The organism is Bradyrhizobium sp. AUGA SZCCT0431 (assembly GCF_018131065.1).
Lineage (GTDB): Bacteria > Pseudomonadota > Alphaproteobacteria > Rhizobiales > Xanthobacteraceae > Bradyrhizobium.
The window spans coordinates 56,048-148,146 of record NZ_JAFCLR010000018.1 but is presented as its reverse complement, the minus strand read 5'-3'; the positions used below and the strand labels follow the sequence as shown (position 1 = coordinate 148,146).

87 protein-coding genes and 1 pseudogene (1 of these 88 cut by a window edge) are annotated in these 92,099 nt (G+C 63.7%); 43 read left to right on the top strand and 45 right to left on the bottom strand.

The annotated features are described in order from the left end of the window. Positions 1-1,172: 1,172 nt before the first annotated feature. From JQ567_RS19540 to JQ567_RS19510, 7 genes are all read left to right on the top strand, one after another. Positions 1,173-2,813 carry an HlyD family efflux transporter periplasmic adaptor subunit gene (locus tag JQ567_RS19540; protein ID WP_212440329.1) on the top strand — a complete coding sequence of 547 codons (1,641 nt, stop codon included), beginning with the start codon at positions 1,173-1,175 and terminating at the stop codon, positions 2,811-2,813. A gap of 10 nt (positions 2,814-2,823) precedes the next feature. After that, positions 2,824-5,958, top strand: coding sequence for an efflux RND transporter permease subunit (locus tag JQ567_RS19535; RefSeq protein ID WP_212440322.1), 3,135 nt, complete (start codon positions 2,824-2,826; stop codon positions 5,956-5,958). A 77-nt stretch (positions 5,959-6,035) separates the two neighbouring features. After that, a complete protein-coding gene (locus tag JQ567_RS19530; RefSeq protein WP_249165559.1) occupies positions 6,036-6,371 on the top strand; it encodes a hypothetical protein in 336 nt (111 codons plus the stop codon). A gap of 51 nt (positions 6,372-6,422) precedes the next feature. Continuing rightward, positions 6,423-6,806, top strand: coding sequence for a DUF305 domain-containing protein (locus tag JQ567_RS19525; protein ID WP_212440321.1), 384 nt, complete (start codon positions 6,423-6,425; stop codon positions 6,804-6,806). 178 nt (positions 6,807-6,984) lie between these two features. After that, entirely contained in the window at positions 6,985-7,173 is a 189-nt protein-coding gene (locus JQ567_RS19520) for a DUF3606 domain-containing protein (protein WP_212440320.1), read from the top strand. Positions 7,174-7,724: 551 nt separating this feature from the next. Further along, positions 7,725-8,231 carry a tyrosine phosphatase family protein gene (locus JQ567_RS19515; protein WP_212440319.1) on the top strand — a complete coding sequence of 169 codons (507 nt, stop codon included), beginning with the start codon at positions 7,725-7,727 and terminating at the stop codon, positions 8,229-8,231. Between the two features lie 137 nt (positions 8,232-8,368). Next, positions 8,369-11,083, top strand: a complete 2,715-nt coding sequence (locus JQ567_RS19510) for a DUF2339 domain-containing protein (RefSeq protein WP_212440318.1) — start codon at positions 8,369-8,371, stop codon at positions 11,081-11,083. Between the two features lie 47 nt (positions 11,084-11,130). Here the strand turns inward: JQ567_RS19510 and JQ567_RS19505 are convergent, their stop codons facing one another. The 6 genes from JQ567_RS19505 to ppdK all read right to left on the bottom strand — a co-directional run bounded on the left by JQ567_RS19505 (position 11,131) and on the right by ppdK (position 19,582). Beyond that, entirely contained in the window at positions 11,131-11,364 is a 234-nt protein-coding gene (locus JQ567_RS19505) for a DUF6894 family protein (protein WP_212210966.1), read from the bottom strand. Positions 11,365-11,503: 139 nt separating this feature from the next. Continuing rightward, complete coding sequence (locus JQ567_RS19500) at positions 11,504-12,091, bottom strand: hypothetical protein (RefSeq protein ID WP_212440317.1); 588 nt, start codon at positions 12,089-12,091, stop codon at positions 11,504-11,506. Between the two features lie 164 nt (positions 12,092-12,255). After that, entirely contained in the window at positions 12,256-13,242 is a 987-nt protein-coding gene (locus JQ567_RS19495) for an MDR family oxidoreductase (protein ID WP_212440316.1), read from the bottom strand. A 127-nt stretch (positions 13,243-13,369) separates the two neighbouring features. Further along, positions 13,370-14,614: an MFS transporter gene (locus tag JQ567_RS19490; RefSeq protein WP_212440315.1), complete on the bottom strand. Its 1,245-nt coding sequence runs from the start codon at positions 14,612-14,614 to the stop codon at positions 13,370-13,372. Positions 14,615-14,935: 321 nt separating this feature from the next. Continuing rightward, positions 14,936-16,408, bottom strand: a complete 1,473-nt coding sequence (locus tag JQ567_RS19485) for a cell wall hydrolase (RefSeq protein ID WP_212440314.1) — start codon at positions 16,406-16,408, stop codon at positions 14,936-14,938. A 465-nt stretch (positions 16,409-16,873) separates the two neighbouring features. Next, positions 16,874-19,582 carry a pyruvate, phosphate dikinase gene (gene ppdK / locus JQ567_RS19480; protein WP_312017430.1) on the bottom strand — a complete coding sequence of 903 codons (2,709 nt, stop codon included), beginning with the start codon at positions 19,580-19,582 and terminating at the stop codon, positions 16,874-16,876. On the opposite strand from ppdK, the gene JQ567_RS38885 reads away from it, so the two are divergent. Next, a complete protein-coding gene (locus tag JQ567_RS38885) occupies positions 19,575-19,913 on the top strand; it encodes a hypothetical protein (RefSeq protein WP_312017429.1) in 339 nt (112 codons plus the stop codon). The genes ppdK and JQ567_RS38885 overlap by 8 nt on opposite strands. Here JQ567_RS38885 and JQ567_RS19475 read toward each other — a convergent pair whose 3' ends face one another. After that, positions 19,914-20,069 carry a DUF3096 domain-containing protein gene (locus tag JQ567_RS19475; RefSeq protein ID WP_192735205.1) on the bottom strand — a complete coding sequence of 52 codons (156 nt, stop codon included), beginning with the start codon at positions 20,067-20,069 and terminating at the stop codon, positions 19,914-19,916. 291 nt (positions 20,070-20,360) lie between these two features. On the opposite strand from JQ567_RS19475, the gene JQ567_RS19470 reads away from it, so the two are divergent. Next, complete coding sequence (locus JQ567_RS19470; RefSeq protein ID WP_212440312.1) at positions 20,361-20,720, top strand: DUF1236 domain-containing protein; 360 nt, start codon at positions 20,361-20,363, stop codon at positions 20,718-20,720. 114 nt (positions 20,721-20,834) lie between these two features. Here JQ567_RS19470 and JQ567_RS19465 read toward each other — a convergent pair whose 3' ends face one another. The 8 genes from JQ567_RS19465 to JQ567_RS19430 form a co-directional block, all read right to left on the bottom strand. After that, a complete protein-coding gene (locus JQ567_RS19465) occupies positions 20,835-21,428 on the bottom strand; it encodes a bifunctional 2-polyprenyl-6-hydroxyphenol methylase/3-demethylubiquinol 3-O-methyltransferase UbiG (protein ID WP_249165558.1) in 594 nt (197 codons plus the stop codon). A gap of 12 nt (positions 21,429-21,440) precedes the next feature. Beyond that, complete coding sequence (gene glyS / locus JQ567_RS19460; RefSeq protein WP_212440310.1) at positions 21,441-23,555, bottom strand: glycine--tRNA ligase subunit beta; 2,115 nt, start codon at positions 23,553-23,555, stop codon at positions 21,441-21,443. Positions 23,556-23,560: 5 nt separating this feature from the next. Further along, positions 23,561-23,968: an endonuclease domain-containing protein gene (locus tag JQ567_RS19455; protein ID WP_212440309.1), complete on the bottom strand. Its 408-nt coding sequence runs from the start codon at positions 23,966-23,968 to the stop codon at positions 23,561-23,563. A 101-nt stretch (positions 23,969-24,069) separates the two neighbouring features. Then, positions 24,070-25,005 (bottom strand): glycine--tRNA ligase subunit alpha, encoded by a 936-nt coding sequence (locus JQ567_RS19450; RefSeq protein WP_192735210.1) that lies wholly within the window; start codon positions 25,003-25,005, stop codon positions 24,070-24,072. Positions 25,006-25,186: 181 nt separating this feature from the next. Then, positions 25,187-25,378: a hypothetical protein gene (locus JQ567_RS19445; protein ID WP_192735211.1), complete on the bottom strand. Its 192-nt coding sequence runs from the start codon at positions 25,376-25,378 to the stop codon at positions 25,187-25,189. Positions 25,379-25,492: 114 nt separating this feature from the next. Continuing rightward, on the bottom strand, positions 25,493-26,404 hold the full coding sequence (locus JQ567_RS19440; protein ID WP_212440308.1) for a S49 family peptidase: 912 nt from the start codon (positions 26,402-26,404) through the stop codon (positions 25,493-25,495). 271 nt (positions 26,405-26,675) lie between these two features. After that, positions 26,676-27,437 carry a tRNA1(Val) (adenine(37)-N6)-methyltransferase gene (locus JQ567_RS19435; RefSeq protein ID WP_212440307.1) on the bottom strand — a complete coding sequence of 254 codons (762 nt, stop codon included), beginning with the start codon at positions 27,435-27,437 and terminating at the stop codon, positions 26,676-26,678. Positions 27,438-27,442: 5 nt separating this feature from the next. After that, positions 27,443-27,670, bottom strand: a complete 228-nt coding sequence (locus JQ567_RS19430; RefSeq protein ID WP_044540085.1) for a DUF2007 domain-containing protein — start codon at positions 27,668-27,670, stop codon at positions 27,443-27,445. Positions 27,671-27,803: 133 nt separating this feature from the next. On the opposite strand from JQ567_RS19430, the gene JQ567_RS19425 reads away from it, so the two are divergent. Both JQ567_RS19425 and JQ567_RS19420 read left to right on the top strand, forming a co-directional pair. Continuing rightward, complete coding sequence (locus JQ567_RS19425; RefSeq protein ID WP_212440306.1) at positions 27,804-28,811, top strand: polyprenyl synthetase family protein; 1,008 nt, start codon at positions 27,804-27,806, stop codon at positions 28,809-28,811. Positions 28,812-28,921: 110 nt separating this feature from the next. Continuing rightward, positions 28,922-29,554, top strand: a complete 633-nt coding sequence (locus JQ567_RS19420) for a LysE family translocator (RefSeq protein WP_212440305.1) — start codon at positions 28,922-28,924, stop codon at positions 29,552-29,554. Here the strand turns inward: JQ567_RS19420 and JQ567_RS19415 are convergent. The 3 genes from JQ567_RS19415 to JQ567_RS19405 all read right to left on the bottom strand — a co-directional run bounded on the left by JQ567_RS19415 (position 29,551) and on the right by JQ567_RS19405 (position 34,203). After that, positions 29,551-30,435 carry a 4-(cytidine 5'-diphospho)-2-C-methyl-D-erythritol kinase gene (locus JQ567_RS19415; RefSeq protein ID WP_212440304.1) on the bottom strand — a complete coding sequence of 295 codons (885 nt, stop codon included), beginning with the start codon at positions 30,433-30,435 and terminating at the stop codon, positions 29,551-29,553. The genes JQ567_RS19420 and JQ567_RS19415 overlap by 4 nt on opposite strands. Before the next feature lie 29 nt (positions 30,436-30,464). Then, entirely contained in the window at positions 30,465-32,246 is a 1,782-nt protein-coding gene (locus JQ567_RS19410; RefSeq protein WP_192738595.1) for a tetratricopeptide repeat protein, read from the bottom strand. Between the two features lie 295 nt (positions 32,247-32,541). Further along, on the bottom strand, positions 32,542-34,203 hold the full coding sequence (locus JQ567_RS19405) for an electron transfer flavoprotein-ubiquinone oxidoreductase (RefSeq protein ID WP_212440303.1): 1,662 nt from the start codon (positions 34,201-34,203) through the stop codon (positions 32,542-32,544). A 133-nt stretch (positions 34,204-34,336) separates the two neighbouring features. Here JQ567_RS19405 and JQ567_RS19400 point away from each other — a divergent pair, with 133 nt between their 5' ends. Next, the gene (locus JQ567_RS19400) at positions 34,337-35,161 is read left to right on the top strand and encodes a uracil-DNA glycosylase family protein (RefSeq protein WP_212440327.1); all 825 of its coding nucleotides are present in this window, start codon (positions 34,337-34,339) and stop codon (positions 35,159-35,161) included. 97 nt (positions 35,162-35,258) lie between these two features. Here JQ567_RS19400 and JQ567_RS19395 read toward each other — a convergent pair whose 3' ends face one another. From JQ567_RS19395 to JQ567_RS19380, 4 genes are all read right to left on the bottom strand, one after another. Next, a complete protein-coding gene (locus JQ567_RS19395) occupies positions 35,259-36,767 on the bottom strand; it encodes a glycosyltransferase family 39 protein (protein WP_212440302.1) in 1,509 nt (502 codons plus the stop codon). Between the two features lie 147 nt (positions 36,768-36,914). Next, positions 36,915-37,682, bottom strand: a complete 768-nt coding sequence (locus tag JQ567_RS19390; RefSeq protein WP_212440301.1) for a ribonuclease HII — start codon at positions 37,680-37,682, stop codon at positions 36,915-36,917. An 89-nt stretch (positions 37,683-37,771) separates the two neighbouring features. Next, positions 37,772-38,227, bottom strand: coding sequence for a VOC family protein (locus JQ567_RS19385; RefSeq protein ID WP_212440300.1), 456 nt, complete (start codon positions 38,225-38,227; stop codon positions 37,772-37,774). A gap of 109 nt (positions 38,228-38,336) precedes the next feature. Continuing rightward, positions 38,337-39,497, bottom strand: coding sequence for a PA0069 family radical SAM protein (locus tag JQ567_RS19380; protein WP_212440299.1), 1,161 nt, complete (start codon positions 39,495-39,497; stop codon positions 38,337-38,339). 157 nt (positions 39,498-39,654) lie between these two features. Here JQ567_RS19380 and JQ567_RS19375 point away from each other — a divergent pair, with 157 nt between their 5' ends. From JQ567_RS19375 to JQ567_RS19365, 3 genes are all read left to right on the top strand, one after another. Next, entirely contained in the window at positions 39,655-40,227 is a 573-nt protein-coding gene (locus tag JQ567_RS19375) for a glycosyltransferase (RefSeq protein WP_212440298.1), read from the top strand. Positions 40,228-40,371: 144 nt separating this feature from the next. Beyond that, positions 40,372-41,298, top strand: a complete 927-nt coding sequence (locus JQ567_RS19370) for a helix-turn-helix domain-containing GNAT family N-acetyltransferase (protein ID WP_212440297.1) — start codon at positions 40,372-40,374, stop codon at positions 41,296-41,298. Next, positions 41,295-41,447, top strand: a complete 153-nt coding sequence (locus JQ567_RS19365; protein ID WP_212440296.1) for an RSP_7527 family protein — start codon at positions 41,295-41,297, stop codon at positions 41,445-41,447. Before JQ567_RS19370 ends, JQ567_RS19365 begins: the two co-directional genes overlap by 4 nt. A 96-nt stretch (positions 41,448-41,543) precedes the next feature. On the opposite strand, the gene moaB is transcribed toward JQ567_RS19365, so the two are convergent. Both moaB and JQ567_RS19355 read right to left on the bottom strand, forming a co-directional pair. Continuing rightward, on the bottom strand, positions 41,544-42,107 hold the full coding sequence (gene moaB, locus JQ567_RS19360) for a molybdenum cofactor biosynthesis protein B (RefSeq protein ID WP_212440295.1): 564 nt from the start codon (positions 42,105-42,107) through the stop codon (positions 41,544-41,546). Between the two features lie 163 nt (positions 42,108-42,270). Beyond that, complete coding sequence (locus tag JQ567_RS19355; RefSeq protein ID WP_212440294.1) at positions 42,271-43,206, bottom strand: neutral zinc metallopeptidase; 936 nt, start codon at positions 43,204-43,206, stop codon at positions 42,271-42,273. Positions 43,207-43,585: 379 nt separating this feature from the next. Here JQ567_RS19355 and JQ567_RS19350 point away from each other — a divergent pair, with 379 nt between their 5' ends. The 3 genes from JQ567_RS19350 to JQ567_RS19340 all read left to right on the top strand — a co-directional run bounded on the left by JQ567_RS19350 (position 43,586) and on the right by JQ567_RS19340 (position 46,111). Then, on the top strand, positions 43,586-44,719 hold the full coding sequence (locus JQ567_RS19350) for a site-specific DNA-methyltransferase (RefSeq protein WP_212035442.1): 1,134 nt from the start codon (positions 43,586-43,588) through the stop codon (positions 44,717-44,719). A 178-nt stretch (positions 44,720-44,897) separates the two neighbouring features. Further along, positions 44,898-45,224, top strand: coding sequence for a hypothetical protein (locus JQ567_RS19345; RefSeq protein ID WP_212294558.1), 327 nt, complete (start codon positions 44,898-44,900; stop codon positions 45,222-45,224). Positions 45,225-45,424: 200 nt separating this feature from the next. Continuing rightward, positions 45,425-46,111 (top strand): glutathione S-transferase family protein, encoded by a 687-nt coding sequence (locus JQ567_RS19340; RefSeq protein WP_212211014.1) that lies wholly within the window; start codon positions 45,425-45,427, stop codon positions 46,109-46,111. Between the two features lie 163 nt (positions 46,112-46,274). Here the strand turns inward: JQ567_RS19340 and JQ567_RS19335 are convergent, their stop codons facing one another. The 3 genes from JQ567_RS19335 to JQ567_RS19325 are packed head-to-tail and all read right to left on the bottom strand — an operon-like array spanning position 46,275 to position 47,343. After that, positions 46,275-46,676 (bottom strand): RidA family protein, encoded by a 402-nt coding sequence (locus JQ567_RS19335; protein ID WP_212440293.1) that lies wholly within the window; start codon positions 46,674-46,676, stop codon positions 46,275-46,277. A 15-nt stretch (positions 46,677-46,691) separates the two neighbouring features. Next, the gene (locus tag JQ567_RS19330; protein ID WP_249165555.1) at positions 46,692-46,931 is read right to left on the bottom strand and encodes a DUF1127 domain-containing protein; all 240 of its coding nucleotides are present in this window, start codon (positions 46,929-46,931) and stop codon (positions 46,692-46,694) included. Next, entirely contained in the window at positions 46,921-47,343 is a 423-nt protein-coding gene (locus JQ567_RS19325; RefSeq protein ID WP_212440292.1) for a nuclear transport factor 2 family protein, read from the bottom strand. The genes JQ567_RS19330 and JQ567_RS19325 overlap by 11 nt, the downstream gene beginning before the upstream one ends. A 91-nt stretch (positions 47,344-47,434) precedes the next feature. On the opposite strand from JQ567_RS19325, the gene JQ567_RS19320 reads away from it, so the two are divergent. Further along, entirely contained in the window at positions 47,435-48,358 is a 924-nt protein-coding gene (locus tag JQ567_RS19320) for a LysR family transcriptional regulator (RefSeq protein ID WP_212440291.1), read from the top strand. A 136-nt stretch (positions 48,359-48,494) separates the two neighbouring features. Here the strand turns inward: JQ567_RS19320 and JQ567_RS19315 are convergent, their stop codons facing one another. The 3 genes from JQ567_RS19315 to JQ567_RS19305 form a co-directional block, all read right to left on the bottom strand. Continuing rightward, entirely contained in the window at positions 48,495-49,115 is a 621-nt protein-coding gene (locus JQ567_RS19315) for a glutathione S-transferase family protein (protein WP_212440290.1), read from the bottom strand. 73 nt (positions 49,116-49,188) lie between these two features. Further along, entirely contained in the window at positions 49,189-49,665 is a 477-nt protein-coding gene (locus JQ567_RS19310; protein ID WP_212440289.1) for a nuclear transport factor 2 family protein, read from the bottom strand. 20 nt (positions 49,666-49,685) lie between these two features. After that, positions 49,686-50,510, bottom strand: coding sequence for a helix-turn-helix domain-containing protein (locus JQ567_RS19305; protein ID WP_212440288.1), 825 nt, complete (start codon positions 50,508-50,510; stop codon positions 49,686-49,688). A gap of 112 nt (positions 50,511-50,622) precedes the next feature. On the opposite strand from JQ567_RS19305, the gene JQ567_RS19300 reads away from it, so the two are divergent. Beyond that, complete coding sequence (locus JQ567_RS19300) at positions 50,623-50,997, top strand: nuclear transport factor 2 family protein (protein WP_212440287.1); 375 nt, start codon at positions 50,623-50,625, stop codon at positions 50,995-50,997. A 91-nt stretch (positions 50,998-51,088) separates the two neighbouring features. Continuing rightward, positions 51,089-52,357: a flavin-dependent oxidoreductase gene (locus JQ567_RS19295; RefSeq protein ID WP_212440286.1), complete on the top strand. Its 1,269-nt coding sequence runs from the start codon at positions 51,089-51,091 to the stop codon at positions 52,355-52,357. Between the two features lie 136 nt (positions 52,358-52,493). On the opposite strand, the gene JQ567_RS19290 is transcribed toward JQ567_RS19295, so the two are convergent. The 3 genes from JQ567_RS19290 to mutY form a co-directional block, all read right to left on the bottom strand. Further along, positions 52,494-52,913 (bottom strand): PaaI family thioesterase, encoded by a 420-nt coding sequence (locus tag JQ567_RS19290; RefSeq protein ID WP_212440285.1) that lies wholly within the window; start codon positions 52,911-52,913, stop codon positions 52,494-52,496. 85 nt (positions 52,914-52,998) lie between these two features. Beyond that, the gene (locus JQ567_RS19285; RefSeq protein ID WP_212440284.1) at positions 52,999-53,676 is read right to left on the bottom strand and encodes a hypothetical protein; all 678 of its coding nucleotides are present in this window, start codon (positions 53,674-53,676) and stop codon (positions 52,999-53,001) included. 55 nt (positions 53,677-53,731) lie between these two features. Continuing rightward, positions 53,732-54,832, bottom strand: a complete 1,101-nt coding sequence (mutY, locus tag JQ567_RS19280) for an A/G-specific adenine glycosylase (protein ID WP_212440283.1) — start codon at positions 54,830-54,832, stop codon at positions 53,732-53,734. Positions 54,833-55,036: 204 nt separating this feature from the next. On the opposite strand from mutY, the gene JQ567_RS19275 reads away from it, so the two are divergent. The 9 genes from JQ567_RS19275 (at position 55,037) to JQ567_RS19235 (ending at position 65,344) form a co-directional block, all read left to right on the top strand. Continuing rightward, the gene (locus JQ567_RS19275) at positions 55,037-55,516 is read left to right on the top strand and encodes a DUF721 domain-containing protein (protein ID WP_212440282.1); all 480 of its coding nucleotides are present in this window, start codon (positions 55,037-55,039) and stop codon (positions 55,514-55,516) included. A gap of 117 nt (positions 55,517-55,633) precedes the next feature. Continuing rightward, positions 55,634-56,290 (top strand): DsbA family protein, encoded by a 657-nt coding sequence (locus JQ567_RS19270; RefSeq protein ID WP_212440281.1) that lies wholly within the window; start codon positions 55,634-55,636, stop codon positions 56,288-56,290. 357 nt (positions 56,291-56,647) lie between these two features. Further along, positions 56,648-60,112 carry a chromosome segregation protein SMC gene (gene smc / locus JQ567_RS19265; protein WP_212440280.1) on the top strand — a complete coding sequence of 1,155 codons (3,465 nt, stop codon included), beginning with the start codon at positions 56,648-56,650 and terminating at the stop codon, positions 60,110-60,112. Between the two features lie 132 nt (positions 60,113-60,244). Beyond that, entirely contained in the window at positions 60,245-61,249 is a 1,005-nt protein-coding gene (locus tag JQ567_RS19260) for a small ribosomal subunit Rsm22 family protein (RefSeq protein WP_212440279.1), read from the top strand. A gap of 214 nt (positions 61,250-61,463) precedes the next feature. Beyond that, positions 61,464-62,024 (top strand): LemA family protein, encoded by a 561-nt coding sequence (locus JQ567_RS19255; RefSeq protein WP_212033237.1) that lies wholly within the window; start codon positions 61,464-61,466, stop codon positions 62,022-62,024. Positions 62,025-62,057: 33 nt separating this feature from the next. Then, complete coding sequence (locus JQ567_RS19250) at positions 62,058-63,269, top strand: M48 family metallopeptidase (RefSeq protein ID WP_212440278.1); 1,212 nt, start codon at positions 62,058-62,060, stop codon at positions 63,267-63,269. 158 nt (positions 63,270-63,427) lie between these two features. Further along, positions 63,428-64,186 (top strand): hypothetical protein, encoded by a 759-nt coding sequence (locus JQ567_RS19245; protein ID WP_212440277.1) that lies wholly within the window; start codon positions 63,428-63,430, stop codon positions 64,184-64,186. 59 nt (positions 64,187-64,245) lie between these two features. After that, positions 64,246-64,914, top strand: coding sequence for a hypothetical protein (locus JQ567_RS19240; RefSeq protein WP_212412313.1), 669 nt, complete (start codon positions 64,246-64,248; stop codon positions 64,912-64,914). Between the two features lie 97 nt (positions 64,915-65,011). Next, positions 65,012-65,344, top strand: coding sequence for a GIY-YIG nuclease family protein (locus JQ567_RS19235; protein WP_212440276.1), 333 nt, complete (start codon positions 65,012-65,014; stop codon positions 65,342-65,344). A 150-nt stretch (positions 65,345-65,494) separates the two neighbouring features. Here JQ567_RS19235 and JQ567_RS19230 read toward each other — a convergent pair whose 3' ends face one another. Together JQ567_RS19230 and JQ567_RS19225 are read right to left on the bottom strand one after the other, a co-directional pair. Further along, complete coding sequence (locus JQ567_RS19230) at positions 65,495-66,034, bottom strand: adenine phosphoribosyltransferase (RefSeq protein ID WP_212440275.1); 540 nt, start codon at positions 66,032-66,034, stop codon at positions 65,495-65,497. Positions 66,035-66,153: 119 nt separating this feature from the next. After that, a complete protein-coding gene (locus tag JQ567_RS19225; RefSeq protein ID WP_212440274.1) occupies positions 66,154-68,319 on the bottom strand; it encodes an anthranilate synthase component I in 2,166 nt (721 codons plus the stop codon). A 357-nt stretch (positions 68,320-68,676) separates the two neighbouring features. Between JQ567_RS19225 and JQ567_RS19220 the strand changes: the two genes are divergently transcribed. Continuing rightward, positions 68,677-69,672: a VOC family protein gene (locus tag JQ567_RS19220; RefSeq protein WP_212440273.1), complete on the top strand. Its 996-nt coding sequence runs from the start codon at positions 68,677-68,679 to the stop codon at positions 69,670-69,672. Between the two features lie 159 nt (positions 69,673-69,831). Here JQ567_RS19220 and JQ567_RS19215 read toward each other — a convergent pair whose 3' ends face one another. The 4 genes from JQ567_RS19215 to petA all read right to left on the bottom strand — a co-directional run bounded on the left by JQ567_RS19215 (position 69,832) and on the right by petA (position 74,385). Then, a complete protein-coding gene (locus JQ567_RS19215) occupies positions 69,832-70,728 on the bottom strand; it encodes an NAD-dependent epimerase/dehydratase family protein (RefSeq protein WP_212440272.1) in 897 nt (298 codons plus the stop codon). A gap of 81 nt (positions 70,729-70,809) precedes the next feature. Next, on the bottom strand, positions 70,810-71,484 hold the full coding sequence (locus tag JQ567_RS19210; protein ID WP_211999025.1) for a dienelactone hydrolase family protein: 675 nt from the start codon (positions 71,482-71,484) through the stop codon (positions 70,810-70,812). A 243-nt stretch (positions 71,485-71,727) separates the two neighbouring features. Further along, positions 71,728-73,791, bottom strand: coding sequence for a cytochrome c1 (locus JQ567_RS19205; RefSeq protein ID WP_212440271.1), 2,064 nt, complete (start codon positions 73,789-73,791; stop codon positions 71,728-71,730). Positions 73,792-73,854: 63 nt separating this feature from the next. Beyond that, positions 73,855-74,385: a ubiquinol-cytochrome c reductase iron-sulfur subunit gene (gene petA, locus JQ567_RS19200; RefSeq protein ID WP_212440270.1), complete on the bottom strand. Its 531-nt coding sequence runs from the start codon at positions 74,383-74,385 to the stop codon at positions 73,855-73,857. A gap of 277 nt (positions 74,386-74,662) precedes the next feature. Between petA and JQ567_RS19195 the strand changes: the two genes are divergently transcribed. From JQ567_RS19195 to JQ567_RS19170, 6 genes are all read left to right on the top strand, one after another. Then, entirely contained in the window at positions 74,663-75,118 is a 456-nt protein-coding gene (locus JQ567_RS19195) for a tRNA (cytidine(34)-2'-O)-methyltransferase (RefSeq protein WP_212440269.1), read from the top strand. Positions 75,119-75,139: 21 nt separating this feature from the next. Further along, complete coding sequence (gene queE, locus JQ567_RS19190; RefSeq protein WP_212440268.1) at positions 75,140-75,772, top strand: 7-carboxy-7-deazaguanine synthase; 633 nt, start codon at positions 75,140-75,142, stop codon at positions 75,770-75,772. Positions 75,773-75,804: 32 nt separating this feature from the next. Next, a complete protein-coding gene (locus tag JQ567_RS19185; RefSeq protein ID WP_212033225.1) occupies positions 75,805-76,170 on the top strand; it encodes a 6-carboxytetrahydropterin synthase in 366 nt (121 codons plus the stop codon). Positions 76,171-76,174: 4 nt separating this feature from the next. Beyond that, on the top strand, positions 76,175-77,062 hold the full coding sequence (hemF, locus tag JQ567_RS19180; RefSeq protein WP_212440267.1) for an oxygen-dependent coproporphyrinogen oxidase: 888 nt from the start codon (positions 76,175-76,177) through the stop codon (positions 77,060-77,062). A 5-nt stretch (positions 77,063-77,067) separates the two neighbouring features. Beyond that, the gene (locus JQ567_RS19175; RefSeq protein WP_212440325.1) at positions 77,068-77,805 is read left to right on the top strand and encodes an HAD family hydrolase; all 738 of its coding nucleotides are present in this window, start codon (positions 77,068-77,070) and stop codon (positions 77,803-77,805) included. 179 nt (positions 77,806-77,984) lie between these two features. Then, complete coding sequence (locus JQ567_RS19170; protein WP_212440266.1) at positions 77,985-78,260, top strand: YodC family protein; 276 nt, start codon at positions 77,985-77,987, stop codon at positions 78,258-78,260. An 84-nt stretch (positions 78,261-78,344) separates the two neighbouring features. Here the strand turns inward: JQ567_RS19170 and JQ567_RS19165 are convergent, their stop codons facing one another. The 5 genes from JQ567_RS19165 to JQ567_RS19145 are packed head-to-tail and all read right to left on the bottom strand — an operon-like array spanning position 78,345 to position 81,969. Beyond that, entirely contained in the window at positions 78,345-79,115 is a 771-nt protein-coding gene (locus tag JQ567_RS19165; protein ID WP_212440265.1) for a TSUP family transporter, read from the bottom strand. Between the two features lie 10 nt (positions 79,116-79,125). Beyond that, positions 79,126-80,397 (bottom strand): CCA tRNA nucleotidyltransferase, encoded by a 1,272-nt coding sequence (locus JQ567_RS19160; RefSeq protein WP_212440264.1) that lies wholly within the window; start codon positions 80,395-80,397, stop codon positions 79,126-79,128. Beyond that, complete coding sequence (locus JQ567_RS19155; protein WP_212440263.1) at positions 80,394-80,672, bottom strand: DUF6111 family protein; 279 nt, start codon at positions 80,670-80,672, stop codon at positions 80,394-80,396. Before JQ567_RS19155 ends, JQ567_RS19160 begins: the two co-directional genes overlap by 4 nt. Then, positions 80,669-81,331: a CoA pyrophosphatase gene (locus JQ567_RS19150; protein ID WP_409363616.1), complete on the bottom strand. Its 663-nt coding sequence runs from the start codon at positions 81,329-81,331 to the stop codon at positions 80,669-80,671. The genes JQ567_RS19155 and JQ567_RS19150 overlap by 4 nt, the downstream gene beginning before the upstream one ends. A gap of 8 nt (positions 81,332-81,339) precedes the next feature. After that, a complete protein-coding gene (locus tag JQ567_RS19145; RefSeq protein ID WP_212440261.1) occupies positions 81,340-81,969 on the bottom strand; it encodes a DUF1285 domain-containing protein in 630 nt (209 codons plus the stop codon). Positions 81,970-82,198: 229 nt separating this feature from the next. Between JQ567_RS19145 and JQ567_RS19140 the strand changes: the two genes are divergently transcribed. From JQ567_RS19140 to JQ567_RS19125, 4 genes are read left to right on the top strand one after another with little or no spacing between them, the layout of a single operon-like run. Beyond that, complete coding sequence (locus JQ567_RS19140) at positions 82,199-83,200, top strand: MoxR family ATPase (RefSeq protein WP_212033218.1); 1,002 nt, start codon at positions 82,199-82,201, stop codon at positions 83,198-83,200. Further along, positions 83,200-84,144, top strand: a complete 945-nt coding sequence (locus JQ567_RS19135) for a DUF58 domain-containing protein (RefSeq protein WP_212440260.1) — start codon at positions 83,200-83,202, stop codon at positions 84,142-84,144. Before JQ567_RS19140 ends, JQ567_RS19135 begins: the two co-directional genes overlap by 1 nt. Next, entirely contained in the window at positions 84,144-86,954 is a 2,811-nt protein-coding gene (locus JQ567_RS19130; protein ID WP_212440324.1) for a DUF4159 domain-containing protein, read from the top strand. Before JQ567_RS19135 ends, JQ567_RS19130 begins: the two co-directional genes overlap by 1 nt. Before the next feature lie 4 nt (positions 86,955-86,958). Then, positions 86,959-89,022: a hypothetical protein gene (locus JQ567_RS19125; protein WP_212440259.1), complete on the top strand. Its 2,064-nt coding sequence runs from the start codon at positions 86,959-86,961 to the stop codon at positions 89,020-89,022. A gap of 17 nt (positions 89,023-89,039) precedes the next feature. Here the strand turns inward: JQ567_RS19125 and zigA are convergent. Further along, positions 89,040-90,248, bottom strand: a pseudogene (zigA, locus tag JQ567_RS19120) (zinc metallochaperone GTPase ZigA). Positions 90,249-90,587: 339 nt separating this feature from the next. On the opposite strand from zigA, the gene JQ567_RS19115 reads away from it, so the two are divergent. Together JQ567_RS19115 and JQ567_RS19110 are read left to right on the top strand one after the other, a co-directional pair. Continuing rightward, entirely contained in the window at positions 90,588-90,992 is a 405-nt protein-coding gene (locus JQ567_RS19115) for a DUF2946 family protein (protein WP_212440258.1), read from the top strand. 107 nt (positions 90,993-91,099) lie between these two features. Next, positions 91,100-92,099, top strand: partial view of a TonB-dependent receptor gene (locus tag JQ567_RS19110; RefSeq protein WP_212440257.1) — the start only. It continues 1,376 nt past the right edge of the window; the window shows 1,000 of its 2,376 coding nt (coding positions 1-1,000); the start codon lies at positions 91,100-91,102; its stop codon lies beyond the right edge, outside the window.

Sequence of the window (92,099 nt, the reverse complement as noted above, 5' to 3'; positions counted from 1 at the left end):
GCCCTCCAATGAGAGGGCGCAGGGAAGACCGGGTGCGCGCTGCACCCGCGGTCTCGCGTGCGGTTTGCACAAAACAAAATGCACACGAGCATACAGGTCCAGCGGAGAACACCCGGCCTTCCCTGCGCAATGGCTTTACGGCTTATATCGTGCTCTCCCTGGTGAACGGGCTTTCTTGCCACCATTGCCCGCAAGAAGCGTTTGGCTCCTCACGAACGTGACGCCAGCAACGGGGCGCCAGGACCACACGACTTCGCCGTACGCTATCCGCCACGTTCGTCGTCGCGACATCAGCGTCCACCGCAACCCGTCCAACGTCCGTGACGACGGCCGACGCCCTCTGAGTGGGACGGGATGGCCAAACATATGCCCCTGATTTGCCCTTCTGGTAAACAGAAATATTTTCTATTTCAGGGCTTGACACGATTTCCGAAAATCGGAATTGATTTGCCCGTCGGGCTAATTTGTCGCACCCGACGATCCAACTTCGTCATTGCCAGCGAAGCGACGCAATCTACCGCGCCGCGTTCAACAACAAGAAGTGACGATTTTGAGGGTTCCGGAGATACAATCGGCCCATTCGGCGAATTTGGCTGGCCTTTGGCTGGAATTAGCCATTCTGCGGTCTATATTCCATTCCGACCACGGATTGTGATAGAATCTGCACATGCGCAAAGCGAACCACAGATGGGGATTTTTGGCGGCAATGATCTGCATGATCGTGCTGTTTGCCGTCCCATCGCGTGCCGATGCACATGCCGGTCACGGCGGACAGACCCCGGTCGTCAGTAATTCCGTCCCGGCCTCTGAACCGCTTGCGTCTTCGGAAGTATCAGAACCTGCCGCCGCCACTCTGGAGCTTTTCGCATCGGCAGCCACTCCCGCCTCGGGCAAATCGAAATCGGGCTGCGTTGGCGGCTGTTGCGACGGTGTATCGCATGCCTGTTGCGCCTTTACCTTGGCGGATGCCCCGAGCGATGACGGCCCTGTTTGGATTCGCGCGCAGGCCTATAGCGCCACCGTGCCTGCGCCGGCTGGCCGCGACCCCACGGCGCTGCGCAAGCCCCCCAGAACCTTCGCCTGATCTGACCGCATCCCATGCGTTCTCGCTGCGCTATCGCGTGGCAACGCGTGCACCGATGCGATTTATGTTCAAGGCGAAGGATACGTTCATGCGTTTTCTATTTGCGGCAGCCTTAAGCGCTTCCGTCTTCATCGGCTTCCAAGCTGCGCCCCTGCGCGCGCATGAGGGGCACGACCACGCGCAGCCGAAACTCACCACGGGGACATCGACGAACGCACGCGGCGAGGCCACATCGGAGGCGTTTGAACTCGTTGCTGTGGCGCGCGGTGATGTGCTGGCGGTTTATCTAAACCGGTTCGCGACCAACGAACCCGTCGAACGCGCAACGATCAACGTTGAGACGCCCGCTGGCCCCGCTGTTGCCAAGGAAATACCGGGCGACGCCTATACGTTGCCCGCGCCTTGGCTTCCAAAGGCGGGTGCCGTCGATCTGATTTTTACCGTCACGGCGGGAGACGCCACTGATATTCTGCCGGTTACGCTTACCGTCCCCGGTGCAGCGCATGACGACCAGCCGCAGGCTAGCGGACTTTCCTGGTTCAACAATCCTCTTCCCATCATCGGGGCAGCGCTCGCCGGGTTGCTTATCGGTGCGAGCCTTATGGCTTCGTGGCGCCGGGCCATTGCGGCGGTGCTTTTGAGCCTGATTGTTCTGGGCACCGCGCCTTCCTTTGCCCATGAAGGTGAGGACCACGGCGACCAAGCGAAGTCACCGGCCGCGCCAACGAGTGATTTGGCACAACGCCTGCCCGATGGCCGTGTGTACGTGCCCAAGGCCGCGCAGCGGATTTTTGCGGTGCGCACGGTCGTGACTGAATCCGCGGTTCACCACCGCACCACCGAATTACCGGGGCGCGTCATTCCTGATCCCAATGCCAGCGGCTTCGTACAAGCTGCCATCGGCGGCCGATTGTCCCCACCCCCAGGCGGATTCCCGCGTCTGGGAACGCCGGTCAAGGCCGGCGATGTCCTGGCCTATGTCACGCCGCCCATGCAGGCGATCGATGTTTCCGATATGCGCCAGAGGCAGGGCGAGCTTGATCAACAGATTGCCATCGCCGAACGCAAGCTCGCGCGAACTGAAACACTGGCGCCCTCGGGCGCGGTTGCGCGCTTTCAGCTTGAAGATTCGCGCAGCGAAGTGGCGGGCTTGAAAGAACGCCGCGCGATGCTGGATAAATCAAGGCGTGAGGCGGAAGCGCTCATCGCGCCGGTCTCGGGCGTCGTCGCGGACGGCAACGCCGTGGCGGGACAAATCGCCCAACCGAACGCCATCGTCTTTCACATCATCGATCCTGAAAAACTCTGGATCGAAGCGTTGAGCTTCGAGGTCATTCGGGATGCGCGAGGCGCGTATGCGAAAACGGCCGCCGGAAAAATCTTCAACGTGAGCCATCGCGGCTCGGGGTTTGCCGACCGCAGCCAATCCATCCCGGTGCATTTCGCGATCGAGAGCGGCGATCTTTCGGAGCTTCGCGCCGGGCAGTTTGTCAGCGTGATCGTGCGCACCGAAGCTGAAGTGCCGGGCATTGCGATTCCGCGCAGTGCCCTCGTGCGCGCGGCGAACGGGCAGGACATTGTATTCGAGCATGTCACAGCCGAGATTTTCGCCCCCCGCGCGGTGCGGACTGCGCCGCTCGACGGTGAGCGCGTGCTGATATCGGCCGGTGTGGAGCCGGGCAAGCGCATCGTGACGCAAGCCGCCGAACTTCTCGATCACGTGCGCTAGGGGGAAGATCATGTTCACATTCCTCGTCACTCAGTCCCTGCGCAACCGCCTGCTGGTCCTCGCACTGGCTGGTGTTCTGATCGTTTTTGGCGCTTACAGCGTGACGAAATTGCCGGTTGACGTTTTCCCGGACCTTAACAAGCCGACCGTCACCATCATGACGGAATCGGAAGGCCTCGCGCCGCCCGAGATCGAACAACTGGTTTCATTCCCGATCGAAACGCAAATGAACGGCGTGCCGGGCGTTTCGCGCGTGCGCTCGGTTTCAGGCATTGGCCTTTCCATCGTCTATGTCGAATTCGAATGGGGCACCGATATCTACCGCAACCGCCAGCAGGTGATTGAGCGGCTGGCCCTGGTCCGCGACCAGCTGCCACCCAACACCGTGCCGCAACTCGGGCCGGTCAGTTCGATCATGGGGCAGATAGTTCTCATCGCGCTCTCAAGCGAGAGCGCAAGCCCCATGGCCCTGCGAGAGGTAGCGGATTTTACCGTGCGGCCACGGCTTCTGTCCATTCCGGGAGTGGCGCAGGTGATTCCAATTGGCGGCGAGGTCCGCCAGTTCCGGGTGGCGCCGCAACCGGCAGCGGTGCGGGCACTCGGCGTCAGCTATGAGCAAATCGAAAAGGCCCTTGGCCAATTCGGCGTCAACACCGGCGGCGGCTTCACCGACCAGCACGCGCGCGAGTATCTGATACGCAATATCGCGCGCACAACCAATCTCGACGATTTGCGCAGCGTCGTGGTGACGACGATCAACAACCGCCCCGTCTATCTGCATCAGGTGGCCGATGTCTCGTTCACGCCCCGCTTCAAGCGCGGGGACGGCGGCTATATGGGCAAGCCTGCGGTGATCGTGTCCGTCGAGAAGCAGCCGAATGTCGATACGGTCACGCTCACGCGCAAGATCGAGACGGCGCTGGAGGACATGAGCGCGAGCCTGCCGCAGGGCGTCAAGGCCAATCAAATCCTGTTCCGGCAGGCGGATTTTATCGAAGCCTCGATCAACAACGTGCAGCGGGTGCTGATCGAAGCCGCCATCGTGGTGGCGGTCATTCTGTTTGCTTTTCTACTCAACTGGCGCACCACGGCGATTTCGCTGACCGCTATTCCCGTCTCCATTCTGGCCACGGCGGTCGTGTTCTACTTTGCCGGATTGTCGATCAACACCATGACGCTCGGCGGCATCGCCATCGCCATCGGCGAACTGGTCGATGACGCGGTGGTCGATGTCGAAAACATTTTCCGCCGCTTGCGAGAAAACCGTGCCGCCGATAATCCCCGCCCGGTCTTTGACGTCATCGTGTCGGCCTCGCAGGAGGTCCGCTCCGGCATCGTCTACGCCACAATGATTATTGTGCTGGTCTTCGCGCCACTCTTCGCGCTCTCGGGCATCGAGGGGCGGTTATTCGCTCCACTCGGAGAGGCCTATATTATTTCCATTCTGGCCAGCCTCGTGGTGTCGATCACGCTCACCCCGGTCATGGCCTATTACCTGTTGCCACAGCTCAAGCGCCTTGATGGTCATGAAAGCCCGCTGGTGCGGTTTTTGAAACGCGTCAACCGCACCTCCCTGATCCGCGCCCTTGCGGCCCAGCGCCTAGTGCTTGGAAGCGCCTCGCTGCTGGTGGTTCTGGCCGGGGCTTCAGCGTTTGCTCTGCCGCGCGCGTTCCTACCGCCCTTCAACGAGGGCTCGTTTACGATAAATCTTCTCTTCAATCCCGGTGTGTCGCTGACGGAGTCGAACCGGGTGGGTTTGATTGCGGAGCGTCTCATCCTTGGTGTGCCGGAAGTCAAATCGGTCGGCCGCCGCACCGGGCGTGCCGAACTTGATGAACATGCCGAAGGCGTTCATTCCTCCGAAATCGAGGTCGATCTCAAGACGAATTCGCGCAGCAAGTCCGATATTGTCGCCGATATCCGCGCGCGGCTCGCGGTCTTGCCGCTGTCCACCAATATCGGTCAACCGATCTCGCACCGGCTCGATCATATGCTCTCCGGCGTGCGCGCCGAGATCGCGCTCAAGATTTTCGGGGAAGATCTTGAAGCGCTACGCATGACGGCAGGCACCCTGCGCACGAGGCTCGCCAGCATCCCGGGCCTGACTGATCTTCAGGTGGAGAAACAAGTCCTCATCCCGCAGCTTGAAATCCGCGTTGATTACCAGCGCGCCGCCCTTTACGGCGTTCAGCCCGGGGCCGTGGTCGAACAATTAAGCCGCCTCTCGAACGGCCGCGTGGTCTCGCGCATCGCCGACGGATACCGGCGCTTTGACGTGATGATGCGCCTGCCGGATAGTCTGCGTACCACGCAGCGGCTTGGCGACCTTCTCATAGAGACGCCTTCGGGCTGGGTGCCCGCGCGACAAATCGCAGATATCCGCGAGACCGAGGGCCCCAATCAGATATTGCGGGAGAACGGACGGCGGCGCGTCGTGGTGCTGGCCAATACCGATGGCCGCACCGACACCGCGCAGATCATCGAAGCCATACGGCAGGACCTCAAAGGCGCGGCGTTACCTGAAGGCGTCTCCACGAGTCTTGAGGGAACGTTCCAGGCACAGGAACAGGCCAGCCGTACCATCGGCTTGCTGTCCTTGCTATCGCTGTCGCTGATCTTCGCGATTCTTTACAGCCGCTACCGCTCAAGCGTTTTGGCGCTGATCATCATGGGATCGGTGCCGCTGGCTTTGATCGGATCAGTCGCGGCGCTGTGGCTTGCCGGGCAACCGTTGTCGGTTGCCAGCATGATCGGTTTCATCACGCTGACCGGCATCACCGCACGCAACGGCATCCTCAAGATCAGTCACTACGTCAATCTCGCCATTCACGAGAATATCCCCTTCGGGCCGGATCTCATTATCCGCGGCAGTCTTGAGCGGATGACGCCGGTCCTAATGACGGCGCTCTCGGCGGCCGTGGCGCTGGTGCCGCTGCTGATCGATGCCGCAACGCCCGGCAAGGAAATCCTGCATCCGGTCGCGGTCACGATTTTCGGCGGTCTCGTCTCTGCGACGTTGCTCGATGCGTTCGTCACGCCGATCCTGTTCTTGCGCTTTGGCCGCAAACCGCTCGACCGCTTGCGCTCGCTCAGCCTTGGGGCTGAGGGCGGCCGTGCAGGAGCCGCACAACCTCAAGCGTATTAGTCCCTCAAAAATCTTCTAATCGCTCACAAAAAGGAGAGACTCCCATGAGACAATTGAAGCGAATGCTTCTCGCAACCATGTTCCTGGCAGCGGTCCCCGCCGGGGCGCACGAAGTCAAGGGTCCGCATGGCGGGCGCGTTGTCGATGCAGGAGACTATCATATCGAGCTGGTCGTTGGCGGCAGCGACGTCGCGTTGTTTGTGACCGATGGGAGCGAGAAGCCGGTCACATCAACGGGCTTCAAGGCCGTGGCGATTGTGAATGCAGGCGGCAAGGCGCAGCGCATCGCGCTGGAGCCGGGGGATGCGACCAAGCTCAGCGGCAAGGCCGAGACGGCTTTGCCGGCCGATGTCAAAGGCGTAGTGCAGCTCACCGCGCCGGACGGCAAAGTTCGCCAAGGGCAATTCAAGTAAACCGAAATGAAGAATCAAACCTCATAACCGTGAAAGAGAAGGGAAACTCAGATGGCCAAACTGACCCACATCGTGCTTACCGCTACGCTGACTTTAGGCCTGGCTGGATTCGCCGTGGCGCAAGGCATGGATAAGGCCAAGTCACCGCATAGCGCGGCGATGCAGCCGCAATCGAATGACGCGCCCTCAACGAGGGCGTTCAAGGAAGTGCACATGAAAATGATGCACGGCATGGAGGTCACTTACACCGGCAATGCCGATGTCGATTTCGTGCGCGGCATGATTCCCCATCATCAGGGCGCCATCGACGCGGCTAAGGTCGAACTGGCGCACGGCAAGGACCCGGCCATGCGCAAATTGGCTGAAAGCATCATCGCAGATCAGGAAAAAGAAATCGCGCTGATGAATGCGTGGCTGAAGAAAAACGCGCCTTAGGCAGAGAGTTGGTGCACGCCCACGCGTCAGGGTTTCGGGATTGTCAGGATTGCCGGCACCGGCGCGGGGTTATCGCTGTTGGGCACAACGTTTGTAATCAGGAAGGCCTTCTTCGGCAGGGTTCGTCTCAAAAGGAACCGAGCGTCCATAGCGCCGTTTCTTTCCGTGGAGGATGGCCATGAGCAATCTGACGAAAAAAGAACGACCCGACCGGTCCAAGATCAACATGCACGATCCGCGTGAGGTCAAATACTGGGCCAAGGCGCTTCGCGTATCCGAGGAGGAGCTTCAGAAGGCCGTGGAGAAGGTCGGCAATTCCGCTGCCACGGTACGGAAGGAGCTCGGGCTCATCGGCAGTTGGCACTAGGAACCGATGAAGTGGTCGCTTGAGAACTGATCTCCGGCTGTGTCGGTCTCAATGGGGCGTGTGAAATCATCCGCACCGCGCGTGGACCATCAAGGGCCGCAGTGACTGCAAGTGCGGGCGAGATCCGTGTGAATTTGTCCGGACGAACTCAAACAGCAAAAAAGCGCACTCGCCGGGAACGGGTTAGATGTCAGCGCGTACCGATGCGTTGGTGTCGAAGGCAGAAACCGGAAAAATGCCTCCGTCCATCATTCTCCGTTGCGTCCGGTTGACACCCGGCAAGTGCATTTCTCAACGCTGCTTGATCGATTTGGTTCTCCGGTAGAGCGATCGGTTGACGGATGCGTGAAATTATCTCTCCTTGCGCCTTGCCGCATCGCAGCGGGCGGACGTTGCAGAAAGAACAGAGTGGCCAAACCGCACATCGGATAATTTCGCGGTTCTGAAGGCAAAAAGCGCGGCCAAACCCGCTTTGACCGGCCCCCACCCGGGCCTATAATGGCGACTGCCCAGGGACGGTCCGCAATGGACACCTCCCCAAAAGGATCACCATGCTTCACGTCTGCTCGCTCGCCGCCCTTCCCCAGACCGTCAAGGCCACCGGCGCCAGCCATATCCTCACCGTGATGGCCAACGTCGATCAGGTGCAGCGGCCGGCCTCGGTGCTCGAGGCCAACCATTTGCGCGTGTCGATGGACGACATCACCGAGGTGATGGACGGCTTTCTGGCGCCGTCGGACGCGCATATCGAGAAGGTCTTGAACTTCGTGCGCGGCTGGGACCGCAGCGCGCCGATGGTGGTGCATTGCTATGCCGGCATCAGCCGTTCGACCGCCAGCGCCTTTGCCGCCGCCTGCATGCTCAATCCGCACCGCGACGAGATTTCGATCGCCCGGCAGATCCGCGCCGCCTCGCCGATCGCCCAGCCCAACCGGCTGATCGTCAGCCTCGCCGATAAGGCGCTGGGGCGCGAGGGGCGAATGCTGCGGGCGCTCGATGAGATGGGCCCGGGCAGCATGACCGTCGAGGGCCGCCCCTTCCGCGTGGATCTCGAATAATCTTGACCGAATAGTGTGCTAAAATGCCGCCGCCCAGGGGGGCGGTTTGAACTTTTTGCCGGCAGAGTTGCACTCACAGCATTGCGACGGGCCGCATAGAGGCGGTCAACGTTTCTGCGTGCCCGCCTGGAGGCCTGATGCTCGACGAGTTTGTAATTCTTCCGTTCCTGTTCGCCATTGTCGCCGTTATCATTGCCGTCAAGGCGATGAACGAGATCGGGGAGTTGCGAAGGCGGCTGGACAGGATGGAAGCGGCCGCAGCGCTCGCCAGGCCCGTCCCGCCACCGCTTCCCCAGATGTTCGAGCAAGGCACCACGCCCACCTCTCCCGGCGTCGTGGCCGAACCGCCGCCGATCGCGCCCGAGGCTGAATGGACCCCTCCCGCCGCCGGGCCGCAAACCGAAGCGCCGACCGAGACGACAGCGGAAACGGCTGACGGCCCGCCCGCCGCGCCGCCGCCCTTGCCGCAACCCGATCGCGGTTTTGAGGAAACCATCGGTACCCGCTGGGTGGTGTGGATCGGCGGCCTGACGCTGGCGCTCGGCGGCTTCTTCATGGTGCGCTATTCGATCGAGGCCGGCCTGCTCGGCCCCGGGGTGCGTGTGCTGCTCGGCGGCCTGTTCGCGCTGGCGCTGCTCGCTGCCGGCGAATGGACCCGCCGCAAGGAAAGCATCTCCACGATCGAAGCGACGCCGATCGCCAACATCCCGGCGATCCTGACCGCCGCCGGCACGGCGGTGGCCTTTGCGACCGTCTACGCGGCCTATGCGCTGTACGGCTTCCTGGTGCCCGCCACCGCGTTCATCCTGCTTGGGCTGGTGGCGATGGGCACGCTGGCCGCGGCACTGCTGCACGGGCCGGCGCTGGCCGGGCTCGGCATCGCCGGAGCCTTCGTGACTCCTGTCCTGGTCTCCTCCGGCAAGCCGGACTTCTGGGCGCTCTATGTCTACCTCGCGATCGTTACCGCGGCCGCCTTCGGCCTGGCGCGCGTGCGGATGTGGCGCTGGCTTGCGGTCACCACCATCGTGTTCGCGCTGCTCTGGACGCTGCCCTGCCTGCAATGCGGCCCGTCGATGGTCGCGCCGCATGTGTTCCATGTGATCGCCGGCTTCGTCCTCGCCGCATTGCTTGTCGTGTGCGGCTTCATGTTCGGGCCTTCAGCGCAAGACGGCGAGATCGAACCGATTTCGTCCGGCTCGCTCGCGGCCTATCTGCTCGGCGCGACCCTGATTGTGCTGAACAGTTCTCATGCCGACGTCGCGATGGTCACGTTCGGCCTGCTGGTAGCCGGCAGCTTGTTTGTGGCCTGGCGCACCGACGCCGCGGTCGGCGCGGTCGGCGCCGCCGCCGGTCTCGTCTTCATCGTGTTCGCCGAATGGGCGATCCGCGCCAATCCTGACATGCTGGTGCTGCCCGGCGGGCCGATCGCGGGCATCGGGCCGAGCGCCACGGACGGATCGGTGTCGTTGCACCTGATCTCCGCCGCGATCTTCGCCGCCGGATTTGGCGTCGCGGGGTTCCTGGCGCAGGGCCGCTCGGCCAGCGCCGTCATCCCTGTGATCTGGTCGGCGGCCGCCGTGTTCACGCCGCTCGCGCTATTGGTCGCGCTCTATGCCCGGATCGCGAATCTCGACCGCTCGATCCCGTTCGCGATCCTCGCGGTGATCCTTGCCGCCGCCTATGCTGCGGCGACCGAGATCCTGACCAAGCGCGAGGACCGTCCGGGCCTGCAGGCCTCGATCGCGCTGTTTGCGACCGGCGCGCTCGCAGCGCTGGCGCTGGCGCTGACATTCGCGCTGGAAAAAGGCTGGCTCACGATCGCGCTGGCACTGATGTCGGCAGGCACCGCCTGGATCTCGATGCAGCGGCCGATCCCGTTCCTGCGTTCGCTGGCCGCGATCCTCGCCGCCATCGTGGTGCTGCGGATCGGCTACGAGCCGCGTATCGTCGGTGACGTCGTCGGCACCACGCCGATCTTCAACTGGCTGCTGTGGGGTTACGGCATTCCGGCGCTATCGTTCTGGGCCGGCAGCATTTTCCTGCGCCGCGGCGGCGACGATGCGCCGCTGCGCATCGTCGAATCCGCTGCCATCCTGTTCACGGTGCTGCTGGCGTTCATGGAAATCCGCCATGCCGTCAATAATGGCGACGTCTATCGCCCGAGCGCCGGGCTCACCGAAGTCGCGCTGCAGGTCTGTGTCGTGCTGGCGATGGCGATCGGGCTGGAGCGCCTGCACCTCCGCACCGGAAGTGTCGTTCACAATGCCGGCGCGATCCTGCTCACCGTCTTTGCAGGCCTGGCTTCCGTGTTCGGGCTGCTGGTGCTGGAGAACCCGATGCTATGGTCGATCGATGTCGGCGGCGTCGTCATCAACCTGCTGCTGCTCGGCTATGCCCTGCCCGCGGTGCTGGCGCTTCTGTTGTCCTATGCGGTGGCGGGGCGGCGTCCGGTCGAATACGCCAACACGATCGCGGCAGGCGCGCTCATTCTGGCGCTGGCCTATGTGACGTTTGAAATCCGCAGGATCTATCACGGTCCGGTCATGGCCATCGGCCCGACCACTGGCGCCGAGCAATACACCTACTCGATCGCCTATCTGGCGTTCGGCGTCGTCATGCTCGGGATCGGCATCCTCTTCAACTCGCAACGCGCGCGGCTGGCGTCAGCGGTCGTGATCGCGTTGACGATCCTGAAAGCCTTCCTGATCGACATGTCGACGCTGACCGGGGTCTATCGCGCGCTGTCCTTTATGTGCCTGGGCCTGGTGCTGGTGGCGATCGGCTGGCTGTATCAGCGGATCCTGTTCCGCAGGCGGGCGGCGGTGGCGCCTGCGGTGCCGACGGAGAGTTGATCGGTCAGGCCGCGCGCACCGAACGGAGGAACTTGCCGATCGAAAAATCAGGTGACGGATTCCGCCACGAGGCGGATCCTGAACACCGGCTTCTTGGATTCGTCCAGCATTTCCATCTGCCATTCGGCATTCTGCTTCATGCTGCGCGAAATGCTGCCGAGCAGGTTGCCGGACACCTTGGTCATCTCGGCCCAGGCGGCTTCGCGGCTTTCGAATTCGGAGCCCTGGTCGGATGCGCCAGCGTAGTGACCGTTGCTAATCCGGAAAAAATACAGCGGCATAGTTGATCTCATGTATGAGCCGCCCCCAAGCCGTCATTGGCCGTCACGGTGGGGCTAGACTCGCTACCAAGACGTGAAAACGCCAGCCCGTATGACTACGGGCACACTTTCCCAACTTTGGGCTTCATTTCGCCGGAAATCACTCGGTGGAACGGCGCAGCTCCGGCGCGCTTTCGACCTTCGCCGGCTCCGCCTTCACCGGCTCGAGCTTTGCGGCCTCAACCGCCGGCGTCTCGACGCGAGCCGAGACTTCCGTGCGCGAGGCGTCGGCCGAGCGTGTCTGCGCCGGCGCATGCAGCGAACGCGGCCGCGCCACCGAGCGGGCCATCAGCATCTGCTGCGCGCCCTGGTGGCGGAAATCGCAATAGGCGAAGCCCATGCCCGACACCGACCCCCGGAAGGAGCGGTCATCGCGCTTGTCGAGATTGAAGCACGGCTCGAACGGAAGACCCTTGATGGAAGCGCAAACCGCCTGGCCGCGGATCTGCAGCGTGTTGCCGGGCAGGCGCACATGGCGGGTCGGCCCCGCGCCGCTGAATTGAATGGAGCCGGCCGCCCCGAGATCGTCGAGCACGCGGCCTGCGCCGCGGGTGCCGTCGAAACAGGTGAAGGCGAAAACCTTGCCGCTCACAAACTTACGGGCCTCATCGGCATTCATCATCCCGGCCAGCGCCGGCACCACCATCGACGTGGCCGTGACGGCCCCCAACACCAAACGCGCAAGCATGCAGCAACTCCACCCTACTGAGCGCGGGCACCCGCCTTGCTAGACATGACCTCCGCGGAAAACCGGTATCCCGTTTTCCGGATCATGCAGGCCTCTTTACCCGCTGCTTACCATACGAACCGTGGCAACATTGGAGCAGCATGGTTGGTAAAGTCTGAACGCCGTTAGAGAATTTTTACCACGATTCGACCGCGGACCTCGCCGGCGAGGATTTTGGCGCCGGCGCCGATGACTTGGTCCAGGCCGATTTCATGAGTAATATCAGCGAGTTTTCCGTGATCCAAATCGCTGGCGAGGCGGCTCCAGGCAAGCTTGCGCTGCTCGATCGGGCTCATCACGGAATCGATGCCGAGAAGGCACACTCCGCGCAAAATGAACGGCGCCACCGAAGACGGCAGGTCCATGCCCGCCGCAAGGCCGCACGCGGCGATAGCGCCGCCATATTTCGTCATCGAAAGGATGTTGGCGAGCGTGCTCGACCCGACGCTGTCGATGCCCCCGGCCCAGCGCTCCTTGGCCAGCGGTTTTGCGGGGCCTGACAATTCGTTGCGGTCGATCACTTCGGCGGCGCCGAGACCTTTCAAATAATCGGTCTCCGACACCCGCCCGGTGGAAGCGATGACGTGATAGCCGAGTTTCGACAGCACGGCGGTCGCGACCGAACCGACGCCGCCCGCAGCTCCTGTCACGACGACGGGGCCGCTTTTGGGCGTCAGGCCGTGCTTCTCCAGCGCCAGCACGGACAGCATCGCGGTATAGCCGGCGGTGCCGATCGCCATCGCGTCGCGGGTGGAGATATTATCGGGCAGCCGCACCAGCCAGTCGCCCTTGACGCGGGCCTTCTCGGCGTAGCTGCCGAGATGGGTCTCGCCCATGCCCCAGCCGTTGCAGACCACCCTGTCGCCGGCCTTCCATTGCGGATGGGTGGATTGTTCGACGATGCCTGCGAAGTCGATGCCGGCGATCATCGGGAAGCGCCGCACCACCGGGGCCTTGCCGGTGAGGGCCAGACCGTCCTTGTAGTTCAGTGTCGACCATTCGACGCGGACGGTGACGTCGCCTTCCATCAATTCGGCTTCGTCGAACTGCGTTACCGCGGCGGTGGTGCCTTTTTCCGCCTTGTCGATCCTGATGGCCTTGAACGTTCCCACGATGACTCTCCCGAACTTTGTCAGTTGGAAGAGTGTTTAGAGCATGATCCGGAAAAGTGGAAACCGGTTTTCCCTCGGGACAAACGCGGAACGCGTTTGCCCGGAGATCATGCCACTTCGATGAGTATCAGGCGGGCTGCGCAACCGGGCGCGCGACCGGCTGTTCCACGATCGGCAAATTGATCAGCGCCGACAGCACGCCGAACAGTACCGAAAGCCACCAGATCGGCGTGTACGAGCCATATTGCTCGAACACGATGCCGCCGAGCCAGACGCCGAGGAAACCGCCGACCTGATGGCTGACGAAAGCAAAGCCATACAGCGTCGCGAACCAGCGGGTGCCGAACATCAGCGCCACCAGCGCCGAGGTCGGCGGCACCGTCGAAAGCCAGGCCAGGCCGGTAACGGCGCCGAACATGATGGCGGAAAACGGCGTGATCGGGAACGAGATGAACGCAACGATCGCCATCGCTCGCACGAAGTATAGAAACGAAAGAATATAGCGCTTCGGAAACTTGTTCTGCAGCACGCCGACGCTGAGCGAGCCGATGATGTTGAACAGGCCGACCGCGGCGATCACCCAACCGCCGGTCTGCGCAGATATGCCGCGATCGGCCAGATAGGCCGGCAGATGCACGGTGATGAAGGCGAGTTGGAAGCCGCAAGTAAAGAAACCGAGCACCAGCAGCACGTAGGATGGGTGGCCGAACGCTTCCGCCAGCGCCGTCTTGAACGATTGCTGGTCCGCGACCGGCACATTTTCCGACGTCGCGGGCGGCGTTGCGAGCGCCAGTGACAGCGGCACGATCAGGAGCATCAGCAGCGCGAATACGGTGAGCGCAGATTGCCAGCCAAAATTGTCGATCAGCGCCACGCCAAAGGGCGCGAACAGGAACTGGCCGAACGAGCCGGCGGCGGTGCCGGCGCCGAGCGCCATGCCGCGCTTCTCCGGCGGCAACAGCTTACTGAACGCAGACAGCACCAGATTGAATGAACAGCCGGAAAGTCCGAAACCGATCAGAACACCAGCGCCAAGATCGAGCGAGCCAGGCGTCGACGCGTAGCGCATCACCAGCAGCCCGCCGGCGTAGAGCAGCGCCCCCACCACCATCACGCGCAGGAGTCCAAAACGGTCGGCGATCGCGCCTGCGATCGGCTGGCCCAATCCCCACAACAGGTTCTGCAGCGCCAGCGCCAGGCCGAAGACGTCGCGGCCCCAGGTAAATTCCTTGCTCATGGGCTGGATGAAGAAACCAAGGCTCGATCGCGGCCCGAAACTCAACAGCGCAATCGCGCATCCGCAGATGATGATCACCAATGGCGTCCGCCAGCTGGCTTTGGCCGGGCGAAGATTGTCTGCGGTTACAGCCATGCGTTTCCTCGATGCTTGGCGCCCGGGCCGGAAGCGACCGGGCGGGTGCGCCGGGAGGAGTTAATGCATTCGCATGGAAATCCCAAGAGCGGCGGAGAAAATTTCTCTGCTGCAGGGCAGCCCTGCAAAATCGTCGAGTGCAATTTGGGGGGGTGGGAGGCAACTCGGGCCCGAGCGCGAACCGAGAACTCAGCTCGTCGTCCCGGCGAACGCCGGGAGCCATAACCACAGGGCGCTGTTGCTGGAAGAAGGCGTCAACCACCGCATCTCATCATGAGGGCCGCGGCGTATGGGTCCCGGCGTTCGCCGGGACGACAATCACTACCTTCTGACGCTCGCCTGCTCCGCTGAGCTCTTTGCGGCTTCGGCGAGCTTGGCGGAAATTTGCGCCGTCTCCGCCGCGGTGCCCCAGCTTGGCGCGTCGCTGCCGTCGCCCCAGTTGCGGGGCCGGTAGAAGGTGTGCACGCCGGTCTTGTACATCTTCTTCATCTCGCTGACCCAGGACGGGCGCACCCAATAGGCATGGTAGTGTGTCGACTTGTCGACCTCGGGCAGCCAGAGCTGGCCGTCCAGCATCGCCTTTGCGATCCGTTGCGCGCGGTCCCACATGTCGGGCTCTTTGACGACGTCCTTGTTGTTGTCGCAGGCGAAGGTGAACTGGCAGGCCAGATGGCGGTGCTTGTTCTGGTAGACCACGCCACACACCGTATCCGGATATTTGCCGGAGAAGGCGCGGTTCAATACCACTTGCGCCACCGCGATCTGGCCGCGCACCGCTTCGCCGCGGGCTTCGAAATAGACAACTTCAGTCAGACATTTTTCCGACTTGGCGCGCGACTTCTCGTCGAACAGGCCGAGCCGCTCAGCCGGGGTCTTGGCACGCTGGTTGTCGGAATTGACCTCGCCCTTCGGCGCGACGCTGACGCCCATCTCGCCGGCCTTGACCGGGCCGTCGGCATCGACCGGCAGCGAGGCCATGATCTTCAGGTCGGGATCGGCAACCACCGCACTCGGCAGCATGACGATGGGCTCTTCGCCCGGCCGCCAGCGCTCGATGGTTTCGGGCGCGCCGAGCGAAGAGCCAAAAAACAGGCTTGAGGTCTTGAAGGAGAAATTGTCGCGCGGCGGCGCGGGCGCGAGCGCCACTTCCGGTGCTGCCGAGACGTCCTTTGGCTTACCGAGCGGCTTGTCGTCGAGCGGTTTGGCTTCGAGTGACATCGACACATCGAATTGCGGCAGCGGCGGCGCGCGCAGCGCGGCCTGAAGTTCGGGATCGAGCGGCGCGGGCTCACCTGAAGGCGGCGTGGCAGCGGTCTTTTGGCCTTTGACGGAAGCGTTTGAGGACGAAGGATCTTCGATGGCCGGCGCGCTGCCGGCGGGGATCGAGCTCTCCGCAGGCGTGGACGGAGCGATGACGAGGCGGTCGCCCTTCATGGTGCGATCGACCTTGGGGAAATCGGCGGCATGATAACGCGGCGGCGGGGCGATGATCGGGTTGCGCGTCACTGCACCGGTGATGTCGATGCCCTGATTGTCGAGGCTGGCGAGCCGAAAGGTTGCGGTCTGCGGCGAAGCGGTTCCGATCGGACGGCCGAAGCTGAAGGTCGCGACGTGGATATTGCCGGCGGTGGAGAACACCCGCTTCTGCCAGCGTTCGGCGACGCCCGGCTGCCGGGCCAGCAGTGACGCGATATCCTGATATCCGATCTCGGTCGGCATCAATGCGAAGATGCAAAGACCGAGACCGAAGGACGCGAACCGCGCGCCCTTCGGCTGGTTACGCAACACATTCATCGATACGCTCTACGCAACGCTTACAAAAAACGACCGAACGTCAGTACATCCGTGCAATTCGATCTTTATTGTTGGTATCGAATTTAGGTTGCCGGGGAGTTAATCGGCGTGGCCTGCGTGCACCACGCAAGACGTCGCGCGCATTTGCCGTGGCACTTGAGAAAGCTTGGTAAACGGGAGCGCGATGAAAGTGGTAAACATCCCGTCAACGAAGATGATGAAGAAAATGTTGCGGGTTCCCGGTGTCACTACGGGGCGATGCGGTGCTGTGTCGTGCATTGCGATGGAAGCCGAGGACCGTAGTTTTCACGTCATTGCGAGGAGCGAAGCGACGAAGCAATCCATCTTTCCAGCCGCGCGATGGATTGCTTCGCTTCGCTCGCAATGACGAGAGGTCCAAAAACGTGGATGCCCGGGACAAGCCCGGGCATGACGCCGATTTCTGATTACTAGCGCAGTGAAGAACTACGCCTGGCTCGCAACTGTCTTGCCGAGCGCGGCTTGCGCCGCGGCGAGCCGCGCGATCGGGACGCGATAGGGCGAGCACGAGACGTAGTCGAGGCCGATCTCGTGGCAGAACGCCACCGAGGCAGGATCGCCGCCATGCTCGCCGCAAATCCCGACCTTGAGATCGGGCCGCGTCTTGCGTCCACGCGCAACGCCGATCTTGACGAGTTCGCCGACGCCATCGCGGTCGACCGAGATGAACGGATCGATCTCGAGGATGCCCTTCGCCACATAGGTGCCAAGGAAGCTCGCGGCGTCGTCGCGGCTGATGCCGTAGGTGGTCTGCGTCAAATCGTTGGTGCCGAAGGAGAAGAACTCGGCGGTGTTCGCGATGTCGCCAGCCATCAGGCACGCGCGCGGCAACTCGATCATGGTGCCGACCTGATAGGCGAGTTTCTTGCCGGTCTCCTTCATCACCGACTGCGCGGTGGCGTCGATGCGCGCCTTGACCAGGTCGAACTCGGCCTTGGTCGCGATCAGCGGCACCATCACCTCGAGGCCGACGGCCTTGCTGGTGCGCTTTTCGGCCTCGACCGCGGCTTCGAAGATCGCGCGCGCCTGCATCTCGGCGATCTCAGGATAGGCGATCGCAAGACGGCAGCCGCGGAAGCCCAGCATCGGGTTGAACTCGGCAAGATCGCGGGCGCGATCGGCGAGCTTGCGCGGATCGGTGTTCATCGCACGCGCGACTTCCTCGATCTCGGCCTGGGTGTGCGGCAGGAACTCGTGCAGCGGCGGATCGAGCAGACGGATCGTGACGGGAAGCCCCTTCATGATCTCGAACAGCTCGACGAAATCCGCGCGCTGCATCGGCAGCAGTTTTGACAGCGCCGCACGGCGTGACTGTTCGTCCTCGGAAAGGATCATCTCCCGCACGGTGCGGATGCGGGTTTCCTCGAAGAACATGTGCTCGGTACGGCAAAGGCCGATGCCCTCGCCGCCGAACTTGATCGCGGTGCGCGCGTCTTCCGGCGTGTCGGCGTTGACGCGAACGCCGAGCTTGCGAACGGCATCGGCCCAGCCCATCAGCGTGCCGAATTCGCCCGACAGTTTCGGCTCGATCATCGGCATCCGTCCGGCCAGCACCTGGCCGACCGATCCGTCGATGGTGATGACGTCGCCGGTCTTGAAAGTGCGGGTGCCGATGCTCATGGTGCCGCGGCCGTAATCGACGCGAATGGTGCCGCAGCCGGAGACGCAGGGCTTGCCCATGCCGCGCGCGACCACGGCGGCGTGCGAGGTCATGCCGCCACGGGTGGTGAGAATGCCCTCAGCGGCGTGCATGCCGTGAATGTCTTCCGGGCTGGTCTCGACCCGCACCAGAATGACCTTGCGGCCATCGGCCTGCAGTTTCGCCGCTTCATCGGACGAGAACACGATTTCGCCGGAGGCGGCGCCGGGCGAGGCCGGCAGGCCGGTGGCGATGACGTCGCGCTTGGCCGAGGGATCGATGGTCGGATGCAGCAACTGGTCGAGCGAGGCGGGATCGATCCGCATCACCGCGTCCTTTTTCGAGATCAGTCCTTCGTTGGCGAGTTCGACCGCAATCCGCAGCGCCGCCTTGGCGGTGCGCTTGCCGCCACGGGTCTGCAGCATCCACAATTTGCCCTGCTCGACCGTGAACTCCATGTCCTGCATGTCGCGGTAGTGCTTTTCGAGCAGCGTGTAGATCCGCGTCAGTTCCTTGAACGCGTCGGGCATCGCGACTTCCATCGATGCCTTGTCGGAGCCGGATTCCTGGCGCGCATATTCGGTGATGTCCTGCGGCGTGCGGATACCCGCCACCACGTCCTCGCCCTGCGCGTTGATCAGGAATTCGCCGTACAGCTTGCTCTCGCCGGTCGAGGGATTGCGTGTGAACGCAACGCCGGTCGCCGAGGTCTCGCCCATATTGCCGAACACCATGGCCTGCACGTTCACAGCGGTGCCCCAGGATTCCGGAATATCGTGCAGGCGGCGGTAGGTCACCGCGCGCGCGTTCATCCAGGATGAGAACACAGCACCGATCGCGCCCCACAATTGCGCGTGCGGATCCTGCGGGAAATCGTGACCGGTCTCGCGCGCCACCGCATCCTTGTAACGGCCGACCAGTTCGACCCAGTCGTCGCCGGTCAGATCGGTGTCGAGCGTGTAGCCCTGGCCGTCCTTGAAGGTGTCGAGGATGTCCTCGAAATGATGATGCTCGAAGCCGAGCACGACATCCGAATACATCGTGATGAAACGCCGATAGCTGTCATAGGCGAAGCGGCGGTCGCCGGACAATTCGGCGAGCGCTTCGACGGTCTCATCGTTGAGGCCGAGATTGAGCACGGTATCCATCATGCCCGGCATCGACGCGCGGCCGCCCGAGCGCACAGACACCAGCAGCGGATTCCGGGAATCGCCGAACGACTTGCCGGCGAGCTTGCCGACATGCTCCAGCGCCTTCTCGACCTGCGCCTTCAGCGCAGCCGGATAGGATTTGTCGTGGGCGTAGAAGTAAGTGCAGACCGAGGTCGGAATCGTGAAGCCCGGAGGCACCGGCAGGCCGAGATTGGCCATTTCGGCGAGATTGGCGCCCTTGCCGCCGAGCAGATCGCGCAAGCCCGCTTTGCCCTCGGCCTTGCCGTCGCCAAACGTGTAAACCCACTTGCCGGATTTTACCGCTTCGACGGCCGGCTTGCTCACCTTCTTCGCCGTCTTGCTGGCAGGCTTGTTCGGAGCCTTCGCAGCTGTCTTGGCAACTGGCTTGGCAATTGGCTTCGTAACCGCCTTGGGTGCCGGCTTCGCAACGGCCTTCGGTGCCGGAGCCTTCGTTAGCGTCTTGCGCGCCGAGGCCGCCGGCGCGGCTTTGCCCGGCGCCGATGACTTTGATTTCGCTACGATTTTCAGAAGGTTTTTCTTGGACTTCGCAACCGCTTTGGCCATGGCAGATGACAATCCGAAAAGAGAGGAGAAGATGCGCGCCTTACACCACTTTGAGGGGTTCCGCGCAAGCCGCGAAAGCCCGCTTGCCTGACTAGAAGCGCAGCATCTTGAACACGCCGAGCCCGGCCAGACCGACGATGATCAGGTAGATCGCGACGATGAAATTCAGGAACCGCGGCATGATCAGGATCAGGACTCCCGCAATCAGGGCGACGATCGGGGAAATATGCGCGGCGGTGATGGTCATTTGAAATTTCTCCGGATGATGAGGGGAAGCTCGAATCGAGGGCGGCAACTTAACCGCTGGCGCGGTTCCGGAATAGGAGACGCCTGTCGCCTCAACCGGTTCCGACGTTCGCAAAAATTGCCCGAAATTGCCGCGTTTGAGGCAGCCATTTTTCCGGAACTATGCCGCCCGCGATGAATTGGCTCACATTGTACGCTGGCTAGCCGGCGTCATAGCGTTTTCAAGCGAAGTGGACGCCGGTTCGCGTCAAGAAAACGCGTCAAACCAATAGAGCGCACGAGGGAGTACACTATGCAGAACAGACTACTTGCCATCGCAGCTGTCGCCGGCGTGATGGCTGCCCCGATCGCAGCACAGGCGCAGAGCGGTACCGTGGGCGTCGTTGGCGGCGGCAGCGTGGTCGTCGGCGAGCATGAGGGCATCACCATCGAACAACGCCCGGCGTTCCGGGAATATGTCGTGCGTGAGCGCGTGCCGACTTTCACCATTCCGGAGCGCGTGACCGTGGGCGGCGTGCTGCCGGACGCCGGCATCACCTATTACGACGTACCGCAGACCTATGCGGCAACGCCCTATCGCTACACCGTGGTGAACGGCCAGACGGTCCTGGTCGAACCGCGTTCGCGTCGCATCGTTCAGGTGGTCGATTAATCCCGCCAGCCTGAACGATAGTCCGGGCGCCGCGCAAGCGGATGTGCGCGAGATACGACCGGACAAGAAAGCCCCGCCCGGTTTCCCCCCTGGGCGGGGCTTTTCGTTGGCGCTCTATTCCCTGATCTCCAGACCCGGCTTCTTGGCGACGAGGCGGTGAATCTTCTTGCCCGAGGAGGCGCTGACGACCTCTTCATCGAGCAGCAGCGCGGTTGCTTTCAGTTCCGCCAGCACCAGCGCGGTATCGAACGCACAGTAAAGCCGCCCCTGCGAATCGCGCAGGTCGGCATTGTCGGTGATCCGCCAGCTCAGATAGAGAATCCCGCTGGGCTTGACGGCGTTGAGCAGCCGGCGGACGGCAGGGGCGATCTGCGCGCGATTCAGATGCATGATCACGGTCTCGCACAGCACGTTGTCGTAGGTGCCGATGCCCTTCAGCTCGGGCAATTCGGCATGCGCGAACTTCAGACCGGGATAACGCTGCCGCGCCTCCGTCAGCAGGCCTTGCGAGGCGTCGAAACCGGTGGCGGAAAAGCCGTTGGCGTTGAGCCAGGCCACCTCGCGGCCGCAGCCGCAGCCGATATCGGCTGAATTGCCGCCGCGCACGAAGAAGCGCTCGACGACTTCGTGCAAATCAACGGGTGCCGGCTGCTCGTGCCAGTCTTTGGCGAACGCCGCCGCATCCGAATCGTAAGCGGCCAGCGTCATGCGATCCACGTGTCAGCCCTCGATCTTCGAAAAGTCCGCCACCGCGCGCGTCGCCGCGCGGATTTCGTTCAAGAGCTTCAGTCTGTTTTCGCGCACGTTTGGTTCATCGTCGTTGACCTTGACCTTGTCAAAGAACGCATCGACCGCCGGCCGCAGCTTCGCCATCGCGCTCATCGCGGCGGCAAAGTCTTCCTTGGCCACCGCAGCACCGGCCTCGCTCTTCACCTGATCGATCGCCTTTGCCAGCGCCTTCTCCTCGTCGAGCTTGTAAAGGCCAATATCCGGTGCGCCGTCGAAGGCGCGCTTGTCCTTTTTCTCTTCGATCGAGAGGATGTTGCTGGCGCGTTTTGTCCCCGCGAGCAGATTCTTGCCATCATCGGTGTCGAGGAACTTGCCGAGCGCCTCGACGCGGCGGACCACCATGAGCAGATCGTCCTGGCCGCCGAGCGCGAACACGGCATCGACGAGATCGTGTCGCGCGCCCTGGTCGCGGAGCTGGACTTTCAAGCGGTCGGCGAAGAAGGAGAGGAGATCGCCCGGAAGCTTTTGCGCATCGGCGGCCGGATGCTTGGCCCCCTTTTCGGGGAGACCGAGAATAGCCGATTTTGCAGCTTTCAGGATTGGAAGCCTGATCGTGTTCTCCACGATGAGCCGGATCACCCCCAACGCCGCTCTTCGCAGCGCATACGGATCCTTGCTTCCAGTTGGCTTCTCATCGATGGCCCAGAAACCAACCAGCGTATCCATCTTGTCAGCCAATGCGACGGCGACGCTCAAGCGATCGGTCGGCACCCGATCGGCTGGCCCCTGCGGCTTGTAATGCTCTTCGCTCGCGGCAGCGACGGAGGCATCTTCGCCCTGCGCCAGCGCGTAGTATTTTCCCATCAAGCCCTGCAGCTCCGGGAATTCACCGACCACTTCGGTCAGCAAATCCGACTTCGCCAGATGGGCGGCGCGTTTTGCCTTTTCGACATCGGCGCCGACCAGCGGCGCGATTTCCGCCGACAAACGCTCGATGCGCTTGATGCGTTCGCCCTGCGTGCCGAGCTTCTCGTGAAAAACAATGTTCTCGAATTTCGACAGGCGCTCTTCGAGCTTGGTCTTCAGGTCGGTCTCATAGAAGAATTTCGCATCGCTCAACCGCGCGCGGATCACGCGCTCGTTGCCGGCGATGATGGCCTTGCCGCCGTCCGTCGCCTCGATGTTGGCGGTGAGGATGAACTTGTTGGTGAGCTTTCCGGTTTTGGGATCGCTGACCACAAAGCATTTCTGGTTGTTGCGGATGGTGGCGCGGATCACCTCGCCGGGGATCGACAAAAACTCCTGGTCGAACGATCCCATCAGCACAACAGGCCATTCGACGAGGCCTGACACCTCGTCGAGCAGCACTTGGTCTTCCACCAGCTCAAAGCCTTGCGCGAACGCCAACTGCTTGGCGTCGGCCAGAATGATGTCCTTGCGCGCCTGCGGGTCGAGCACGACCTTGGCGGCCTTCAGCTTTGCCTCGTAATCCTCGAAGCGCCGCACGGAGATCGCGGATGGCGCCAGGAAGCGGTGACCAAAAGTGGTTTGCCCGGCCTCGATGCCGTCAATGGAGAATTTTACGACGTCAGGCTCTTCGGTCTCCGGACCGAAGGTCGCGATGATCGAATGCAGCGGCCGCACCCAGGTCAGCGCGCCTGATTTTGCCGAGCGCTCGCCCCAGCGCATCGATTTCGGCCACGGGAAGGTGCGCACGATCACGGGCAGTATTTCCGCGAGCACGTCGATCGCGGCGCGGCCGGGCTTCTCGATCAGCGCGATGTAGAAGTCGCCCTTCGGGTCGCGCTGGATCTTTGCCTCGTCGAGCGAATTGAGGCCGGTCGCTTTCAGAAAACCCTGCACGGCCGCATCGGGCGCACCGATTTTCGGACCCTTGCGTTCGGTCTTGAGATCCGGCTGCCGCGCCGGAATCCCGTGCACCGTCAGCGCCAGCCGCCGCGGCGTCACGAACGCCTTGGCGCCCTCATAGACCAGGCCTTCGGCAACCAGCTTGTCGGTGACCATACGGCGCAGATCGTCGGCCGCCTTCGCCTGCATGCGCGCCGGGATTTCTTCGGAAAACAATTCGAGCAAAAGATCAGGCATTGGCTTTACTCCCCTCCCCCCGCTTGCGGCGGGGAGGGGTCGGGGGTGGGGGGTCTATCGGCGTTGACTACTGTATCAATCGTCAAAAGAACGCCAGACATGTTCTCCAAAACGTCGTTGTTCCAGAAGCGCAATACACGATAGCCATTTGCTTCGAGATAGTTCGTGCGCACCTCATCAGAGGCGCTGCCAGCGTGCTGACCGCCATCGACCTCAATGACAATTTTGGCCTGATGACTGGCAAAATCGGCGAAGTAAGCACCGATCGTCGCTTGACGCCGAAAGTGATGCTGCTTGAACGGAGGCTGGCGCAAATGTTGCCACAGCTTCTTTTCAGCTTCTGTCGCGTCACGACGCAAGGCTCGAGCGCGTGGGACGCGCCGGTCGATTCGACGCTGCGTTCTTTCCTGCATCTGGCACCCCCCACCCCCGACCCCTCCCCGCCACGCGCTTCGCGCGCGGAGGGAGGGGAGCAGGTTCGTGCTCGCGGAATGACTCAATTCCAAAACGCTTATCAAGACGCCCTGCCCGCTTCGGTGTGGACCCAGGCGTCGCCGCAGGCTTTTGCGAGGTCGCGCACGCGTCCGATGTAGCTTTGCCGTTCGGTCACCGAGATCACGCCGCGGGCATCGAGCAGGTTGAAGACATGGCTTGCCTTGATGCACTGGTCATAGGCCGGCAGCGCCATCAGATGTTCTTTCTGGTTGCTGCCGGATTTCCAGCCCGCCGCGAGATATTTCTTGCAGGCCTCTTCCGCCATCACGAACTGCTTGAACAGCATTTCGGAATCGGAGTGCTCGAAATTATGCAGGGAGTATTCCTGCTCGGCCTGCAGGAACACGTCGCCATAGGTCACCTTGTCGGCGCCTTCGCGGCCGTTGAAGTTGAGGTCCATGACGTGGTCGACGCCCTGCAGGTAGCAGGCGAGCCGCTCCATTCCGTAGGTGAGTTCGCCGGCGACCGGCGCGCATTCGACGCCCGCGACTTGCTGGAAATAGGTGAACTGGCTGACTTCCATGCCGTCGCACCAGCATTCCCAGCCGAGACCCCAGGCGCCGAGCGTCGGGCTTTCCCAGTCGTCCTCGACAAAACGGATGTCGTGCAGGCTGGAATCGAGGCCGATCGCGGCGAGCGACTTCAGGTACAGTTCCTGAAGGTTCGGCGGCGATGGCTTCATGATCACCTGATACTGGTAATAATGCTGCATCCGGTTCGGGTTCTTGCCGTAGCGGCCATCCTTGGGCCGGCGCGAGGGCTGCACATAGGCGGCCCGCCACGGCTTCGGCCCGAGCGCGCGCAAGGTCGTCGCCGGATGAAACGTGCCCGCGCCCATTTCCATGTCGTAGGGCTGCAGGATCACGCAGCCCTGTTCGGCCCAGAACCGCTGCAGAGCGAGAATGAAGCCCTGGAACGAACGTTCCGGGCGCATGTGGGCAGGCAATTCGTCCATCGGCAGAATCGGTCTCGCGAGGGGGTTTTGGGCGCGCGGGACCGTATCGGCGGTGGCGAGGGGAATCAAGGCGATGGGACCTGCGATCCCATCGCGTCATGCCGGGATGGTCCGAAGGACCAGACCCGGAATCTCGAGATTCCGGGTTCGATGCTTCGCATCGCCCCGGAATGACGGTGAGTTACCCCGGCCGATAGGCCCCGGTGACGGGATCCCGGCGCAGGGTTGGAATCTCGCTGGTTTGAGCGGATTCCGAGACGCGGGCCAGCCGCGCTTCTTCCAGCTCCCGGTTGATCCGGACGGCGGTCTTGTAAGCCCAGCGGACCACGGCAAGCCCACCCAGGGCCCCTGCGAATGCGATCAACGGTGGCATCGGTCGATCCTTGTCGTTCACGTCGGTCACGCCCCCAATAGCTGCATTCTCGCGCAAGCCGGGCTGCGCCGCAATTCCCGCCTTTAGGACTAAATGGCGCGGCGGCGTCCAGCCCTAGAACCCGAATTTGGCCCAAATTGCCCTGGTTTCGAGCGCGGAGATCAGCTCATCCGGCAGGCCCCCAAAACCGTCGAGCGCGCCCATGGAGCCCGCCCCCGGGGACCGCCGCCCGAGCAAGCCGGACAGCATGCCGCTGGCGGGCGCGATCACGGGGGTCAGCACCTTGTCGCCGTAGCGGGTGCGCAGCGTCGAACGCAGATCGCCGACCGCATCCGCAAGGCCCAGCGACACCGAGGTTTCGCCGGCCCAATATTCGCCGGTGAACAGCGTGTCGTCCGCGCCCTTGAGGCGGCTGCCGCGGCTCTGTTTGACCAACGCAATGAAGATGGCGTGGATCTCGCGCTGGAGCGCCTTGATGCGCGCCACGTCATCGGGGTTTTCGGGGAGGAACGGATCGAGTGTCGCCTTGTGGACGCCCGCCGTATAGAGCCGTCGCTCGACGCCGATTTTCTTGATCAGCTCCTGGAAGCCGAAAGTGCCGCCGACCACGCCGATCGAACCGAGGATCGAGGACGGATCGCAAAAGATCTCGTCGCCGGCACAGGCGATCATGTAGCCGCCGGATGCGGCGACGTCCTCGACGAACACCAGCACCGGCAAATTCTTTTCGGCGGCGAGTTGCCTGATCCGCAAATAGATCTGGCGCGATTGCACCGGCGAGCCGCCGGGCGAATTGATCACAAGCGCAACCGCCTTGGCATTCTTGGTACCGAAGGCGCGCTCCAGCGTCTTGGCGACACCGGCGAGCGACATGCCCGGCCGCAGCGGCGTCACCGCGCCGATCACGCCGGACAACCGCACCACCGGCACCACCGCGACCCCGCGCCGGAATTTGGCCGGGACCAATCCCTTCAGCCGCTCGATAAGGCCCGGCAATCCCACACGATCACTTATTTGTTCACTCATGCCGTTACCTCGAATTAACCATTTTTTATCACGCCACTGTCATTGGAAGGGCTGGAACGAATTAAGGCTGGAAGGCCTTTTGCAACGTGGCCGTTACGGCTGCAATGGCGCAGCGGAGAGTGACATGAAAATCTACCTGCTGATATTGTTGATCGGCACCATCCTGACCGCGGTTCACTTCACCAACACTCCGAAACGGCAGTCGGAAACCCTTCCGCAATAGGCTTTTCCGCTTCGTCTCGCGTTCGAGACATCAGTTCCTCGGCCACCTCTAGGGGGTGGTTAACGGCAACATCCCCCTCCCCGCTAAAATCTCCTGCACTTCTTTATTGGGCACCCCTCGCTCATCATTGAGCATCAGTCCGGCATGAATTCGAGTCGGCGCGCGACCGCCCTTGGTGGCGCGAACCAGGATTCGATTCGCAGGCGCCTTCACATCGCCGTGAATGGGCAAAATTTCCAGACTGCCAAAACCGTGATCGAGCGCCGCCAGCACCTCGGCAATCCCGTCGGCGCGCCAGATCAGCGTCAGCATGCCCCTGGATTTGAGGATGCGGCGGGTTGCGTGAATCCAGTTCGAAAGCGTGGTGGATGTCGCGACATGCGCGATCCCGCGCGCGCGGTCGGGCGAGACTCGATGCCGCACAGAATCGTTGAACGGCGGATTCATCAACACGACATCGACGCTATCAGGGTGCAAATTGACCGCGGCGTAGGCGTCGGCGGCCGCTTCGACATCGAGCACGATCACCTCGGCGGCAATCATATTCGCCTCGGCATTGGCGCGCGCGAGGCTTGCGAGATCGGCATCGATCTCGACCAGCACGAGATCGATATCCCCGACGCGCCTGGCCACCGCCAGCCCTGCCGCACCCACACCGGCGCCAAGATCGACCACACGATTGCCTGAACGTGCCGGCGTCGCCGCCGCCAGCAGCATGGCATCGTGACCGGCGCGGTGCCCCGATCTCAGTTGCCGCAGGCGCAAGGCCCCACCGAGAAACGCGTCCTCGGTGACATCCAGATTAGTCATCTAGATTACTCATCGGCCCGCAATTCATGGGCAAGCCCGGCATCGGTCAGAAGCTGGCGCGCCTCGCGGTTGTCGTCCTCATGGACCAGGATCCGGCGTGGCAGCACGCCGAGCGATCCCTCGATGATGCTCATGTTCTGGTCGAGCACCAGATGATGGATATTGGCGCCGTCGAGCAGCGCGCCGACCGCGGAAACCAGCACAATATCGTTGGTCCGAACCAATTCCCGCAATTTGCGCCCTCCCTGGCTGGCCCGGTCCGAGGGCCGGCCGGTACCTGTCAACCGCTTCGTGCCCTTGCCGCTTCAGCCTGCACTTTCTATTGTAGATAAGGATAGTGCGAATTGGCCAGATTTGGAGACCCGCGTGGCGGTTATTGTACCCTTCGAAAGCCCAAACGCTTCGATTGATGAGCTGGTCGGGCTCGTCGCCGCCGACATGGAGCGGGTCAACGCCACGATTCTGTCGCGGACCGGTTCCGAAGTCACCATGATTCCCGAGGTCGCCAATCACCTGATCTCCTCCGGGGGAAAACGGCTGCGCCCGATGCTGACGCTGGCGATGGCCGGCCTCACCGGCTATTCCGGCGACGGCCATATCAAGCTCGCGGCCTCGGTCGAGTTCATGCACACCGCGACGCTGCTCCATGACGACGTGGTCGACGAGAGCGAATTACGGCGCGGCAAATTGTCCGCGCGGATGCTGTGGGGCAATGAGGCCAGCGTGCTGGTCGGCGACTTCCTGCTCGGCCAGGCCTTCCGCATGATGGTCGAGGTCGGCTCGTTGCGGGCGCTCGACATCCTGTCTTCGGCGGCCGCCACCATCGCCGAGGGCGAGGTGATGCAGCTCGCCGCGGCAAAAAACACCGCGACCACCGAGGACGAATATCTCGCTGTGATCCGCGGCAAGACCGCGGAATTGTTCGCAGCCGCCTGCGAGGTCGGCCCCGTCATCGCCAACCGGCCGAAGGCCGAGCAGACCGCGTGCCGCTCCGTCGGCATGAATCTCGGCATTGCGTTCCAGCTCGTGGACGACGTGCTGGACTACGGCGGCAAATCCGCAAAACTCGGCAAGAACGTCGGCGACGATTTCCGCGAGGGCAAGATCACGCTGCCGGTGGTGCTGGCGTTCCGCCGCGGCAACGCCTCTGAGCGCGCGTTCTGGGTCAAGGCGCTGGAGCGCGGCGAGATCGGCGCCCATGATCTCGATCACGCCATCGGGTTGATGACCAAGCATCGCGCGCTGGAGGACACGATCAGCCGCGCCCATCATTACGGCGCGATGGCCGTCGATGCGCTGGCGTTGTTTCCGGCCTCGCCGATGAAGACCGCGCTCGAGCAGGTCGTGGCGTTCTGCCTGGCAAGGTCGCATTGAAGGCTTCGTAGGGTGGGCAAAGGCGCAACTGCGCCGTGCCCACCATCCATCCACACCGTCATTTTGAATGGTGGGCACGTTGCGCTTTGCCCACCCTACGAAGGGGTCGCATGAGCGGCACACAATTTTCGCTCTTTCTCGCCGCCGCACTGATCATCGCCTTCGTGCCTGGTCCCGGGATATTCTATGTCGCCGCCAGGACGCTGTCGGGCGGCCGGAAGACCGGTATCGCCTCGACATTGGGGACCGCGCTTGGCGGGCTCGTGCATGTGATCGCAGGCGCGCTGGGGGTGTCCGCGATCATCCTGGCCAGCGCCGAACTTTTCACGGTGCTCAAACTTGCCGGCGCGCTCTATCTGATCTGGCTTGGCATCCGGACGTTTCGCGAGGGTCGACACGCGATGGTGGAGGCGATCAGCCCGGCCGGCGCGCGACAGGCGTTTCGCGAGGGCGTGCTGGTCGAAGCCCTGAACCCGAAAACCGCGGCGTTCTTTCTGGCGTTCATTCCGCAGTTCATCGATCCCGCCGGCGGTCACCCTGCGCTGCAGTTCATCGCGCTCGGCCTGATCTCGGTATTGCTGAACACGCTCGCTGATGTCGTCGTGGTGATGATGGCCGCCACCGCGCGCGCGGGCCTGGTGCGGCGGCCATTTATCGTTCAACGGCTGCGGCAGGGTTCGGGGCTGTTCATTGCCGGGCTTGGCGTGTCGCTGGCGCTGGTGCGACGGCCCGCAGCAAGTTAGCTCAACGTTCCCGCGTGTACCCACCAGCCGGGGTGCTCGCGCCGGATCTTCTCCGCGGCGCGGCCGGCGTCGGCCGTGTTTTCATAGATCGCAAAGCAGGTCGCGCCCGAGCCCGACATCCGCGCCAGCCAGGCGCCGTTGGTGGCGTTGAGCGCGGCGATCACGTCACCGATGACCGGCTGAATGCGCATCGCCGGGGCTTCCAGATCGTTGGCACTGGCCGCCAGGACTTCGACCCAGTCTTCGACCGAGGCGCCGGCTTCCGGCCAGTCGATGCCCCGGAAAACGTCGGTGACGCCGACCAGCAATTCGCCGCTGCGCAGGCCGAGTGCCTTGAATACGTCCTTGGTCGGAACGGGAACGCAGGGGTTGATCATCACGCACGGCATGATCGGCAGGCTGAGCGGCGTCAGGGTATCGCCGACCCCGGTCATGTCGCAGGCGCGCGAGGCCAGGCAGACCGGCACGTCGGCGCCGGTCGCAAGTGCTACCTCGCGCAGCCGTTCGTCATCGAGCGACAGCCCGTTCAATTTTGCCAGCAGCCGAAGCGCGGCAGCCGCATCCGCCGAACCACCGCCGATGCCCGCCGCGACCGGCAGCACCTTGTCGAGCGTGAAACTGCCGGACTTCAGGCCCGGCACCCGCTCTGCCAGCAGGCGCGTCGCCTTCAGCACCAGATTGTCCGACGTCTCGCCGCAGGCCTGCGCCAGCGGTCCGGACATTTGCAATGTCAGATCGGAACCCGGCGTCAGCGTCAGCCGATCGGCGCAGTCGGCAAACGCCACCACGCTTTCCAGATCATGAAAACCGTCGGTGCGGCGGCCGACCACCCTCAAGGTCAGGTTGACCTTGGCACGCCCCTCATCAATCAACGCCGGCATTGCCGAACAAGCCCCCCAATGCCTTCGATCTAGCCGCCCCTGCCGTCTTCTTTTTTCTTGTCGGCGGAAGCCGCAGACGACGTGTCCTCGGGCAGACCGTTGGCGATCTTGGCCTCGATCTTCGGCAGTTCTTCCGCCTCGGGCTTCAGGTCGCGGGCGTGCGCCCACTGGAACTTGGCTTCCAGCGTGCGGCCGACGCGCCAATAGGCGTCACCGAGGTGGTCATTGATGGTCGGATCCTCGGGCTTCAGATCGATCGCGCGCTCGAGGTTCTTCACCGCGTCCTCGAAATTGCCGATGCGGTAGAACGCCCAGCCCAGCGAGTCCACGATATAGCCGTCGTCGGGACGCTGATCGACGGCGCGCCGGATCATCTTCATGCCTTCGTCGAGATTGATGCCCTGATCGATCCAGGAATAGCCGAGATAGTTCAGCACATGCGGCTGTTCCGGCTGCAGCTCGAGCGCCTTGCGCATGTCGGCCTCCGCCTTGCTCCACTGCTTGGAGCGCTCCTGGCAAATGCCGCGATAGTAATAGGTGACCCAGGTGTTCTTGTCGGTCACGCCGGGCATCACGTCGATCGCCCTGGAATAGGTCGTCGCGCAATCGGCGAACTTCTTGCGGCCGCGCTCGATATTGCCGAGCGCCATGATGGCTTCGATGTCCTTGGGGTCTTCGGCGGTGACGTCCTTGAGGATCTTGATCGCCTGCTCGCTGCGATCGGCGGCGTCGAGATTGGTGGCGAGCTGAATCTGCGCGTTGCGCTTCAGCGGCGAACTCGCCGGCATGCGCTCATAGACCTTGATCGCCATCGGCGGCTTCTTCACCGACTCATAGAGATCGGCCAGCGAGAGCAGCGCCAGCGGATGGTTGGGCTGCAGATAAAGCGACAGCTGCAGATAGACCAGCGCCAGATCCTCGCCGCCGCGGCGGGTCAGCGTGGCCCCGATGCCGTACAGCGCCTCGGCCGCACCTGCCTGCGCCGATTCGATCAGCGGCGGCATCTTCTTGCCGGCCCGCGTCTCGCGCAGCGCCTCCTGTACCAGGGGATGCCGTGGCAGCTTCTTGTCGAACGCCTCGTAGATGCCGATTGCCGCTGCCGAGTCCTTGTTGCGCGACAGCCAGCGCCCATAGGCGTCGGACACCCGCAGCATCGAATCGTCGAGCTTGTAGGCGCGTTCGAAGCGGGCGCCGGCGTCCTTTTCCTTGTTCGCGAGTTCCAGGATCATGCCGGTGTGCAGATCCTTGAAGATCGGATACCATTCCGGCCCGGTCAGCTTGTCAATATTGGCGACCGCCGCCTTGGAATCACCCGCGCCGAAGCTGGCCCAGCCCGACAACAGCGTCGCGACCAGATCGGTGATCGGTCCGCGGATCGACTGATTGATGTTGATCTGCGCGGTCGCGTATTTCTTCTGCTTCAGGTCGCGGACGCCGACGACCAGCCGGGCCACGCGATTGGATTTGTCCTGCGTCAGAATGCGGTCGGCGAGCTTGACGGCCTCGTCGATGTCGCCATCCGCGAGCGAGGAGATGAAGGCGCGGTCGAGCAGCTCGTTGTTCTTGGGATCGGTACGCAGCGCCGAACGATAGAACGCCGCGGCCGAGCTGGCGTCGCGTTCGACGCTGGCATGACGCGCGGCCAGATAGCTGCCGGACGTGGTCAGCGATTTCAGATCGCTCTTGCTCGGAAACTGCGCCGAATTGTCGCCGGTATGCTCGGGCGTCTGCGCCAGCAGCGAGCCGGGCGCAGCAAGCGCGGCGACGGTGACAGCGGCGATGGTCCAGCGATTGAAACGAGTGGAAAGCATCACGGTTCGCCTAGCTCCAGGATTTATGGCGGAATCTTTTCGAGCGCTCTCGAATGCGGACATACGCGGCGGCATCAAGGCCCAGCGACAATGCCGCTTTTGGCGTTCAACCGCAAGGATACGGGGTGGCGAATCGAGCGGCAGCAGGATCCCCAAGATCTCCCCGTCCGCCGCCCATTCCACCCATTTTGGCCAGCAGCCCCCGAAGACGCTTGTACTGTGGCGGTATCGTGGCCGGTGCCGGGGTTACCCGGCCAACCTGTGCACCCTCGCCCACCAACTCACGTAATCGTGGTCACATCCCCTGGTAATTGGGCCCGCCGCCGCCTTCCGGCGGAACCCAGGTGATATTGCCGTTCGGGTCTTTGACGTCGCAGGTTTTGCAGTGGACGCAGTTCTGGGCGTTGATCTGAAAGCGCGGACCGGAGGCCTCCTCGACCCATTCGTAGACGCCGGCCGGGCAATAGCGGTTGGACGGACCGGCAAAGACGTCGTGCTCGGAGGTCTTCTGCAGGTTCATGTCGGCGACCTTGAGGTGGACCGGCTGGTCTTCCTCATGGTTGGTGTTGGACAGGAATACCGACGACAGCTTGTCGAAGGTCAGTTTGCCGTCCGGCTTCACCGGCGCGATCGGCGTGTGCGCCTTGGCTGGATCCAGCGTCTTGCGGTCCGGTTTGGCGTGCGACAGGGTTCCGAACAGCGAGAAGCCGAACAGCGTGTTGGTCCACATGTCGAGGCCGCCGAGCGGTACGCCGATCAGGGTGCCGAACTTCGACCACAGGGGTTTGACGTTGCGGATCGGGTAGAGGTCCTTGCCGACCTGCGAACCGCGCCACGCATTCTCGTATTCGGCCAGTTCATCATTGGCGCGGCCGGCGCCGAGCGCGGCCACGAGGTGTTCGGCGGCAAGCATGCCGCTGCCCATCGCGTTGTGCACGCCCTTGATGCGCGGCACATTCACAAAACCCGCCGCGCAACCGATCAGCGCGCCGCCCGGAAAGCTCAGCCGTGGCACCGACTGGTAGCCGCCCTCGGTGATCGCGCGCGCGCCATAGGCCAGCCGCTTGCCGCCTTCGAACACGGTGCGTATCGAAGGATGAGTCTTGAAACGCTGGAACTCATCGAACGGCGACAGATACGGATCGTCGTAATTGAGATGCAGGACGAAACCGACCGCCACCTTGTTGTCGTCGTAGTGATAAAGGAACGAGCCGCCGCCGGTCTTGTTGTTCAGCGGCCAGCCGAACGAATGCTGGATCAGGCCCTTCTGGTGTTTGGCCGGGTCGATCTCCCAGACTTCCTTGAGGCCGATGCCGAATTTCGGCGGCTCACTGTTGGCGTCGAGCGAGAATTTCGCGATCAGTTGCTTGGAGAGGCTGCCGCGCGCGCCTTCGGCGAACAGCGTGTATTTGCCGAGCAGTTCCATGCCGCGGGTGAACGAATCCTTGTGGCTGCCGTCCCTGGCGATGCCCATGTCGCCGGTCGCAATGCCGCGCACCGCGCCCTGTTCGTCGTAGAGCACTTCGGTAGCGGCAAAGCCCGGATAGATCTCGACGCCGAGCGCTTCGGCTTTCGGCGCCAGCCAGCGGCAGACATCACCGAGCGAGCCGATATAACAGTGATGGTTGTTCATCAGCGGCGGCATCGCGAAGCTCGGCAGCCGGATCGCGCTTCCTCCGGTCAGCCAGTGGAAGCGGTCGTCCTTGACCTGCGTCTTCAGCGGGCAATCGGCGTCCTCGCGCCAGTCCGGAATCAGTTTGTCAAGCGAGACCGGATCGATCACCGCACCCGACAGAATATGTGCGCCGACTTCGGAACCCTTTTCCACCACGACGATGTTGAGATCGGCATTGAGTTGCTTGAGACGGATCGCAGCCGCCAGGCCGGACGGCCCGGCGCCGACGATCACGACGTCAAATTCCATGGACTCACGCGGCGGAAGCTCTTCGGTGCTCATGTTCTGGTCTCAGCCCAATTGAGAACGGCTCTAAGGTTTGTTTGTTTCCGATTTTTGCGTCGAGAACAACCATGGAAATGAAATCTCAGGCGTTTCGCGGCAGCCGAATACATCCTAGATTGACCCAATGTCCATCGCGCCCGAACCCTCCCCTACCGTTCAGCAGTTGCTGGCCTTTTATCTCGAGGCCGGGGTCGATTGCGCGTTGGCCGATGAGCCGCTTGACCGGCTTGCCGAGCCCGACAGCGCTACCATCGCCGCGCCGCGCGAAACCATGCCGCAAAAACTGGTGCGGGAAATGCCCGCGGCGGCGCCGGCAGTTTCGCGCAGCGAAATAGCGCCGGCGCCGGAAGCCGCGATCGCCTCGGCGCGGGAAGCGGCGCGAACCGCGCCGTCACTGGAGGCGCTACGCGCGCTTCTGGAGAATTTCGACGGCTGCGCGCTCAAGCACACCGCGACACGGCTAGTGTTCTGCGACGGCAATCCGAAAGCGCGAATCATGTTCGTCGGCGAAGCCCCCGGACGCGACGAGGATATCGAGGGGCTGCCGTTCGTCGGGCGCTCCGGCAAATTGCTCGACCGCATGATCGCGGCGATCGGCCTCGACCGCAGCAAAGCTTATATTGCCAACGTGATCCCATGGCGGCCGCCCGGCAACCGCACGCCGACGCCGCAGGAAACACAAATCTGCCTGCCGTTCATCCAGCGGCAGATCGAACTGGTCAATCCGGACGTGCTGGTGACGCTCGGCAATCCCTCGACGCAGACGTTGCTGTCGACCCGCGAGGGCATCATGAAGACCCGCGGCAAGTGGTTCGATTACGACACCGGCACCCGCTCCATCCGCGCCATGGCGACGTTCCACCCGGCCTATCTGCTGCGTTCACCGTCGTACAAGCGGATGTCGTGGCAGGATCTGCGCGCCATCGCGAAGGAATTGGAGAAGGCCGCTTCGTAGGGTGGGCAAAGGCGCTCGCGCCGTGCCCACCATCTATTGGAATCCGTGGTCTTGAATTGGTGGGCACGCTTCGCTTTGCCCACCCTACGGACCGGAGCTACGGCGCCTTCGGCCGCACGATGGCCCAGCCGACGCGCAGCAGCGGCTGCCTTCCGTTCACCATCCATTCGAACGCACGCGGCACTTCCGGCACGAGGCCCGGAAACCGCCGCGCGATGTCAGGAGGCGGCGCGCCTGATGTATCCGATGCGCGCCAGACCACGACGCCGCCGGTTTCATTGAACTTCGCGAGCGAAAGCCACGGCGTGCGTTCCGGCGTGGCGTCGAGCAACAGATGCGGCCGGCCTTTATCCATCGCAACGAAGCTCGCCAGCTGCGGATCGCCGGCCACCGCGCGCAGCCGCTGGTTGGTGCGCCGCTCAAAACTGTCGCCGAAGAAATGCGCGATCGTCCGCGCCGGCAGCGAGGTCGGCACTTCGGCGCCGCTGGTCCAGGGCAGGAACAGCGTGGCCGCGATGGCCACGAAAGCCGGGGCTGCGACCGCCGCGGCCCAGACCGTGCGGAGCAGCCGCTGGCGCCGCAGATACACGAGATCGCCGGTCGCCACGATCACGGCCAGCCCCGACATCAGCAAGGCAACGCCGGCGCCGCCGGTAACGCGCTCGAGATTGAACACGCCGGCAATCAGGCTGCCGAACAGCGCCGGACCGATGGCGAACGTATAGACGAATTGGCGCGCCAGGGGATCGATCTGCGGCCGGTAGATGATCGGCGCTTCCTCGGCCTTGCGGACAAACGCGCCGGAGTTGAGGATCACCAGCAGCACGATGCCGGCCGTCGCCAGCAACAGGCCGCCGAGCAACCCGCCCCAGTGCATCGCCCTGCCCGAGAGATCATCGATGGCCGGCAAGGGCGGCATCGCCAGCACGTCGGCGCGAACGACCCAGATCAGGTAGGGCAGCACCAGTACGACGATCACCAGAAGTGCGTAGAGCGGATCGAGCGACATCAAAGTGCGCCGCCCGCGGGCGGTGGCGACGGCAAATCCGGCGATCAGCAGCAACAGCCCGAGCGCGGCCGACGTCGTCAGCAGCAACAGGCCCGCTTCGATCGACCAGGCGAACCAGGCGCTGCGCCGGTTCTGGCCGACCAATCGCCAGGAATGCAGCAGCAACAGCGCCCACAGCGGCCGCGCCAGCACCAGCGGGCCGAACTCGACGCCGGGCGAGCTGAAGGCGACCACCGTCATGCTCAAGAGCACCGCGAGCACCGCCTGCTGACCGCCGACAATGGCGCGCGCGAGCTGATAGAAGCCCCAGAAAGTGACGACCGCGCAGATCTGCGCCAGCAGGTAGACCCCGAACACATGATTGCCGGCCGCGCGGAAAGCGATGTCGGCAAGCCAGAACGCCAGCGGCGGACCAAAATAGGTTCCGACCTGATATTCCCTGCCGAATGCCAGAACCGTGGCGATATCGCCGGGTGGGCTGCGATAGAGCAGCATCGGCAGGATCAGCCACATTGCCGCCTGCAGCAGCACCACGAGCCAGACCACCAGCCGCGGCCGGGCGCGGATCAGTTCGACAACCAGGGAGGTGAAACGCATGAAACGTCCGAAATGCCCCAGCCGATCCCATCGGTCCGGCCTATTCGAGCCCATTTGATAGAGCGCGCCAGCCGCCGAGGCAACTATCGCGTTTTCAAGCGAGGTGGATACCGGCGCGCGTCAGAAAACGCGTCAATGCAAGGTGCGTTAGAGAGCCGCCGTCACATCCGCGCTGATTTGTGTTTCCACCGTGAACAGATCGGGCTCGACGGTGCCGGGCTGATGTTTTTCGCGCGCGGCGATGACGGGCGCGAAGAAACGGCGGTGGTGGACGCTGGGGCCCAAGCGGTCGAGCGCCTCGCGATGTTCCGGCACCGCGTAGCCCTTGTGGCTCTCGAACCCGTAGCCCGGGCAATCCAGCGCCAGCGCACACATCAGGCGGTCGCGCGTCACCTTGGCGATGATCGAAGCGGCCGCGATCGACATCACGATGCCATCGCCGCCGATCACGGCGTCGCAGTCGCATGGCGCCTCGATCCGGTCGCGGCCGTCGACGAACACATGTTTGGGGATTTCCGGTAAGCCCCGCACGGCCCGCGTCAGCGCCCACAGCGAGGCGCGCAGGATATTGTCGCGATCTATACGCGCCGGCGAGGCAAAGGCGACCGCAAACGACGAGGTCGCGCAAATCTCTTCGAACAGTTCCTCACGGCGCTCCGCCGTCAGCCGCTTCGAATCGTCGATGCCTTTGGGGATTCGCTTGGGATCGAGAATCACGGCGGCGGCCACCACCGGGCCGGCCAGGGGACCACGTCCGGCCTCGTCGCAACCGGCGATCGGCCAGACGCCGCGCTTGATCAGCGCGCGCTCGCGGCGAAAGCTCGGCGGCGCCACCGCGATCACGCCGTTCGGCAGTTTTGCCTGTTTGGCGACCGGCTTGGCCGCTGGCTTCTTGGACGACTTATCCCGAATCATGCCGGGATGGTGGGCAAGCACGCGCCAGCGCGCAACCGGGAACCGGGTGCAATTCCCGTTATTCAGTCACGACAGGTTGGCACTGACCCCTAATCCGCCAAATGCACCCGCCGGTCTTCGCCGACCTCGATGCCGGGGGCGACCACGACTTCCCAGGGATGATTGTCGGGATCGGCGAAATATCCGGAGTAGCCGCCATACGCCGTCTCATGCGCGGCCTTGAGCAGCGACGCGCCCTTGGCGATCGCGAAATCCAGTACGGTGTCGACTTCCTCGCGTGAGGCGCAATTCCACGCCAGCGTCACGCCGCGGAAGGTCTTGGGCCGCGGATGGTCCGGCAGCGTCGCGTCCTCTGCCAGCTGATCCCACGGAAACAGCCCGATCACGGGGCCGCCGGTGTCGAAGAAGGCGACCGCCTCGCCGGTCGAGCGAATTCTTCGCGCAAAACCCAGCGCTTCATAAAAAGCGATGCTGGCGCGCATGTTGCTGACGCCGAGCGTGATGACGGTCAGTCGCGGGATTGGGGTCTTCAACTCGTTACTCATCCTGCCGCTCCCTGGCACTCATTCGTAGCCCGGATGGAGCGCAGCGCAATCCGGGATAAGTCTCTCTACCGATGCCCCGGATTACGCTGCGCTCCATCCGGGCTACCAATCAAAACAAACTCAACTGCTGACCGTTTCGCTTCGGCTTGACGAAATGGTCGGTGGTCAGTTTCAGGCGCCGCTTGTTCAGTCCAAGCTTCTCGCAGGCGATTTCGAAGCGGCGTCCGATCATCCAGGCCATCGGCCCGGTTCCCTTCATCCGGGTTCCCCATTGCGAGTCGTAGTCGCGGCCGCCGCGCATGTCGCGGATCAGGGTGAAGACGTGGCGATAGCGGTCGGGATAATTCGCCATCAGCCATTCGCGGAAGAGATCGCGCACTTCCAGCGGCAGCCGCAGCAGGACATAACTAGCTTCTTTCGCGCCGGCATGCGCCGCGGCATCGAGGATGCGCTCGATCTCGGAATCGTTCAGCGCGGGGATCACGGGCGCGACCATCACGGTTGCCGGAATGCCGGCCTCCGCCAGTTGCCGTATCGCCTCCAGCCGCTTCGGCGGCGTCGAGGCCCGCGGCTCCATGGTGCGCGCGAGTTTGGCATCGAGCGTCGTCACTGACAGTGCGACCTTGACCAGATTGCGTTTTGCCATCCGCTGGAGGATGTCGATGTCGCGCGTCACCAGCGCCGATTTGGTGACGATGCCGACCGGATGGCCGGCACGCTCCAGCACCTCCAGAATGCCGCGCATGATCTTGTATTTGCGCTCGATCGGTTGATAGGGATCGGTGTTGGTGCCGATCGCGATCATGCGCGGTTCGTAGCCCGCCGCCGCCAGTTCCTTTTCCAGCAACTCCGGCGCATCGGGCTTGGCGAGCAGCTGAGTTTCAAAATCAAGTCCGGGCGACAGCCCGAGATAGGCGTGGGTCGGCCGCGCGAAGCAGTAGACGCAGCCGTGCTCGCAGCCACGATAGGGATTGATCGAGCGGTCGAAGCCGATATCGGGCGAGTCGTTGCGGGTGATGACCTTGCGCGAGGTGTCGAGCCCGACCGTGGTCTTGAACGGCGGCAGGTCTTCGAGGCTCTGCCAGCCGTCGTCGAAGGCGACGCGGGCCTCGGCCTCGAAGCGGCCGCTGTCGTTGGACTGGGCGCCGCGGCCGCGCCGCCGGTCGCGCTCGATCGCGACCGCCAGCTCAGGAAAAGGATTAGCACCCGCCGGTTCGGAGGGCGCCGTGACCGGCGGGTGCTTGAGGGCATGAGAGGATGCTCGGCTCATGCTTGGAACGTAACAGGTCTTTAGAACAAAGCAAGAACATCGATCGACAAATCCACACGAGAGCTGCCGCAAAAATCCGCATGCCAACGGATGTTTTGAATGTGACAAGGTGATAACAAACGGCGTTTTTCACCGTTTGAGCCAACGAAGCCTCTTTATGCTGAGCGTGATCATCCCCACTGAAGGCGTTGAACAGCCCGCCGTCGCCACCCTGGCGGCGCTGGTGCCGGGCGCCGCTGCCGGTTTGATCCGCGAAGTGGTGCTGGTCGACCGTTCCGCAAGCAGCGTGATCGAGCGGGTGGCCGACGTAGCCGGCTGCCGCTTCATGGCCTTCGAGGGGACCCGCGCCGCGGCGCTCGCCGCCGGCGCCCGCCAGGCGCGTTCACCCTGGCTGATGTTCCTGCACGCCGGCGCCGTGCTCGACTCGGGCTGGATCGAAGAGACCGCGCAATTCATACAGGGTGTAGCGGCCAGCGGCCGGCCCCGCGCCGGGATCTTCCGCTATGCCCGCTCGCCTTATTCCGATGCCAGTTTCCGCGATGGCCTCAAATTCATCGCCCGCATGGTTACGGGGCCCTCGGCGGAACAGGGTCTTCTCATTGCGCACGATCATTACGACCGGCTCGGCGGCTACCGGCCGGACGTCCGCCGTTCCGAAGCCCGGCTGCTGCGCCGGCTCGGCCGGCGCTCCCGCACCATGCTGCGCAGCCGGATCATGGTGGTAGCCTAGGCGCCTCCGGCGCGATGCACCGCGGGGCCAGACACAAAAATCGCGAAAACAACCCCATGCACAGTAGAAGGGACCGGGCTTGCACCAGAATATACTTGCCAAAGTCAAATAACTATCTGACAATGGCAAGTATCGAGGTGCGCCATGTCCGAGAATAATTCCGATGAAGCAGTCGCGGCGGTCCGCGCCTTCAACCGCTTCTACACCCGCAAGCTCGGCGTGCTCGACCAGCAACTCATGAAGAGCCCGTTCTCGCTCAGCGAGGCGCGGGTGCTGTACGAGCTCGCCTATCGCGAAGACCTCTCGGCCAAGGAGATCGGCGCCGAACTCGGGCTCGATGCCGGTTATCTCAGCCGGATCGTGCAAAACTTCGATGAGAATGGATTGCTCACCCGCAAGCCGCTGCCGGCGGACCGGCGGCAATTCCGGCTCGCCCTCACGGCCAAGGGACGCCAGACCTTCGCCCAACTCGAGCGCAGCATGCAGGACGACATCGGCGCGATGCTGGCCGCGTTGCCGCGCGGCGGCAGCCAAAAGCTCGTCGGCGCGATGGCCGAGATCGAGCGGCTGCTCGGCGAGTCGGGCGCGGCGGCGCCAGCGATCCTGCGCACCCACCGCCCCGGCGACATGGGCTGGGTGGTGCAGAGCCACGGCGCGTTCTACGCCAGCGAATATGGCTTTGACTCCTCGTTCGAAGCGCTGGTGGCGGAGATCGCGGCGAAATTCCTGACCTCGTTCGATGCCTCGCGCGAGCGCTGCTGGATTGCCGAGCAGGGCGGCGTCCAGGTCGGCTCGGTCTTTGTGGTCAAGCATAGCGACGATGTCGCCAAGCTGCGCCTGCTGCTGGTCGATCCGGCCGGGCGCGGCCAGCGATTGGGCCAGCGGCTGGTCGCCGAATGCGTCGCCTTCGCGCGGGCGACCGGCTATCGCAGGATGACGCTGTGGACCCAGAGCATCCTCGTCGCCGCCCGCAAGATCTATCAGGACGCCGGCTTTAAGCTGGTCGCGACCGAACCGCATCGAAGTTTTGGCCAAAGCCTTGTTGGCGAGACCTGGGAACGCGAACTGTGAAGCCGGGGCGTCGCGACACGCCGCGGCGCGTCACGCCGGACCTGCTCGAATTCTACATCAGGCGCGCCCATGAATTGCGCGACGAAGCGTGGCGCGACATGTGGCGCGGATTGTGGGCATTGCTGAAAGCGGTCATCGGACGGCGGTGATAATAATAAGTCCGTCATTCCGGGATGGTCCGAAGGACCAGACCCGGAATCTCGAGATTCCGGGTTCGATGCTGCGCATCGCCCCGGAATGACTGCCTAGACCGACGCGCCCTTGGCTTTCGGGCGGCGCAGATGTTCGTCGAGCCGCGGCATGATCTCGACGAAGTTGCAGGGCCGCGTGCGGTAGTCGAGTTGATGGGCGAGGATACCGTCCCAGCCGTCGCGGCAGGCGCCGGGCGAGCCCGGCAGGCAGAAGATGAAGGTCGCACCCGCAACCCCGGCGGTGGCGCGGCTCTGCACCGTCGAGGCGCCGATCTTGGCGTAGCTCAGCATGTGGAAGGCGGTGGAGAAACCGTCCATCCGCTTTTCGAACAGCGGCTCGACCGCCTCCGGCGTGACGTCGCGGCCGGTGAAGCCGGTGCCGCCTGTCGTGATAATGGCATCGACACCAGGATCGGCGATCCACCTTCGGATGATGACGCGGATCGCATCGACGTCGTCGACGATGATTTCGCGCGCCGCGAGATGATGGCCGGCGGCGACCAGCCGCTCCGCCAGCGTCGCCCCCGACTTGTCATCGGCAAGCGCGCGCGTGTCCGAGATCGTCAGCACGGCGATATTGAGCGGTACGAATTGTTTGGTTTCGTCAATGGAGGACATGATTTTTTCTTCTCGTCATGCCAGGCCCTGTGCCGGGCATCCACGTCTTAAAAGTCTCTCAAAAGCAAAGACGTGGATGGCCGGGCATAGCCGTCTGAAGGACGGCGTCGCTTCACTCGCCTATGCCCGGCCATGACGGTCAATGCTAATTCAACTCGCCGCGCTACATCGCCCCCACGGCAAACGTATTGCAGGACTGCACGGTGCCCTGCTTGTAGCCGGTCATGAACCATTGCTTGCGCTGTGCGGCGGAGCCGTGGGTGAATGAATCAGGCACCACCCTGCCCGTCGCCTTGCGCTGCAGCGTGTCATCGCCGATCGCGGTGGCCGTGGTCAGCGCGGCTTCGATATCGCCGGGTTCGACGAAGCCCGGACGTTTCTTTTCCTCGCGGTTGACCCAGACGCCGGACAGGCAATCCGCCTGCAACTCGACCTTGACCTGCAGCGCGTTGGCTTCCGCCTTGCTGCCGGCCTGCTCCTGCATCCGCTGCACGCGCGGCAGAATGCCGAGCAGGTTCTGGATGTGATGGCCGGCCTCATGCGCGATGATATAGGCGGTGGTGAATTTGCAGGAGCTACCCGAACAGCCGCGAAACTTCGTCTCGACGTCGCGGAAGAACGCGGTGTCGAGGAAGATCTGCTTGTCCGGCGGGCAGTAGAACGGCCCCATCGCCGACTGCGCCATGCCACAGCGCCCGCCATTGGTGGCGTTGCGGAACAGCACGATGCGCGGTCCCTTGTAGGTTTGCCCGCTGGCCTGGAAGATCTCGTTCCAGCGATCGTCGATCTCGCCGAGCACGCCGGCGATCATGCTGCCCATCTCGTCCTTGGGCGCGCCTGTGGTGGCCGGGCCCGACCTGCGGTCGGTCTGGTAGGTCGGCGCCTGCTGGCTGCCGCCGGTGAGAATTTCCGCGCCGCCGATCAGGATGCGCGGGTCGATGCCAAAGGCATAGCCGAGCAGGCCGAGCACGATGATGGTGCCGATGCCGAGCCCGCCACCGCCGCCCATCGGAATGCCGAAGCCGCCGCCACCACCGCCACCGCTGTCATCGCGACGGTCGTCGATAGAGTCGCTGCGACGGAAGTCATCGTAACGCATGGCGCAAATTCCTCATCCCGGCGGATTGCCCTTGGATACCCAACGCAGCACAGACGTAAAATTTCCATTCCATTAATCAATAACCCGCCCGGCAATTATTGCCTAGCGCCGTTTCCATTCCGATTGAATCGGAACGGGGCGCCAGATTCTTGATTTGACGCGTTTTCCTGACGCGAACCGGCATCCATCCCGCATCAAGTGCGGGACAGGCCTCGCTGGAAAACGCTTTAGTGCGCTTAAGCGCTAATCAGCCCAGGCAAATCTGTCTCAGCAGCAATACTGATTAAGTCGATTTTTACTTTGCCCGGTCAATGTAACGCCAGTCGGTTGTTTAGTCCCGCGTCGCCGACAGCGTCGCCTGAGTCAGAGTAATTGAGTCATGGTAGAGTCGCGTCGCGGGGCGTCTGCAAGGGCGCCCCGCACTAAATTCGAGTCCGAGTCGAACGTTCGTATCGTCGTAGGCGATTGCGTCGCCGAGATGTCGAAGCTTCCGGCAGGCTCCGTCGATCTGGTGTTCGCAGATCCTCCGTACAATCTGCAGCTCAAGGGCGATCTCAAGCGCCCCGACGAATCCCATGTCGATGCCGTCAACAACGACTGGGACAAGTTTTCATCCTTTGCCGCCTATGACGATTTCACCCGCGCCTGGCTGCTCGCCTGCCGCCGCGTCATGAAACCGTCGGCGACGCTGTGGGTGATCGGCTCCTACCACAACATTTTCCGCGTCGGCTCGATCATGCAGGACCTCGGCTTCTGGGTCCTCAACGACATCGTCTGGCGCAAGACCAATCCGATGCCGAATTTCCGCGGCCGCCGCTTCACCAATGCGCACGAGACCATGATCTGGGCGGCGCGCGACGAGAAAGCAAAAGGCTACACCTTCAACTATGAAGCCCTGAAGGCCGCCAACGAGGACGTGCAGGCGCGTTCCGACTGGCTGATTCCGCTTTGCACCGGCGACGAGCGCCTCAAGGGCGACGACGGCAAGAAAGTGCACCCGACCCAGAAGCCCGAGGGCCTTTTGGCGCGCGTGCTGCTGTCGTCGTCAAAGCCCGGCGATCTCGTGATCGATCCCTTCAATGGCACCGGCACCACCGGCGCCGTGGCAAAACGTCTCGGCCGCCGCTACATCGGCTTCGAGCGCGACAAGACCTATGCGAGCGCGGCCGAAGCCCGCATCGCGGCCATCGAACCGCTGCCCGAGGCGACGCTGGCGCCCTTCATGACCGCCCGCGACGCACCCCGTGTGGCGTTCTCCGAACTGATCGAGCGCGGCATGATCTCGCCCGGCACCAAACTGGTCGACTCCAAGAAGCGCCACGGCGCCCTGGTCCGCGCCGACGGCGCCATCATGCTCGGCGACAAGGTCGGCTCGATCCACCGCATCGGCGCGGTGGCCCAGGGCTCCGGCGCCTGCAACGGCTGGACCTTCTGGCACGTCGAGACCAAGAAGGGCTTGCGGCTGATCGACGAGCTGCGCGCCGAGATCCGCTCCGGGATGGCAGCGGGCTGACAGGCCGCTGCAGCTTTTTTCATCCTGCCTTCCGCATGGCCATGGCACCGCAACAAGCGAGATGGCAGCCCTGTGATTTACGCAGTCTGCCGCACCCTGTTTTGCCGTGATTCGCTACTATATTGATTGCTTGCTTAACCCATACAGGCCGCCATTTGCGGCCACAGCGAGCCGTCCGATGCGCTCCCAATCCGATTCATTACTGGTGTTGCCACTGCTGCCGATCTTTCTGATCGGCGTGCCCCCGATCCTGCTGTTCACCTTGCTGGGCTTTGCCGGCTTCGTCATCCTCGGCGTGCTCCTGATCTGCGTCGGCCTGACCGAGCGGTTGGAAGCGAACAGCGATTTCAACCAGCAGATCATCGTCCACGGCTATGCGCGCCGGTCGGAGCGGATGATTCAGGCGTCGAACTTGCACTCGGCCATTCGCTTCGCCACCATCATCGACCTGGCGGGTGCGGGATTGATCGTTGTCGGGCTGGTGGGCTTTTTCTACCTCGGCTGATCGGCTTCTACCTAAGCTGAGCGGCGCAATCTTTGCCGCACCGCCCCCTGCCTCACGGACTCGTCGGTTGCGACCCTTCCAAAAATTTGAGCATGGACATACCGCATTGCGGTAGGGTCACCCGCGCCCGGTTCGCAGCGCGTGCGTAAATTCGCAACAGGTTTTCCTGGCAGGCAAGAAGCAAAGGGAGTTTTCCAAAAATGCTCAAATTCTATTTCAACGGCTCGCCCAACCCGACCAAGATCGCGCTCTTCCTCGAGGAAGCCGGCATCGCCTTTGAACCTGTCGCGGTCGACACCCGCGCCGGCGACCAGTTCAAGCCGGAATACCTTGCCATCAATCCGAACGCCAAGGTGCCGGCGATCGACGACGACGGCGTCAAGGTGTTCGACTCTAACGCCATCCTGCTCTATCTCGCGGAAAAGACCGGCAAGTTTCTGCCTGCGAATACGGCGTCGAGCCGCGCCGAATTGCTGTCCTGGCTGATGTTCATCGCCACCGGCGTCGGCCCGTACAGTGGCCAGGCCGTCCACTTCAAGCACTTCTCGCCGGAGAAGATCGATTACGCCCATAACCGTTACCAGTTCGAGGCGCAGCGGCATTTCGCCATTCTCGACGAGCATCTGGCCAAGCGCCGCTATATGGTCGGCGATACCTACACCATCGTCGACATGGGCCTGTGGGGCTGGGCCCGCATGATCCCGTTGATCCTCGGCGAGGACGGCTTTTCGAAGTATCCCAACGTCAAGCGGCTGGTCGACGAAATCTCGGCGCGCCCCGCGGCGGCCAAGGCGATCGCGCTCAAGGACAAGTTCAAGTTCAAGGCGGAAATGGACGACGAGGCGCGCCGCAACATGTTCAAGCACCTCGCGGTGCGGGCGGCCTGATCCGGTCCGCAGCGTAGGGTGGGCAAAGGCGCTCTTGCGCCGTGCCCACCTTCTTCATCGAGCAAGGGTTGGTGGCCACGCTTACGCTTTGCCCACCCTACGGGCCGATCAAATCAGCACGGCAAAACGGCGCCCTTCGCGGGCGCCGTTTTCGTCTCACGCATTAGTCGATCGACGCCACCACCTCGATTTCGATCAACCAGCCCGGCCGCGCCAGGCGGCTGACGACCACGAGCGTGCTCGCCGGCGGCTTTTCCTTGTTCAGGTAGCGGTCGCGTATCGCCCGCATTTTCGGCAGGTCGTCCTGGCTGACCTCGGCGACCAGATAGGTGTTCAGCTTGACGATGTCGGCCATGGTGGCGCCGGCCGCTTCCAGCGCGAGTGTGAGGTTCTTGAACACCTGCTCGACCTGCGCCTCGAAATTGCCTTCGCCGACCATCTTGCCGGATGAGTCGGCCGAAACCTGACCCGCCACATAGACCAGCGTGCCCTTGTTGACCTTGGCGACGTGCGAATAGCCGGTCGGCGGCGGCAGCGTCGCCGGGCTGAAGATTTCCTTGCTCATATCGATCTCCCTTTATTATTTCCGCCAGAACGGCTTGCCGATCTCGTGCGTGATTTCGCCCCGGCAGAGTCCGATATCCGTTAACTCGCGCACGCTCATGACAGAGAGTTGACGCCGGACGCGGCGGCGCTCCCGCCAGTCCCGGACGAGAGCGATGATAGCCGCGATGAAGGTCGGCGTCGAACCGGCCAGCGCTGGATGTAGTCCGCGACGCCGGTCGCCGGCGCAGACATTGCTCAACGCCTCAACCCGCAAGCTTCCTCTCCCTGGGAAACGGCCCCAAAACCCGCTCGCACAGGGTCGAGTCCTGGTACTCCCGAATTTCTTGGATCTTGCCGTCCGTGATCCGGTAGATCAGGCAATAATGATTGTCATAGCGCTCGCCGGCGTGGGTCACCATGTCGCCCCGCGCCTCCACCACGACCCATTCATCATCAGCGATAAACCGAAACGGAACGGTGCGGCGATGCTTTAACAAGGACGAGACATAGCCGTGGAGGTCGCGAAGCACGGATTCCTTGCCGTGAAAGGTCTGCGACCAGGAATACTGGCCCGTCACGATCATGGTGACGTCAGCGGCCAGGGAATTGGCGAACGAAGTACGGTCGCCGGCGGCAACGCCGGCAAAAATCGTCTCCATCAGTTTTTTATTGTCGGCGGCGCTCATGGGCGGCTTCTCCTGTGATCTGATGTTTCAGATCATCGCTCGCCCTAGCGCATTCTTCCAATCGATGGGAGATATGATATATATTCACCCAATGAATTTGAAATCGCTTGACCTCAATCTGCTGGTCGCGCTCGACGCGCTGCTGCTGGAAGCCAATGTCAGCCGGGCGGCGATGCGGATCGGGCTGTCACAGCCGGCCGCCAGCCACGCGCTGCAGCGGCTGCGCGACCTGATCGGCGATCCCTTACTGGTGCGTAACGGCGCCCGCATGGAACTGACGCCCCGCGCGCAGGCGTTGCGCGGCCCGCTGGCGCAGGCGCTCGACCAGGTGCGGTCCCTGTTCGTCCCAGACGACTTCGACGCCGCGCGCAGCGAACGGCATTTTCGCCTGATGATGCCGGACCTCGCCGTCGAACTGCTGATGCCGTCGCTGATGGCAAAGATCACCAAGGCTGCGCCGAACGTCCGCATCGACGTGGTGCCGTGGCGGAGTTCTGCGATCATCACCGCCGAATTCGCCCGCACCCTCGATATGGTGATCTCGATCGGCGACGCCTTCCGCGGCTTTCATCGCCAGCGCCTTTACACCGACAGCGACGCGCTGGCGGTGCGGCGCGGCCATCCCGCCGCGGCCAAGCTGAAAACGCGCGACGGCTTCCTGAACGCGCGGCATGTCGCGGTTGTCATCCGCGGCCAGAGCGAGGATCTGATCGACATCTGGCTGCGGCCCAAGGGCATCGAACGGAAGATCGCGCTGGTCGTGCCCGGCTATATCGAGGCGCTGCATGTCACCGCGCGCACGGATCTGGTCGCCTTCGTGCCGCGCCGCCTGATCGGCGCGTTGTCGAAGCAATTGTCGCTCGTAGCCATCGTGCCGCCATTCGATCCCGGGATCGACGAGCAGTTCATGTTCTACCCGACCCGCGCCCAGATGGACCCCGGCTCGATCTGGCTGCGCAACATCATGCTCGGCATCGGCCGCGAGATGGAGCGGGAGAAGCGGAAGGTGGCGTAGCTCTCACTTGTCGTCCCGGCGAAGGCCGGGACCCATACTCCGCGGCGTCAATTGAGGAAGGCAACTGCCAGAATGCGCTAACGATAGGACACGGCGTATGGGTCCCGGCCTTCGCCGGGACGACGCAAATTCTTGCTCACACCTTCTCTTCCGCCAGCGCCTTCTGCACCGCCGGGCGATCCGCCATCCGCTTGCGGTGATCGGCCACCTTCGGCAGGGTCGAAATGTCCACGCTGTCGCCTTCCAGCCATCCGGCCAGCGTAAACAGATAGGGGTCGCAGATCGTGTAGGTCTCGCCCATCACCCACGGCCCCTTCAACATGCCGCGCTCGATCAGCGCAAAACTGGCGCCGACGGATTGCGGGACCTTGCGCTTCATGTCGGCGAACGAGGACTCCTCCGTCGCCCAGCGCGCGCCGCGCATCTTGTGGGCATGGTTGGTATGCACCGTGGAACACAGGTAGCTGTTGAAGGACTGCACTTGCGCAAACGCATAGGCGTCCTCGAACGGCGCCAGTTTTGCCTTCGGAAAACTCTGCGCGATGAACGCCAGCATCGCCGGCGTCTCGGTCAGGATGCCCCGATCGCTCACCAGCGACGGCACACGGCCTTTCGGGTTGATCGCGAGATATTCCGGGCTGTTTTGTTGATTGGTTTTGAAATCAATCCGCTCGGTGGTGTAGTCGGCGCCGGCCTCGGCCAGCGTGATATGCGAAGCGAGCGCGCAGGTGCCGGGGGCATAATAGAGCTTGAGCATGATGATCCTCACGGGGGAAGCCGGAGATTAACGCCAAGCTCTCCCGCCGTCCATCCCGGGCGGGCTCGCGAGTTCACGCCGGGCGCGGCTGCAGCTTTCCGTCGATATAGACGCTGACAATCGTCTCGTCGGCGGGATAAAACTCGGGCGCCACCGCCTGGATCTGAGCCTGGATGCACTTCCACGCACCGTTCTCGAACAGATAGGTATCGGTATAAGTGGTCATACCGGTCACTTCGTTGCCGTCGCGGCGGCGGGTGGCCTTGTTGGTGGAGCGCACCAGCGCCACATCGCCGATGACGGTGATGAGTTCATCGCGGACATCCCAGTACGGGATGACCTTCGGGTCGAAGGCAGTCGCCCAATACTTCAGATATGTCGCCCGATCCCATCGCTGGCCTGTGGGCCAGATGTTGATGAAGCGCGGATGAAGTATCGCGTCGTGCGAGGCCACGTCGTTGGTGATGAAATTATGGATGAAGCGGGCGTTCAATGCGCGCAATTCGTCCATCGTCTCGGCGGATTGATCCTTACGTGTAGCGAGTTGCATCGTCATCTCCTCTGGTTTTGTCAGAGCGCCATCGTGCGCGCCATCTCTGCGGTGGCGTCATCAGCCGGGAAAAAGCATTCGATCTTGATCTGTTGCAGCGCCGCGTCGGTCGGCATCGCGAGCGTCGTAAAGGTGGAAAAGAACGCGAGCCGGAAATCACCCTTGGCGAGTTGCATGATCATCACGGGCGAACTGGCCTGCGAATAGCGGGGAAGCCGCCATTCGGCCGGCAGCCCGGGATAGGCCATGATCTCGTCGAACAGACGGGCGGCCGCACGGCTGCCCTGCGCGACGTCGCGGTGCAGGATCTGGATCATCTGGCCGGCGAACTCCTCCCAGTTCACGATGAACTGCCGCAGTCCTTTTGGATGGAAAACGACGTGCATGGCGTTGTCGGCGATGCCGGCTTCCATCCGGTAGGAATCGCGAAACGGCTTGAGCAGGCGCGCGGACCCCTGGTTGCGCATCCGAACGTCCCAGTGCCCGTCGACCACGATCCCCGGATACGGCTCCTGCTGCCGCAGCATGAAATCCAGCGCCTGCTGCACCGGCTGCAGATTTTCGGCCGCCAGCCCCTTGTCGCCATAGGGCGGCACGAAGCCCGCCGCGACGTGCAAGGCATTGCGCTCCTCCAGCGGCAGATCGAGCGCGCTGCCGAGCAGTTGCACCATCTCGCGGCTCGGCTGCGACCGGCCGGTTTCCAGAAAGCACAGATGCCGCGCCGATACATTGGCGTCACTTGCCAGTTCGATCTGGGTGAGTCTGCGCACGTTGCGCCAATGCTTCAGCAGGTTGCTGAAATGCCCGGACGTGGTATCCTGCAAATCCTGTACTGGTGTGCCCATGTGCCGCAATCTAGACCATCAGGTCAGAACGGCAATTACCTCCGATGTAAGTGACACGCCGACAGCTCCTTGCCAGACTTGAGCATGCCTTTGATCGTGCGGGGAAGCATTCATGGACGGCAACGCAATCAAGGAAGTCGTGACGCAGTACATGGCGGCATGGAACGAGCCGGAGGCTGCAGCCCGGCAGGCGCTGCTTGAGCAATGCTGGAGCGACGGCGGCGTCTATCTCGATCCCAGGGTCTCGCTGACGGGACGGGACGAACTCGCCCGCCACATCGCCGCGATGCAGGCCTCGCGGCCCGGTGCGCGGCTGGAGTTCATGAGCGGCATCGATGTGCACCACAACGTGTTCCGCGTCCTCTGGCGCCTGGTGCGCGAGGACGGCAGCTGCGGCGACGTTTCGATCGATTTTGGCGAGGTCGGCCCCGATGGCCGGGTGGTCAAGAACATCGGCTTTTTCGGCGCGCCGCCCGCGCTGCCGTAAGGTCTCGGGAGGGGAATTCCTGCCGGCTTTTCGCAGTTGCCCCCTGCCGCCCCTCATGTCATGACGCCCTTGCTGTAACAGGGGCGTAGACATGACCGTACTCATCGCCGGCGGTGGCATCGGTGGGCTGACGCTGGCGCTCAGCCTGCACCAGATCGGCGTTCCCGCACGCGTCTTTGAAAGCGTGCCGGAACTGCGGCCGCTCGGCGTCGGCATCAACGTGCTGCCGCATGCGGTGCGCGAGCTGATCGAGCTCGGCCTGCACGACCGGCTCGATGCGGCCGCCGTCCGCACCAAGGAACTGGCGTATTTCTCCAAGCACGGCAAACCGATCTGGAGCGAGCCGCGCGGCGTCGAGGCCGGTTACAAATGGCCGCAATTCTCGATCCACCGCGGCACGCTGCAGCAGATCCTGCTCGACGCCGCGACCGAACGGCTCGGAAAAGAGAACATCCTCACCAGCCATCACCTCACCGGCTGGACCGAGACGGATAGCGGCGTGCGCGCCGAATTCATCGACAAGGCAACCGGTAAATCTGCCGGGAGCCATGATGGCAAATTGCTGATCGCGGCCGACGGCATTCATTCGGCGATCCGCGAAAAACTTTATCCGCAGGAAGGCCCGCCGATCTGGAACGGCCGCATCCTGTGGCGCGGCATCACCACCTCAGACGCCTTCCTGTCCGGCCGCACCATGATCATGGCCGGTCATGAGATCCTGAAGTTCGTCTGCTATCCGATTTCGAAGGCGCCGGACGCCTCAGGCAAATTCAACATCAACTGGGTGGCCGAGCGGCACATGCCGCCGACCTATCAGTGGCGCCGCGAGGACTATAACCGGACCGCTGACCTCAACGAGTTCCTGCCCTGGTTCAAGGACTGGAAGTTCGACTGGCTCGACGTGCCCGGCCTGATCCGCGATTGCCCGCACGCCTACGAATATCCGCTGGTCGACCGCGATCCGATCCCGCAATGGACGTTCGGCCGGGTCACATTGATGGGCGACGCCGCGCATCCGATGTACCCGATCGGCTCCAACGGCGCCTCGCAGGCGATTTTGGATGCCCGCGTGATCACCCGCGAAATCCTGGCGCACGGCCCGACCAACGCCGCGCTCACAGCCTACGAGGCCGAGCGCCGGCCCGCGACTACCGATCTTGTCATGCTGAATCGGCGCAACGGGCCGGAACAGGTGATGCAGATGGTCGAGGAACGCGCGCCCGACGGCTATGAGGTCGTCACCGACGTGCTGTCGCTGCAAGAGCTGGAAGACATCGCCGCCAATTACAAGCGCGTCGCCGGTTTTCAGGTCGAAGGCCTCAACGCCAAGCCGCCGATCGTCCAGCTGCCTGCGCGATAGTTGATTTCGAGAGCTGGCTGATTACACGTCATTGCGAGCGAAGCGAAGCAATCCATCGCGCGGCAAAGCGGATAGATGGATTGCTTCGTCGCTGGCGCTCCTCGCAATGACGGAGATGCACTGGTGTCGCGCACCACTACCGATTAAGCTTCGCGGTCTCGACCAGTCGCGCGCTGGTCGTGGCTGTCGCCAGCACGGTGCCGTCTTCAGACATCAGCCTGCCCTCGACAAAGGCGATGGTCTTGCCAAGCTGCATCACGGTCGCTTCACCAACAATCTTGCCTGGCTTGGCCGGGGTTAGAAAATTCACGGTCATGGTGATGGTCGCGGTGTAGAGTTTTCCGTCGGTCATCGCGAACACCGCCGGCCCCATGGTGTCGTCAAGCATCGCGGAGAGAATGCCGCCCTGGACGAAACCGGCCGGGTTGCAGAAATCCTTGCGGCCGTCGAAGCCGATCCGGACCCAGCCTTTCTCGGGGCGTGCATCGAGCAGGTGCCAGCCGAGCAGCTTTGAGGATGGCGGGGGCGTGAGATGGTCGAGCGCGGTTGCGATCATGGGAACCTCCTGATCGCAATGTTCTAGCGGAGGCCTGCTGCCAGCATGGTGTCAGCAGACAAACGCTCGTTCCCAAGACAGTGGACTACTTAAGCGCACGAGACCTCTGTCTCATCGCTCCATTTTCGAGATACACAACCCCGTTCGGGGCCGAACTGCTGATGAACTCAGCGACAAAGGCGCGCCCGATATCGTCCTGCTCAATCGTGCCAAAAGGTCCCGGAATCAGACGCCCCAACCAGGCCACATAGCGCGGCGTGTGAGCATTGCCCGCGATAATTCCCGGACGAAAAATCGCGAGGCGTTGGAAGCCTATCCCTTGAACCGTCTCTTCTTTCAACCCCATGACCCGCACATAGCGAATCCTGCTTTTCGCGGTGCTTCCCACTGCCGAGAGCAGTGAAAACCGTGTGATACCTCCGGCCTGACAACCGCGGGCAAAGCCACCCACCACGCCAATTTCGAGGGCCTTTAATGCCTCCTCGCTCCACTTCAAGCTGCCTTTGCCGACACCAACACAGGATGCCCCATAGACAGGATCGCCTTGCGCAACCATGCTCTGCGCAAGCTTGGTCACTTCTGCCGGAAACTGAGCAGCTGCCGTTTCCAGGACCACCTGCCGCACACGGGGATCAGCGCTCAGCGAAATCGCCCTGCGATTGACCATCACGACTCCTGCGCAGGACGGCTCTGCAGCCAGCGCGCGCACCACCGCAGCTCCCACCTGCCCCGTGCCACCGATGATCAAGACACGAAATACCATTTTAGGCCTTTTACTGTTTGGCGCTCCATCCACAGCGGGATTTGGCGATGGCTTGCTAGAGATTTAGCCCGTGCGCGATCGCCTTGCGCATGACATTGGGCAGCGCTTCGCCAGCGAGCGTCGCGATCGGCACCCAGCGCATTCCCTCGGGCGGTCGCGTCCGCGCGGCCACCTTCGCCGTGTAGATCACCAGCTCAAGCGGAAAATGCGTGAAGACATGCGTCACCACCCCCACCTTGCGATGCCATTTGGCGATGCCCTTGAGGGCAGGCGCCTGCTGCAACGCCGCCTTGTCGTCCTGTCCGGTGAGCCAGTCCGAGCCCGGGACTTCGGTCATGCCGCCAAGCAGGCCTTTTTCCGCGCGGGTGCGAACCAGCAATTCATCGCCCCGCGTGACGATGAAAGCCGCGCCGCGGCGCATCGTTCCCGTCTTCTTCGGCGCTTTGCGCGGAAAAATCTCCTGATCGCCGCGTGACCGTGCCAGGCAATCGTCGTTCAGCGGACACAGCACACATGCCGGTTTCTTCGGTGTGCAAATCGAAGAGCCCAAATCCATCAGAGCCTGCGCGCTGTCCCCGGCACGAGAAGGACCCAGCAACGTTGCTGCGAGTTGCTGGATCAACGGTTTGGCCTGCGGCAACGGTTCCTCGACCGCAAACAGCCGCGACACCACGCGCTCGATATTGCCGTCGACCGGCATGGTTCTGATGTCGAAAGCGATCGCCGAAATCGCCGCCGCCGTGTACGGCCCGATGCCCGGCAGTGCGCGCAGGCCCTCCTCGGTATCCGGAAACACCCCGCCATGGTCGCGCAGCACCGCCACCGCGCAGGCGTGCAGATTGCGCGCCCGCGAATAGTAGCCGAGCCCGGCCCACATCCGCAGCACGTCATCGAGCGAGGCCCGGCCAAGGGCCGCGACATCGGGCCAGCGCGTGACAAACTTCAGGAAATACGGCCCGACCGTTTTGACGCCGGTCTGCTGCAGCATGATTTCAGACAGCCACACCCGATACGGGTCCGCGCGCGCCCCCGCCGGCGGTCGCCACGGCAGCACGCGGCGATGGCGGTCGTACCAATCGAGCAGCAACGCGGGACGGCCGGGAGTTGCCCTTGGCGCATCGCGTGGTTTGATCTTGGCCGCTGCAATGGAATTCATGCGAACACTCTAATAGCTGGACACCAATCTCTCCACGTCATGCCCGCGCTTGTCGCGGGCATCCACGTCTTTCTTCTTTGGGAGTCCAAGGCGTGGGATGGCCGCGCATGGGAGCGCGGAAGCGACGCCGTCCTTCAGACGGCTATGCCCGGCCATGACGATGTGGCAGTTCCTGCCGAGAACCGCCACGTGCTATAAGCCCCCATGGCAAAACCCGGCCCGATCTCGGCAAAACCGCTTTCTGTCCTGCTCGGCGACGTGTTTTCCGACGCCTATGCCAAGCAGGGGTTCGCCGCGCGCGAACTGGTGACGCGCTGGGCCGAGATCGCGGGCCGCGAGATCGCGGCCCATTCCGAGCCGCTGAAGATGCAATGGCCGCGGCCGGTCGAGGGCAAGCCGCAGGAACCGGCCACCCTGGTGCTGCGGGTGGAAGGCCCGATGGCGCTGGAAATCCAGCATTCCTCCGACGTGATCCTGGAACGGGTCAACCGCTTCTTCGGCTGGAGCGCGGTCGGACGGCTGGCGCTGCGGCAGGCGCCGCTGTCGCGCCGGGACCGGCCAAAACCGTCCCGCGCGCCGGACCCGAAGGCGGTCGCCGAGATCGCCAAAACGCTGTCCTCGGTCGAGGATGACGAATTGCGCGACGCGCTGGCGCGGCTCGGTGCCTCGATCAAGCGAAATTGAGCCTGTCGCGCGCCCGGCCCGCGGCAACCAGCCATTGCCACAATTATCGTTTCAAGCTACGCGAAGGCTCGTTTTTCGTACTTCTTCGGGCGTGAACGCGCCAATCGGGAGCCGACCTTGATCATCACGCGCCGCGCCTTCACCGCCGCCCTTTCGCTGACCGGGCTTGCCGCCCTCGCCGGCTTCTCGCCGCTGCGGCTGATCAATGACGCGCTGGCGCAGGGCGCCGCCGACGTCGCCAAGCCGCAGTCGCTGCCGGACATGGCGCTCGGCCCGGCGAATGCCTCGGTCACCATCACCGAATACGCCTCGATGAGCTGCTCGCATTGCGCAGCGTTCACGGAGCAGGTGTTCCCGAAGATCAAGTCGGAATTCATCGACACCGGCAAGATCCGTTTCGTGTTCCGCGAATTCCCGCTCGACATCAAGGCCGCCGCCGGTTCGATGCTGGCGCGCTGCATCGCCAAGGACGACGCCCCGAAATATTTCGCGGTCGTCGACCTCCTCTTCAAGCAGCAGAACGACTGGGTGCTGAAGAACACCACCGAGACGCTGATCCGGATCGGTAAGCAGGCCGGCCTCACGCAAGCGGCGGTGGAAGATTGCCTCAAGGACCAGAAGCTGCTCGACAAGATCGCGGCCGACCAGAAATACGCCGCCGAAGTGCTGAAGGTGCAGTCGACGCCGACCTTCTTCATCAATGGCGAGATGATCAAGGGCGAGCAGAGCTTCGAAGAGTTCAGCAAGCGCATCAATTCGATGCTGAAGAGCTGATCGGCGCGCCGGAGCCTTTTCCGTTCCGATGGAATCGGAACGGGGCTCTCGATTTTTGTTTTGACGCGTTTTCTTCACGTGAACCGGCATCCACTTCGCTGGAAAACGCTCTACGGACGTCAAATCCCTGTTGAAAACCTGATTCGTCCACCGGATTCGTACGGGCCCGTAAGCCCTGCAAAAACCTCGACAAAAGGCTTGGGAAAAGCCCTCCGTCCCGTTGCCCTTCGGCCCCGGCCTCGCCATTGTCGCAGGCCATAAGAGCCGCAACGCGCGACTCGTCCACACACCGACATTGCCTTCTATGGTATTGTCACGGCAGGGAGATTCGCGCCCGGCCAACAGAGAATCGTGTTCATGAAACTCACGCGCCTCCGCCTTCATGGTTTCAAGTCGTTCGTTGAACCCACTGACTTCATGATCGAGCCGGGCCTGACCGGTGTGGTCGGGCCAAACGGCTGCGGCAAATCCAACCTGGTCGAGGCACTGCGCTGGGCGATGGGCGAGACCTCGCACAAATCGCTGCGCGCCGCCGACATGGATGCGGTGATCTTTGCCGGTTCCGGCAACCGTCCGGCGCGCAATCACGCCGAAGTGGTGATGACGATCGACAATGCCGATCGCTCGGCGCCGGCGGCGATGAACGATCGCGAGATTCTGGAAATTTCCCGACGCATCGAGCGCGAAGCGGGCTCGGTCTATCGCATCAACGGCCGTGACGTGCGCGCCCGTGACGTGCAGATCCTGTTTGCCGATGCCGCCACCGGCGCGCGTTCGCCGGCACTGGTTCACCAGGGCAAGATCGGCGAAATCATTCAGGCCAAGCCCGAACAGCGCCGCCGCGTGCTGGAAGACGCCGCCGGCGTCGCCGGGCTGCACGCCCGCCGCCATGAAGCCGAATTGCGGCTGCGGGCGGCTGAGACCAACCTCACCCGCGTCGAGGACGTGATCGGCCAGCTCTCCGGCCAGGTCGACGGGCTGAAGAAGCAGGCGCGGCAGGCGATCCGGTTCCGCGAAGTCGCCGCCAAGGTGCGCAAGGCCGAGGCCACGCTGTTCCATCTGCGCTGGCTGGAAGCCAATACCGACGTGGCGGAAGCCGCGCGCACCCATGACCTCAACGTGCGCGAGATGGCTGAACGCACCCGTGAACAGGCCGAAGCGGCCCGTATCCAGGCGATCCGCGCCTCCGAACTGCCGGCGCTGCGCGAGGGCGAAGCCCGCGCCGCGGCCGGACTGCAACGCCTGACCAATGCGCGCGAGCTGCTCGACCGCGAGGAAGAGCGCGCGAAAGAGCGTGTCGCCGAACTCGACCGCCGCCTGACCCAGTTCACCGCCGACATTGCGCGCGAACAGCAGCAGACCTCGGACGCCGAAGTCGCATTGCAGCGGCTCGACACCGAAGATTCCGAAATCAAGGAAGAGATCAAGTCGCGCGTCGAGAAGCGCAGCGGCGTCGATGAACGCGTCTCCGAAGCGGAAGCGACGCTGGCCGCCGCCGAGCGCATGTTCTCGGAACTGACGACGGTGCTGGCCGACCTCACCGCCAAGCGCAACCAACTCGAGGCCGGCGTGCGCACCCATCGCGACCGCCTCGCCCGGCTCGACCAGGAAATCGCCAACGTCCAGAGCGAGGAGCAAAAGCTCGCGCAGGAAACCGGCAATCTCGGCGACATCGACGCGCTTGCCGGCGCCATGGAGACCGCGCAGGAAACGCTCGCCGCTTCCGAAGCCGCGGCGCAGGCCAACGAGGCCGGCCACGTCGCCGCGCGTGCACGGCTGGAAGCGTCCCGTTCGCCGCTGGCGGAAGCCGACAAGCGCGTGCAACGGCTTGAGACCGAAGCGCGCACGATTTCAAAGCTGGTCAATGGCGAGACCAAGAATCTGTGGCCGCCGATCATCGATGGCGTCACCGTCACCAAGGGCTATGAGAAGGCGCTTGGCGCCGTGCTCGGTGACGACCTCGACGCGCCGATCGATCCGTCCGCGCCGATGCGCTGGACCAATGCGGGTGCAACCTTCGACGATCCGGCGTTGCCCGCGGGCGTTGAAGCGCTTGCCGCCCATGTCGAAGCGCCGTCCGAACTGGCGCGCCGTCTGGCGCAGATCGGCGTCGTCGCCAAGGAGCGCGGCGCGGAACTGGTGTCACAACTGAAGACCGGCCAGCGGCTGGTGTCGCTGGAAGGCGACGTCTGGCGCTGGGACGGCTTTGTCGCCGCCGCCCACGCCCCGACCGGCGCCGCACGGCGCCTCGCCGAACGCGCCCGCCTGGTCGATATCGAAAACGAACTGGAGCAGGCCCGCGCAGATGCTGCCGCCAAGCGGCAGGCGCTGGAAGACGCCGAGAGCGAATTGAAGGCGGCATCGGGCGCCGAGTCTGCTGCCCGTGACGCCTGGCGCGCCGCGCAGCGCGAGGCCGATGCCGCGCGCGAACGCCATGCCGCGACCGAACGCGAGATCAATCGCCACGCCGCGCGCAAAGCGACGCTGACGGAAGCCCATACTCGCCTCGCCGCCGACCGCGCCGAGGCCGACGCCGCGCACGAGAACGCCAATGCGGCGCTGGCCGAGCTGCCGCCGAGCCTCGAGACCGAAACCAGGCTCTCCACCGTTCGCTCCGACATCGAGGGCCAACGCCGCTTCGCCGCGCAAGTGCGTGCCGAAGCGCAGGCGCTGGCGCGAGAGGCTGAACTGGCCGACCGCCGCGTGCAGGCGATCCTCGCCGAGCGCACCGAATGGCAGAACCGCAAGCAGAGCGCGGCCTCGCAGGTTTCCACCATCGAAGCCCGCGTCACCGAAGTGACCGCAGAGCGTGCCGAGCTCGAAGACGCTCCGGCGCTGTTCGCCCAGAAGCGCCGCGCGCTGATCAGCGAGATCGAGTCCGCCGAAAGCGCGCGCCGCGTCGCCGCGGACGCGCTCGCCGCCGCCGAGAGCGTGATGGCGGAGACCGACCGCGAGGCAAAGGCTTCGCTGGAAGCGCTCTCCAGCGCCCGCGAGGCGTGCGCCCGCGCCGAGGAACGCATGGACGGCACCAAGCGCCGTCTCTCCGACATCGAGCGCGAAATCCACGACATGCTCGAAGTCGAGCCGCATGCCGTGGCGGCTCTGGCCGAGATCGAGCCGGGCGCGGAATTGCCGCCGCTCGCCGAGATCGAGGAAAACCTCGAAAAGCTGCGCCGCGACCGCGAGCGGCTCGGCGCGGTCAATCTGCGCGCCGAGGAAGAGCTGCGTGAAGTCGAGACCCAGCACACGGCATTGACCACCGAACGCGACGACCTCGTCGAAGCCATCAAGCGGCTGCGCCAGGGCATCCAGAGCCTCAATAAAGAGGCGCGCGAGCGGCTCCTGACCTCGTTCGAAACCGTCAACGAGCACTTCAAGCGGCTGTTCACCGAATTGTTCGGCGGTGGCGAAGCCGCATTGCACCTGATCGAGAGCGAAGATCCGCTCGAAGCCGGCCTCGAAATCATCGCCAAACCGCCCGGCAAGAAGCCGCAGACGCTCTCGCTGCTGTCGGGCGGCGAGCAGGCGCTGACCGCGCTGGCGCTGATCTTTGCGGTGTTCCTCACCAACCCGTCGCCGATCTGCGTGCTGGACGAAGTCGACGCGCCGCTCGACGACCACAACGTCGAGCGGTTCTGCAACCTCTTGCATGAAATGACGTCCTCGACCGAAACCCGCTTCATCATCATCACGCATAATCCGATCACGATGGCGCGGATGAACCGGCTGTTCGGCGTCACCATGGCCGAACGCGGGGTGTCGCAACTGGTCTCGGTCGGCCTCGACGATGCGGTGAAGATCCTCGACCAGCACGTGGCGTGAGATCACTCACGCCGCCCTGTTGACGTCATCATCCGCGAAGGCGGATGATCCAGTACGCCGTGCCGTTTGTGTGGCTGACGGCCCCCTCGGAATACTGGATGCCCCGCTTTCGCGGGGCATGACAAGGGATAGATGACCTCACCCGACCTCCCCGCCGAACTCAAAGCCGCGCTCGACGCCAAGCTGCGCGGTTTTTCGCGGAGCGACGCGGCGGAACGCTCGGCGTTGATCTCGAAAAACTACCGCGATGGCGGCGGCTCCGGCACGATCCGGTCGGAGACCGATGCACTGGCCTATGCGCTGGCGCGGATGCCGGCGACCTATGCCGCGGTCACCGCCAGCCTGAATGCGCTCGGTGAAATCCGTCCCGATTTTGCGCCCAAAACCCTGCTCGATATCGGCGCCGGGCCGGGCACGGCGAGTTGGGCGGCAGCGGAAGCATTTTCCTCGCTGCGAGGCTTTACCCTGCTCGACGCCAACGACACGTTGCGCAAGCTGGCGCTCGATCTGGTCAGCGAGAGTTTTCGCCTGCGCGAACTCCATTACGAGCGGGGCGAGGCCCGCAACGCCCTGATCAAGGCTGATGCCGCCGACCTCGTCGTCGCCAGCTACATGATCGGCGAACTCAGCGCCGCCGAACAGAACGCGCTGGCCGTGCTGATGTGGGAAAAGACCCGCGACACGCTGCTGGTGGTCGAGCCCGGCACACCGGCGGGTTATGCGCGGATCATCGCGCTGCGCGAGCGCTTGATCGCGGCCGGCGCGCATGTCGCCGCCCCCTGCCCGCACGACGGAACATGTCCGCTTGCCGCGCCGGACTGGTGTCATTTCACCCAACGCCTGCAACGCTCGCGCGCGCACAAGCAGGTCAAGGGCGCCGAACTGCCGTTTGAGGACGAAAGATTCGCCTATGTGGCGCTGACGCGCGCGCCGTTAGCGGCGCGCCCGGCCCGGGTGCTGGCGCAGCCGGTCCTCTCCAAGGTCGAAGTCACGGCCAAGCTTTGTACCCCGGCCGGTCTGGTCCTCAGCCGGACGCCCCGCCGCGCCAAGGCGCATTATGCCCTGGCCCGGCGCTGGCGCTGGGGGGATGCGGTGGTGGAACAAACGCGTCGTCCCGGCGAAGGCCGGGACCCATAGCCACCGGCGCTAATCGTAAAAGGAAGATGTTGGCCAGCGAGCCAAACGAGAGGCCGCGGCGTATGGGTCCCGGCCTTCGCCGGGACGACGGAAGCTTGAACTTATCCATCGCTCGTTTCGACTAAACAAAGCCCCCACGTCGCGGCGGGCTGCCGCACGCCCCGGTTTTCGTCTAGGTTCCACACTTTCTTCGCCTCATCAGGAGTTGTTTGCCATGTCGACGAGCTGGATCGTTATCGGCGTCATTGTCATTCTCGTGCTGTTCGCCATCGGCGCGTATAACCGCCTGGTCGCGCTAAGCCAGCGTGTCGGCCAGGCCTTTGCCGACATCGACGTCCAGCTCAAGCAGCGCCACGATCTGATCCCGAACCTGGTCGAGACCGTAAAGGGCTACGCCAGCCACGAGCGCGGCACACTCGACGACGTGATCAAGGCCCGCAACTCCGCGATGTCGGCGCAAGGGCCGGCGCAGATCGGCGCCGCCGAGAACCAGCTGAGCGGCGCGCTCGGCCGCCTGATCGCGCTGTCGGAGGCCTATCCGGACCTCAAGGCCAACGCCAATTTCCAGCAGCTCGCCGGCGAACTGTCCGACCTCGAAAACAAGATCGCCTCGAGCCGCCGCTTCTTCAACAACGCGGTTCAGGAATACAACACCGGCATCCAGCAGCTGCCCGCCGCGCTGTTCGCCGGCATGTTCGGCTTCACCAAAAAGGAATTCTTCGATCTCGGCGCCAGCCGCACCGAAGTCGAGGTCGTGCCGACCGTGAAGTTCTAACGGCCGCGACATTCCAGCGAGAAGCAGCACATCATGGCCGCGTACGGGCTCTACACGCATATCGCATCGAACAAGTTCCGTTCGATGCTGCTGCTCGCCGGCCTGTTCCTGCTGATCTACGTGCTGGTCTATGCCGGCGCGCTGCTCGCGGAAGTCGTGATCCGCAGCGACCGCTCGGTCGATTATTATTTGCGGGCCGCGGGGCGAGATCTGGTCACGGCCTTCCCCTATGCGACCGGCATCGCGGCGCTGTGGATCGTGATCGCCTATTTCTTCCATCAGAACATGATCGACGCCGTCACCGGCGGCGAGGACGTGACGCGAAAGCAGCAGCCCCGGCTCTATAATCTCCTGGAAAACCTCTGCATCTCGCGCGGCATTCCGATGCCGAAGCTGAAGGTGATGGACAGCCCGGCGCTGAACGCATTCGCGAGCGGCCTTAACCGCCGGCAATACGCCATCACCGTCACCACAGGGCTGCTGAGAACGCTCAACGATCAGGAGATCGAGGCGGTGCTGGGCCACGAGCTGACCCATATCCGCAACGGCGACGTGCAGCTGATGGTGATCGCGGTCATCATCGCCGGCGTGGTCGGCTTCTTCGGCGAATTGTTCTTCCGGATGTTCACCAACCTGTCGTGGAATTCGTCCGGCGGATCGTGGTCATCCTCGTCCTCGCGTTCGTCGTCCTCTTCGTCCTCGGACAGCGACAACAAGAGCTCCGGCGGCGGTGCGATCATCGTCGTCATTATCGCGGTCGCGCTGATCCTGCTGGCCTGGCTGCTGTCGCAGGTGGTCAAACTGGCGCTGTCGCGGTCGCGCGAATTGCTGGCCGATGCCGGCTCGGTCGAACTGACCAGGAACCCGGACGCCATGATCACGGCGCTGCGCAAGATCGAAAATCGGGGCGAACTTCCCGGCGCCACCTCGGCTGTGATGGAACTGTGCTTCGACAATCCCCGCGAGGGATTTGCCGATCTGTTCGCGACCCATCCGTCGGTGGATTCGCGGGTCAAGGCGCTGGTGCAGTACGCCGGCGGCCGCGATCCCGGCCCGCTGGCCCTGCCTGACGAGGCCGACGACGAGCCGGAGGATCAGGCGGAACCGCAGTCGGCGGATCAGCTGGCGCCCCCGGTCCCCCACGGTCCGTGGAGCGATGCCGCAGCGCCCGCGGGCCTGCCGCAAGGTCAGCGGCAGGGCGCACGACAGGGTCCTCGCTGGGGACCCTGGGGCCGGCACAGCTGAGCCCTCGGTACGGCGACATTAACGAATTACCTACGAATAACGCCGGTGCGGGCTCAAGGAATTGAATTCTCCCTTGTTTCTGCCATGTTCGCGCCCAAACAGGTATATGGGGACCTGCCGATCGCTCCCGCGATCGGGGGCGCGTAGTAGGAAATTCCATGGCAAAGCCAGTCGTGATTGTGGTGGGCGCGGACAAGGGCGGGGTCGGCAAGACGACCGTGTCGCGAACGCTCCTGGATTATTTCAGCGCCAACAACGTCCCGACCCGGGCGTTCGACACCGAGTCGCCGCGCGGCACGCTGATGCGCTTCCACCCCGACATCACCCAGATCGTCGATATGACGACGACCTCGGACCAGATGAAGATTTTCGACACGCTCAATGCCGGGACCTCGGTGACCGTGATCGACGTCCGCGCCGGACTGCTGTCGCCGGCGCTGGCCTCGCTCCGCGACATCGGCTTTCTCGATGCCGCCAAGGCCGGCCAGATTACCTTTGCCGTGTTCCATATCCTGGGCCCCTCGATCGCCTCGCTGGACGAAATCGCCGAGACCGCCAATTTCATGCAGGGCGCCAAATACTACCTGGTGAAGAACTTCATCAACGACACCCAGTTCTTCCAGTGGGACCAGGCGACCTACAATTCCTATTTCCACCGCATCAAGGACGCCACCGAGCTCACGATCCCCAAGCTCAACGAAATGGCCTATGAGCAGGTCGAGGTCTCCTCGGTGCCGTTCCTCAAATTCGTCGCCAACAAGGGCACCAACGACGAGGCCGCGAACTATTCGTTCGTGCTCCGCGGCTATGTCCGGCACTGGCTCGCCAATGTCTGGAGCGAGTTCGACCGCATCAAGCTGACCGACCTGGTCGGCGGCGGCAGCGGCAAATCGAGCAGCCGCAGCGGCGAAAAATAATCGCGCCAGGTGCGCGATGGGGCTGGATTAGGCGGAAAAATCGCCTGATATAGCGCCTGATGAGCCCCACGTCCGTCTACATCATCTGCTCGCCCCGCCCGCTGGTTGGCAAGACGCTGATCGCGCGGCTGCTCAGCGAATTCCTGCTGTTGAAGAACGGCACGGTGATCTCCTTCGATATCAATCTGAAGGAGCCCTCGCTGCTGGAATATCTGCCGCGCACCACCGAGACGGCCGACGTCATCGACACCTTCGGCAAGATGCAGCTGATGGACCGCCTGATCGTCAATGACAGTGTCGCCAAGGTCATCGACCTCGGTTTCCACGCCTTCGACGAGTTCTTCAAGATGACCGATGAGATCGGCTTCATGAAGGAAGCCGTGCGCCGCGGCGTCGCGCCGGTGATCCTGTTCGTGGCCGATACCGACCGCGCCTCGGCCACGGCCTACAACATGCTGAAACAGCAAATTCCTGCGAATGCCCTGATCGCGATCGACAATGAGCACGTGGTGCGCGGCGAATTGCCCGCCGCGATGGAACGGGGACGCGTGCTGCGGATATCGGCACTGCCGGTGTTCCTGAAGACCTATATCGACCGGCTGACCTTCTCCTTCACGGGCTATCTGCGCCAGGAGAAGGATTCCTCGACCGAACTGCATCAATGGATCCGCAGGAACTACACCAGTTTTCGGGAGCTGGAACTCAGCCTGATTCTGCAGCGGTCGTGAAGCCGACCAAATAATATTACCCGGATAATATTGACGCAGGCCCGTCGGACTGGTACCGCCTCCCCGACAGCAAATCTCCCTGCGCGAGGCCTCTCCCGTGACATCAGACAGAAAAGCCGCCATCGCCGCCTACAAGGAGCGGAAGACCATCGCGGGGATTTACGTGATCCGCAGCAAGGCCTCGGCCGAGCAATGGGTCGGTCAGGCCCCTGACCTCGAAAAGATCCAGAACCGGATCTGGTTTTCGCTGCGCCAGGGCAGCCACACCTGCCGCAGCCTGCAGGCGGCGTGGACCACGCATGGGCCCGAAAATCTGACCTTCGAGGAATGCGAGCGGCTGGAAGAGGACGAAACGCCCTACATCAGGGACGCGCTGTTGAAGGAGCGCCTGAAATACTGGCGCACGCAACTCGGCGCCCAGGCGGTCTAGCCGTCGTCCCGGCGAAGGCCGGGACCCATACCGCGTTGCTCTCGCGATCAAGGCAGGATGGCTGACGCCCTCTTCTAACAATTGCCGACGGTGGCTATGGGTCCGGGCCTTCGCCGGGACGACATGGGAGAGAGTTTCAATTGAAAAAACTCAATGCCCTTCGAACGCCATCAGCGTTCGCACCGGCACGTCCATTGCCCGCAGCTTGTCGGCGCCGCCCAGCTCAGGCAGATCGATGATGAAGCAGGCCGCGACCACATTGGCGCCGATCTGGCGCAGCAGCTTCACCGCGCCCTCCGCGGTGCCGCCGGTGGCGATGAGATCGTCGACCAGGATGACGCGCTCGCCGGGCTGCACGGCGTCGGCATGCATCTCCATTTCATCGAGGCCGTATTCCAGCGAATAGGCGATCCGCACGGTGGTGTGCGGCAGCTTGCCTTTCTTGCGGATCGGCACGAAGCCGGCGGAGACCTGATGCGCCACCGCGCCGCCGAGGATGAAGCCCCTCGCCTCGATGCCGGCGACCTTGTCGACCTTGCTGCCGGCCCAGGGCTGCACCAGTTCATCGACCGAGCGGCGGAACGCGCGCGCATCCGCGAGCAGCGTGGTGATGTCGCGGAACAGGATGCCCTTCTTCGGGTAATCCGGAATAGTGCGGACGGTGGCCTTCAGGTCATGCTCAAACGTCATCGGTGTCTCTTTTCAATGCTGTCTCGCCGTCATTGCGAGCGAAGCGAAGCAATCCATGGCGCGGCAAAGCAAGTATGGATTGCTTCGTCGCAAGTGCTCCTCGCAATGACGGCCCCCACTCAAACCGCCGTAACATGCAGCCGGAACGCGTTCTCGACAATACGTAAACCCACCTCCCCGCCGAGCGACATCAGCGATTCCGGGTGAAACTGCACGCCGCCGACCGGCAGGGTCTTGTGTTCGATCGCCATCGCAACCCCGTCCTCGGTGGTTGCGGTGACCTGCAACATGTCGGGAACGCTGTCGCGCTCGACATAGAGCGAGTGATATCGGCCGATCACGATCTCATTGGGCAGGTTCTGCATCAGCCGACCGCCCCGCACCTGGACCCGCGACGGCCGGCCGTGCGCGGGCTGACCGAGTTGCCCGAGCTGGCCGCCGAAATATTCGCCAATTGCCTGGACGCCGAGGCAGACGCCGAAGATCGGCAGCTTCTTCTCCAGCGCCGTTCCAATGGTTTTCGAGATCCCGAAATCCTCGGGCCGGCCCGGACCCGGCGACAGCACCAGCAGATCCCAGTTCTTCTGGTTCAGCATCTGCTGCGCATGAACGTGCCGGACCACGGTTACGGACGCACCGACCTGCCGGAAATAATCCGCCAGCATGTGCACAAAACTGTCGTCGTGATCGATCAACAGCACCTTCTTGCCCGAACCGGTGGCATCCGGCGCGAACGCCGACAGCGGCTTCGGCGGATCGCCGCGCAGCGCCTGGAACAGGGCGGCCGCCTTGACCTGGCATTCCCTGTCTTCGGCGGCGGGATCCGAATCGAACAGACAGGTCGCGCCGACGCGCACTTCGGCGAGTCCGTCCTTCATCCGGATGGTGCGGATGGTAAGCCCGGTGTTGATGCTGCCGTCGAAATTCACAGCACCAATGGCGCCGGCATACCAGCGCCGGGACGAGCGCTCATTGTCCTCGACGAACTGCATCGCCCATAATTTCGGCGCACCGGTCACCGTCACCGCCCAGGCGTGGGTCATGAACGCATCGAGCGAGTCGAAGCCGGGGCGAAGAATGCCTTCGACATGGTCGACGGTGTGAAACAGCTTTGAGTAGGTCTCGATCTGGCGCCGCGCCAGCACCTTGATGGTGCCGGGCACGCAGACGCGCGCCTTGTCATTGCGGTCGACGTCGGTGCACATGTTGAGCTCGAATTCGTCTTTTTCCGAATTCAGCAATTGCCGGATTTGCTCGGCATCGCCGATCGCGTCGACACCGCGCGCGATGGTGCCCGAGATCGGGCAGGTCTCGACCCGCCGTCCGTCGGAGCGCACGAACATTTCCGGGGAAGCTGCGACGAGAAACTCACCCTCGCCGAGATTCATCAGCGCGCCATAGGGCGACGGGTTGATGCGGCAGAGCCGCTGGAACACTTCGGCCGGCGAACGCTCGCACGGCTCGGCGAACAACTGCCCCGGCACCGCCTCGAAGAGATCGCCGCGCGCGAACGCGGCGCGTGCGGTCTCCACCGTCGCCTGGTATTCGCCGGGCGCGTGATCGGCAAAACCCTGCCGCGGCGTCTTGGCGTAGACGCTTTCGGCGGTGTCGCGCGAAAGGCCGGCGGTGGATTTGCCGTTCCAGCTGAAATCGTAACTCAGCACCACGCCGCGGCCGGTGGCGCGGTCATAGGCCAAGAGACGATCCGGCACATACAGCACGATGTCGCGCTGGTCGGCCTCGCGCGCGCGCTTCTGCACGAGGTCCTCGATCTGGAATACGAGGTCGTAAGCGAAGGCGCCGAACAGGCCGAGCAGCGGATCGTCATTGGCGGTGAAGCTCGCGACGAGATCGCGCACCAGCGACATCACGCTGGCGCGGCGGGTGCGCTGGTCTTCATCGACAGGCGCGGGGCCCCGGATGATATGGCCGGCGAGACGCGACGCGCTCTGCTCGGTGACGACGACGCAAGGCTCGCGCAGGACGTCGCCGAGAAAGGCGATCAGCACCTCGCCGCGCCCGTTCAGCGCGCTAAGCGCAAAATTCGCGCCCTCGGTTTCCAGCATCAGCGGCGGGTCGGAAAAGCCAAGGTCAAAGCTCTCGTAGCGGCCCGGCACCGTGGTGCCCGAAGACAGCACCACGCCACGGCGGCGGTCGAGCAGGTCGATCAGGTCATCGAGCCGCTTGGCGTCGCCGGAAAATTGCTCGACGGTGCGCGAGATCGCCAGACCGCTGGCGGTCCGGTATTCGCTGTGCTCGGGCAGGGAGAAGACGGTCCTGTTCATGTGATCCTCTTACGAAACTTGGTGAGGGAACGCCACACAGGACAAACGAAGGGCAAATAAACAAAACCGCCGGTCGCACTGCGATGGCGACCTTCGACGATTGTTAAAATGAAATCGCACCGGCCACCTCTTTAAGAGGTGCGCCACCAAAGACGGGATGGGCGGACGGCGGTGCTCATGGCGCTTAATCACCATCCGCCGCGATCGATGTCAAGGGAGGCCCCGGGTGCCCTGGCCTGCCCATGCCTGGCCCGCCGGCCATCTTTTGGGGTTTGAAACGGCCAAAATCCGCGTAGCATCCGGCCCAAGCGGCGGCGGCAACAACGCCCGAAAACAACAAGCAGGCGGAGGCAAGGGATGGCATTGCTGGGTCTGGGATACGCGGGCTTCGGATCGGATGCGCTGGAGGACTGGCGCCAGTTCGGGACCTCCCTGGTCGGCCTGCAGGCGGTCGAGCGCGGCAACTCGCTGCTGGCCTTCCGGATGGACGACCGCAAGCAGCGCATCGTCATCGACCGCGCGATGGGCGAAGGCGCGCGCTTCTTCGGCTGGGAAGTCGCCGACGCGGCGGCGTTGGACCAGCTTGCAGCCCGGCTCGAACAAGCCGGCGTCAATGTCACGGCCGAGCCAAAGACGCTGGCCGATGCCCGGCGCGTGCGCGGCCTGATCTCGTTTCGCGATCCCGGCGGCAACCGGCTCGAGGCGTTTTACGGCGCCGAGATCGACGAGACGCCGTTCAGTCCGGGCCGCTCGATCTCGGGTTTTCGCACCGGTCCGCTCGGTCTCGGACACGCGGTGCTGACCGTCGAGCACATCGATCCGATGATGGCGTTCTATGTCGACGTGCTCGGCTTCGGGCTTTCCGACTACATCGAAAAGCCGTTCCGCGCCTATTTCTTTCACGTCAACGCGCGGCATCACAGCCTGGCGCTGATCGAGACCGGCAGGAACGGCATGCATCATCTGATGGTGGAATTGTACTCGCTCGACGATGTCGGGCAATCCTACGACATCGCGATGATGCAGCCGGAGCGCGTCGGCGTCACGCTCGGCCGTCACACCAATGATTTCATGACCTCGTTCTACGCCAAGACGCCTTCGTCCTTCATGATCGAATGCGGCTGGGGCGGCCGCGAGATCGATCCCGCGACATGGCAGCCGGTTGAAATGCATCACGGCCCAAGCCTGTGGGGGCACGAGCGCGTCTGGCTGCCGCCGAAAGACCGCGAGACCGCGCGCGAGATGCGAATGCAAGCCGCGACCGAAGGCCTGCGCGCGCCGGTGCAGGTGATGGAAGGCAATTACCAGCTGATGTCGGGCACGTGTGCGTGGTGGGACGGGGTGAAGCAGTAGCCGCGCGGTTGACAACATACGTCGTCCCGGCGAACGCCGGGACCCATACGCCGCAGCCCCAGTTGTTGAAAAAGCAAGACAACGATCAGCGAGCAAAACAATTAACGCTGGTGGCTATGGGTCCCGGCGTTCGCCGGGACGACGACGCGGTTGGGACTGCTACCGATAACACCCCTGCTCGATCTCCTCGATCAGGCTCCGCGCCTGAGGCTTCCAGCCGAGTTCTCGCGCTCGCGCCGCACGCACCCGGCTATTGGAGGCCATCGTGTATTCCGCCGTGCCTTCGCCCCATTCGGCGGCCGCCTCTTCGATTGATATCGCCGATGGCGGTCCCGCATAACCCAGCATGCGATTGATGGCTTCACAAACCTCGCGCATGGAATTCTCGCCGTTCTCGGCGAAGAAGAACGCACCAGCCGGCGCCTTCTCGATCGCGAGCGCGTAGAGCCACACCAGATCGTCGATATGCACGTTGGACCAAATATTCTCGCCGGGGCCGGCATGGGCAGCGCCCCCGCGTTTTTTGGCAAGATCGATCAGCAGCGGCACCTGCGTGCTGTGCGGATCAACGCCATGCCCGAGGCCATAGATCAGGCTCGGGCAGATGATGACCGGACGGCAGCCCTGGTCGCGATATGAGAGAATGCGCTCGTTCAACGCGACCCGCGCAGCCCGGGCCGGCACCGGGGTGATCGGCGTATCCTCGTCAAAGACCGCATCGGACCGCTGTCCCTGCGCGCGCGTGCCGACGATGCTTGATCCGGACGTATGGATGAACGGCTTGCCGCTTCCGATGAGCGCGCCAAGCAGGGCATCCACCGCGCCGGGGTGATCGGCACTCGCTGCATTGATGACGATGTCGGCGGCACGCGCCGCCTGCGCCAGGATTTCCACGTCATCCAGTGTTCCCAATAGCGGCTGGATGCCGCGGGCGCGCACCGCATCGGCCTTTTCCCGGGAACGAACCAGGCCGGTGACCTGATGTCCGGCGGCCACGAGATGGGCGGCCACCGATCCGCCGATATAACCCGATGCGCCTGTGCAGAAGATTATCATTCTCACCCTCTGATCTACCGTCATTGCCTGCAACAAACGCGAAGCGCTTGTTGCTCGCAATGACGAGCAAGCATTCTCAGATTACCCCAGATGCTTCCTGAAAAACTCCGTCGCGCGGCCCCAGGCCAGTTCCGCGCATTGCCGGTCGTGCACCGACAGGCGCTGCTCATTGCCAAAACCGTGTTCGGCGTCATAGCGAAACAGCTCCAGCGATTTGCCCGCTTCCTTCATTGCCTTTTCGAAACCGTCCACCAGCGCGGGCGTGCACCAGTCGTCCTTGTTGGCGAAATGGCCCTGCAGCGGAATTTTGACATCCGCCGGTTTCGCCGCCTGCTCCGGCGGGATGCCGTAGAACACGACACCGGCCGTGAGTTCCGGAATTTTGGTGGCGCCGATGATGGTGACGGCGCCGCCGAGACAAAAGCCGGTCAGGCCGACCTTGGCGCCGTTCTTGGCGAGATATTGCGCGGCGCCGCGCACCGTCTGCGTCGTCGCATCCATGAAATCCAGCGAGTTCATCTCTTTGCCGGCGGCGTCGGTGTCGTGATACGGCACCACCGTGCCCTTGTAGAGATCCGGCGCCAGCGCGTCGAAGCCGGCAGCCGCGAAGCGGTCGCACATGCCCTTGATCTGGTCCTGCAGCCCCCACCATTCCTGGATCACGACCACGCCCGGCGCATTGCCGCGCGCGGCATTGGCGAGATAGCCGGCCGCGTCCTTGCCGTCGGGACGCTTGAAAGTGATGCTGGTTCCCATGAGGTCCTCCGTATTTTTTGGGGAGCGATTGGCGGCCATTTTGTCCGCTGTGGGATCAGGAAGCAATCGGTTCCCGTCATTGCCTGCGACAAACGCAGAGCGTTTGCGCAAGGGAGCAAAGCGACGAAGCAATCCATGCTTGCGCTGCGGGACTATGGATTGCTTCGCTACGCTCGCAATGACGAACCCAACAACAAAAAAGCGCCCAGAGGGGGCTTTTCCGAATTGCGATGAACCCAGCGCCTAGTGCGCGTTGGCCCAGACCTTCTTCTTGGTGAAGTAGAGCAGGCCCGTGAGCAGGATCAGGAACACGAACACCTGCAGACCGAGCCGCTTGCGCGCCTCCATGTGCGGTTCCGCGGTCCACATCAGGAACGTGGTGACGTCCTTGGAGTACTGCGCGACGGTGGCCGGCGCACCGTCGTCATACGTCACCTGGCCGTCACTGAGCGGCTTTGGCATCTTGATGGCGTGGCCGGGGAAATACTTGTTGTAGTAGGAACCTTCCGGGAGCGAGAAGCCGGCCGGCGCCTTGTCTTCATAGCCCTGCAGCACGGCCGAAACGTAATCCGGGCCCTGCTCCTGGTATTGGGTGAAGAAGTCGACCAGGAACATCGGGAAGCCGCGCTTGTAGGAACGCGCCTTGGTGATCAGCGACAGATCCGGCGGAAATGCGCCGCCATTGGCGGCACGCGCCGCATTCTCGTTCGGGAACGGCGACGGGAAATAGTCGGCCGGCCGGCCCGGCCGCTCGAACATCTCACCCTTGTCGTCCGGGCCGTCCTTGATCTTGTAATCGGACGCAAACGCTGCCGCCTGCGCCACCGAATAACCGGGACCGCCGGCTTCGGCGAGGTTACGGAAGGCGACGTAGGACAGGCCGTGACAGGACGCACAGACTTCCTTGTAGACCTTCAGGCCGCGCTGCAGCGCGCCACGATCGAACTTGCCCATCGGGCCGGAGAACGACCACTTGTTTCCGGGCGGCGCGACGCCATGGTCCTCAGCGCGTGCGTTCTGCGCACCGCCGACCAGGAGACCGCCGGCGACGACGATCGCGACCACCACTGAGGCCACCTTGCTGCCGTGCTTGGCCAGCACGTCGTCGGCGATCGAGTTCGGCACCGGCCGCGGCGTCTCGATCCGGCTCAAGAGCGGCAGCAGGATCAGGAAATAGGCGAAATACAAGAAGGTCAGGATACGGCCGGCGATCACGTAGATGCCTTCCGGCGGCTGCGAGCCGAGATAGCCGAGCCCGAGGCAGACCACGACGAAGATCCAGAAGAACTGCTTCGCCAGCGGACGATATTTCGAGGAGCGGGTCCGCGCGTTATCGAGCCAGGGCAGGAACGCCAGGATGATGATCGCGCCAAACATCGCCACCACACCGGCGAGCTTGTTCGGGATCGAGCGCAGGATCGCGTAGAACGGCAGATAGTACCATTCGGGCACGATGTGCGCGGGTGTCACGCCGGGATTGGCGGGGATGTAGTTGTCGGCATCGCCGAGATAGTTCGGCATGTAGAAGATGAACCAGGCGAAGAACAGCAGGAAGCAGGAGACGCCGAACGCATCCTTGATGGTCGCGTAGGGCGTGAAAGGCACGGTGTCCTTTTCGGTCTTCGCCTCGACGCCGGCCGGATTGTTCTGGCCCGCAACGTGCAGCGCCCAGACGTGCAGCACGACCACGCCGGCGATCACGAACGGCAAGAGATAGTGCAGCGAGAAGAAGCGGTTCAGCGTCGGGTTGCCGACCGCATAGCCGCCCCACAGCAGCGTCACGATGCTCTCGCCGAAATACGGCACGGCGGAGAACAGATTGGTGATGACGGTGGCGCCCCAGAAGCTCATCTGGCCCCATGGCAGCACATAGCCCATGAAGCCGGTCGCCATCATCAAGAGGTAGATGATGACGCCGAGGATCCAGAGGACTTCGCGCGGCTCCTTGTACGACCCGTAATACAGGCCGCGGAACATGTGGATGTAGACGGCGAAGAAGAACATCGAGGCGCCGCAGGCGTGCATATTGCGCAGCAGCCAGCCGTAATTGACGTCGCGGACGATCAGTTCGATCGACTTGAAGGCCATGTCGGCATGCGGCGTGTAGTGCATCGCCAGGATCACGCCGGTCAGGATCTGCAGGCCCAACATCAGCGAAAGGATGGCGCCGAAGGTCCACCAGTAGTTCAGGTTACGCGGCGTCGGATAGGCCACGAACGAGGAATGGACGAGGCCCATGATCGGGAGACGCCGTTCGATCCACTTCAAGGCGGGATTGGTCGGCTGGAAATCGGATGGTCCGCTCATTGATGCGATCCTGAGGAAGTAAAACGACGCGACGGATTAAGGTCCCGGACGGGCGTCCGGGCCTTAGCCGATCTGGATTTTGGTATCGGAAACGAACGTGTAGGGCGGCACCGGCAGGTTGCTGGGCGCCGGTCCCGAGCGGATGCGGCCCGAGGTGTCGTACACCGAACCGTGGCAGGGGCAGAAGAAGCCGTCGTAACTGCCCTCATGGGCGATCGGGATGCAGCCGAGATGGGTGCAGATGCCGATCACGACCAGCCACTGGTCATGGCCCGCCTTGACGCGTGCCGAGTCGGGCTGCGGATCGGGCAGGCTCGACAGCGACACCTTTTGCGCCTCTTCGATCTGCTTCTTGGTGCGATGGCTGATGTAAATCGGCTTGCCGCGCCAGAACACCTTGATGTCCTGTCCCTCGGCGATCGGCGTCAGATCGACCTCGATCGGCGCACCGGCCGCGATCGTCGCGGCGTCCGGGTTCATCTGGGCAACGAGCGGCCACACTGTGGCGGCGGCGCCTACGGCGGCGACGGCTCCCGTTGCAACAAAAAGGAAATCACGGCGTGTCGGATGGTCCGCCGAAGACGCTGTCGTCACGATTCCAAGCCCTTTCTCATCTGCAGCCAGCGAAACCGCCCCGGAGACGCTGGAATCGCGCCCAAAAGAGGCTGCCGGCGCCCGCGGCCCCCGCGGCGGCAGAAAGACCACTTTTTCCGGCCAATCCGGCGGAACAAGCAGTCCAGAATCGTTCTATTGGCACCCTTGCCGTAAGAGCGCAAGCCCGCTATCGGCTCGCAAGCGTGCAATGCACTAAATCCGCGTCGAGCTGTGATTATTCAGTCATTTCATCAGGGCTTCACAGGCCGCCAACATCATGCAGATAGCGCTTTTCCAGCCCGATATCCCCCAGAACACCGGAACGATTCTGCGCCTGTGCGCGTGCCTGGATGTCGCGGCCCACATTATCGAGCCCGCGGGCTTTCCGGTCTCCGACCGGCGTTTCCGCCGCTCCGGCATGGACTATCTCGACCATGTCGCTATTACACGCCACGACTCATGGTCAAAATTCGAACAATGGCGTAACGACGGGGGTTTCCGGCTGGTCCTGCTTACGACCAAGGGGGCCGGTTCCTATCTGGATTACCACTACCAGCGGGACGACGTCCTGCTGTTCGGGCGGGAATCCGCGGGGGTCCCCGACGAGGTCGCCGGCGTCGCCGATGCGCGGCTGGTGATCCCGATCAAGCCGGGCCTGCGTTCGCTCAACGTCGCGATGGCGGCCGCCATGGCACTAGGCGAGGCGCTGCGGCAAACCGGTTCCAAGGCTTGATCGAGACCTGATGGAGAGATGGTGAGTTACGCGGTCAAAGAGATATTTCTGACCCTCCAGGGCGAAGGCGCGCATGCCGGTCGCGCGGCTGTGTTTTGCCGTTTCGCCGGCTGTAACCTCTGGACTGGCCGAGAACAGGACCGCGCTTCCGCCACGTGCAAATTCTGCGACACCGATTTCGTCGGCACCGACGGCACGCTGGGCGGCCGCTACGCCTCGGCCGATGAGCTCGCCGATACCATCGCCGCGCAATGGACCGGCGCCAACGCCAACCGCTACGTCGTGCTGACCGGCGGCGAGCCGCTGCTGCAGGTGGACACGCCGTTCATCGACGCGCTGCATGCGCGCGGCTTCGAGATCGGCATTGAAACCAACGGCACCATCGAGCCGCCCGAGGGCATGGACTGGGTCTGCGTCAGCCCGAAAGCCGGCTCCGATCTCGTGGTGCGCCGGGGCCACGAACTGAAGCTGGTCTATCCGCAAGCAGGTGCAGCCCCCGAGCAATTCGAAGGTCTCGCCTTCGAGCGCTTCTCGCTGCAGCCGATGGATGGACCCGACGTGACCGCAAATACCGCGCGCGCGATCGACTATTGCCTGCAGCACCCCCAATGGCGACTCAGCCTGCAGACGCACAAGACACTCGGTATCAGGTAGTACTGGCATCAGACAGGATTTGAGCTTTCGCAATGTGGGAACTGACAAAATCGTTTCGCTTCGAGGCCGCGCATTCGCTGCCGGGAACGACCTTCGGCGCTGATAGCGAAGAGATTCACGGCCACTCGTTTCGCGCCGAAGTGAGCATGCGCGGCACGCCCGATCCCGCCACGGGGATGGTGCTCGATCTCGGCCTGCTCGAACGCAGCATGGCGGAGGTCCAGAAGACGCTCGACCACAAGCTCCTCAACAAGGTCGAGGCGCTCGGCCCGCCGACGCTGGAAAACCTGTCCCGCTTCATCTGGGAGCGGGTCCAGCACGCCGGAAAGATCACCCGCGTCAGCGTTCACCGCGACAGCTGCAACGAGAGCTGCACCTATTACGGCCCGCAAGGCTAGACCGATGGACATCGCCGTCATCGAGGATCGCAAGGCACGGGCGCGGGGCTGGTTCGAGACGCTGCGCGACGACATCTGCGCGGCCTTCGAGCGGCTGGAAGACGATGCGCCCGCCTCGCTCTATCCCGGCAGCGCGGGACGCTTCGTGCGCACGCCGTGGGACCGTGCCGACCATACCGGCAAACCCGGTGGTGGCGGCGTGATGTCGATGATGTACGGACGGCTGTTCGAGAAGGTCGGCGTGCATTGCTCGACGGTTCATGGCGAATTCAGCCCCGAATTCCGCTCGCAGATTCCGGGCGCCACCGATGACCCCAGGTTCTGGGCATCCGGCATCTCTGTCATCGCGCATATGCGCAACCCGCACGTTCCCGCCGTGCATATGAACACCCGCTTCGTGGTGACGACGAAGGCGTGGTTCGGCGGCGGCGCCGACCTGACGCCGGTGCTCGACCGGCGCCGCAGCCAGGAAGACGCCGACACGATCGCCTTTCACGCGGCGATGAAGGAGGCCTGCACCGGGCCGAACGGCGTTGCCGATTACGACCGGTACAAGAAATGGTGCGACGAATATTTCTACCTGCCGCATCGCAAGGAAGCCCGCGGCATCGGCGGCATTTTTTATGATCACCACGATTCCGGCGACTGGGATGCCGACCTCGCCTTCACCCAGGACGTCGGCCGCGCCTTCCTGAAAATTTACCCCGAACTGGTACGGAAGAATTTCGGCACCTCCTGGACGCCGGCCGATCGCGAGGAGCAACTGGTGCGCCGCGGACGCTACGTCGAATTCAACCTGCTCTACGATCGCGGCACCACCTTTGGCCTGAAGACCGGCGGCAATGTCGATTCAATCCTGTCGTCGATGCCGCCCGAAGTGAAATGGCCCTGAACAAGATGGCCCTGAACAAGATGACAAAGCTGCCTCGCGCGATGCTGATCGACATGGACGACACCATCCTGTCGGCCTATGGCCGCCCCGAGATCGCCTGGAACAATGTCGCGGCGGAATTTGCCGATGAGTTGGGCTCCATCTCATCGCAACAGGTCGCCGCGGCGATCGTGGAGTCCGGCCGGAAATTCTGGGCCGCGGCCGCAGCCGAATGGCGGCTGAAGCTCGCGGAGGCCCGGCACGTGGTGGTCGGCAACGGATTTGCAGCGCTTGCCGCCGCCGGCCACGCGCCGCTGTCGCCGGATCTGGCGACGCGGCTCGCCAACCGGTTCCATGCCTACCGCGAGGAGGAGATGTTCGTCTTCCCCGGCGCGCACGACGCGATCGACGCGCTGAAGGCACACGGGGTGAAGCTGGCACTGGTGACCAACGGCGCCGCCGGTCCGCAGCGCGCCAAGGTCGAACGGTTCGCGCTGTCGCACAGATTCGATCACATCCAGATCGAGGGCGAGCACGGCTTCGGCAAACCGGAAGAGCGCGCCTATCTGCACGCGATGGAGGCCCTCGGCGTCACCGCGCCCGAGACCTGGATGATCGGCGACAATCTGGAATGGGAAGTCGTGGCGCCGCAGCGCCTCGGCATCTACGCGATCTGGATCGACGTGCACGGCGACGGCCTGCCCGCGGATTCCACGGTCAAGCCCGACCGCATCATCCGCTCACTGAGCGAACTGTTGCCTTAGAGCGTTTTCGAGCGAAGTGGATACCGGTTCGCGTGAAGGAACGCGTCAGAACAAGAGTCTAGACTAGAAGCTTCGGTTCCACCGCTCAAATCTCCACCACGAAAACGGCCGGTCGTGATCCGCCTGTCATGACAGATCGATAGCCTGTTCGTCGCGTCAATCAGCGCGGAGGGAAGATCATGGAATTGAAGCCAGGCGACGTTGTTATTCTGAAATCCGGCGGTCACCCGGTGACGGTGGCCGAGGTCAACGACGACACGGTCGAGTGCCTGTGGATGGGCGGCGAAGGCGATTTGTTTCGCGAAACGCTTCCCAAGGCGGTCCTCGAGCCTGCCGAAATCGATGATGCGGAAGACGATGATCAGGACGAAGACGATCAGGACGAAGACGAGAGCGAAGACGACGAGGATGAGGACGACGACCACAAGAAGAAAAAGAGCAAGAAGGTAGCGTAATAACTCCCCGCGATACCGCCGGGTCGGGATACCCGGCGGCATCGTTTTCCCGGGCATTCCAGCCGACCTTCGAACCGAAGAGAGCTAGCCGAACAGAGACCGCGCGGCGGTTGAGATCATCACCACGCCGCCGGTAATGACGGCGGCATCGAGGATCGCGGTGTGGATATGCACCGGCATGCGCTCGACAAAGGCCTTGGCGAGGAACGCGCCGGGAATCGAGATAGCCCCGATCAGGATTGCAAAGGCGAGCACCTGCGCGGTGACGGCGCCGGCCAGGCCAAACACCGAAATTTTGATGATTGAGGTCGCCACCGAGATCACGGCGTCGGTGGCGATTACGGCTGCGCCTTCGAGGCCGACCGCCATCAGCAGCGACAGCAGGATCACGCCGGAGCCCGAGGTGCCGCCGACCACCACGCCATACCCGACCGCGCCGGCGCCAAGTCCGGCGTCGCTGATCCTGATATCGCGGCCTTTGGCAAAACGGCGCAGCGGCACGCTCAGAATCAGCATGCTGCCGATCACCAGCGCCGCGCCGGCACCGGACAGCCGCGTATAGCCGTAAGCCCCGAGCGCCGTGGTCAGCGCCGCGGCCGATATCACGATCAGCGCGCGGCGGCGGTCGGCATAGCGGACATAGGCGACGAAGCGGCTGATATTGGTGAAGATCGAGGAGATCGCGATGATCGGCACCACCGGCTCGGCGCCGATCAACGGCACCAGCACCAGCGGCATCAGCGCGCCGGTGCCATAGCCGGCGAGGCCGCCGACCACGGAGGCAAACAGCGCCACGCCGGCGACCAGCAACAGCTGGACGATCGAGATGTCGGCAAAGCCTGCGAGAATATTCACGGTTGCCGTTTCACAGCCGGTGGTCGCGGGTGAAACGGGCGACGGTCTGGTCGGCAATGGCCGACAGCGCGGGTTGATCGAGTGGAAAATCCGCCGCCAGCCAGGCGTCCTCCGCCAGCGTCAGCACGTGGCCGAGCGCCGGGCCCTCGGCAATGCCGCGCGCGATGAAATCAGCCGCCTTCAGCGGGAATTTCGGCGCGCTCCAGCGCTGCGGCAGGGTGGCAAACTCACGCCAATAGGCGGCGCGATTGTCAGCGAAGTCTTGGCTCCCTCCTGAGCGCGCCCAGGCCAGCAGCAGCCGGTCGCGATATTGTTCCTCGCCGAGCCGGTAGAGCCGCCGCCGCGCCCTCGCCTCGTCCATGTCGGCGAGCCGCCACCAGCGGTGCCCCATGGAGTCGAGCGCCTTGGCCTCGGCGTTGGTCAGACGCAGCCGCGCCGCGACACGTTTGGCATCCTCGGTTACCGCCACCGAGAGCGCGCCAAGCCTGCGAACCGGGCTCGGCGTCAGCCCCAGCATGTGTTCCGTCGATATCATCGCAGCCAATGGGCCGGTGTAGACAACGCCGCCGAAGATCGCTTGCAGAAGACCGGCATCCCCCATCGCGGTGACGGCAACCAGCGCGCCCTCGGCGATCATGATCTTCAACATTTCCATCCGCACGCGTTCGGCGGAAAGACTGGCCAGTCCCGCACGGCCGCCAATGCAGGCGAGATAGCCGGCGCGGTCGGGCGCGCCAATGCCATAGACGGCGTTCATGCGGAAGAACCGCAGGATACGCAAATAATCCTCGGCGATGCGCTGACCGGCGTCGCCGATGAAACGCACGCGACGGGCAGCGATATCGGCGAGCCCGCCGACATGATCGTGCACGACGCCGTCGGCATCGACGGACAGGCCGTTGATGGTGAAGTCGCGCCGCTCCGCATCGCGAACCCAGTCGCGGCCGAACGCGACCTTGGCCTTGCGGCCAAAGGTCTCGGTATCCTCGCGCAAGGTCGTGACCTCGAACGGCTCGGCGTCGACCACCAGCGTCACGGTGCCATGCTCGATGCCGGTCGGCACGCATTTGATGCCCGCCGCTTTGGCGCGACGCGCCACTTCATCAGGCAGCGCCGTGGTGGCGATGTCGATATCGCCGGGCGGGATGTTCAGAAGCGCATTGCGGACGGCGCCGCCGACCACGCGGGCTTCCTCGTTATTACCGTTGAGCAGAGCGAGCACGCGGGCAGCCGGTCCTGATTTGAGCCAGGGCGTATCGGCGAGCACGCGCACCTCGCTCATTTCCGCGCTCCAGGCTTATCGGTACCCGGAACGAACTTGCCGTTCTCGATATGGGCGGGAACGTAGGTCGAATCCGGCGGCGCACCTCTGAAATGCGCGAGCAGGACGAAACTGACGATCACGAGCAGCAGCGACCCCAGCACGAGCTTGGCGACGAGATGCGCCGGCCAGGAAGATTTTGCCAGCACGCCGGAACGGGTTGCAATCAGGAACAGCGCGTACGCCGCGAACGGGATCAAAAAAATTGCAAGTTCGGTCAATACCGGACGGATCATGCGAGATAAATCCGCTCGTACAATACCCGCAGGATGCCGGCCGTCGCGCCCCAGATGTAACGCTCGGCGAACGGCATCGCGTAATAGGAACGCTCCATGCCGCGGAATTCCTTGGAGTGGATCTGGTGGTTCTCCGGATTCATCAGGAACGCCAGCGGCACCTCGAAGGCGTCGACGACCTCGCCCTCGTTGATGTCAAGTTTGAACCCGGGCTTCACCCGCGCCACCGTCGGCAGGATGCGAAAGCCGAACGCGGTACCATAGAGATCGAGATAGCCGATCGGCTCGATGAAGTCGCGCTTCAGCCCGACTTCCTCGTCGGCCTCGCGCAAGGCAGCATCCATCGGTGAAGCATCGGTCGCATCGATCTTGCCGCCGGGAAACGAGATCTGGCCGGCATGGCTGCTCAGATGCTCCGAGCGCTGCGTCAGCAGCACCGTCGGCTCCGGATGATCCACCACCGGGATCAGCACCGCCGCCGGCCGCACCGGCTGTTCCTGGGCGATGATCTCGAGCATCCGATCATTGCCCTCGTCGCCGGTTCTGGGAATGATATTGGGATCGATCAGGCCGGGCGGGACATCGAAGTTCAGCCGCGCCTTGGTCCGCGCGAAGAATTCCGCCGAGCTGACCGCAGCCGGTTCCATCTTCTTCAGCATCGGCTCGTTCAAAGCGCGTCCCTCACCTGCTTCGCATCGGCCATCGCGAAGAATTCGCCGCCGGATTCGATTCCGAACATTGGCTGTCCATCGACCACCCGCTCTTCCCCCATGTCAACCAGATCGTAATAGAGCGCGCGGGTGACCTTGGCCCAGAGATCGCTGCGCACGTGAAGATAGGGCGTGAGCCCGCCGTCGGCGGCCATCTCGAACCGCAACCGGTGCCCGCCGTCGCAGGGCACCCAATCGTCCACATTGGTGCGGAAGCGCAGCAGGCGGCCACCACCCTCGCTTTGCTCGTTCTGCATTTCGACCGCCAGGAACGGCGCATCGTCGACACGGATGCCAACCTTTTCTACCGGGGTCACGAGAAAGTGCTTGCCGTCCTCGCGCTTCAAGATGGTCGAAAACAGCCGCACCAGCGCCGGCCGCCCGATTGGCGTGCCCATGTAGAACCACGTGCCATCGCCGGCGATTCGCATGTCGAGATCGCCGCAAAACGGCGGATTCCACAGATGCACCGGCGGCAGGCCGCGTCCGGCGGGGCTGGCTTTTGCCGCATCGGTCGCTGCGGCGGTCAGCCCTTCGAGACCGGTGTTTTCACGGCCTGGTTTGCTGGTTTGCCCTTGCTTCGCCATTGTTTGCCTTAAAGCTTCTGCGGCTCAATCTGGCACGATTGGTGCACGTCCGAGAGACGTGAGCGGGAACAATATTCTCGCCATATCGTGATGCCGTTCATACCCCCATATACCGATAATGTGGGGATAGTTTAATTCAGCGAATACACGGCCTTTGCGCAGGTTTAGCATGAGGTTCGTGGCATGACGACGCATTCGGCGGGGTCATGAAGCGGTGAAGGAGATGGATATGCCTGGCGCAGATGGTGTCGAAAAGCTCGAGGACGCAATCGTCCGTTCGGCCGAACAAGTCGCCGGCCAGATCAAGGCCGCGAAAGAAGCCATCTCCACCGTCATTTTCGGCCAGGAACGGGTGATCGAAAACACCCTGGTGACGATCCTGTCCGGCGGTCATGCGCTCCTGATCGGCGTCCCGGGCCTCGCCAAGACCAAGCTGGTCGAAACCCTCGGTATCACGCTCGGTCTCGATGCCAAGCGCATCCAGTTCACGCCTGACCTGATGCCGTCGGACATTCTCGGCGCCGAAGTGCTGGACGAGAGCAACTCCGGAAAACGCTCGTTCCGCTTCATCTCGGGCCCGGTATTCGCGCAGCTTCTGATGGCCGACGAAATCAACCGTGCCAGCCCGCGCACCCAGTCGGCCCTGCTGCAAGCCATGCAGGAACAGCACATTACCGTTGCAGGCGCGCGGCACGATCTGCCCAAGCCGTTCCATGTGCTCGCGACCCAGAACCCGCTGGAACAGGAAGGCACCTATCCGCTGCCAGAAGCCCAGCTCGACCGCTTCCTGATGGAGATCGACGTCGACTATCCCGACCGCGACGCCGAGCGCCGCATCCTGTTCGAGACCACCGGCGCGGATGAGACGCTCGCCAAGGCCTCCATGAACGCGGAGATCCTGATCACCGCCCAGCGGCTTGTGCGCCGCCTGCCGGTCGGCGACAGCGTGGTCGAGGCCATTCTTTCGCTGGTGCGGGCCGCGCGTCCCAATCCGGATGGCGAGAGCGAGAAGCTGATCGCCTGGGGCCCCGGTCCGCGCGCCAGCCAGTCGCTGATGCTGGCGGTCCGCGCCCGCGCGCTGCTCGACGGCCGTCTCGCGCCCTCGATCGACGATGTGCTCGACCTTGCCGAACCGGTGCTCAAACACCGCATGGCGCTGACATTCTCGGCGCGCGCGGAAGGCCGCACCATTCCTGACGTAATCAGGCAATTGAAGACGCGGATTGGTTGATGGCCGCAGAGACCAAGCACGCCAACGGGGAGATCACAGCAATCCGACGTGCCGATGGCGAAAGCCGTACGCTCGCCGCATCGCTGCCGCGTCTCGTGCTTGAAGCCCGCCGCATCGCCGCCAACGTCATTCACGGCCTGCACGGCCGCCGCCGCGCCGGCTCCGGCGAAAGTTTCTGGCAATACCGCCGCTTCGTCTCCGGCGAGCCGTCGCAGAACGTCGACTGGCGCCGCTCGGCGCGCGACGATCATCTTTATGTCCGCGAGCAGGAATGGGAGGCCGCGCACACCGTATGGGTGTGGCCCGACCGCTCGCCCTCGATGGCCTTTGCCTCGAAGCAGGCGCGCGACAGCAAGCTGGAGCGCGGCCTGATCGTGACCTTCGCGCTGGCTGAACTTCTGGTCGCCGGCGGCGAGCGCGTTGGCATCCCCGGCCTGATGAACCCGACCGCCAGCCGCAGCGTCATCGACAAGATGGCGCAGGCGATGCTGCATGACGATGCCGCGCGCGCGAGCCTGCCGCCGTCGTTCATCCCGTCGGCGCTGGCCGAGATCGTGGTGCTGTCGGATTTCTGGTCGCCGATGAGCGAAATACGCACCATGCTCGCGGGCCTGTCGGCTTCCGGCGCGCATGGCACGCTGATCCAGATCGTCGATCCCGCCGAAGAGACCTTTCCCTATTCCGGACGCGTCGAGTTCGTCGAACCGGAAAGCGGCGGCGTCATCACCGCCGGCCGCGCCGAGAGCTGGGCCAGCGACTATGTCGCGCGCGTGGCGCTGCATCGCGACGAGATCCGGGGCGAGACCAACAAGCTCGACTGGCTGTTTTCAACCCATACCACCAGCCGCTCCGCGGCCGAGCTATTGTTGTTCCTGCACTCGGGCATGATGGTGAGCAAGGGCACGGCGCGTTCCTCGACCGTCAAAGCGGGGCGAAGCGCATGATCGCGGGCCTGCCCCTCTCCTTTGCACAACCGCTGCTGCTGCTGGGTCTCTTGTCCCTTCCGGTGCTGTGGTGGCTGCTGCGGGTGATGCCGCCGCGGCCGAGACGGATCGAATTTCCGCCGACGCGGCTGCTGTTCGACATCAAGCCCAAGGAGGAAACCCCGTCGCGGACGCCGTGGTGGCTGACGCTGCTGCGCCTGACCGCAGCAGCCCTGGTGATCCTCGCCGCCGCTGGTCCGATCTGGAATCCACAGACCGCCGCCGGCGGCAGCAGGGCGCCGCTGGTGATCCTGCTCGATGACGGCTGGAGCGCAGCCTCGAGCTGGGAAACGAGGATCAAGGCCGCCGACGAATTGATCGCCAACGCCGACAACGACCGCCGCGGCGTCGCGCTGGTACCATTGTCCGAGCCGGCGCGCGACGTCACGCTGATGCCGGGGGGCACGGCCCGCGTCGCGTTGCGCCAGCTGGCGCCAAAGCCCTATTCGATCGAGCGCGTCGAAACGCTCGCCGCACTCGATCGCTTCCTCAAGACCACCGGCGATGCCGAACTCGTCTGGCTATCCGACGGCGTCGACACCGGGCGCGGCGCCGAATTTTTGGAGGCGCTGGCCAAGACGGTCGGCGACCGCACGCTGACGATCTATGAAGGCGGCGCATCCCCAGCCCTGGCGCTGGTCGCCGCCGAGAACGCCGCGGCGAAGATGACGGTGAAAGTACTGCGCACCAACAGCGGCATTGCCGCCGGCGTGGTGCGTGCGATCGACGCCAAGGGTTCGCCGATCGGCGAGGCCCGTTATGCGTTCGGACCGCAGGACCGCGAAGCCGAAGCCGCGTTCGAGCTGCCGGTCGAGTTGCGCAACGACATCTCGCGGCTGGAAATCGCCGGCGAGCGATCCGCCGGCGCCGTGCAGCTGCTCGACAAGCGATGGCGGCGGCGCGCGATCGGTGTCGTCACGGGCGCCACCAGCGACACCGCGCAGCCGCTGCTCGCCTCGACCTTCTATCTCACCCGCGCGCTGTCGCCGTTCGCCGACGTGCGGCTCGGCGACCGCGGCGCGCCGCAGCAGGTGATCGGACAGTTTCTCGATCAACGGCTGCCGATGATCGTGCTGGCCGATGTCGGCACGCTGTCGCCGGAAATCCGCGAACGCCTCAACGCCTGGATCGCCCAGGGCGGCGTGCTGGTGCGTTTCGCAGGTCCCCGTCTCGCTCAGGCCGATGACGATCTGGTGCCGGTCAAACTGCGCCGCGGCGGCCGCAGCCTTGGCGGCAGCCTGACCTGGGAAAAGCCGCAGCATATGGCCTCGTTCGCCGCCGACGGCCCGTTCGCGGGCTTGCAGGTACCGAAGGACGTCACCGTCAACCGCCAGGTTCTGGCTGAACCAGATGCCGTGCTGGCAACCAAGAGCTGGGCCTCGCTGGAAGACGGCACACCGCTGGTAACCGGCGAACATCGCGGCAAGGGCATCCTCAGCCTGTTCCATGTCGGCGCCGACTCGCGCTGGTCCGACCTGCCGATGTCCGGCAGCTTCGTCGAGATGCTGCGGCGGCTGGTCGACACGTCCGGCTACACGCAAAAGCCGGGCGCGGGCGTCGCCAGGGAAGCGACCAATGTCGAGACCGTGGCGCCGCTGCGCACGCTCGATGGCTTTGGCGCATTCGGCCCGCCGCCCTCCACCGCCAAGCCGATGCCGGCCGATTATCGCGACCGCGCCACCGCGGATCATCCGCCGGGCTTCTATGGCGCGGCCGAAGGTCCGATCGCCGTCAACACGCTGGCCTCAGCCGATCGTATCGCAGCACTCGACACGACGTCGCTGCGGGCCCGCCGCGCCAGCTATACCAACGCCGAACCGCGCGATCTGCGCGGCATCCTGTTGTCGTCATCGCTGGCACTGTTCCTGATCGATGCGATCGTGGTCGCCATGCTCGGAGCGGGCCTTGCGGCGCTGTGGCGGCGGCGTGCCGCACCCGCAGCATTGGTGTTGGCGATGATCCTGGCCGCGACATCGATCGCGCCCTCGCCGCTGCGCGCCGCCGACAATGACGATTTTGCGATCAAGTCGGTCTCGCAGACGCGCCTCGCCTATGTCGTGACCGGCAATGCCGACGTCGATTCCATCGTCAAGTCAGGCCTATCGGGACTGACCCTGTTTCTCGCCCAGCGCACCGCGCTGGAAGCCGGCGATCCCGTCGGCATCGATCCCGCGCGCGACGAGCTGGCGTTCTTCCCGCTGATCTACTGGCCGGTGGTACCGGGTGCGCCAAAACCGCCGCAGGACGCCATCAACCGCATCGACGCCTATATGAAGCAGGGCGGCACGGTCGTGTTCGACACCCGCGACGCCATCGAGGCGCCGCCGGGCGAAAACGGCGCATCGCAGACGCCGGGCATGCGCACCTTGCGCGAGATTCTCTCCTCGCTCGATGTGCCCGAGCTCGAACCGGTGCCGCGCGAGCACGTGCTGACGAAAACGTTTTATCTGCTGCGGGATTTTCCGGGCCGGTTCAACTCGGGCCAGACCTGGGTTGAAACCCTGCCGCGCGAGGATGACGACGAAGCCGCATCGCGGCCCGCGCGCGGCGGCGACGGCGTCTCGCCGATCATCATCACCTCGAACGATCTTGCGGGGGCCTGGGCGATCCGGCCCGACGGCCAGCCGATGCTGCCGCTGACGCCGAGCGAGCCGCGCCAGCGCGAATTCGCCTTCCGCGCCGGCGTCAACATCGTGATGTACACGCTGACCGGCAACTACAAGGCCGACCAGGTGCACGCGCCTGCCCTCATCGAACGGCTGGGGCAATAACGGCATGCAGTACGGCATCGCGTTCACCCCCCTCGTCCCCAGCCTCGTGCTGTGGATCGCGCTGGCCGCAATCGTCGCGATATCCGTGCTGCTGCTGATCGGCCGTGCGCGGGGCGCCGCGGTGCGCGTCACCGCGCTGGCGCTGATCTTGCTCGCGCTCGCCAACCCCTCTTTCACCCGCGAAGACCGTGAGCCGTTGTCGTCGGTCGCCGCCGTGGTCATCGACAAGAGCCCGAGCCAGAATTTCGGGACCCGCAATCAGGAGACGGCGAAGGTCCAGGAGGCCCTGGTCGACAGCCTCAAGAAGGTCAAGGGACTGGAAGTGCGTGTCGTCGAGGCCGGACAGGCCGACGGCGAAACCGACGGCACCAAACTGTTCGGCGCGTTGTCGTCGGCGCTGGCGGATGTTCCCGTCGATCGCGTCGCCGGCGCCTTCCTGATCACCGACGGCCGGGTCCACGACATTCCGGCCAACGCCGCGGCGTTGGGCTTCCAGGCGCCGGTGCATGCGCTGGTCACCGGCCGCAAGGACGAGCGCGACCGCCGCATCGCGATTTCAGCCGCCCCAAGATTTGGCATCGTCGGCCAGCCCCAGACCATCACCTACCGGCTGGACGACCAGGGCGTCACCGGCCAGCGCGCCAGGATCGTGGTGCGCCGCGACGGCGAAGTGATCAACGAACGCACGTTGCAGAGCGGCCAGACCGCCAATGTCGAGATCGACATCAAGCATGCCGGTCCCAATATCGTCGAGATCGAAGCCTCGCCGCTGGAAAACGAGCTGACGCTGGTCAACAACCGCGCCGTCGTCGCGATCGATGGCGTGCGCGACAAGCTGAGGGTGCTGCTGGTCTCGGGCGAACCGCATTCCGGCGAGCGCACCTGGCGCAATTTGTTGAAGTCGGACGCCAGCGTCGACCTCGTGCACTTCACCATTCTGCGTCCGCCGGAGAAGCAGGACGGCACGCCGATCAACGAACTGTCACTGATCGCGTTTCCGACCCGTGAATTGTTCCAGCAGAAGATCAACGAATTCCAGTTGATTATCTTCGATCGCTACGCCCGCCAGGGCGTGCTGCCGATCGCCTATTTCGACAACATCGCACGCTATGTACGGGCCGGCGGTGCCGTGCTGGTGTCGGCCGGGCCCGATTACGCCTCGACCACCAGCATCTGGCGCACGCCGCTGGATTCGGTTTTGCCGGCCGAACCCGTCGGCGTTACCGAGAAGCCGTTTTATGCGCACTTAAGCGACATCGGTAAGCGCCATCCGGTGACGCGCGGCCTCGAAGGCTCCGCCAGCGAGCCGCCGCGCTGGAGCCGGTTCTTCCGCACCGTGGAGACGCGCAACGCCATCACGCCACCGGTCATGACCGGTGCCGACGGCAAGCCGCTGCTGCTGCTGTCGCGCTTCGGCGAGGGCCGCGTCGCGCTGCTGCTGTCTGACCATATCTGGCTGTGGGCGCGCGGCTATGAAGGCGGCGGCCCGCATCTCGATCTCTTGCGGCGGATGTCGCATTGGCTGATGAAGCAACCTGATCTGGATGAAGAGGCACTGCGCCTGCAGATCCAGGGCAAGGACCTCGTGGTGTTGCGGCAGACCATGGCCGACAACGTCGCACCCGTAACGGTGACCTCGCCGAGCGGCGCCACGCGCGAATTGACGCTGAGCGCGAGCGATCCCGGCACCTGGCGTTCGACCCTACCGGCGAGCGAACTCGGCCTGTGGCAGGCGACCGACGGCACGCTGAAGGCGCTGATCAATGTCGGCCCGACCAACCCGAGGGAATTTTCCGAAGTCACTTCGACGATCGAAATGCTCAAGCCGCTGGCGCAAGCGACCGGCGGCGACGCGCGACGCGTGATCGACGGATCAAGCATCGATCTGCCCCGCATCGTGCCGGTGCGCTCCACCAGCATCTTCCGCGGCGACGGCTGGATAGGCGTGAAGATGCGCGACGCCAGCGTCGTCAAGGGCGTCGGCGTGCTGCCGATGTTCGCCGGCCTGATCGGCTTGCTGCTGCTGCTCGGCGCTTTCGCGGCGACGTGGGTGCGCGAGGGGCGCTAGACGCGGCTGCCAAACAGCTAGGCGGCCTCATCGGCACGTCGCCATCTGGGGAACGGGTCGGTTAGACCCACCCATTCCTCGATGTGCATTCCCGACTTCCCCGCAACAAGGCATGCATCGAGACGTGCCTTGATAAGCTCCTGGTCCATGTCAGTACCAATGAAGACGATCTCCTGGCGGCGGTCGCCATAAACATCGTTCCAGTTCTTCTTGAGCGACTGCCGCCAGAACGGATCGTCCGGCCAGCGGTCAGCCGGCACGTTGGCCCACCAAAATCCCAGGCCTTCGGTTCGGACAATCGCGCCGGCCTGACTCAGTTCACCCAGCCATTGCGGACGCGTGGCGATCCAGAAATGGCCCTTTGCCCGGATGACTCCGACCCAGCTTTCTCTCAGGAATTGATGAAACTTCGCCGGCTCGAACGGTCGACGCGCGCGATAGACGAAGCTGCCGACGCCGTATTGTTCGGTCTCCGGCATATGGTCGGCAAAGCCGTACAGTTCCTTGAACCAGAGCGGATGTTGTTGCGCCCGCTCGAAATCGAAGCGCCCGGTGTTGAGAATGCGCTCGAAGGGCGCATTGGCAAAGTTGGTCTCCACGATGTCGGCGGCAGGGTTCAGCGCGCGGATGATCTTGCGAGCGGCTTCCAACTGTTCTTTGGAAGCATCGCTGATCTTGTTGAGCACGACAACATCGGCGAATTCGATCTGCTCAACCAGCAGATCCACCATCGTCCGCTTATCGTCATCGCCGAGCGATTCGCCGCGATCCCGGATGAAGTCGGTTGAGGAATAATCGCGCAGCAAGTTTACCGCATCGACCACCGTCACCATGGTGTCGAGCACCGCCACATCGGAAAGGCTGTCGCCTTCTTCGGTGCGGAAATCGAACGTCGCCGCGACTGGAAGCGGTTCCGAAATGCCGGTCGATTCGATCAGGAGGTAATCGAACCGGTTGCTCTCGGCGAGCCCACGAATTTCCTTCAAGAGATCGTCCCGAAGCGTGCAGCAAATGCACCCATTGGTCATTTCGACCAGCTTTTCATCCGTCCGCGACAGGTTCGCACCGCCATCGCGCACGAGGTCGGCGTCGATGTTCACCTAGCTCATGTCGTTCACAATCACCGCCACTTTCAGGCCGTGACGGTTGTTCAGCACGTGGTTCAGCAAAGTTGTCTTTCCAGCCCCGAGGAAGCCGGACAAGACGGTGACGGGGAGTTTTCGCATGGAGATCAAAGAGCCTGTTCAGTGCGCGGAACCCCAAACGAGGACGACGAGGCATGGGGTGATCCGTATATGTAATGTTATAACATAACAATCCGAACCCGGTTCTGCTGTCAACCCGGAAAATCGAGGTCGCTGTGCGGCTGGCTTGCGACGCCAGCTGCGCCCAATCGACGATGATCAGCTCGCCCCGCATACCGTTGCGTGAATCACACACACGCTCTGAATTGCGCCGGCACCCGGACCGAGCACGGTTGACCCCTCAGACCATCGCTGATGTTATAATATTACATTGGGGCCGCCGAGACACCTCGGCCGCCCCGGCACAAGGCCTCCATTGTCGTGAAGTGGTTCCGGGATAACGTCAAACACGGCTCGCGGCTGGCGCTGCTCGCGCTCGCGATCCAGTTTGCGCTGTCGTTCGGGCACTGCCACGCGGTTGCAGCCGCAATCGCGATCAGCCTGACGCAGGTTGACCTCGATCATGCGCCGATCCCCGTCGCACCGGATGCGGCGAGCGAAGCCGCCCGGACGCAGCCGCCGTCCAATCATGATACCGACCACCCGGCAGAGGCTTGCGCGATCTGCGCCGTCATTACGCTGGCCAACAACCTTGTATTCCCGGCACCGCCGCTGTTGCTGCTGCCGCAGGCCATCGAACTTCTGTACCTGACGACCGACGCCGAATTCGCGCATCTGAGTTCGGTCCGCTCGCCGTTCCAGTCCCGCGCCCCTCCCGCCTCCTGACATCGATTGACTGATGCGCCCGAAGGGGATCGCCGCGTGACACGTGGCCGATCCGCCAAGGGATAATCGAATCGATCCGTCGCTTGACGGAATCAGGATCGGGACAAATGACATTCACCAAAAGACGAGCGTTCCACATCGGTGGCGCAAGCTGGCTATTGCTGTGCGCGGTCGGCAACGGCGCGATGGCCCAGGACGCGGCCGCGCCATCCTCCTCGACACAACTGCCGGAAATCACCGTGACGGCGCCAAGCCCGATCGTGCGGCGAAACGTGACCCCGGCGCGAAAGCCGGCGCGCGTCGCCCGCGGCGTGCCCGGCCGCAATCGCGAACGCGATAACCAGCCGCAACCGGCCCCCGTCGCCGCCGCACCTCAACAGGGCGTGCTTCCGGTGGTGACCGACCAGTTCGCAACCGTCACCGTCATGCCCAACGAGGAAATCCGCCGGCAGGGCGGTGGCACGCTCGGCGATCTCTTGTTCTCCAAGCCCGGGATCACCGGCTCGAGCTTTGCACCCGGAGCGTCAAGCCGGCCGATCATCAGGGGCCTCGACGTCAATCGCGTCGGCATCGTCGAGAACGGCATCGGCAGCAACGGCGCATCGGACCTCGGCGAAGATCACTTCGTGCCGATCGATCCGCTTTCGACCAACCAGATCGAGGTCATCCGCGGACCGGCAACCCTGCGTTACGGGTCCACGGCGATCGGTGGCGTTGTCAGCGCCACCAACAACCGCATTCCGGACGCTTTGCCCACCTGCGCGGCACCCCCGTTTCAGACCTATGGGCTTCCGGTGAAGGCCCCGCTCGCCAATGCTGCGCCGGGGTGCCTGAACGTCGAGACCCGCACCGCGGTCAATTCGGTCGATCGCGGCGTCGAAGGCGGCATTCTGCTCGACGCCGGCGGCGGCAATGTTGCCATTCATGCCGACGCCTACGGACGAAAGTCGGGCGATTACAACATTCCGAGCTATCCCTATCTGTTCGACCAGACCCGGCCGGTCGATGGACGCCAGCCGAATTCCGCGGCGCAGGCCACCGGCGCATCAATCGGCGGTTCGTATTTCTTCCATGGCGGCTTCATCGGCGCGGCCGTCACGCAGAACG

Excerpts from the sequence above, each read along its gene's own strand:
- JQ567_RS19540 (WP_212440329.1), top strand. The coding sequence starts at position 1,173 with ATGCGTTTTCTATTTGCGGCAGCCTTAAGCGCTTCCGTCTTCATCGGC.
- JQ567_RS19535 (WP_212440322.1), top strand. The coding sequence starts at position 2,824 with ATGTTCACATTCCTCGTCACTCAGTCCCTGCGCAACCGCCTGCTGGTC.
- JQ567_RS19530 (WP_249165559.1), top strand. The coding sequence starts at position 6,036 with ATGTTCCTGGCAGCGGTCCCCGCCGGGGCGCACGAAGTCAAGGGTCCG.
- JQ567_RS19525 (WP_212440321.1), top strand. The coding sequence starts at position 6,423 with ATGGCCAAACTGACCCACATCGTGCTTACCGCTACGCTGACTTTAGGC.
- JQ567_RS19520 (WP_212440320.1), top strand. The coding sequence starts at position 6,985 with ATGAGCAATCTGACGAAAAAAGAACGACCCGACCGGTCCAAGATCAAC.
- JQ567_RS19515 (WP_212440319.1), top strand. The coding sequence starts at position 7,725 with ATGCTTCACGTCTGCTCGCTCGCCGCCCTTCCCCAGACCGTCAAGGCC.
- JQ567_RS19510 (WP_212440318.1), top strand. The coding sequence starts at position 8,369 with ATGCTCGACGAGTTTGTAATTCTTCCGTTCCTGTTCGCCATTGTCGCC.
- JQ567_RS19505 (WP_212210966.1), bottom strand. The coding sequence starts at position 11,364 with ATGCCGCTGTATTTTTTCCGGATTAGCAACGGTCACTACGCTGGCGCA.
- JQ567_RS19500 (WP_212440317.1), bottom strand. The coding sequence starts at position 12,091 with ATGCTTGCGCGTTTGGTGTTGGGGGCCGTCACGGCCACGTCGATGGTG.
- JQ567_RS19490 (WP_212440315.1), bottom strand. The coding sequence starts at position 14,614 with ATGGCTGTAACCGCAGACAATCTTCGCCCGGCCAAAGCCAGCTGGCGG.
- JQ567_RS19485 (WP_212440314.1), bottom strand. The coding sequence starts at position 16,408 with ATGAATGTGTTGCGTAACCAGCCGAAGGGCGCGCGGTTCGCGTCCTTC.
- JQ567_RS19475 (WP_192735205.1), bottom strand. The coding sequence starts at position 20,069 with ATGACCATCACCGCCGCGCATATTTCCCCGATCGTCGCCCTGATTGCG.
- JQ567_RS19470 (WP_212440312.1), top strand. The coding sequence starts at position 20,361 with ATGCAGAACAGACTACTTGCCATCGCAGCTGTCGCCGGCGTGATGGCT.
- JQ567_RS19465 (WP_249165558.1), bottom strand. The coding sequence starts at position 21,428 with ATGACGCTGGCCGCTTACGATTCGGATGCGGCGGCGTTCGCCAAAGAC.
- glyS (WP_212440310.1), bottom strand. The coding sequence starts at position 23,555 with ATGCCTGATCTTTTGCTCGAATTGTTTTCCGAAGAAATCCCGGCGCGC.
- JQ567_RS19455 (WP_212440309.1), bottom strand. The coding sequence starts at position 23,968 with ATGCAGGAAAGAACGCAGCGTCGAATCGACCGGCGCGTCCCACGCGCT.
- JQ567_RS19450 (WP_192735210.1), bottom strand. The coding sequence starts at position 25,005 with ATGGACGAATTGCCTGCCCACATGCGCCCGGAACGTTCGTTCCAGGGC.
- JQ567_RS19445 (WP_192735211.1), bottom strand. The coding sequence starts at position 25,378 with ATGCCACCGTTGATCGCATTCGCAGGGGCCCTGGGTGGGCTTGCCGTG.
- JQ567_RS19440 (WP_212440308.1), bottom strand. The coding sequence starts at position 26,404 with ATGAGTGAACAAATAAGTGATCGTGTGGGATTGCCGGGCCTTATCGAG.
- JQ567_RS19435 (WP_212440307.1), bottom strand. The coding sequence starts at position 27,437 with ATGACTAATCTGGATGTCACCGAGGACGCGTTTCTCGGTGGGGCCTTG.
- JQ567_RS19420 (WP_212440305.1), top strand. The coding sequence starts at position 28,922 with ATGAGCGGCACACAATTTTCGCTCTTTCTCGCCGCCGCACTGATCATC.
- JQ567_RS19415 (WP_212440304.1), bottom strand. The coding sequence starts at position 30,435 with ATGCCGGCGTTGATTGATGAGGGGCGTGCCAAGGTCAACCTGACCTTG.
- JQ567_RS19410 (WP_192738595.1), bottom strand. The coding sequence starts at position 32,246 with ATGCTTTCCACTCGTTTCAATCGCTGGACCATCGCCGCTGTCACCGTC.
- JQ567_RS19405 (WP_212440303.1), bottom strand. The coding sequence starts at position 34,203 with ATGAGCACCGAAGAGCTTCCGCCGCGTGAGTCCATGGAATTTGACGTC.
- JQ567_RS19395 (WP_212440302.1), bottom strand. The coding sequence starts at position 36,767 with ATGCGTTTCACCTCCCTGGTTGTCGAACTGATCCGCGCCCGGCCGCGG.
- JQ567_RS19390 (WP_212440301.1), bottom strand. The coding sequence starts at position 37,682 with ATGATTCGGGATAAGTCGTCCAAGAAGCCAGCGGCCAAGCCGGTCGCC.
- JQ567_RS19385 (WP_212440300.1), bottom strand. The coding sequence starts at position 38,227 with ATGAGTAACGAGTTGAAGACCCCAATCCCGCGACTGACCGTCATCACG.
- JQ567_RS19380 (WP_212440299.1), bottom strand. The coding sequence starts at position 39,497 with ATGAGCCGAGCATCCTCTCATGCCCTCAAGCACCCGCCGGTCACGGCG.
- JQ567_RS19375 (WP_212440298.1), top strand. The coding sequence starts at position 39,655 with ATGCTGAGCGTGATCATCCCCACTGAAGGCGTTGAACAGCCCGCCGTC.
- JQ567_RS19370 (WP_212440297.1), top strand. The coding sequence starts at position 40,372 with ATGTCCGAGAATAATTCCGATGAAGCAGTCGCGGCGGTCCGCGCCTTC.
- moaB (WP_212440295.1), bottom strand. The coding sequence starts at position 42,107 with ATGTCCTCCATTGACGAAACCAAACAATTCGTACCGCTCAATATCGCC.
- JQ567_RS19355 (WP_212440294.1), bottom strand. The coding sequence starts at position 43,206 with ATGCGTTACGATGACTTCCGTCGCAGCGACTCTATCGACGACCGTCGC.
- JQ567_RS19350 (WP_212035442.1), top strand. The coding sequence starts at position 43,586 with ATGGTAGAGTCGCGTCGCGGGGCGTCTGCAAGGGCGCCCCGCACTAAA.
- JQ567_RS19345 (WP_212294558.1), top strand. The coding sequence starts at position 44,898 with ATGCGCTCCCAATCCGATTCATTACTGGTGTTGCCACTGCTGCCGATC.
- JQ567_RS19340 (WP_212211014.1), top strand. The coding sequence starts at position 45,425 with ATGCTCAAATTCTATTTCAACGGCTCGCCCAACCCGACCAAGATCGCG.
- JQ567_RS19335 (WP_212440293.1), bottom strand. The coding sequence starts at position 46,676 with ATGAGCAAGGAAATCTTCAGCCCGGCGACGCTGCCGCCGCCGACCGGC.
- JQ567_RS19325 (WP_212440292.1), bottom strand. The coding sequence starts at position 47,343 with ATGAGCGCCGCCGACAATAAAAAACTGATGGAGACGATTTTTGCCGGC.
- JQ567_RS19320 (WP_212440291.1), top strand. The coding sequence starts at position 47,435 with ATGAATTTGAAATCGCTTGACCTCAATCTGCTGGTCGCGCTCGACGCG.
- JQ567_RS19315 (WP_212440290.1), bottom strand. The coding sequence starts at position 49,115 with ATGCTCAAGCTCTATTATGCCCCCGGCACCTGCGCGCTCGCTTCGCAT.
- JQ567_RS19310 (WP_212440289.1), bottom strand. The coding sequence starts at position 49,665 with ATGCAACTCGCTACACGTAAGGATCAATCCGCCGAGACGATGGACGAA.
- JQ567_RS19305 (WP_212440288.1), bottom strand. The coding sequence starts at position 50,510 with ATGGGCACACCAGTACAGGATTTGCAGGATACCACGTCCGGGCATTTC.
- JQ567_RS19300 (WP_212440287.1), top strand. The coding sequence starts at position 50,623 with ATGGACGGCAACGCAATCAAGGAAGTCGTGACGCAGTACATGGCGGCA.
- JQ567_RS19295 (WP_212440286.1), top strand. The coding sequence starts at position 51,089 with ATGACCGTACTCATCGCCGGCGGTGGCATCGGTGGGCTGACGCTGGCG.
- JQ567_RS19290 (WP_212440285.1), bottom strand. The coding sequence starts at position 52,913 with ATGATCGCAACCGCGCTCGACCATCTCACGCCCCCGCCATCCTCAAAG.
- JQ567_RS19285 (WP_212440284.1), bottom strand. The coding sequence starts at position 53,676 with ATGGTATTTCGTGTCTTGATCATCGGTGGCACGGGGCAGGTGGGAGCT.
- mutY (WP_212440283.1), bottom strand. The coding sequence starts at position 54,832 with ATGAATTCCATTGCAGCGGCCAAGATCAAACCACGCGATGCGCCAAGG.
- JQ567_RS19275 (WP_212440282.1), top strand. The coding sequence starts at position 55,037 with ATGGCAAAACCCGGCCCGATCTCGGCAAAACCGCTTTCTGTCCTGCTC.
- smc (WP_212440280.1), top strand. The coding sequence starts at position 56,648 with ATGAAACTCACGCGCCTCCGCCTTCATGGTTTCAAGTCGTTCGTTGAA.
- JQ567_RS19260 (WP_212440279.1), top strand. The coding sequence starts at position 60,245 with ATGACCTCACCCGACCTCCCCGCCGAACTCAAAGCCGCGCTCGACGCC.
- JQ567_RS19255 (WP_212033237.1), top strand. The coding sequence starts at position 61,464 with ATGTCGACGAGCTGGATCGTTATCGGCGTCATTGTCATTCTCGTGCTG.
- JQ567_RS19250 (WP_212440278.1), top strand. The coding sequence starts at position 62,058 with ATGGCCGCGTACGGGCTCTACACGCATATCGCATCGAACAAGTTCCGT.
- JQ567_RS19245 (WP_212440277.1), top strand. The coding sequence starts at position 63,428 with ATGGCAAAGCCAGTCGTGATTGTGGTGGGCGCGGACAAGGGCGGGGTC.
- JQ567_RS19240 (WP_212412313.1), top strand. The coding sequence starts at position 64,246 with ATGAGCCCCACGTCCGTCTACATCATCTGCTCGCCCCGCCCGCTGGTT.
- JQ567_RS19230 (WP_212440275.1), bottom strand. The coding sequence starts at position 66,034 with ATGACGTTTGAGCATGACCTGAAGGCCACCGTCCGCACTATTCCGGAT.
- JQ567_RS19225 (WP_212440274.1), bottom strand. The coding sequence starts at position 68,319 with ATGAACAGGACCGTCTTCTCCCTGCCCGAGCACAGCGAATACCGGACC.
- JQ567_RS19220 (WP_212440273.1), top strand. The coding sequence starts at position 68,677 with ATGGCATTGCTGGGTCTGGGATACGCGGGCTTCGGATCGGATGCGCTG.
- JQ567_RS19215 (WP_212440272.1), bottom strand. The coding sequence starts at position 70,728 with ATGATAATCTTCTGCACAGGCGCATCGGGTTATATCGGCGGATCGGTG.
- JQ567_RS19210 (WP_211999025.1), bottom strand. The coding sequence starts at position 71,484 with ATGGGAACCAGCATCACTTTCAAGCGTCCCGACGGCAAGGACGCGGCC.
- JQ567_RS19205 (WP_212440271.1), bottom strand. The coding sequence starts at position 73,791 with ATGAGCGGACCATCCGATTTCCAGCCGACCAATCCCGCCTTGAAGTGG.
- JQ567_RS19195 (WP_212440269.1), top strand. The coding sequence starts at position 74,663 with ATGCAGATAGCGCTTTTCCAGCCCGATATCCCCCAGAACACCGGAACG.
- JQ567_RS19185 (WP_212033225.1), top strand. The coding sequence starts at position 75,805 with ATGTGGGAACTGACAAAATCGTTTCGCTTCGAGGCCGCGCATTCGCTG.
- hemF (WP_212440267.1), top strand. The coding sequence starts at position 76,175 with ATGGACATCGCCGTCATCGAGGATCGCAAGGCACGGGCGCGGGGCTGG.
- JQ567_RS19175 (WP_212440325.1), top strand. The coding sequence starts at position 77,068 with ATGGCCCTGAACAAGATGACAAAGCTGCCTCGCGCGATGCTGATCGAC.
- JQ567_RS19170 (WP_212440266.1), top strand. The coding sequence starts at position 77,985 with ATGGAATTGAAGCCAGGCGACGTTGTTATTCTGAAATCCGGCGGTCAC.
- JQ567_RS19160 (WP_212440264.1), bottom strand. The coding sequence starts at position 80,397 with ATGAGCGAGGTGCGCGTGCTCGCCGATACGCCCTGGCTCAAATCAGGA.
- JQ567_RS19155 (WP_212440263.1), bottom strand. The coding sequence starts at position 80,672 with ATGATCCGTCCGGTATTGACCGAACTTGCAATTTTTTTGATCCCGTTC.
- JQ567_RS19150 (WP_409363616.1), bottom strand. The coding sequence starts at position 81,331 with ATGCTGAAGAAGATGGAACCGGCTGCGGTCAGCTCGGCGGAATTCTTC.
- JQ567_RS19145 (WP_212440261.1), bottom strand. The coding sequence starts at position 81,969 with ATGGCGAAGCAAGGGCAAACCAGCAAACCAGGCCGTGAAAACACCGGT.
- JQ567_RS19140 (WP_212033218.1), top strand. The coding sequence starts at position 82,199 with ATGCCTGGCGCAGATGGTGTCGAAAAGCTCGAGGACGCAATCGTCCGT.
- JQ567_RS19135 (WP_212440260.1), top strand. The coding sequence starts at position 83,200 with ATGGCCGCAGAGACCAAGCACGCCAACGGGGAGATCACAGCAATCCGA.
- JQ567_RS19125 (WP_212440259.1), top strand. The coding sequence starts at position 86,959 with ATGCAGTACGGCATCGCGTTCACCCCCCTCGTCCCCAGCCTCGTGCTG.